The sequence below is a fragment of the Flavitalea flava genome (assembly GCF_054461575.1).
Map to the genome: position 1 here is coordinate 115,343 of NZ_JBTLQH010000006.1, position 115,343 is coordinate 230,685.

63 protein-coding genes (2 of these 63 running past the window's edge) are annotated in these 115,343 nt (G+C 46.0%); 32 read left to right on the top strand and 31 right to left on the bottom strand.

Features of this window, described 5'->3' with window-relative positions; genetic code table 11:
• The 7 genes from ACX0G9_RS08425 to ACX0G9_RS08455 all read left to right on the top strand — a co-directional run.
• Positions 1-1,709 carry the end of a fibronectin type III domain-containing protein gene (locus tag ACX0G9_RS08425; RefSeq protein ID WP_459064441.1) on the top strand. Its footprint begins 5,107 nt before the window's first position, so 1,709 of the gene's 6,816 nt are visible here — the last part of the coding sequence; its start codon lies beyond the left edge, outside the window; the stop codon is at positions 1,707-1,709.
• A gap of 459 nt (positions 1,710-2,168) precedes the next feature.
• Positions 2,169-8,981, top strand: a complete 6,813-nt coding sequence (locus tag ACX0G9_RS08430) for a fibronectin type III domain-containing protein (protein ID WP_459064442.1) — start codon at positions 2,169-2,171, stop codon at positions 8,979-8,981.
• 492 nt (positions 8,982-9,473) lie between these two features.
• Positions 9,474-16,277, top strand: coding sequence for a fibronectin type III domain-containing protein (locus tag ACX0G9_RS08435; RefSeq protein ID WP_459064443.1), 6,804 nt, complete (start codon positions 9,474-9,476; stop codon positions 16,275-16,277).
• Between the two features lie 165 nt (positions 16,278-16,442).
• Positions 16,443-17,165: a glycosyltransferase family 2 protein gene (locus tag ACX0G9_RS08440; protein WP_459064444.1), complete on the top strand. Its 723-nt coding sequence runs from the start codon at positions 16,443-16,445 to the stop codon at positions 17,163-17,165.
• A complete protein-coding gene (locus ACX0G9_RS08445; RefSeq protein WP_459064445.1) occupies positions 17,135-17,923 on the top strand; it encodes a class I SAM-dependent methyltransferase in 789 nt (262 codons plus the stop codon). Before ACX0G9_RS08440 ends, ACX0G9_RS08445 begins: the two co-directional genes overlap by 31 nt.
• Positions 17,924-18,042: 119 nt before the next feature.
• The gene (locus tag ACX0G9_RS08450; RefSeq protein WP_459064446.1) at positions 18,043-19,359 is read left to right on the top strand and encodes a hypothetical protein; all 1,317 of its coding nucleotides are present in this window, start codon (positions 18,043-18,045) and stop codon (positions 19,357-19,359) included.
• 27 nt (positions 19,360-19,386) lie between these two features.
• Entirely contained in the window at positions 19,387-20,589 is a 1,203-nt protein-coding gene (locus tag ACX0G9_RS08455; protein ID WP_459064447.1) for an acyltransferase family protein, read from the top strand.
• On the opposite strand, the gene ACX0G9_RS08460 is transcribed toward ACX0G9_RS08455, so the two are convergent.
• Together ACX0G9_RS08460 and ACX0G9_RS08465 are read right to left on the bottom strand one after the other, a co-directional pair.
• On the bottom strand, positions 20,576-21,706 hold the full coding sequence (locus tag ACX0G9_RS08460) for an acyltransferase family protein (RefSeq protein ID WP_459064448.1): 1,131 nt from the start codon (positions 21,704-21,706) through the stop codon (positions 20,576-20,578). The genes ACX0G9_RS08455 and ACX0G9_RS08460 overlap by 14 nt on opposite strands.
• A gap of 4 nt (positions 21,707-21,710) precedes the next feature.
• Positions 21,711-22,946: a glycosyltransferase family 2 protein gene (locus ACX0G9_RS08465; protein ID WP_459064449.1), complete on the bottom strand. Its 1,236-nt coding sequence runs from the start codon at positions 22,944-22,946 to the stop codon at positions 21,711-21,713.
• Positions 22,947-23,195: 249 nt separating this feature from the next.
• Between ACX0G9_RS08465 and ACX0G9_RS08470 the strand changes: the two genes are divergently transcribed.
• From ACX0G9_RS08470 to ACX0G9_RS08490, 5 genes are all read left to right on the top strand, one after another.
• Positions 23,196-24,701 carry an O-antigen ligase family protein gene (locus ACX0G9_RS08470; RefSeq protein ID WP_459064450.1) on the top strand — a complete coding sequence of 502 codons (1,506 nt, stop codon included), beginning with the start codon at positions 23,196-23,198 and terminating at the stop codon, positions 24,699-24,701.
• Positions 24,673-26,385: a hypothetical protein gene (locus ACX0G9_RS08475; protein WP_459064451.1), complete on the top strand. Its 1,713-nt coding sequence runs from the start codon at positions 24,673-24,675 to the stop codon at positions 26,383-26,385. The genes ACX0G9_RS08470 and ACX0G9_RS08475 overlap by 29 nt, the downstream gene beginning before the upstream one ends.
• A 48-nt stretch (positions 26,386-26,433) precedes the next feature.
• Entirely contained in the window at positions 26,434-27,585 is a 1,152-nt protein-coding gene (locus ACX0G9_RS08480) for a glycosyltransferase (RefSeq protein ID WP_459064452.1), read from the top strand.
• Positions 27,586-27,614: 29 nt separating this feature from the next.
• Complete coding sequence (locus ACX0G9_RS08485) at positions 27,615-28,829, top strand: glycosyltransferase family 2 protein (RefSeq protein WP_459064453.1); 1,215 nt, start codon at positions 27,615-27,617, stop codon at positions 28,827-28,829.
• A 93-nt stretch (positions 28,830-28,922) separates the two neighbouring features.
• The gene (locus ACX0G9_RS08490) at positions 28,923-30,245 is read left to right on the top strand and encodes a sugar MFS transporter (protein WP_459064454.1); all 1,323 of its coding nucleotides are present in this window, start codon (positions 28,923-28,925) and stop codon (positions 30,243-30,245) included.
• 7 nt (positions 30,246-30,252) lie between these two features.
• On the opposite strand, the gene ACX0G9_RS08495 is transcribed toward ACX0G9_RS08490, so the two are convergent.
• The 3 genes from ACX0G9_RS08495 to ACX0G9_RS08505 all read right to left on the bottom strand — a co-directional run bounded on the left by ACX0G9_RS08495 (position 30,253) and on the right by ACX0G9_RS08505 (position 34,524).
• Complete coding sequence (locus ACX0G9_RS08495; protein WP_459064455.1) at positions 30,253-31,389, bottom strand: acyltransferase family protein; 1,137 nt, start codon at positions 31,387-31,389, stop codon at positions 30,253-30,255.
• 93 nt (positions 31,390-31,482) lie between these two features.
• A complete protein-coding gene (locus ACX0G9_RS08500) occupies positions 31,483-32,319 on the bottom strand; it encodes a TolC family protein (RefSeq protein ID WP_459064456.1) in 837 nt (278 codons plus the stop codon).
• Positions 32,320-32,328: 9 nt separating this feature from the next.
• Positions 32,329-34,524 carry a GumC family protein gene (locus tag ACX0G9_RS08505; RefSeq protein WP_459064457.1) on the bottom strand — a complete coding sequence of 732 codons (2,196 nt, stop codon included), beginning with the start codon at positions 34,522-34,524 and terminating at the stop codon, positions 32,329-32,331.
• Between the two features lie 246 nt (positions 34,525-34,770).
• Here ACX0G9_RS08505 and ACX0G9_RS08510 point away from each other — a divergent pair, with 246 nt between their 5' ends.
• Together ACX0G9_RS08510 and ACX0G9_RS08515 are read left to right on the top strand one after the other, a co-directional pair.
• Positions 34,771-35,346, top strand: a complete 576-nt coding sequence (locus ACX0G9_RS08510; protein WP_459064506.1) for a gluconate 2-dehydrogenase subunit 3 family protein — start codon at positions 34,771-34,773, stop codon at positions 35,344-35,346.
• A gap of 15 nt (positions 35,347-35,361) precedes the next feature.
• Entirely contained in the window at positions 35,362-37,119 is a 1,758-nt protein-coding gene (locus ACX0G9_RS08515; RefSeq protein WP_459064458.1) for a GMC oxidoreductase, read from the top strand.
• A gap of 6 nt (positions 37,120-37,125) precedes the next feature.
• Here the strand turns inward: ACX0G9_RS08515 and ACX0G9_RS08520 are convergent, their stop codons facing one another.
• Positions 37,126-38,511, bottom strand: coding sequence for a flippase (locus tag ACX0G9_RS08520; RefSeq protein WP_459064459.1), 1,386 nt, complete (start codon positions 38,509-38,511; stop codon positions 37,126-37,128).
• 156 nt (positions 38,512-38,667) lie between these two features.
• Entirely contained in the window at positions 38,668-40,602 is a 1,935-nt protein-coding gene (locus tag ACX0G9_RS08525) for a T9SS type A sorting domain-containing protein (RefSeq protein ID WP_459064460.1), read from the bottom strand.
• Positions 40,603-41,160: 558 nt separating this feature from the next.
• Here ACX0G9_RS08525 and ACX0G9_RS08530 point away from each other — a divergent pair.
• Complete coding sequence (locus tag ACX0G9_RS08530; RefSeq protein WP_459064461.1) at positions 41,161-46,578, top strand: PKD domain-containing protein; 5,418 nt, start codon at positions 41,161-41,163, stop codon at positions 46,576-46,578.
• A 379-nt stretch (positions 46,579-46,957) separates the two neighbouring features.
• Here ACX0G9_RS08530 and ACX0G9_RS08535 read toward each other — a convergent pair whose 3' ends face one another.
• The 11 genes from ACX0G9_RS08535 to ACX0G9_RS08585 all read right to left on the bottom strand — a co-directional run bounded on the left by ACX0G9_RS08535 (position 46,958) and on the right by ACX0G9_RS08585 (position 75,188).
• Positions 46,958-47,584: a hypothetical protein gene (locus tag ACX0G9_RS08535; RefSeq protein WP_459064462.1), complete on the bottom strand. Its 627-nt coding sequence runs from the start codon at positions 47,582-47,584 to the stop codon at positions 46,958-46,960.
• A gap of 20 nt (positions 47,585-47,604) precedes the next feature.
• Positions 47,605-55,479, bottom strand: coding sequence for an RHS repeat-associated core domain-containing protein (locus ACX0G9_RS08540; protein ID WP_459064463.1), 7,875 nt, complete (start codon positions 55,477-55,479; stop codon positions 47,605-47,607).
• Between the two features lie 29 nt (positions 55,480-55,508).
• Entirely contained in the window at positions 55,509-56,333 is an 825-nt protein-coding gene (locus ACX0G9_RS08545; RefSeq protein ID WP_459064464.1) for a hypothetical protein, read from the bottom strand.
• 34 nt (positions 56,334-56,367) lie between these two features.
• Entirely contained in the window at positions 56,368-63,276 is a 6,909-nt protein-coding gene (locus ACX0G9_RS08550) for a hypothetical protein (RefSeq protein WP_459064465.1), read from the bottom strand.
• A 25-nt stretch (positions 63,277-63,301) separates the two neighbouring features.
• Positions 63,302-64,390 carry a hypothetical protein gene (locus ACX0G9_RS08555; protein WP_459064466.1) on the bottom strand — a complete coding sequence of 363 codons (1,089 nt, stop codon included), beginning with the start codon at positions 64,388-64,390 and terminating at the stop codon, positions 63,302-63,304.
• A 20-nt stretch (positions 64,391-64,410) separates the two neighbouring features.
• Positions 64,411-66,621, bottom strand: coding sequence for a hypothetical protein (locus ACX0G9_RS08560; protein ID WP_459064467.1), 2,211 nt, complete (start codon positions 66,619-66,621; stop codon positions 64,411-64,413).
• A 178-nt stretch (positions 66,622-66,799) separates the two neighbouring features.
• A complete protein-coding gene (locus ACX0G9_RS08565; protein ID WP_459064468.1) occupies positions 66,800-68,992 on the bottom strand; it encodes an Ig-like domain-containing protein in 2,193 nt (730 codons plus the stop codon).
• Between the two features lie 16 nt (positions 68,993-69,008).
• Positions 69,009-71,084, bottom strand: coding sequence for an Ig-like domain-containing protein (locus ACX0G9_RS08570; protein WP_459064469.1), 2,076 nt, complete (start codon positions 71,082-71,084; stop codon positions 69,009-69,011).
• A 771-nt stretch (positions 71,085-71,855) separates the two neighbouring features.
• Entirely contained in the window at positions 71,856-72,944 is a 1,089-nt protein-coding gene (locus tag ACX0G9_RS08575; protein ID WP_459064470.1) for a class I SAM-dependent methyltransferase, read from the bottom strand.
• A gap of 80 nt (positions 72,945-73,024) precedes the next feature.
• On the bottom strand, positions 73,025-74,329 hold the full coding sequence (locus ACX0G9_RS08580; protein ID WP_459064471.1) for a glycosyltransferase: 1,305 nt from the start codon (positions 74,327-74,329) through the stop codon (positions 73,025-73,027).
• A 43-nt stretch (positions 74,330-74,372) separates the two neighbouring features.
• A complete protein-coding gene (locus ACX0G9_RS08585; RefSeq protein WP_459064472.1) occupies positions 74,373-75,188 on the bottom strand; it encodes a 2OG-Fe(II) oxygenase in 816 nt (271 codons plus the stop codon).
• A gap of 688 nt (positions 75,189-75,876) precedes the next feature.
• On the opposite strand from ACX0G9_RS08585, the gene ACX0G9_RS08590 reads away from it, so the two are divergent.
• The 3 genes from ACX0G9_RS08590 to ACX0G9_RS08600 all read left to right on the top strand — a co-directional run bounded on the left by ACX0G9_RS08590 (position 75,877) and on the right by ACX0G9_RS08600 (position 77,206).
• Complete coding sequence (locus ACX0G9_RS08590) at positions 75,877-76,203, top strand: PID-CTERM protein-sorting domain-containing protein (RefSeq protein ID WP_459064473.1); 327 nt, start codon at positions 75,877-75,879, stop codon at positions 76,201-76,203.
• A gap of 93 nt (positions 76,204-76,296) precedes the next feature.
• Complete coding sequence (locus ACX0G9_RS08595; RefSeq protein ID WP_459064474.1) at positions 76,297-76,818, top strand: archaeosortase/exosortase family protein; 522 nt, start codon at positions 76,297-76,299, stop codon at positions 76,816-76,818.
• On the top strand, positions 76,799-77,206 hold the full coding sequence (locus ACX0G9_RS08600) for a hypothetical protein (RefSeq protein ID WP_459064475.1): 408 nt from the start codon (positions 76,799-76,801) through the stop codon (positions 77,204-77,206). The genes ACX0G9_RS08595 and ACX0G9_RS08600 overlap by 20 nt, the downstream gene beginning before the upstream one ends.
• 17 nt (positions 77,207-77,223) lie before the next feature.
• Here the strand turns inward: ACX0G9_RS08600 and ACX0G9_RS08605 are convergent, their stop codons facing one another.
• Genes ACX0G9_RS08605 through ACX0G9_RS08620 form a run of 4 tightly spaced genes read right to left on the bottom strand, consistent with a single transcriptional unit; the run spans position 77,224 to position 80,930 of the window.
• Positions 77,224-77,829, bottom strand: coding sequence for an HAD family hydrolase (locus tag ACX0G9_RS08605; protein ID WP_459064476.1), 606 nt, complete (start codon positions 77,827-77,829; stop codon positions 77,224-77,226).
• A 46-nt stretch (positions 77,830-77,875) separates the two neighbouring features.
• Positions 77,876-78,607: an SDR family oxidoreductase gene (locus ACX0G9_RS08610; protein WP_459064477.1), complete on the bottom strand. Its 732-nt coding sequence runs from the start codon at positions 78,605-78,607 to the stop codon at positions 77,876-77,878.
• 38 nt (positions 78,608-78,645) lie between these two features.
• Positions 78,646-80,037: an FAD-binding oxidoreductase gene (locus ACX0G9_RS08615; RefSeq protein WP_459064478.1), complete on the bottom strand. Its 1,392-nt coding sequence runs from the start codon at positions 80,035-80,037 to the stop codon at positions 78,646-78,648.
• A gap of 5 nt (positions 80,038-80,042) precedes the next feature.
• Positions 80,043-80,930 (bottom strand): decaprenyl-phosphate phosphoribosyltransferase, encoded by an 888-nt coding sequence (locus tag ACX0G9_RS08620; protein ID WP_459064479.1) that lies wholly within the window; start codon positions 80,928-80,930, stop codon positions 80,043-80,045.
• Positions 80,931-81,096: 166 nt separating this feature from the next.
• On the opposite strand from ACX0G9_RS08620, the gene ACX0G9_RS08625 reads away from it, so the two are divergent.
• From ACX0G9_RS08625 to ACX0G9_RS08655, 7 genes are all read left to right on the top strand, one after another.
• On the top strand, positions 81,097-82,896 hold the full coding sequence (locus ACX0G9_RS08625) for a hypothetical protein (protein ID WP_459064480.1): 1,800 nt from the start codon (positions 81,097-81,099) through the stop codon (positions 82,894-82,896).
• 106 nt (positions 82,897-83,002) lie between these two features.
• Entirely contained in the window at positions 83,003-85,117 is a 2,115-nt protein-coding gene (recG, locus tag ACX0G9_RS08630) for an ATP-dependent DNA helicase RecG (protein ID WP_459064481.1), read from the top strand.
• Positions 85,118-85,196: 79 nt separating this feature from the next.
• Positions 85,197-89,048, top strand: coding sequence for a DUF7948 domain-containing protein (locus tag ACX0G9_RS08635; RefSeq protein ID WP_459064482.1), 3,852 nt, complete (start codon positions 85,197-85,199; stop codon positions 89,046-89,048).
• A 153-nt stretch (positions 89,049-89,201) separates the two neighbouring features.
• Complete coding sequence (locus ACX0G9_RS08640) at positions 89,202-92,897, top strand: DUF7948 domain-containing protein (RefSeq protein WP_459064483.1); 3,696 nt, start codon at positions 89,202-89,204, stop codon at positions 92,895-92,897.
• A 164-nt stretch (positions 92,898-93,061) separates the two neighbouring features.
• Positions 93,062-94,093, top strand: coding sequence for a PorP/SprF family type IX secretion system membrane protein (locus tag ACX0G9_RS08645; RefSeq protein ID WP_459064484.1), 1,032 nt, complete (start codon positions 93,062-93,064; stop codon positions 94,091-94,093).
• Between the two features lie 70 nt (positions 94,094-94,163).
• Positions 94,164-95,588 (top strand): FAD-binding oxidoreductase, encoded by a 1,425-nt coding sequence (locus tag ACX0G9_RS08650; protein ID WP_459064485.1) that lies wholly within the window; start codon positions 94,164-94,166, stop codon positions 95,586-95,588.
• Positions 95,589-95,593: 5 nt separating this feature from the next.
• Complete coding sequence (locus tag ACX0G9_RS08655) at positions 95,594-96,226, top strand: hypothetical protein (protein ID WP_459064486.1); 633 nt, start codon at positions 95,594-95,596, stop codon at positions 96,224-96,226.
• Positions 96,227-96,250: 24 nt separating this feature from the next.
• Here the strand turns inward: ACX0G9_RS08655 and ACX0G9_RS08660 are convergent, their stop codons facing one another.
• On the bottom strand, positions 96,251-96,790 hold the full coding sequence (locus tag ACX0G9_RS08660; protein ID WP_459064487.1) for an LOG family protein: 540 nt from the start codon (positions 96,788-96,790) through the stop codon (positions 96,251-96,253).
• A gap of 97 nt (positions 96,791-96,887) precedes the next feature.
• On the opposite strand from ACX0G9_RS08660, the gene ACX0G9_RS08665 reads away from it, so the two are divergent.
• From ACX0G9_RS08665 to ACX0G9_RS08690, 6 genes are all read left to right on the top strand, one after another.
• Positions 96,888-98,399 carry a sodium:solute symporter gene (locus ACX0G9_RS08665; RefSeq protein WP_459064488.1) on the top strand — a complete coding sequence of 504 codons (1,512 nt, stop codon included), beginning with the start codon at positions 96,888-96,890 and terminating at the stop codon, positions 98,397-98,399.
• 192 nt (positions 98,400-98,591) lie between these two features.
• Positions 98,592-99,290, top strand: coding sequence for an LOG family protein (locus ACX0G9_RS08670; protein ID WP_459064489.1), 699 nt, complete (start codon positions 98,592-98,594; stop codon positions 99,288-99,290).
• Positions 99,291-99,364: 74 nt separating this feature from the next.
• Positions 99,365-100,003 carry an O-methyltransferase gene (locus tag ACX0G9_RS08675; RefSeq protein ID WP_459064490.1) on the top strand — a complete coding sequence of 213 codons (639 nt, stop codon included), beginning with the start codon at positions 99,365-99,367 and terminating at the stop codon, positions 100,001-100,003.
• 12 nt (positions 100,004-100,015) lie between these two features.
• Positions 100,016-101,143 carry a glucosaminidase domain-containing protein gene (locus ACX0G9_RS08680; protein WP_459064491.1) on the top strand — a complete coding sequence of 376 codons (1,128 nt, stop codon included), beginning with the start codon at positions 100,016-100,018 and terminating at the stop codon, positions 101,141-101,143.
• Between the two features lie 16 nt (positions 101,144-101,159).
• Positions 101,160-101,702 carry a hypoxanthine phosphoribosyltransferase gene (hpt, locus tag ACX0G9_RS08685; protein ID WP_459064492.1) on the top strand — a complete coding sequence of 181 codons (543 nt, stop codon included), beginning with the start codon at positions 101,160-101,162 and terminating at the stop codon, positions 101,700-101,702.
• Positions 101,703-101,821: 119 nt separating this feature from the next.
• Complete coding sequence (locus ACX0G9_RS08690; RefSeq protein WP_459064493.1) at positions 101,822-103,582, top strand: vWA domain-containing protein; 1,761 nt, start codon at positions 101,822-101,824, stop codon at positions 103,580-103,582.
• Positions 103,583-103,744: 162 nt separating this feature from the next.
• Here the strand turns inward: ACX0G9_RS08690 and dnaJ are convergent, their stop codons facing one another.
• A complete protein-coding gene (gene dnaJ, locus ACX0G9_RS08695; protein ID WP_459064494.1) occupies positions 103,745-104,911 on the bottom strand; it encodes a molecular chaperone DnaJ in 1,167 nt (388 codons plus the stop codon).
• 51 nt (positions 104,912-104,962) lie between these two features.
• Positions 104,963-105,559, bottom strand: a complete 597-nt coding sequence (locus ACX0G9_RS08700; protein ID WP_459064495.1) for a nucleotide exchange factor GrpE — start codon at positions 105,557-105,559, stop codon at positions 104,963-104,965.
• A 233-nt stretch (positions 105,560-105,792) separates the two neighbouring features.
• Between ACX0G9_RS08700 and ACX0G9_RS08705 the strand changes: the two genes are divergently transcribed.
• Complete coding sequence (locus ACX0G9_RS08705; RefSeq protein ID WP_459064496.1) at positions 105,793-106,965, top strand: class I SAM-dependent rRNA methyltransferase; 1,173 nt, start codon at positions 105,793-105,795, stop codon at positions 106,963-106,965.
• Between the two features lie 25 nt (positions 106,966-106,990).
• Here the strand turns inward: ACX0G9_RS08705 and ACX0G9_RS08710 are convergent, their stop codons facing one another.
• The 6 genes from ACX0G9_RS08710 to ACX0G9_RS08735 form a co-directional block, all read right to left on the bottom strand.
• Positions 106,991-107,329, bottom strand: coding sequence for a T9SS type A sorting domain-containing protein (locus ACX0G9_RS08710; RefSeq protein WP_459064497.1), 339 nt, complete (start codon positions 107,327-107,329; stop codon positions 106,991-106,993).
• 142 nt (positions 107,330-107,471) lie between these two features.
• Positions 107,472-107,954 (bottom strand): peroxiredoxin, encoded by a 483-nt coding sequence (locus tag ACX0G9_RS08715; protein WP_459064498.1) that lies wholly within the window; start codon positions 107,952-107,954, stop codon positions 107,472-107,474.
• Positions 107,955-107,987: 33 nt separating this feature from the next.
• Complete coding sequence (locus ACX0G9_RS08720) at positions 107,988-109,037, bottom strand: PorP/SprF family type IX secretion system membrane protein (RefSeq protein WP_459064499.1); 1,050 nt, start codon at positions 109,035-109,037, stop codon at positions 107,988-107,990.
• Between the two features lie 92 nt (positions 109,038-109,129).
• Complete coding sequence (locus ACX0G9_RS08725; RefSeq protein WP_459064500.1) at positions 109,130-113,560, bottom strand: PKD domain-containing protein; 4,431 nt, start codon at positions 113,558-113,560, stop codon at positions 109,130-109,132.
• Positions 113,561-113,689: 129 nt separating this feature from the next.
• On the bottom strand, positions 113,690-114,121 hold the full coding sequence (locus ACX0G9_RS08730) for a hypothetical protein (protein ID WP_459064501.1): 432 nt from the start codon (positions 114,119-114,121) through the stop codon (positions 113,690-113,692).
• A 14-nt stretch (positions 114,122-114,135) separates the two neighbouring features.
• Positions 114,136-115,343 carry the 3' portion of a carboxypeptidase M32 gene (locus ACX0G9_RS08735; RefSeq protein WP_459064502.1) on the bottom strand. Its footprint extends 304 nt past the window's final position, so 1,208 of the gene's 1,512 nt are visible here — the last part of the coding sequence; the start codon falls outside the window, past its right edge; its stop codon occupies positions 114,136-114,138.

The window sequence follows — 115,343 nt, forward strand, 5'->3', positions numbered from 1 at the left end:
ATCTGACCAACAACGATAACCTGGCCCCTGCGCCATGGAACAATATGGCGATTCCTTATCTGCCGAATGCAGGGTACGTGATCAGCGGGTTAAAAGATGACGGCAATAATGTGACTGGCGTCTCCGTCACCCTGACCGATGCCTGGGATGGAGTATCGCTAACGGGTATGCGTCGCCGGAACGGATCGGAAGTATATCCCGAAACCGTTGAACGTTCCGCGCTTTATACGACCAGTACCAGCGCTCACCGGATCACGGTAACGGGACTGGATCCTGCCAAACAATATAATTTCCTTTTTTACAACAGTGACGGAACCAGCGCCAGTTCGCTGACCAATTTCACGATCAACGGCCAGACTAGCGGTCTCAACGGATCGTATAATTCCAACAAAACCGCCCAGCTCAATGGCATCAGTTCCGATGCCGGCGGAACGGTAGTGATCAGTTGTGCAAAAGATGTCAATGCCGCTTATGGATTGCTGAGCGCCCTGGTCATCGAATCCTATACGCCGGCCTCCGTGGCCACGCTAAGCCCTGCGGATCTTCGGGTATTGGATTACGCTGCATCGAATACGGTATCCCTGCAATGGCAGGACCGGTCATCGAATGAAACCGGTTACCAGGTCTGGCGTGCGGCCGATGGTGGCACCTATTCCCTGCTGACAAGTCTTCCGGCAAACAGTACCTCTTATACAGATGCAGGTCTGTCTGCCAATTCGAGCTATAACTATATCGTCCGTGCGGTGAACGGGACAAATTATTCGACCTTCAGCAACCCGGTCAGAGGATATACTTATTCCCCGGCAGTATTCATCAACTTTGCCAGCAGTGCGAGTGCCGCTCCTGCTCCCTGGAATAACCTGAACTGGGTGTATGGACTGGGAGCATTCTGGAATAATTTTAATGATGAGACAGGCGTTCCGACAAATATCGGTATGGTACAGCCGGTGAAGGTGGATGGTATGGTGAGCCCGGGAGTAAATACGGGCAACAACTCCGGTATCTTCCCCGATAAGGTAATGGCCGAAGGGTTTGGTATGTTCCCCGGCGATACGACCTACGTGGTGCTTAACGGCCTGAACCTGGCCCGCAAATATGATATCACCGTGTTTGCCAGCCTGACGAACTATCCGGGTGAGAACAGTACGGTTTATATGGTAAATGGCCAGACCTGTCTGCTCAATTCACTCAACAACAGTACAGGCACCCTGACGATCTTCGGTCTGGTCCCCGATCAGAATGGCCAGATCAGGATCAGTTTCACCGGCTATCCGACTGCCACCTTCGGTTTATTGGGAGCCATGATCGTTAAAGGCTATACTCCGTCCGTTAACCCGATCAGCCCTGCTCCGGCGACGGCGATTGTTACACCGGGTGCGGTTACAGCAACAGCCAGCAGATTTACCACTACAGCAGACAGCACGAACAACAGCCTCTTGAACGGCATGAGACCCCTCACAGCTTATCCGAATCCATTCGATCAGGATTTTACCTTGTTGGTTCCTGCACTGGCAGGTGACAAAGTGTTGGTTACGATTACCGATGTAAGCGGAATACAAATCTACCAGAAACGTTGGGAAGGGTTATACCAGGGTAATAATCAACTCCGTATCCAGCCTGCAGGGCAGGTAACTACTGGAATTTATTTTGTAACCGTAAACTATATTAACAGAAATGACCGTCAAACCCTGAAGGTCATGAAGAAATAAAGTCGAGTTTAAAGCAGACAAAAAAGGGCTGACCATAATGGTCGGCCCTTTTTTTGTCCACGCCTTATAGTAAAAACGGGGTATATATAAAAAAATCGTTAACTTACAAGAACTGTTCTTTTTTATATTAAATTTCTTCGAAGAATCTGCCATTTCCTGGCCCCGATCAGAATGTGACCCTTCTTCTATGTAAAGCCGCATCCAATTTTCCGTGATGTCAATTTCTTCTTATTATTTTCCAATTTCCTTCTACATCCAATCTCCTGCTTCATCCAATCTCCTGCTTCATCCAATCTCCTGCTTCATCCAATCTCCTGAGCCGATTTCAATTCGGCCTTGGTCCATCCGTAAAAAATGCGGATCCTCTTCGGGGCTTAACTGCAAGTCGGCATTCCGAATTTATGCCAGGCTACCCTTTTTAAATAATAAACGATTTCTCCAAATCTTAAGCTTGCAGCTATGAAAAAATTTACCCAAACTCCTACTCTTTTTTTACTGGCCACTGTACTTTCCTTTACCCTTTCCCTCCACGGGCAAAGTGTATTGAATCCCAATGACTCGGTAGTAACTTACAATCCAAATGCCCCCGCCGGCAGTCTTTCCAATCCGAATATGCCGGATCCAAGTACGATCGGCAAATGGATCCGGACGGTCCGCCTAAGCTGGAATACCAAGGAATGGAAGGCCTATATCCTGCATACGATACCTTTCCGGCTTAAATTTCCCAGAAGTTATGACCCTACGGCCAACGACGGGAAAAAATATCCGATGCTGATCTTCTGGCATGGGGCAGGAGAGAAGGGCCCTGCTACGGATAATGAATTTTCATTAGCTAATGGAGGGCCGGTTTTCCAAAGCGCAGTCGATAACGGGACCTTTGACGGATATGTGCTGGTCTTCCAGACTCCCGGCAATGGCTGGAGCGGACCCAATTTCGATCTGGCCGTTCAGGTTGCGAATTACATGATCACAAATAATAAATTGGACCCGTTCCGGATCATCACCAACGGTCTTTCCGCCGGTGGGTACGCCAGTTGGGGCATGCTGGAAGATTATCCCAACTACACGGCGGCCTCTCTTCCCATGTCTGGAATTACCTTAGGCGATTCATTGGCGGCGAATCTTCTTTTGACAAAATTCACCCCGATCTGGGATTTTCAGGGAGGGCTGGATACAGGTCCAGATCCCAATACGGCCCAGGAGGTCGTAAACGGGTTTGCTAAGGTTGGTGGAAATCTGCGGTATACTTTATATCCAAAATTAGGTCATGGTACCTGGACAACGGCCTGGGCCGAGCCTGATTTCTTTCCATTCTGTACCAGGGCCTATATGGCCAACCCCTGGACCCTGTTCGGGCGAACCCAATTTTGTCCCGGGGACCCGATCAATGTGACGATCGGGGTGGCCCCGCGGCTGGATGCTTACCAATGGAGAAAGGATGGCGTGCTGCTTTCTTCCACGACCAACACGATCACGGCTACTGCTACGGGAACGTACGATTGCCAGGTTCAACGGAATGGTGTCTGGTCAGATTGGTCCCGCATTCCCGTAATTATCAGCATCAAGGTGCCCACCGTAACACCCCCGATCACGGTATCCGGCCTTATGAGTAAGGTCATTCCTTCTCTGGATAATAAAAGTGTAACGCTGAAAGTACCTTCCGGTTATGCCTCCTATATCTGGCAGAAAGTGGGGAATACGACTACCATCAGTACGGACAGCACGCTGAAAGTTACCGTGCCCGGGAACTATATCGTCAAGGTTACGGAGCAATTTGGTTGTTCCAGCAGTTTCTCCGCGCCCTTTACAGTGATCGATTCGGCCGGGCCTAATAAGCCGGATCCTGCTTCCGGACTGATAGTAACGACACTCTCTCTTACCTCCCTGGAACTGGACTGGAGCCAGAATCCTTCGCCAATTTATAATGAAACCAACTTTGAGATCTACCAGGCTATTCAGCCGGGTGGCCCTTATACCCTGGCAGCCATTACCGGCGCGGATGTGACCACTAAGGTCATCAGTGCCCTGCGAACAAATACGAAATATTATTACGTGATCCGGGCGGTTAATAATACGGGTGCTTCCGGGATCTCGAACCAGGCTTCCGGAACGACAATTGCCGATACCCAGCCTCCAACAGTACCGGGTAACCTGACCCTGGGGGGATCTACAAAAACGTCTATATCTTTCAACTGGACAGCTTCCACGGATAATATCGGGGTAACCCAATACTATATTTTTGTTAACGGGGTCAAGTCTTATTCCACGACCCAAACCTCTTTCACCGTCAATAACCTGCAGCCGGGGCAGAACTATATATTTACTGTACAGGCTGCGGATCTGGCGATGAACCTTTCTCCCTTGAGCAACCAGGTCAGCGGTCAGGCGCATCTGATCGGGTTGAACTATAACTATTACACCTTTACGAATACCTGGAATAGCCTGGCAAACTTCGGTACGCTGACCCCGCTGCTTTCCGGAGTGATGCCGAATGTATCTATTGCATCGGCTACCCAGACTAACAATTTTGCCTATCTCTGGCAGGGCTATATTCGTATACCCGTCACAGGAACCTATACCTTCCAGACAAGTTCTGATGATGGCAGCAAGCTATGGCTGGGAGGATTGAACCAAGCGGCTTCTCCGTACAGTTATTCCGGGACGGCGACTGTGAACAATGACGGTCTGCACGGAACTACTACCGTAAGTTCAGCAGCCATTCCCTTAACGGCAGGGACCTACCCGATTGCAATCGCTTTTTACCAGCAGGGTGGCGGCGCAGCGATGTCAGTAGGATGGAAATCCCCGCAGACGGCCGGTAATTTTGTGCCTATCCCCGATAGTGTGTTCCAGGATCAGGTCACGCCTGCCGGAGTGGCTCCTGCCTTTCCTGCAGCTATTAAAGCCACAGCAATTGCTTATAATAAGATCAACCTGTCCTGGATCGATAACAGCAATAACGAAACTGGTTTCGAGATATATCGCTCCACCACCGGAGCGGGGCCCTACACCATCATAACCACGACCGGCCCGAATGCGACCGGGTTCACCGATGCAACGGTACAACCTTCCACAACCTATGCTTATAAGGTGCAGGCCATTAATCAATATGGAGCGTCAGGGTATGACCCTGCTTCTATAGGCAGATTAACTTATGCTTATTATCAGGGTAGCTGGAGCAAACTCCCTGCATTTAATACGATGACTCCGGTATCGACCGGAACCCTGAATAATGTGTCCCTTTCCCCAAGTCCGACTACAACCAATTTTGCTTTTAAATTCCAGGGTTCGATCAGTATTCCGGCGACCGGCAACTATACCTTTTATACTACTTCCGATGATGGCAGTAATCTGTATGTAGGCGGATTCGATAGTGCCCACCTGGTGGTGGGAAATGATTTCCTGCAAGGCCCGACGGAAAGGTCCGGAACAGTTAACTTAACGAAAGGAACCTATGCTTATTTTGTTACTTACTTCCAGTCGGGAGGCGGCTATTCCCTCACCACCAGTTACCAGGGGCCAACCTTCGGTAAAAAGGCGATTCCGGATTCGGCATTAATCAACCAGAATTCAATGGCTACGACTTTTGCCTTACCGGCTGCGCCCCGCGCACCCTATAATCCGGTGGCTTTGGCTGTTTCTTCGTCTGTGATCATGCTTAACTGGGCGGATACGGCATCAGGGGTAACGGGTTACAATGTCTATCGTTCGATCGGCGATAGTTCCCGTTTCCTCCTGTTGGGTAGTTTGCCTTTTTCGGTCACTAATTATTCCGATACAGGACTTTATTCTAATCAGGTTTATTATTATAAGATAAATGCTACATGGATTGGTGGCAATACAGGTTATTCTCCGGTTGTCTTTGCGAAAGCGAAAGATATCCCACCTGTGATAACCCAATTGCCTGGCCGAAATATCCGATATGGTACGATCACCGCTGTTGCGGTAAGTGCCACTTCTACCAATCCCGCATCTCTTACCCTCTCGGCTGCCAACCTGCCTGCTTTTGCAAGTTTTGCAGATAACGGCAATGGAAAGGGAACGTTGACTTTTAATCCTGCCATCACGGATCAAGGCGTCTACAACAGCATTAAAGTAAAAGCTTCCAATCCTAACGGAGGGGCCGATTCAACCCTTTTCAACCTGACGGTCAATGGAAATTATACGCCGGTGATCAACCCGGTATCCGATACGACCATCAGTGAAGGCGATAGTGTCCGTATTGCCCTCAGTGCAACTGATTCAACTGCCGGAGCTATTTTGACCTGGTCGGTAGGAAGTCTTCCGAATAAATTTACTTTGGTTAATGGTGCGAACGGGTTTGCTACTTTAGTCCTGCAGCCCGGTTTTGCGGCCGCTGGTACGTATGCCGTGAAGGTAAATGTCAATGACGGACAAGGTGATTCCACGACCCGCAGTTTTAACCTGACAATTCTCGATAAGGATCCCAGCACAAAGATCTATGCGCGGGTAAAATATGCCAATACGATCGGAGCGCCCTGGAATAATATGACAGGGATCACAACGCCGAATCTACTGGATCAGAGTGGTAAGGTAACCACCGTAGGTATCAATTTTCTCCAGTCCTGGTGGATGCCTTTCAATGCGGGACCAACAACGGGAAATAATTCCGGCGTTTACCCGGATGCGGTCCTGAATGATTTCTGGTACTTCGGTTATTACGGTGGACCGGAGACGGCTGCGTTTTCGGTTACCGGCCTCAACCCGGCAGGAAAATACAACCTTACTTTTTTTGCCAGCAGCGTATTTAACGGGGCTGCTGATAACGGGACGACCATATATACGGTAGGAATCCAATCGGTATCCCTATATGTGCAGAACAATACCAGGAACACCGTATCGATTAATAACCTTTCACCCACGACAGCCGGTGCGATCACCGTGAATATGCAAAAAGCGCCGGGGACCCCGATCGGTTACCTGAATGCCCTGGTGATCACTTCCGTTTATGATGACGGCACGGCACCGGCAAATCCAACGGCATTGACCGCCCAAAATGTTCCGGGTAAAGGCGTTCAGCTGAACTGGCAGGATGCGGCTTATAATGAGACGGGATATGAAGTGTATCGTTCAACGAGCAGTGCGGGAACCTTTAGCCTGATCAAAACTGCGGATCCGGGTACGGCCGCTTTCCTTGATAGCGCCATCTCAGGAACAACCCAATACTTCTATACAGTAAGGGCGGTCAATAATCATGGAGTTTCTTCCTATACAGATACGGCAACTGTAAAGACCACCGATCGTATTCCTCAGATCGGTGCGATCGCCGATGTATTACTCAAGAATAATCAAAGCACCACGGTGACGGTAACGACCACGGACGATCCTACCGACCATGTCCGTCTGACGGCTTCCAACCTTCCTTCTTTCGCCAGTTTCGTGGATAATGGCAATGGAACAGGTACAGTGACGATCCAGCCGGCGGCGGGATTACTCGGCACTTTCCCCGGACTTACGATCAAGGCAACAGACAACAGCGATTCCAGCCGGTCTGCCAGTTTCAACCTGTATGTGGTCGATGCGAACCTCTCAGCTACCTATGTCAATTTCACCAATGGCGATAACATGTCTCCGGCGCCCTGGAACAATATGGCGATCCCTTTCCTTCCGAATGCCGGGACATTCCTCAGCGGGTTGAAAGACGATGGCAATACGGCAACCGGTGTATCTGTCACCCTGACGGATTCGTGGGATGGATTAGCGATAACGGGCATGCGCCGCCGCAACGGCACAGAGGTGTATCCGGAATCAGTGGAAAGGACCGCATTGTTTACCACCAATTCGAACGCGCACCGGATCACGGTGACAGGATTGAATGTTTCCAAAAAATACAACTTCCTTTTCTATAACAGTGATGGGACCAGTTCCAGTTCGCTGACCAATTTCACGGTCAACGGGCAGACTATCGGACTCAACGGATCGTATAATTCCAATAAGACTGCTCAGATCAACGGAATCAGCCCCGATGCCAGCGGAACGGTGGTAATCATCTGTTTAAAGGATGCTGCTGCTGCTTATGGCATGCTGAGCGCCCTGGTCATTGAAGCGTATACACCGGCTTCTGTAACAACGCTGAGCCCCGCAGATCTGCGGGTATTGGATTACACGGCTTCCAATACGGTATCCCTCCAGTGGCAGGACCGGGCGTCCAACGAGACCGGTTATGAGGTATGGCGTGCAAACGATGGAGGGACCTACTCGCTACGGGCAAGCCTTCCGGCGAACAGCACTACCTATGTTGATGTTAATCTTCCGGCCAATACAATTTATAATTATGCAGTACGGGCGGTGAATGGATCGAATCCCTCAGGTTATAGCAACCCGATCAGAGGATATACGTATGCTTCAACCGTATTTATCAATTTTTGCAGCAGTGCAAATGCGGCAGGCTCCCCCTGGAATAACCTGAACTGGATCTATGGGTTAGGTTCTACCTGGAATAATTTCAAGGATGAGGCAGGCGTTCCTACCAATATTGGCATGGTGCAGCCGGTGAAAGTGGATGGAATGGTGAGTCCGGGTGTCAATACGGGTAATAACTCCGGTATCTTCCCTGATAAGGTGATGGCCGAAGGATTTGGTATGTTCCCCGGCGATACAACCTATGTGATATTGAACGGATTAAATCTTACCAGGAAATACGATATCACGGTTTTTGCCAGCCTGACCAATTATCCGGGGGAGAACACCTCGGTGTATATGGTGAATGGCCAGACCTGTTTGCTGAACTCTCTAAATAACAAAAGTGGGACGCTTACGATCTTTGGTCTGGATCCGGATCAGAATGGGGAGATCAGGATCAGCTTTACAGGCTATCCGACAGCAACCTTCGGCCTGCTGGGTGCCATGATCGTTAAGGGCTATAATCCCTCTGCCGGTGCGATCTCCCCGGCTCCGACTGTATTTACGCAGGGTGCTATCCTTGCGACCGGTAACCGGTTTGCGACGCCCCCTCAGGATAGTATGAACAATAGGATCCTGAATGGTCTGAGGCCACTGACGGCTTATCCGAATCCGTTCGATCAGGACTTTACCTTATCAGTACCTTCATTGACTGGTGACGATATCCTGGTAACGATAACGGATATTAGCGGGAGACCGATCTATCAGAAACGGTTTGAAGGGCTGTATCAGGGTAATAACCAACTCCGGATTCAGCCGGAAAACCCGGTTTTTGCTGGGATCTATTTTGTTACGGTAACCTGTCTCAACAGGAACGACAGGCAAACCCTGAAGGTTATGAGGAAGTAAACGATAGATAATAAATGATAATAATAAAATGGAATCATTAGAGGTGGAGAGCAGGGAAGTTAAATTTTCAGAAACTTCCCTGCGCTGACCTTTGCGCGAGGCTACGAAGTGCAAAAAAAATACTGGTGTTTGGGGATTTTATTACTCTTTTAAGGCTCAGCGCCTTTCTGGACGGAATCATTTAATGTTAAACGGCAGTTAATATGCAAAAAAAAGGCTAACTTGCAGTAGCTTTATCTATATTTTATCTAATTTCCTTTGAGGTATGTGCTATTGCCTGGACCTATAAGGCTGTTTTCATCCTGTTTGAAACCCATTTCCATCCTTCTGTGCGAAGCCATTTAAACCCTCTGTGCGGGGCCAATTCCATCCTTTCTGTGAATTCCATTTTTCCTTCTGTCTTCCAATTTCCTCTCGTGATTCCATTCGTGAATGATCAATACTTTTTTTGATATATAAAAAACGTTTACTCCCTATCTTAAGTTTGAAACTATGCGTAATTTTACCCTGAGAATCCCTCTTTATTTACTGGCCCTTACCCTTTTCCTTACCTCGTCCTTAAACGGGCAGAGCGTATTAAATCCCAGTGACCCGGTCATAACCTACAACCCTTCTGCACCGGCAGGAAGCGCTACCAATCCTAACGCCCCTGATCTCAATACGATCAGCAAATGGATCAGGACTGTCAGATTAAGCTGGAACACAGATTCATGGAAGGCATATATCCTGCATACCATCCCATTCAGGCTTAAATTCCCCAAAAGTTATGACCCTGCGGCCAATGACGGGAAAAAATACCCGATGCTTATCTTCTGGCATGGGGCAGGAGAAAGAGGTCCTTCAACGGATAATGAATTTTCGCTGGCCAATGGAGGTCCGGTGTTCCAGGGTGCAGTGGACAACGGAGCTTTTGACGGTTATGTACTGGTATTCCAAACTCCCGGTACTGGCTGGAGCGGTCCAAACTTCGATCTGGCCATACAGGTAGCGAACTACATGGTCACCAACAACAAACTGGATCCCTTCCGCATAATCAACAATGGTCTTTCCGCAGGCGGCTACGCGAGCTGGGGCATGATGGAATCTTATCCCCAGTACACGGCGGCTGCCCTGCCTATGTCCGGGATCACCTTAGGTGACTCGACGGCGGCCAATATGAAAAATATAAAATTTACCCCGATCTGGGATTTTCAGGGAGGTCTGGACACGGGTCCCGATCCCAATACTGCCCAACAGGTTGTCAATGGTTTTGCCAAGGCAGGAGGAAACCTGAAATATACATTATATCCCCAACTGGGGCATGGTACCTGGACCACAGCCTGGGCAGATCCGGATTTTTTCCCGTTCTGCGTACGTGCCTATATGTCCAATCCCTGGACATTGTTCGGAAGGACCCAATTTTGTCCCGGTGATCCCATCAATGTTACCATTGGCGTTGCTACAGGGTTAAGTGCCTACCAGTGGAGAAAGGACGGTGTGTTGCTTTCTTCCACCACCAATACGATCACGGCCACCCAGACCGGGACCTATGATTGCCGTATTCAACGCGGCGGAGTTTGGTCCGAATGGTCCCGTACCCCGGTTGTCATCAGTATAAAAGCGCCTACCGTAACTCCACCGATCACCGTGTCCGGTCTGATGAGCAAAGTCATTCCTGCACTGGATAATAAAGGAGTAACCCTGAAGGTGCCTTCCGGTTATGTATCCTATGTCTGGCAGAAAACGGGAGATACTACTACCCGCAGTAAGGACAGCACCCTTAAGGTGACCGCACCCGGTAATTATATCGTTAAAGTGACCGAACAGTACGGTTGTTCCAGCAGTTTCTCGGCGCCTTTTACGGTGATCGATTCTGCTGGCCCCAATAAACCGGACCCAGCTTCGGGTCTTACGGTGACCACACTTTCCCAGACCTCCCTGGAACTGGACTGGAGTCAGAACCCTTCTCCGACCAATAATGAAACGAATTTCGAGATCTATCAGGCCACCCAGCCCGGGGGTCCGTATACCATAGCGGCTATCACCGGAGCGGATATTACCACCCAGGTCATCACCGGTCTGCAAACGAACACAAAATATTATTATGTCATCCGTGCCGTCGATAATACCGGTGCTTCCGCCATTTCCGGCCAGGCTTCCGGTACGACTACTGCCGATGCCCAGGCTCCAACAGTACCGGGCAGCCTGACCCTGACCGGATCGACCAAGACCTCGATATCCCTCAGCTGGACGGCTTCCACGGATAATATCGGCGTGACTCAGTACTTCGTTTATATAAACGGCGTTAAGACCTATTCCACCACCCAAACTTTCTTCACCGTCAATAATCTGCAAACCGGTCAGAATTATATTTTTACCATACAGGCTACTGACCTGGCGAAGAACCTTTCGCCCATGAGCAACCAGGTCAGCGGTCAGGCGCGACAGATCGGGCTGAACTATAAATATTATACGTTCACCGGGACCTGGAATGCGTTGCAGGACTTCGGATCATTGACGCCGGTGAGCTTGGGATTCATGCCGAATGTCTCCCTTTCTTCTTCCACCCAGGCCTCGAACTATGCCTATCTCTGGCAGGGTTATATCCGCATCCCTGTCACGGGAACCTATACTTTACAGACCAGTTCGGATGATGGCAGCAGGCTTTGGATCGGGGGGCTGAACCAGACTACTTCTCCATATAGTTTTTCAGGGACCCCAACTGTCAACAACGACGGTCTGCATGGTACCAATAACGTTAATTCTGCAGCACTCTCCTTAACGGCGGGAACATACCCAATTGCTATTGCCTTCTATCAACAAGGTGGGGGTGCAGTAATGGGCGTGTCCTGGAATACACCGCAGACCGGAGGTAATTTCAACGCGATCCCGGACAGTGTATTTGTAGATCAGATTGTTTCTGCCGGAGTGGCCCCTGCATTTCCATCGGCAATCAAGGCTACGGCAACATCGTATAATAAGATCAACCTTGTCTGGACAGACAATAGCAATAACGAGAGCGGTTTCGAGATCTACCGTTCCACAGGCAGCGGCGGACCTTATACCATTGTAACGACCACAGGCGCCAATAAAACCAGTTTTACCGATTCAACGGTACAGGCTGCGTCCACCTATTTTTATAAGATACAGGCCATCAATCAATATGGTGCTTCCGGTTATGATCCGGCTTCTCTTGGCGGTCTGACCTATTCTTATTACCAGGGGGCATGGAATAATCTTCCTCCTTTTAATTCGCTGGCGCCGTTTTCGACAGGGAACCTGCCGAATATTTCATTGGCTCCGAGCCCGACGACAACCAATTATGCATTTAAATATCAGGGTTATATAAATATTCCCACAACCGGCAATTATACTTTCTATACTTCTTCCGATGATGGAAGCAACTTGTACGTCGGCGGATTTGACAGCGCACACCTGGTCGTTATGAACGATTTCCTGCAGGGACCGACGGAAAGATCGGGAACTGTCTATCTTACCCAGGGCAGTTATCCTTACTTCGTAACCTTCTTCCAGTTAGGCGGCGGTTATTATCTCACCACGAGTTACCAGGGACCTGGGATCGGCAAAACGGCCATTCCGGATTCTGCCTTTATCATCAAGAACTCGATGGCAACCACTTTTGGTTTGCCTGCTGCACCCGTCGCTCCTTATAATCCGCTGGCAACGGCTGTTTCTTCATCCGTCATTGCTCTTAGCTGGGCGGATTCCGCAACCGGCATCACCGGCTATAATATCTACCGTTCAATTGGAGACAGTGCCCGGTTCCTGCTGCTCAGCAATGTGCCTTCCACCGTCACTAATTATTCCGATACCGGTCTTTATTCCAATCAGACCTATTATTACCGGATAAATGCAGTTTGGGTTGGCGGCAATACCGGTTATTCTCCCATTGTTTATGCCAAAGCAAAAGATATCGCACCGGTCATCACCCAATTGCCCAGCCGCAATATCAGGTATGGAGCGACTACGGTGGTTGCCGTCAATGCGACCTCGACCAGTCCGGCATCGTTAACGCTTTCGGCTCCCAACCTGCCGGCCTTTGCTAATTTTACCGATAACGGGAATGGCAAGGGAGTACTGACCCTACACCCCGATACTACGGATCAGGGCGTATATAACGGTATAAAGATATTGGCGGCGAACCCGAATGGCGGCGCCGACTCAACCATCTTCAACCTGACTGTCAACGGCAATTATACGCCGGTGATCAATAAGATATCCGATACGACTATCAAAGAAGGGGACAGCGTACGGATCGCCCTCAGCGCAACGGATTCCACCACAGGAGCCACGCTAACCTGGTCGGTAGGCAACCTTCCAAATAAATTCACCCTGGTGAACGGGGCTAATGGATTTGCTACTTTGGTCCTGCAACCCACCTATGCCGCGGCAGGTACCTATACCGTGAGTGTGAAGGTCAATGACGGGCAGGGAGATTCCATTACCCGCACCTTTAACCTGATCATCCAGGATAAAGATCCGAGCACCAAGATCTATGCCAGGGTAAAATATGCCAATACGTTGGGTGCACCCTGGAATAATATGACAGGTATTACCACGCCGAACCTGCTTGATCAGAATGGCAAGGTGACATCGGTAGGCATCAACTTCCTGCAATCCTGGTGGATGCCATTTAATGGCGGTCCGACCACGGGTAATAACTCAGGGGTCTATCCGGATGCTGTACTGAATGATTTCTGGTATTTCGGTTACTACGGTGGACCGGAGACTGCAGCTGTTTCCGTAACAGGTCTCAATCCTTCCGGAAAATATAATCTTACCCTTTTTGCCAGCAGCGTATTTAACGGGGCTGCGGATAACGGGACAACCATTTATACGGTGGGAGCCCAATCGTTGTCGTTATATGTGCAGAACAATACCAAAAACACGGTATCGTTCAATAATCTTTCACCAACGGCAGCAGGCGCCATCACGGTAAATATGAAAAAGGCGACGGGTACACCGATCGGATACCTGAATGCCCTGGTGGTCACCTCTGTCTATGATGACGGTACTGCTCCAGCACCTCCAACCCTGCTCACCGCACAAAACGTTCCCGGCAAAGGCGTTCAGCTGAATTGGCAGAATGCGGCTTACAACGAGACCGGTTATGAGATCTATCGTTCCCTGAATGCAGGGGTAACCTTCAGTCTGCTCAAAACGGCAGATCCCGGTACGGCCGCCTTTCTGGACAGCGCCATCTCCGGAACCACCCCTTATTCCTATACGGTCAGGGCGATCAATACTCATGGCAATTCCACCTACAGCGATACGGCTTCGGTTACGACTACCGACAGGATCCCGCAGATTGCGCCGATTGCCGATGTATTGCTGAAAAATAATCAAAGCACGACGGTAACCGTAACGACTACCGATGATCCGACAGATCATGTCCGTTTAACGGCCTCCAACCTGCCTTCCTTTGCCAGCTTCGTGGATAACGGAAACGGAACGGGTACGATCACCATCCAGCCGGCTGCCGGTCTGCAGGGCACCTTTACGGGTCTTACAGTAAAAGCTACCGACAACAGTGACTCCAGCCGTTCGGCAAGTTTCAACCTGTATGTAGTGGATGCCAATATATCCTATACCTATGTCAATATGACCAATAACGATAACCTGACACCGGCTCCCTGGAATAACCTGGCGATCAATTATCTGCCGAATGCTGGTACCTCCATTACGGGTCTGAAGGACGACGGGAATACGGCTACGGGCATCTCCGTAACCCTGACGGATGCATGGGATGGATTAGCGGTAACGGGTATGCGCAGAAGGAACGGTTCCGAAGTATATCCGGAAACAGTGGAACGTACTGCGCTCTATACGACCAATTCCAATGCACACCGGATCACGGTAAATGGCCTGAGTACTGCCAAAAAATACAATTTCGTATTCTATAACAGTGACGGGACCAGCTCCAGTTCGCTGACCAATTTTACGGTCAACGGAACGACACTCTCCCTGGATGGATCCTATAATTCTAACAAAACGGTTCAGATCAACGGCATCAGTTCCGATGCCAGCGGACAGGTCATCATCAGCTGCGCGAAGAATGCCAGCGCCGCATTCGGAATTCTTAGCGCACTGGTCATCGAGGCTTACACTCCCGCTTCGGTTACGACCCTGAGTCCTGCCGATCTGCGGACGGTGGATTATACCGCCTCCGGCACGGTTGCCCTGCAATGGCAGGACCGGGCATCCAATGAAACCGGTTATGAAGTATGGCGTGCAAATGATGGCGGCGCCTATTCCCTGCTGGCAAGTCTCCCTGCAAACAGTACCACGTATGCAGATGCGGGACTTCCTGCCAATACGAGTTTTAACTATACCGTCCGTGCGGTGAACGGAACGAATTATTCTACCTATAGCAATCCTGTCAGAGGATACACCTATGCCACTTCGGTGTTCGTCAACTTCTGCAGCAGCGCCAACGCGGCGGGCAATCCATGGAATAACCTGAACTGGGTTTATGGATTAGGGGCCACCTGGAACAACTTCAACGATGAGACAGGTGTTCCGACCAATATCGGAATGGTTCAGCCGGTGAAAGTGGACGGAATGGTCAGCCCGGGAGTCAACACCGGCAATAATACCGGCATCTTCCCCGATAAGGTAATGGCGGAAGGATTCGGAATGTTCCCCGGTGATACGACCTATGTCGTGTTGAACGGCTTGAACCTGGTACGTAAATACGATATCACGATGTTTGCCAGTCTTACCAATTATCCGGGTGAGAACAGTACGGTGTATATGGTGAATGGCAAAACCTATCTGCTGAATTCACTGAATAACAAAACCGGGACCCTGACGATCTTCGGCCTGGTTCCGGATCAGAACGGTCAGATCAGGATCAGCTTTACCGGGTATCCGACGGCTACCTTCGGCCTGCTGGGTGTTATGATCGTTAAAGCATACGATCCTTCCGTGAATACGATCTCTCCGGCTCCATCTGTCAATACACCGGGAGCGCTCAGGGCGATCGGCAACCAATTTGCGCAGCAGACCTCGGGCAACAGTGTACTGGACGCCCTCCGACCGCTGACAGCCTATCCGAATCCATACGATCAGGACTTTACCTTGTCGGTACCTGCCTTGGCTAACGATAATGTGCTGGTCTCGGTCACTGATGTCACCGGAAAACAAATTTTCCTGAAACGATTCGAAGGTTTGTACCAGGGCAATAACCAGCTCCGGATTCAGACTGCCGGAGCGATTCCTTCCGGGGTGTATTATGTAACCGTGACTTATGTCAACCGGAATGACCGTAAAACGTTGGAAGTCCTCAGGAAATAAGGCTGAAGAGGGAAACCTGCATTTCATAACGAATAAAAAGGGCTGGCCGGTTGGCCGGCCCTTTTCCTGGAGAGCGGGGAACAACCCTCTTTTTGGTGTAACTGTTGCACTTTCAACCATTAAATTGTATTTTAGGACCTTAATTGAACCCTGTTAAACCAGAAAATGGAAAATATTTCTAAGCTTTCGATTATCATTCCGGCCTATAATGAAGCAAGAACCATCCACCTGATATTGGATCGTGTCCTGGAAGTCGAACTCCTGAACGGGATCAAAAAAGAACTAATCCTCGTAAATGACTGTTCCACAGACGAAACCGAAAAGATCCTGCAGACCTATATCCAGGGTCATGCTGAGGCGGACATTCAGTATTTCAAACATGAAGTCAACAAAGGAAAAGGAGCAGCCATCCATACCGGCATACAAAAAGCGACAGGGGAATACCTGATCATCCAGGATGCGGATCTGGAATATGATCCCGAAGAATTTAACTTGCTGCTAAAGCCTGTTATACGGGGTTTTGCGGATGTCGTTTATGGGTCCCGTTTTCTCGGGGGCAATTCCCACCGCATTTTATTTTATTGGCACTCCATCGGCAATAAGTTCCTGACCATGTTAAATAACATGTTTACCAATCTGAACCTGACCGATATGGAAACCTGTTACAAACTCTTCCGGACTCCCATCATACAGAAGATAGTACTTAAAGAAAAACGTTTTGGATTCGAGCCGGAGGTTACGGCCAAGATCGCCCGTGTTCCGGCCATCCGTATCTATGAAGTAGGTATCTCTTACTATGGCCGTACCTATGAAGAGGGTAAAAAAATAGGCTGGAAAGATGGTTTCCGTGCTATTTATTGTATCATAAAGTACAATTTATTCAAATAGTACAAAAAATTCACGATCCGAATTCCCTTCAGCAGACAGATGATCCGGTTGGTTTGGGTACGCTGGAGCTGTTTTCCCATGCAGATGCGTTCAACCGTTGGATGTTCCAGCTGGTCGCTCCTTATTGCCGGGGGAAGGTTCTGGAGATTGGAAGCGGGATCGGCAATATCTCCGGGCTGTTGCTGGAACAGGAAGCCCAAATTACCTTAAGCGACCTGAGACCAGGCTATTGCACGCATTTAAAACAACAATTCCATAATAAGGCTAACCTGGAAGGCGTTTATCAGATGGATCTGTTATCGGCCGATCCTGAGAAGGATTATCCTTCCCTGATCGGTAAATTCGATGCAGTCATCGCGCTGAATGTGATCGAACATATCGGCGACGATGGATTAGCGGTCAGGAATTGCAGAAAGTTTCTGAAACCCGGTGGCCGCTTTGTTATCCTGGTTCCGGCTTTTCAGGCATTATATAATGGTTTGGATAAGGAATTGGGCCATTTCAGGCGATATAACCGGAAAGGATTGACCGGCTTGCTCCGGGAGGAAGGAATGAAGGTGACTGATGTCCGGTATTTTAATGGCGCGGGAATATTGGGGTGGTGGATAGCGGGATCCCTGCTCGGAAAAAAGGCCATCACCTCCGGTCAATTGTCCCTCTATTCTGTTTTTCTTCCTGTCTTCAGGCTACTGGATAAACTGACTACCCACCTGACCGGGTTATCGGTAATAGCGGTTGCAGAAAAGCCGGAGCAGTAGAGGATTAACCGGTACAGTAAGCGATTATCCGGTACAGTAGAGGATCAACCGGAGCAGTAGAGGATCAACCGCAATAGTAAGAGAACAACTAAATAAACCAGGTAACCTATATAAAAAGTATGCAGAACTCATACACCAAACAGCCTTATACTGGCTCTTCCCTGCCTTCGGGAGGGCTTTCCGGACAAAAAGGCGCCGGTGTCATGAAGGTGATCAGTGTGTTACTCGTGGCTGTATATTTGGTGAATTGCGGCACACCGCTTCGTTTGCATGTGGATATGCTCCGGTATTTTGCTATAAAAGATTGTATCGAACTGGGTTGTCCACCTGATTCCGAAGCGGCAAAGGATTATCTTCCCTTTGGTTATACGGCATTATTGCTGATCTTATCCAAGCTGGGCATTTTAAAATCGTGGAGCATCGTACTGATCAATTGTGTTTATTTATTCGCAGGAGTTTACCTGGTGGCAAGGATTTTTAAACCCACCCTTAATCCCCTTCTTTTACTGATATTGGTCCTGCTGAACTGGACGACCATAAAATTTGCGACGCATCCTCTTTCGGAAATGCAATACCTGTTCTTTTCCGTGAGCAGCGTATATCTGTTCTACAGGTACACCCAAAACAAAAATATTTGGCTCCTGCTGTCGGCATTTGCCCTGGGTGGGCTTGCCTTTCTGACCAGGTCGGTAGGTATATCGCTGGCGGCTGCCCTGGTCACCGGCCTATTATGGCAGTATCGTGAAGAATTGATCGTCCTGATCCGGAAGAACAGAATAGTAGTGGGAGGGATCATCCTGGTTTTTATTGGGGTCGTCGTTTTTTCGAAACAACTCGGGCTTAATCATTATACCGGTGTATTCAACAAACAGTTCAAGGAAGGGGTTACCCTGCCGGTAATGTTGGGCTGGCATTTTACGGAATGGGCGGAAATTGGATTTAATGTTTCCATCGTGAAGGTCCAGGGATTTTTTCCATTCGGGTCCGGTCCGTTATTTTTCCGTATATCCGGCATATTGATCTTTGCCGGATTCGCCTACCTGTTGTTTATCCGGAAAAATAAGATCCCTTTCATTGTAAAAAGTTATTTGTTCTTTTACAGTATACTGATGTTCAACTGGCCGTTCTACGATCCGCGGTTCTGGGTGCCTGTATTTCCTTTCGTGGTGGCCGTGTTGGTTCAAAGCAGTTTTTCCAAAGGCAAAGTGATCAAAGGTCTGGGAACTCTTTATCTCATCGCGTATTCCGCCTTGGGTGTCCTTTCGATTGGTTATATGACCTATACTTCCCTGAACAGGAAAGTCATGTCCCGGACCCATGCCAATGGGGTTTACCGGAATGAATACGAAACCTTCTTTTATGGAAAACCGCAATCCGATACGGCCTTGCGGATCGACCCGGCCGTATTGAGCGTTATTCAACGGTATGACAGATAAGGATCAGGTTTCAAAATGAATAAAAAAATGGAAACTGTAATACGGCCCGAAAAAAATAAAAAGGAAGGGATGAAAGTTTACTTTAAAAACCTGGATGGAATCCGTTTTATTGCCGCTTTCCTGGTACTCATTCACCACTCTATATTTTTTAAGAAGGGCTATTCGGACAGTACTATTTTCGTAGATAATGCGCTTGAACAAATGGGTCGGCTGGGTGTAAGTTTGTTCTTTATTTTGAGCGGATTTCTGATCAGTTATCTGTTACTCGTGGAAAAGGATTCAACGGGCACGGTCAGTTACCGGAATTTTTACATTCGCCGTATATTACGTATCTGGCCTTTATACCTGGGATTTGGTTTGTTCATCACCTTTTTCTCCCCCCTCATCGCCCGTAAATTAGGGATGGGAAGCGATACGGATTTTGCCTTAATGATGCAGAATCTTTTATTCCTTCTTTTCTTCGCCGTAAATTTTCAACTGGCCTTTATAGGGGATAACCAGGGGATATTCGAGGTCAGCTGGTCGGTCTGTATCGAGGAACAATTCTATGTGATCTGGCCTTTGTTGCTCAATACCTTCCGCAAAAGATTGCCTGCCCTGCTGGTCGTCATGTTCGGGGTGAGTATATTTATCAGGATCATGCTGTATGCGATCCTTCCGGCTTTAATGCCCCATGTGCGTCCCGACTATTTCCTCAGTGTGAATTATGAAATGATCTTCGATAAACTGGATTTATTCGGGGGAGGGTTATTCCTGGCCTTATTATACTATCACCGGGATAGATTTACCGTATTATTCCGGCGTCTGTTCCATCCTGCCCTGCAGGTGATCATGACGATCCTGGCCATCCTGTTCAGTCTTTCAGTGATCAAACCAGACCCGTTCTACCTGATCTTTTTTCATCACTATGTCTGTGATATCCTATACGGATATGTACTGCTGGCAGCAGTTTCCGAAAATTCCATCTACAACCTGGAATATCCCCTGCTGAAAACGCTGGGGAAAATATCCTATGGCATCTATCTTTTCCATACTTCGGTCTGCCAGATCGTGCTGATCTTCTTTAAAAAAGCGATCGGCCATCCGGAGTCAAGGATTCTCTATGATATCGGTTATCCCCTGACCAACCTGGTCGTAACCTGTACTATCGCCTATCTTTCTTATACCTTTTATGAAAGCTGGTTCCTACGGAAGAAACAAAAATTTGCGGTGGTGGCTACGCGGATATAATCACCTTTTTTTGCGGTTTGCGGACATAAAAAAGGAACCATAACACATTGTCCTTTATCAGTAAATTATAAAAGATAACGGGAATGGTTACCCCTGCAAAAATCCCGCATGCCAGGAGAATAACAGGGTTATGAAGCCCAAAGACTTTCATCAGCAGGGATCTGACAAAGGCGGCCACCATTACATGCATGACATATATAAAAAGGGAATGAAAACCCAATACCCGGAGAAAACGAAGGATATTCCAGGTTTGGAGACGGAAAGCCAGCACGAACATGGCAAAACAGCCGATCAGGGCAATGGCAAGGAATTCAAGTTGGCCCACTCCTTTAAGGGTAGCGGCTTCAGCCAGGTAAAAGACCTGGGTCACGGTAAATACAGGGATCATGACCAGCAGGGTTAACGGGCTATTTAAAAGGGCCTGGCTCTTCGCTTTGAAAAAGATCACAGATATACAGTCCCCCAAAGCAAAAAACACGAAAAACTCCATCCAATCGGACATCATGCTGATCTTTGTGCAAAAAGGCGCCAGGAAATACAGGCCGATTCCCAAAAGTAACTGGCCCCAGTTCGGTACTTTCAGCTTGACTTTTAGCAGAAGATATACCAGGGTAGCATTAAAAAGGGCAGGCAAATACCAGAATTGGTCCAACCCACGTGGTTGGTAGAGGATCAGCGTATAATCCATGACCGTCCTGTCGGAATTGGCAAAACGGGCGAGACAGATCTGCAGGGTGACCTGGATAAAGGCCCAGATCAGGTATGGATACAGCAGATTTTCAAATTTGGTAAAGATGAGTTTATTCAGGGGACGTCTGGCGATGCTTCCACCGATAAAGATCCCGGACAGGATAAAAAACAGCGGCATCCGGAAACTAAAAAAGATCATGTTGGCATTGATCAGCGATGTGGGAATAACCATGTTACCTCTTTGCAGACCGAGAAGCACATGCCGGTATACGACCAGTACGATGGCGATCCCCCGGAGATAATCCACCCAGGCCATCCTGTTCTTTTCCAGGATGGCGGTATTAAACGCCCTGGCAAATCCTTTTTTCAGGGAATCCGCAAGGGAAGCCCGGCTATGCTGATCGTTCAGGGTCTGGAGATCGTTCATAACACTAATTTTGAGTTCGTTTGGCCTTTTCCCAGACAGCCGACTGTCGGCCCCGCAAAAATCTGAAAAATCCCCATATTACCGATATATTCATGAACGTAAAATAATAGGGGAGTTTCAGAATTTTCGGTTGTTTGCCTGGTATCCCGGCAGCCAGCGCCGCCATACCGTAAAAAGCCAGTTGAGCGGCAAAAAACAAATAGTATAAAAAATGCCCCTGCTGAAGACATAAAATGAGATTGGAAACAAAGGCAATCACCAGGCAGAATGGGGTTACCGCCCATCGGAGCACTCTGTGTGAAATATAGAGGAAAGACAACCTGGGCTGCCGCCAGAAAAGTAAAAGAGGGCTGAGCAGGACAATCGACTGAAAGCCTCCGGCCGCAATCCGCACTTTTCGTTTTTGCTCGTCCCTGAGTGAGAAAGAAGGTAGTTCCATGGCATAAGCATCGGGTTCGTAACGTACACGATATCCTTTTTGCGCCACTTTCAGGGAAAGGACAAAATCATCGAGAATGATATCAGCGGACAAAGGCTCATACAGATCTTTTCGCAAGGAAAAAAGTTCCCCTGCAGCACCGACTACCGAATAAAAATCGGAATCGATTTTTTTAAGAAAGGATTCATATTTCCAATAGAGCCCTTCCCCGGCACCGACTTCTTCCCCTGTTCCGGCTTCTGTATTTTCTATCGTTGCCTGGCCCGTCCTTGTAATCCCTGCATTTTCCCAACGGCTGACCACTTTTTTCTCCCCGGCCACACCACCTACCTGGGGATTCGCATAATGCCGGACGATCCGGGAGGTTGCTTCCTTGTTCAACAGGGTATTTGCATCGCTGAAGATCAGGATCTCACCGGTAGCGAAGGTAACGGCCCTGTCCATCGCTGCGGATTTACCTTTTCGTCCGGGCAGATGAAACAATCGTAAGGCTGGGTAGGTTGCGCTCATCCGTTGTACGATCTCCGGAGTGCCGTCATCCGAACCATCGGTCACGAATAAAAATTCTATGGGCCCCGGATAATTCTGCTGAAGCGAATTGAGGATCTTGTTCTCTATAAAATCGGCCTCATTATAAGCCGCTACCATAAAAGAGACTTTTGGGAAAAAGCCGGATTCATTCGTACCCCTTGCCGGCTTTTTTATCCGGTTACCGGCGTAAGCGATCAAGGCGTACCCCGCGTAATTGTAAAAGACGAGAAAACAACTGATTATAAAAAGGTATTGCCAGAAAAGCATCATCTGAAAATTCGAAAAATATAAAGTTTACATAATGTATCCGATTGCCCGGCTAAAATAGTCACAGAATTGGTATAAATCAATAATAATCACCTTGTTTTAGCATATTTTCAATAATTTAGCCGTTATACACCTAATCTCTCATCATGCAGAAGGAAAAAGCCTCTTTTCATGAAAAAGTCATGTATTTAATTGCCGTTTCCATGATGGTATACGTGTATATAAAAATTTTGTTTTTGTGACCTCCTTTCTATGAGAAACATAGTAAGCTTCAAAAAAAAGATAAGCAGACGGGTCCTGGAGTTTTGTGAGCAGACCTTCCTTCAAAAAAAACTCAATAATTGGCTTGGTTACCTGTTCCTGCTTGCGGTGGGTCTTTTGTTCGGGTACCTGACCGCCATCGATCTTTTGGCGGGAATGGGTTTATTCGGTGGGATCCTGGGGCTGTTCGTGGTTATTATCTGTCTGTCGGATGCACAGGCGGGGCTCTATATCATTGCTGCCTATTCATTTTTTGCTTTTTTTATAAACCGTCTTCTTTTTAAAGGTCAGATGCCGGTGGGTATTCTTTTCGACGGGATGGCGATAGCCACCTTTCTCGGGGTGTTTATGCGCAGGATCGAATACAAGGAAAATGCGGCCAAGTTCATGAAAAGCCGCCTGGTCATCTTTATCCTTTTCACCTTATGTTACAATGCCATCGAGTTCTTTAACCCCAATTCCATGTCGAAGGAAACCGATATCCTCGCCATCCGGAAATTCCTGGGATACATCGCCATTTTTTTTACTGCCTATACGGTCTTTGACAGTTATGAAAAGACAAGAAAATATATCTTCTACCTGTTCATCCTTTGTACCCTGACCGCTTTATACGGCTGCCTCCAGCAGGTCCATGGATATTTTCCTTTTGAACTCGATCTCATTCTGGCAGACCAGCATGGACTGGCGCTGATCTTCGTCAATGGGGAGTTCCGGAAATTCTCCACCATGTCCGATCCTTCTTCTTTTGGGATCTTAATGGCTGTATGCGCCGTATTTTACCTGATCATCGCTATCAATGAAAAAAGACCGCGCACCAAATGGCTGATGATCTGCGGATGCGTGATCATGATCCTGGCGATGGGCTATTCGGGGACCCGGACAGCTTATGCAACTGCGGTAGGAGGGCTGGGTTTTTTTATCATTCTCAATTTCGATAAAAAATCCACCCGTGTATTCGGATTGGTCATGGGATTGGTCATGGTAGCCTTGTTATACGGGCCTTTCGAAGGAAATAAAACGATTGCCCGGTTCCGGACGACATTTTCAGGAGATAAAGATGAATCTTATAAAGTAAGGGTATTAAGCAGAGCCTTTATTCAACCTTATATTCTCAGTCATCCGATCGGAGGTGGCCTGGGTACGACAGGAGCTACAGGCTATAATACGCAACCCGGACATTACCTGGCCAATTTTCAGCCGGACAGCAGTTATGTCATGCGGGCGGCGGAAACCGGATGGATAGGGCTGTTGATCGTCTGTATCCTGTATAGTGTTACGCTGATCACGGCGATAAAAGCATTTTTCAGTGCGAAGGATCCAAAAATCAAGGTGCTCTATATGGGCATCGCCACCAGTTTTTTTTCCTTTTATATAGCAGAATTCGCACAGGTAGCTATCGGAGGGATCACGGATGTGTTGGTCTATTATCCAATGGTCGCTATCATCTTAAAGCTAAAATATTATGATCATGATGCAGAGAAAGTACTCCCTGCTTAATATTCCCCTGGCCCTCGCCTTGCTTGCGACCTTCCTTTCCGTCTTCCTGATAGAAAGAGGGATCCTGCAGGCAACAGGAGGGGTATTCATGTATCCCCTCGACGATCCGTTCATACATATGCAGATCGCCAGGAACCTGGCTCTTAATCAAACCTGGGGGATCAACCCCGGCGAATTTGCTTCGGCTTCTTCCTCCCTGTTCTATACGGTCCTGCTCTCGGTCCTGTTTAAATTATTTTCCGTCCAGGTGCTGATCCCGTTCCTGATCAATTGTCTGGCAGGGATCCTGTTGTTGGCTTCCCTGGACAAATGGCTGGACAAACAGGGGATGGGTCAGACCGCCCGGGCGGTTGTCCTTTTACTGCTGGTATTGCTGACGCCTCTTCCGGTACTTATCATCAGCGGGATGGAACATGTATTACAATGCCTGTTCATTTTTTTGTTCCTGACGGGCTTTTCGGCCTGGCTGGAAGCTGACGTAAAGGGCGGAAAAACTGGAAAATTTCCCCTGTCCCTGTTTGGTTACGCCCTGTTGGTAACTGCAGTGCGTTATGAGGGATTGTTCCTCATCGCCTTTGCTTGTCTTCTCCTGGCCTGCTACCGGAAATGGGCACTTGCTTTTACACTGGGAGGGATAGCTATACTACCTGTGATTCTTTTCGGGCTCTGGTCCATCGCGCATGGCAGTTATTTCCTGCCGAATTCGGTGCTCGTAAAATCGGAAGGAATTCCCTTTTCGTTCACGGGGATCATCGGCTATTTCAATAATATCCTGATCAATAAATTAACGGTCGTAAAGACCCAGTTCCGGGCGGTGGGAACTCCTCCGCCCGGCATTAGCCTGCTCGCTGCCCAAAGGCTGCTGCTCCTTATTCCGCTGGGTTATCTTTTGTTCCGCGACCAGATCCGCAAAAAACCTGCTTATTCGTATATGCTGATCCTGCTGGGTGGTTGTACGGTATTGCATCTTTCTTTGGCGGCAACAGGATGGTTCTATCGTTATGAGGCCTACCTGGTCCTTTGCACCTTTGTTATCCTGTTCGTACTGCTCTATAATTTTACCCGGTCTTTTACCTGGTCGGGGGGGAGAAGAAGAGAAAACGATCCGGAGACCGGTCATCGGAGCGGATTGCCGGACGAAAGAGAAAGATCTCTTCCCGCCTGTTTGTTCACCGTCCTGTTGTTCTTCGCCCTGTTCTTTCCGTTCCTGCTGCGGAGTGCTGCTGCTTTTACCAACGCCCGCCAGGCCTGTGTCAACATTTATCAACAGCAATACCAGATGGGGCAATTCCTGAAAAAATATTATGACACCGCTACCGTTGCAGCCAATGATATCGGTGCCATCTCTTATTATTCACGTATCCGGACGGTTGATCTTTGGGGATTGGGAAGTATGGAAATAGCCAAAAGTAAAAAGGGCAAATACTGGACGCCCTCTTTCCTGGACAGCCTGGTCAGAAGGGACCAGGTGAAACTGGCGATCATATATGACGAGTGGTTCGATCCGGAACTGATCCACCGCTGGAAAAAAGTGGCTACCTGGCAAATTCACGATAATGTGATCACCGGGGGAGAAACGGTTTCCTTTTATGTGATCGATCCGAAAGACGGGCCGGAACTTAAGGCGAAACTGGAAGACTTTGAGAAAAGCTTACCTTCCGGAATCGGGGTAATGTATTTATAAAGATGTGGTGTATTTAAAAGGGTTAGTGTATTTATAAAACCAGAGCCGATGAATGATAAAATCAGGGTGTTGGAGGTGATCCAGCAGGGAGAGATCGGAGGCGGAGAAAGTCATTTGCTGACCTTGATCAGTAAAATGGACAGGAACCGTTTCGAACCCATCGTCATAGCCCTGTCTGATGGAGAAATGATCACGCGTCTGACGGCCTCGGGCGTAAAAAACTATGTCGTAAATACCCGGCTTCCTTTTAATGTAACCGTATGGAAAGATATGCGGAAAATTTTGAAGGAAGAAAAAATAGATATCATCCATACCCATGGGGCAAGGGCCCTGTCCAATATTATCTATCCCGCCAATAAACTTTCCATTCCCGTAGTGCATACGGTGCACGGCTGGTCTTTTCACGATCATCTGCCGTCCTGGAAAAGGAAACTGCGGATCCTGGGAGAAAAATTCTTAACAGCAAAGGCAGGAATAAATATTGCCGTATCTGAATCCAATAAGCGGATAGGACTCCAACAGTTCGGTTCCTTCCATTGCGAAGTGATCAATAACGGCGTGGATCTGTCGGTCTATGAAAAAAAGGGAACGGGCTCAGATCCCATGTCCGGTCTGAGGGAATCCATTCGCAGGGAATTCGGAATAAAAGAAGATGCTGTCCTTATCAGTTTTGTAGCCCGTTTCATCCATGATAAAAATCCGATCGCCCTGATAAAGGCGTTCGGAAAAACCCAAAAAGACTTTCCGGATAGTTACCTGGTATTGGTTGGGGATGGTCCTGCCCGCGAAGAAGCCCGTGCGCTGGTAAAAGAAATGGGGATGGAGGATAAGATCCTGCTTCCGGGATTCAGAAGGGACGTACCGGCCATTCTCGCCGCTTCGGATATTTTTTGTCTGCCCTCGATCAAAGAAGGTCTTCCGGTAAGTCTGATCGAGGCAATGGCGGTGAACAATGCCGTGATTGCTACGGATGTACAAGGTTGTATCGATGTGGTGACCGATGGAAAGGATGGCTTGCTGGTGTCGTTGAACGGATTGGAAGAGGAATTGGAAAAAGGGATCCGGCAATTGCTGAATGATCCCGCAAAAAGGGAACGGCTCGCCTTGCAGGGCCGCCGTACGGTAGAAGAAAGATTCGATGCAACCGGCATGGCGCGGAAAATCGAAGATCTTTACCGGAGATTATTGAAACGAGGGTGATAATTAATTAAGATTTATTAAATGCGCTTATGATATTGGTCCACATTTTTTTCCTGCTACTGTTCGTTTACCTGCTGTCTACGATGGCCTATTTATTCGGGTTGGCAGCTGCCGGGCGGTTTGGAAAACTGAAAAAATATACGGCTTATCCGGAGAAGGCAAAGATTGCCGTTATCATTCCCTCTTATAAGGAAGATAATATTATCCTGGATACGGCCAGACAGGCCCTGAACCAGGTTTATCCATCCGGTCATTACAGCGTGACGGTCATTGCCGATAAACTCCGGCCGGAGACGGTGGCTCAATTGAAAGCTATCCCGGTGAATGTGGTGGAAGTCGTTTTTGAAAAAAGCATGAAAGCAAAATCCCTGCATGCGGCATTTAACCAATTGCCCTCTGGTTATTATGATCTGGCGATGATCCTGGATGCCGATAATGTCATGTCCCCGGATGCCCTCGAGAAGGTCAATCATGCCTGGCGCAGCGGTTGGAAAGTAATTCAATGCCATCGTACCGCCAAAAACAAAAACACGCCTGTAGCGATCCTGGATGCGTTAAGCGAAGAGATCAATAATACCATTTTCCGGAAAGGGCAGCGGGTATGCGGTCTTTCCTGCGCATTGATCGGTTCCGGAATGGCTTTCGATTATGACCTGTTGAAAGGGATCTTTGCTTTGCCGCAGATCCAGGATAATCCCGGAGAGGACAGGGAAGTGGATATCCAATTGGTAAAAAACGGGATCGTAGTGGAATATGTTGAGGATGCCTATATCTTTGATGAGAAGGTACAGCGTAAGGAAGTATTCGAGAAACAACGTACCCGCTGGCTGGCTACCCAGGTCGACCATCTGAAACGTTTTCTGAGCAGTGATATGCGCGGTCATTTTACCGAAAAGTTCTATCTGCATAAAGTTTTTCAATGTTTGTTCCTGCCCCGCCTTCTCCTGATGCTTCTTTTTGGTCTGCTGCTGGTGGTCTGTGGTCTGGACATCCTGCTGCACACAAATATCCTGGCCCCATCCTGGCCCTGGTGGACGGGAGTGGTGGGTTTGTACTTCCTCACACTGGCCCTTGCCATCCCCCCGGTATTTTATAACCTGGGAACGCTGAAGGCCCTCTTAAAAATCCCGGTCCTGATGTTGTCCATGATGAAAGCGCTGTTGGGGATCAAAAAAAACAAAACAGGGTTTCTTCATACGCCAAAAGAATTTTCCAATCAGGAGATTACAACAGGTAAAGGATAACTACACGTAAAGAGCATAACACATAAAGAGCATAACAAGTAAAGAGTACAAGTAAAGAATATAAAAAGTAAAAGAATCAAAACCAACACTAACATGCCTGAAGCAAAGAACAAACAAAACAATTTCCTTCCGCTGATCATCATTGGCGTCCTCTTTTTTTTATTCGGTTTTATTACCTGGGCTAACAGCACCCTGATCCCTTATCTGAAGATTGCTTGTCAGCTAACGAATTCGGAAGCCGTATTGGTCACTTTTGCTTTTTATATTTCCTATGCGGTTATGGCCTTCCCCTGTTCCTGGGTTTTGGGCAAAACCGGTTTTAAAAATGGAATGATGCTGGGTTTGCTGACCATGGCCCTTGGGGCTCTGATCTTTATCCCTGCAGCCGGGTCACGGACATTTTCCCTGTTCCTGCTGGGGTTGTTTGTCATCGGTACAGGTCTTGCCCTGTTACAAACAGCTTCCAATCCTTATATTACTATTCTTGGCCCGATCGAAAGCGCCGCCAAACGAATAAGTATCATGGGCATTTGTAATAAGACGGCAGGCGCCCTGGCCCCTCTTATCCTGGGAGCGATCATGCTTAAGGATTCGGATCTGCTCCAGGCGAAACTGGCAACGATGGATCTTGCATCGAAAGAGGCGGAATTGAATTTGCTGGCCTCGAAAGTGGTGATGCCCTATGTGATCATTACGGTCGTCTTAGTCTTGCTGGGTATTGGTATTTATTTTTCCAAATTACCGGAAATCAAGGCGGAAGGAGAAGATGAATCTGTTGCAGGATCTTCCGTAACCAACAGGCCCAGCGTATTTAATTATCCTTATCTGTGGCTGGGTTTTGTGACTCTTTTCTTATATGTAGGAGTTGAAGTCATGGCTGGTGATATCATACAATTATATGGCAATGCCATCGGCATACGGCTGGATGAAGCCAAACATTTTACCACCTATACGATGATCAGCATGCTGGTAGGTTATGTGATCGGTATTGCCACGATCCCCAAGATCATATCCCAGACTACTGCGTTAAAAGCTTCGGCTATTCTTGGTATATTGTTTACCATGGCAGCCATCTTTACTTCCGGTTTTACATCTGTTCTGTTTATCGCCTTGCTTGGTCTGGCTAATGCGCTGGTCTGGCCGGCTATATGGCCCCTCGCTATCGAAGGATTAGGAAAATACACAAAATTCGGAGCTGCCTTACTGGTGGTAGGTATTGCCGGCGGCGCCGTACTTCCAAAAATATGGGCCTCCCTGGGCAGTTATCTGCATCTCGAAAAGGCCTATTCGGAAGCGCGTGCATACCAGACAGCCTTCTGGATCATGATCCCCTGTTATTTGTTTATCCTGTATTTCGCCATCAGTGGAAATAAGATCGGAAAGAACCAAACGGCAGGAGTTCTTCAGACAGCCTGATAAAAACTTAGTTTTTTGCGGCCGGCGGAAAAAAACGGTCCTTAAGACGGATAAAGGGCGCCTCATAAAACCGGTAGCTGACCCGTGAAACCAGGTAGACCAGGAAGACGTAAGGAATAAAAAGCAGGGCTTTGTATGGCAGGGTCTGCGGTCTGAAAAAATCGTAGAACAGATAGATCCAGATCAGCCAATGAAACAGGTACATCCCATAGGAAACTTTTCCTATACTGACCATCCATTTATTTTCGAGGATCTTCCGGGTGACAGGGAACTTATGCGTACTGTAGGCGCTAACCAGGGCCAATATCAGGGATGCAAACACCAGGTTCAGACAGGTATATTGCCAGATATGCTGGTATTGGCTGGTGAAATAATGATAATATCCCAGATCCAGTAAATAAGGGAGAGGGGAGGGGCTTAGCAGGTAACCTGCCAGACCGGCCCCCAGTGCGAGGATTACCATGGCTCCAAAAAGGGTCCAGGGTTTTTTTACCCGTTTGTCGAGGGAAAGGACAGGAATGATTCCCCCCATGCAAAAAGCGTCCAACTGGCAGAGGGTATTAAAATTTACCCCATCCGCTATCGTGAGAGAAGGCAGTCCTTTACTCTTATAATATTCCCCCACCAAAAAACGCAGGAAGGGAGAAATAAATAATATGGCCCATAACAAGAATTTTATAAGGGGTTTTGGACTTAATAAGATGATCACCGGAAAAAGTAAATAAAACTGTTCTTCGATGGATAAGGACCATAAATGATTGAACAGGGGGTTACCAATACTATGTAATAATAAAAGGGGGAAGTTCGCCGTATAGGTAACTGCGAAAGGGAAGAACTTCATAAAATACGGTGGGAAATGTAATAAAAGATAGCTGACCCCGAAAATCAGCAAATAGGCATAATATAAGGGAAATATGCGCAGGGAACGTCTTACCCAGAATTTTTTAAACTTAAAACCCAGGGACCCTTCTTTGGTTTTTTCCTTCCAAAGAATCCCGGTGATCAGGAAACCGGACAACACAAAAAATAGCTGTACGCCGATCCATCCGAAGTCCAGTATCCCGGCATGGAAGGTCATAACCAGGATTATGGCAATGGCCCGAACACCATCCAAACTTCGAATATAAGATGCATTGCCTTCCATACGTTGATCAGGGTAGTTTTTGATCAGGGTAATGATTAAGAGATTAATGATTAAGAGAACAGGGATATTGTTTGAGGAAACCGGATAAACCGTCTATCTGGAGTTTCGGCCAGGATGGAGAACTTCTTCCAGCGGTACACCGATGATCCTTTCCAGTTCCAGTTTGATCAGGTCCTGCTGCAATTTGAGGTTCATATTTTTGGCCATTTCATCATTACGGACCTTTTGTGCGCTGATGTATACGTCCACGCTTATAGAGCCTTTCTTGAAGGCCGATTCTGCCTGGGCTGAATTAGCCAGCACGTCATTGATCATTTCGCTCTGCATTTCCAGCACAGCCGTGGCATTCTTATATTGTTTGTATTTCGATAATATGTCGGCCCTGATCTTACGGAACTGGATTTCCTGTTGTTCCTTACCATAAGCCACGGATTCACGTGCCTGTTTGACCAGGGTGCTCTGGGAGAAAATGATCCCGAGCGGAATAGTAATGCCAAAAAAGAATTTTGGATAGACTACAGCCGTCTGGCCATTTATAGGCGCAGCCTGTTTGGCAAAGGTCTGATCATTGTAATTACCGGAGATCGTAAGGAGGTTCAGCCAGGTTCCTTTGGCCTTTTTCAGATCCAGCTCACTGATCTTGTTCTGGTGATTGCTTGCCCTTACATCGGGTCCGGCCAGGGCCAGTTCCACCAGGCGGTTCTCGATGGCGGTATCCGGTACTTCCGTATATGTTTTCATAAAGGCCTGCTCCGAATTGGCATTCGTTTTGACAGCCGCTGCCGGCACCGGGGCAGAAGCCTGGGGCTGGGCTACAGGCGGATTGGCCGTCTTGGGCTTTCCTCCGGTGGTTTGGGCCGAAGCCATTTGGAACTGAAAAGATAATAAGGTTGAAAAAGTAAGGGTTACCAGGGTTAAATGTCGATTCATGTTATATTGTTATATGACGTTTACATTTTCCAGGTCAATCATATTCAATACCGATCCGCAGAACTTCCCGTTCAGCTCTTTAAAAAAGGCGATCGATTCCTTGTCGATCTGTTTGACGATATGGTTGGCTGAAAATATAGCCACCACGCCATCCACGTAACGAACCAATTCTTTGCTATCGGAAAAGTCGTTCAAGGGCGGCCCTTCCAAAAAGATATAATCGAACTCCGAGGCCAGCAGGTCAAGATGTTTTAATAAATTCTCACGCGGCAGGATTTCTGAAGGTGTATAATCACCCCCTTCGGAACCAATGACAAAAACACTGCCTACTCCGATATCCTTGTAAAAGAACTTGATCTTGTCGACGAAGGATTTGCCGTTATCCGTGGTGATCTTTTCCAGGACAGGGTCTGCATTCAGCTGTACGGTAAGGTCATTATTACAGAAATTCGTATCGATGATCAATATCCGCTTTTTACTGAGACTCATGCTGTAGGAAAGCGCCTGGATAAGGGTTGTCTTACCCTGCCCTTTTTTGGTACTGGTAAAAAGAAAGATCTTTTTGCCGGTGGTCTCGATCTCATAACGGAGTTTGCGGATGGATTCCCGGAAAACATTGTTCCGTTTGTGTTCTTCCTGGTCCTTCTCATTCGGAGGACCGGTAATGATATCCTTTAATTTGTGATTCTTCAGGTTCATGAAATTAACCATGCTGATCAATTTCAGATTCACCGTTTTTGAAAAGATCGTCGGTGTCTTTATCGAGGAATCCAGATAAGTCAGCAGAACAATGATCAGGATAGCTGACAGGAAAGTGACAACCCCGGCCATGCCTACGATGACCTTTCTTTTGGAGGGCTCGGGCTCTATGGCCGGCTGAGCAATCTGTAACTGCCGGAAATTATTGGCGGCAGAGGAACCCATATCGAGGGCATTGTTATACTTCTGTTTGGCATCGAAATAATCTTTTTCCGTCAGTTTCATTTCTTCCATGAGCGTTTCGATATTGGCGCCCTTGGAAGAGGTGGAGGAAACATTGGCCTTTAAGGCGTTGATCTTGGATTCCAACGCTTTTGCCTTCTCTGCGCTGGCCTCGATATCTATCTGGACATCGTTCTTTTTTTCCAACAGTTCATTTTTGTTGTTGGGAACGCTCTCGATAGCCGGATTGGATTTGGAATATTTGGCTTCGTATTCAGACTTCAGTTGATTGTATTTACTCAACAGCGCTTTATCTGCATTGCTTTTCAGATAATCTACGTAGGCGGCGTTCATGGCATTGCGGGCCAGAATCAGTTCCTCATTGTTGTTGGAATTGCCGGGATCGGGTGATTTTATATCTACACCGAGGTTGCCCAGTTTCTGGTTGATCTTGCGCAGCGTATAATAGTCATCCGTTTGTTTGTTCTTTTCGTCATTCAGCGCTTTTTCGAACTCCGCGATCAGATCCAGTTTACTGGCGTTCTCGGTGGTAGCGTTTACGCTGCCTTCGCCACGCAAAAGTTTATTCTTTTCTTCCCAGTCCTGTTTCTTCTTTTCCATGATACTTTGGAGGGTATCGATGGACTCCTGCGACTTGGAACTTCTTATACTCCGGTAATAACGGATAAATTGTTTGTAAAGATTGTTGACGATAAAAGCCGATAACTCGGGGTTTTCGGTGGTACAGTCAATCTGTATATAATCCGTCCGTGGTACCTGGTAGATCTGGAAATAATTGATCAGGCTTTTGAAACCATAACTGTACATATTCAGGAATTCCAGCAGGTCCTTTTCTTCCGGTTTGTAGGAGGTGAGCACGCTCATGGTCTCCAGCTTATCCGTAAAGACTTTCCGGGCCTGATCGGAATTGATACTTTTATAAAAGGGAGACTGTTTGATAGCGGGATTTACCCGGCGGAACGGCGTCTGGCTGTTCATATCGTGCAGGATCAGCTCATAGGACAAAAGGCTGATCACCGAAGGCGAAGTCCAGGTATTGATAGCGTTATTAAAACGGACCTCCGCATCGAACATATTAAAATTAGTCTCATTTACTTTAATTTCATCAGGAACGGCAAAGCCAGTGGAAATACGTGCAGAAGAACGATAACTTTTAGCCTCATTCCTGGTTAAAAACCAGGCGATTATGGCTGCAAGTATTGCAGATCCAATGATGATCCATTTCCTTTTTAGGATAACCCGAAAGAGGTAGACAAGGTCCATTTACTTGATTTTCGCAAATTTAGTCTTAAAAATTGCACGAAGTTAACACTTAAAAACGGTTCGGAAAAGGGTGGCCCTTCTTCCCGGCCATTAAATAGTGAAAAACCCGAATATAGCTGATAATTAACGAAAAAGGAGGGTAATTATTACCTAAACCGGAGGAAGCCGGTTCGTGAGCTCAGCCCAAAGCTTCCCCAACAGGCCGGGAATAAAAAATTAGGTAAAAAATGAGTATGTTTGAAGCCTATGAACAGGCGCAAGGCGATCATCCGTATATCACTTTCGGGAGCAGGTATCCTTGCTGCGGCGGGAGGGTATAAATGGTTTTCCATCCGGAGAGCTCCTGACCTGGCTTATGCCACGGAGCAAAAATCGCTGATCGGGGCCCTGGCGGAGACTATCCTGCCGGTTACGGACAGCCCCGGCGCCACAGATGCCGACGTAAGCTCCTTTATCCTGAAAATGATAAAGGACTGCCTGGAAAGAAAGGAGCAGCATACCTTCATCAATGGTTTAAAGGACATCCAGGGTCATTGCACCCATAAATACGGCAAAGCTTATCCACAATGCGATGCAGGGCAGCAGGAAGCAGCACTGGCCTATTTTGAAGAAAAGGGCAAGCCTTACGGTGGAATTGCGGGGAAAGTACAGGGCCGGGTTATGGGCAGATCCTTCTTTACGCTCTTAAAAACTTATACCGTAGAAGGATATTGTACCTCTCAGCCCGGAGCTACCCGGGGTCTGGCCTACCTTTATATTCCCGGCAGTTTCCATGGATGCATCCCGATGCAACCCGGACAAAAAGCCTGGGCGACCAGTTAATCATAATCGAACACCATGGGAGACCCTAAACAGGCAAACCAAGACGTCAAACAGACAAACCAGCAGATCCCTGAAATCAGGGACGGTAAAAGCAGGGAGGGACAAACTTTCGATGCCATCGTTGTCGGTTCGGGAATCAGCGGGGGCTGGGCGGCCAAAGAACTTTGCGAAAAAGGTCTGAAAACCCTGGTTCTGGAAAGAGGCCGTCAGGTCGAGCATATAAAGGATTATCCTACCGCCTCTCTGAATCCCTGGGATTTCGAGCACCGGCTGAACAATACCCGGGAAGAGCAGGCCGCCAATCCCCTGAAGACCGCCTACGGGGATGCCGGCGGAAATCTGTTCTTCGTAAAGGATAGCGAACATCCCTATGTGCAGGAAAAGCCTTTTAACTGGGTGAGAGGTTACCAGGTCGGCGGGAGATCTCTTACCTGGGGAAGACAATGTTACCGTTACAGCGATCTGGATTTCGAGGCGAATGCCAGGGAGGGAATCGGTGTGGATTGGCCTGTCCGTTATAAAGACCTGGCTCCGTGGTATGATTATGTCGAAACCTATGTCGGTATCAGCGGGAAAAAAGAAGGTTGGGCGACCTTGCCGGATGGCAATTTCCTTCCGCCTATGGAGATGAATTGTATCGAAGATCTTTTCTCCCAAAAAATACGTTCCCATTATCCCGACAGATTGGTAACCATTGGTCGTGTGGCTAACCTCAGCCAGGGATGGAATGGCCGGGGGCCATGTCAATACCGCAATCTTTGCGTCCGGGGCTGCCCGTTCAGCGGGTATTTCAGCAGTAATGCCGCGACACTTCCTTCTGCGGCAGCAACGGGTAATCTTACCCTGCTGCCGGATTCGATCGTGACGGAGATCATCTACGATGAACAACAGCAAAAGGCAAGAGGGGTGATGGTCATGAATGCTCATACCCGGCAGGTAACCGCTTATTATGCGCGGATCGTTTTCCTGAATGCGTCAACGATCGCCACCGCCGCCATCCTGTTGAATTCAAAATCCGGCCGCTTCCCGGAAGGGCTGGGTAATTCAAGCGGTCAGGTAGGCCATAATTTGATGGATCATTTTACCGGAACCGGGGCTGAGGCGGAAATCGAGGGTTATGCGGAGGAATACTATTCCGGCAGAAGACCGGTGGGGATCTATATGCCGCGGTTCAGGAACATGGGTTCCTCCGGGGACCGTAAGGATTATAAAAGAGGATTTGGCCTGCAGGGTATGGGAGGACGTGCCGATTGGCGGGCGCAGGGAGCAGCTTTGTCCGGTTTTGGGAAAAATTTCAAACAACAACTGCTTAAGCCTGGGCCATGGGGGATCTGGCTTGGGGCCTGGGGAGAGACCTTGCCCTACTTTGAAAATAAAATCATGCTGGATACGCATCAAAATGATGCCTGGGGGCAGCCCCTCGTCAGGATCGATTTTGAATACCAGGAGAATGAAAAAACGATGAGTAAAGATATTCAGGCCAGTATCGAGGAAATGCTGACGGTGGCCGGGATGAAAAATATCCGCTCCTACAGTCATCTTCAGCCGGGAGGGTCCGCCGTTCACGAAATGGGAACGGTGCGGATGGGAAAGGATCCCAAAACTTCCGTATTGAACGGTTTTAACCAGATGCACGACGTAAAAAATGTGTTTATCACCGATGGAAGTTGTATGACTTCTTCTGGTACGGCTAACCCATCATTGACCTATATGGCCTTTACAGCAAGGGCCTGCGATTATGCGGTGAATGAATTAAAAAAGGGGAATCTATGATGACCTTCAGGGTTTACCTTTTTCCACCGCTGCTTCTTCCACCGCTCCTTTGTTTTTAGATAAAAATCCGGTGATCTGCCGGTAGATGGCCTTATAGGTATCCAGGGTATAATGAAGGATTTTTCCCAATTCCAGATCTATTTGTTTGCGCATGATAAAATACCAGACGATGAAACCGGTCATGCTGGTGATCAAGGTTCCGATGGCGGCTCCATAAAAACCGAAATGGGAAAGACAGAGATAATTGATACCCAGGAAAGCGACTAAATAAACGGTATTGGTAACGAAGACCAGGCCCGGTTTGCCAATCGAATTCAACAAATTGGCTGCCTGATTCTGAGCTGGCCGCAGGATACCGGTGATCATATACAATTGCAAAATGGGGGCGGCAAGAGCATAGGCGCGTCCTCCAACGATGAGGGTGAACAGACGGGGGAAAAGGATAATAAAAAAGGCAGTTGGGATCGTAAAGGCCAGCAAAACGGCCACCATTTTTTCATACAGGTATTTCACTTTTTCTTTTCCTTCTTCCACTGACGCTCGGGATGCCTTTGGGAACAGGATCTCGGATGCGGCATAGGAAGGGATATCCACCAGAACATTGATCCGGGAAGCCACGTTGTAATAGGCTACCGAGCTTGGGTTGATGAATTTGGCGGTCATCAGCTGGTCAAGATTATTGCTGATATTGGCGATCATACCCGAGCCGAAAATATAACCGCCATATCCAACGATCTTTTTGATCCAGCGTTTGCTGGCCTTAAACCGGTAGAGCAGATATTTTCGGGTATACCAGAACAGGACGATGGTGCCCAACCCGATACTGATGGATTGATACATGCTTAATTTTTCCAGGGATAAAGGGATCTTCAGGATCCAATAGGTAAGGATCACCCCAAAAAAAATGAACTGGCGAACCAGGTATCCGGCAAATCCTCCTTTAAAATCCAGGTTGGATTGTTGCACAGCTTCCAGATGCGCAAAAAAGATCATGAAGACCATACCGGGAATAAACCATTTCAGCATATGTGCAAATTCGAGCCCTGTCTTAAACCACCTGCTCAGCCAGTTGGAAAAAAGGAGGATCAGTAATATAAAGACTATAGTTATCGAGGCATTGATCAGAAAAGAAGAAGAAGCGATCTCCGTTTGTTCCTCAGGACTGCTGCTGCCGCTTACATACTTGATATGAGCGTTCTTTAGCAGATTACTCTTGGTAGCCTCGAAAATGCCGGTGATGGTCAGGAAAAGGGCCCAGGTTCCCATTTGAGGGATGGACAGGGTCCGGGTGAGCAGGATCAGGTTGATAAAGCCGAAGAAGGTCAGGGAAAATCGTTGAAGGAAGGTATAAAAAGCGGAACGGATCCAGTATGAAGAAAAGTGTTTTTTCAATCTTTGAAAGTTAACGAAGTGATTGGTCAAACATACAGAAAAAATGGACATACTGAAAAATAAAAAATCACCCCTGTTATCTGTCTTTTAAACAGATAACAGGGGTGATGGAGAGGTAAAAAGAATTATTCAGCCTAAATCCTTTACCCTAATTCTTTAATGTTTTACGATCTTTTGGTTCACTATAGTGTCTCCCAGCCGGAAACGAACGATATAATTTCCTGCAGCCGCATTGCTAAGCGGAATAGAGACAGGAGTTGTACCATTGCTGATATACTGTTGCCGGGCGGCGATCCTTGTGCCCGTTGCAGACCATACCTCTATAGTAGCATTGCCGGATCTTCCTGCATTGATCTCCAATTCAACGGAATTGTTTATAACAGGATTGGACAACACACGGAGGGTGAAATCATCCGTCCTGGAGGCAACACTGATGATTTTGCTGTAAATGGCCTGACCATCCAGATCGACCTCATGAATGCGGAAATAATGTTTGGTATCCGTAGCATCCGGGCTATAAACAAAACTGTAGGATTTGACAGAAGGGTTATTGGGAACTGATCCTACATTGGTGAAATGAACCCCGTCCGCAGAATGTTCGACTTCGAATACTTTGCCTTCTTTATTATTATCGATAGTCCAGTTCAGATTGATCTTACCGTTACTCAGGGTTCCTGTAAAACTCTTCCAGGTTACCGGAAGCGGGGTAGCCGTACTACCAAAGGTGAGGGTTGCACCATCATTTAACATGACTCCGGTATAGTTAGCTACCTGATTGGCATTGGAGAAACTGGTAGGGCTGTAGATCGTAGTCGTCCCGCTAAAATCGGTGCCGCCTGAGGGGCTAACTACCAATCTGAATTTGCTGGCATCTCCAGGGGTTCCTGCCGGAGATAAACCGGTATAATCGATACTCAGATCAACAGTTCCTACAGTTCCGGTCTCCTGAACCTTCCATGTGCGGCCCATGATGCCGATTCCGGGTGCGGCGGGAGGCGCTCCGGTAGTTGTTTCGGTAAACGAGTTTCCGTCATTGCCGATCAGGAGGAATCCGCCATCTACCGGGGCAGAAGGATTGGAGAGGATTACATTCCCTTGGGCGGACTGTCCTGTACCATCACCGCTTCCGGTTACGATGCTGTTGGATTGGGTCACGTTCAGACCGCCGTTGTTGTCTTGTCCGATGCCGAATACGGCATTGTTAAATGAAGCGTTGGCGGTAGCATCCCAGATGGTTGTGCCTGTAGAGTTAACCAGATTCGTACCCAGGTTGACTCCATATTTTAAAGCGAGGTATGAAAAGATCTGGGCTCTTTCGGTTCCGCTGATTGAACGATTGTATACGATGATCTCGGCGATTGCGCCATTCAAAGGTTGTGCTCCATCCCAGTTAGCACCCATGCGATTATACTGATCACTTAATTTTCTTCGATCACCGCCACTAGGAGGGGTAGAAACATCAGTAGTGCTTAAAACGAACACACCAGGAGCACCAAGGTTATATGTTTGAGCATCTAGAATTTCAAGATCTGATGAAGGCTGGTTCAATAAATTAATTTGGCTAATATTCCATGCATTCTGAGTATATGACTTTTGTAAGCCTTGAGTAAAGGGTGATAATGCGTATTCATCACCATAAAGGCCAGTACTGCCGCTCGATGTATTATTGGTGGAAATAGCAAATGCGTCAATATCAACTGCACTTGAGCTACGCTGTTCCCAAATACGCTGGAAAGCCCCGATAGTAGTGGATTGCCAAACTACAAAGGCACTATAGTCTGAATTATTCACTGTTACAGGCGCATTTGCTCCCGTTGGGCCATCCATAAATTGGGCACCAGTAAACGCAGCGGCGGGATTAAAATTAATAACAGAGTTGGTGAAAACCGGAGCGTCAGCCAAGGCGGCCGTAAATGATTTAGTGGCATCGTTGACATAGGTCCATGTGGTAAGATTGGAACCAGTAAGAGAGGTACCGGAAGTAGACCTGACCCACATCTTAAGCAGGGTGGGTACGCCTCCGGGTGCCTGGGCCATCAGCCCACCGGCACTTAAAATCAATACTAAGAATGTGTAAAGTTTCCTTTTCATGTTTAAAGTTGTTTTGAGGATCAATAAGGGCAAAATAGGTAACTAATGAGTAGGAGTTTCAGTGGATATGTGAATCAGGGTAAATTGAAGTGTCATTCAACACTTGAATCAGGAAAATGAATTTCGGGGATATTGGCGTATAGGGGTTAAAGATAAGAGGTTTTTAATAATCACCCGTGAAATTAATGTGGGGAAACCACTGTGGGAATAATTCTCCAAAATGGGAAAAAGTCTCTACGGTTTGGCATAATTTTCGCTAACTAACAGAGTTGTTCGAATAATCCGATATCCTTAATGAACAGCAGAAGTATTGAGCGTTCAACTTGTTTGCCAGCTTGGTATTGATGTATTCATTATGTATACTTTGTTTAGAATCATTCAATTGATCGACCCTAAATCCAGTAATCTATGAAAGCCAGTAGATTTTTCACCCTAACGGTACTACTATGTATTAGTGTATCGCTTTTTGACCCTAGGTCCGCTTACTCACAGACTGAATCCCACAACTTCATTACGTACGATACGACATTCGTTGTCGGTTACGCGAATTTATCCTATATGTTAAGGATAACGCGTCCGGCTAATATGTTCGTTGCGGGCGATCCCGATACGACATCGCGCCCCGCCATTATTACTATGGGCGGCGTCGGTGAAGTGGGTACAAATCCTGCGAATATCGCCAAATACGGACCTCACTATTGGCTCGTTAATGGATGGGATGGCGGCGTAATGCTGGGAAATGGCAAACATTATCCCATTATTATCAGTGTGCAGGCGAGCGAAGCCTGGCCGCAGACCACGGAATTATGTATGGTCCTGACTCATATTCTTAAAACCTACCATATTAAAAGAAGTTCGGTTCATATGGGAGGTCTGAGTATGGGATCTTTTTCATGGACCTCCTTAATATGTCATCAAAAGAGTGCAGGCGATGAGACCGGAATGAAATTAATAACCAGTTTGGTGGCCCTTGAAGGGCAGTCCACCGGGGTCTCCGCTGCCGCAAAGCCATTTCAGATCGGAGGACCAGGCTCCTTTGATTCATTTGGTTATTGGGCTACTAAATACAAAGGTAAATTTTTCGGCCTGGAAGGGACCGGTGACTTCAGACAGGTCGCCAAGGTTTCCCAGAATATGAATGCCAGTGCGCCGGGTTCTGCCTATTTTTCTTATGAAAGCATAGGCGGAGGCGCACATTGCTGCTGGAATTCCATGTATGATCCTTCCGCTACCAACTGGACATCCGTTGGGACATTAGGACCTAATAATGCAACAGGCGCCGATCCCAATACGATGGGAACTTATAAGACCGGTGAAAGTATTTTCCAGTGGATGCTGCGGCAGGGGGATTCCACCCTGGTAGGCTCTTCGGCTACGCCGGTTCTGACTCCGCCTACTGTAAGTGCAGGAACTGATATCGGTATAACTTTACCCACCAGTACGGTAACGCTTACCGGAACGGCTACTCCCGCTTCCGGAACGACCATTGCCAGCTATGCCTGGTCACAGGTCAGCGGTCCGACTGCCTCGATCACTACTCCGGGAGCAATTTCCACAACAGTTACGGGATTAACCGCCGGTACCTGCGTCTTTATGCTCACGGTGACCAGCAGTGAAGGTGTAAGCGCGACCAGTAATATACAGGTGACGGTCAGCCCAGCAGCTGGCCCGGTCCTGACTCCGCCTACTGTTAATGCAGGAACCGATATCGGAATTACCTTACCCACCAGTACGGTGACGCTTACCGGAACGGCTACACCCGCCTCCGGAACGACTATTGCCAGCTATGCCTGGTCACAGGTCAGCGGCCCGACTGCAATAATCACTACTCCGGGAGCTCTTTCTACAACAGTTACCAGTTTAACCGCAGGAACCTGTGTGTTTATGCTTACGGTGACCAGCAGTGCAGGAGTAAGTGCTACAAGCAATATCCAGGTGGTTGTGAATACCGCACCTGTCATACCTCCCGGACCACCCTCATCGGGTCTGGTGATGCGGAAAGTAGCCGTTACCGAATACCGGACCGGTTATTTGTACAGCGACAGCAATTTTTATTCTTTTTACAATAAAGTCTTTCAGAAATATGATCTGGGAGCCAGAAAGGTAGTCGATGTAGCTACAGGATTTAACCTGCTCTTTGCCCTGGATGATCAGGGTTATGTATGGATGGAAAGCGGAAACACGACGCCGATGAGCCGGGTTTCGACAGATGCTACCGGTGGGCCTTTCAATAACAATGTGGCCATCTACGGTTTTTCTACTACCTATACCAGTATCCGCACGGACGGAAGTCTTTGGCTCTGGGGTACGGATGTTTATAATTTGTACGGTGGGGCAAAGATCACCCAGCCGGTTCAGTTATCGCCGGCAGGAATGAAGGTCAAAAAAGTGGTCATGGGCGGCCGTATCATTGTCCTGACCCAGGACGGACAGGTATATGACTGGACCAACGGAGGCGGTCTCACACCTGTTAAGAAAAATATTCCCCGGGCTGCCGTAGATATCTTTGGTTCTGCCTTTAATTACCAGGGATGTATCATTCCTGATGTTACTGGAAGCCAGTCGATGGGATATCCATATATATATGGAGGAGAGTTCAGTTTTTGGGGTGGCAATACGGCCTACAACGAACCGACGTCCGTAAAAGCTTTATGGAATGTAACCGTGCCAATCAAAGAAATTGCAGCCAATGCCAACACAATCCATTATATCGATTCATTGGGCAGGATGTTCGGAATAGGCGACAATTCCCAGGGGGAACTGGGAAATGGGGTAGAGAAGGTCAACCATATGGAAACCTACAGCGCCCCTTATTCCTGGACTTTTACCAAGGGTGAAGGATATACCGGTGCGCCGTCTATCCAGATTGCTCCGGGTATCAAATGGAAAAAGATCTTTGCAGCCAATTTTATGTCCTATTATAAATATGCGCTTGACGAAAACGATAGTGCATATAGCTGGGGAAGAAACAAGGCCCTGGCCCTGGGGAATGGCTTTATCAACCTGCAGGAGCAATTTTATCCAAATTCTATGGATATACTCGCTCCAAAGATGGTTACGCCGATCGCCAATAAATATCAGGCATATAATTTCACTTTACCGACGATCAATGCAGGTTCCCCTCAGACCATTACGGGTAATACGGTCAATCTGAGCGGAACAGGAACACCGGCCCGCCTGATAAAGGCCTCTCCGGTTGCTGTAAATGGTATCGATGCGGTAGGGTTTACTGTGGCCTCTTATAAATGGACACAAATAAGCGGTCCTGCCGGGGCGACGATCACGACCCCTGGTTCTGCAGCCACAACGGTGACCGGATTGACAACGGGAACCTATGTATTTAATCTGCAACAGACCGATAATAATACGGGGACCATCAGTGGAAAAGTTACAGTAACCGTCAGCGGACCTGCGGGAACACCTGTTGCCAATGCAGGAGCAGACCAGGTGATTACCCTGCCAACGAACAACGCCGTATTGAATGGCAGCGGTTCGGAAACCGGTGGAACGATCATGTCCTATGCCTGGTCACAATTGACCGGTCCCTCCACGGCAACCTTGTCAAATGGCAATCTCGCACAGGCGGGTGTCAGTGGATTGTTACAGGGCGTATATACTTTTCAATTATTGGTCACCGATAAATTGGGCGTGACAGCTACGGCCACCGTCAAAGTAACGGTGAACCCGGCTGTGGTAATTCCCGGACCTCCTTCTGCTAATGCAGGAGCTGACCAGAGCATTACCCTTCCTACAAATACCGCTACGCTAAAAGGAAGCGGAACGGAGACCAATGGTACCATCGTATCTTATGCCTGGACGCAATTGAGCGGTCCTTCTACAGCTACTATCGCTACTCCTGGTCAGGCCCAGACAAATCTGAGCGGACTGATTCAGGGTGTTTATACTTTCCAATTGACCGTGAAAGATAATTCCGGTGTTACGGCAACGGATGTGACCAAGGTGACAGTGAATCCGGGTATTGTTCCCGGACCTCCGTCTGCCAGTGCCGGGAACGACCAGGTTATTACGCTTCCTGCAAATACGGCAACGCTGACTGGCAGCGGAACGGAGACCAATGGCACGATCGTATCTTATACCTGGACGCAATTAAGCGGCCCATCTACAGCCACTATCGCCACTCCGGGTCAGGCACAGACCAACCTGAGCGGATTGATACAAGGCGTTTATACGTTCCAATTGACCGTGAAAGATAATTCCGGTGTTACTGCAACAGACGTGACCAAGGTGACGGTGAATCCCGCCTTACCTGTACCAGGGACACCTGTTGTCGATGCCGGATCAAACCAGGCCATCACGCTACCAACCAATACAGTCACGCTTGCGGCTACTGCTTCCGAAACAGGGGGTGGTACCATCGTAACTTATGCCTGGACGCAATCGAGCGGTCCTTCGACAGCTTCGATTGTTACTGCCGGTCAGGCGCAAACGGTGGTTAATGCACTTGTGCAGGGCGTGTATACCTTCCAGATTATCGTGACCGACAACTCGGGTGTGCAGGCTACGGATATTGTAAAGGTGACGGTTAACCCGGCGCCGGTAGTGGCTGGGCCTCCCGTGTTAGATGCCGGAACCAACCAGGTCATTACGCTGCCTGTCAATACCGCGACATTAAAAGCAACTGCTTCGGAGACCGGAGGAACCATTATATCCTATACATGGACACAGTTAAGCGGTCCTTCGACGGCGACGATCGTTACAGCCGGTCAGGCACAGACAACGGTGAGCAGCCTGCTGCAGGGTGCCTATTCCTTCCAGGTGACAGTAAAGGATAATTCCGGTGTAGAGGCAACAGATGCCGTAAAGGTAACCGTTAATCCGGCCCCGGTGGTTCCTGGCACGCCTTCTGCCAATGCGGGAACCGACCAGGTGATCACGCTGCCTATTAACTATTCTATCCTGTCGGGCAGTGGATCGGAAACAAACGGAACGATCGTTTCCTATGCATGGGTACAAAAAACAGGTCCTTCGACGGCTACCATAAATAATGCAGGACAGTCTCAAACCGGTGTAACCAATCTGGTGGAAGGAGTTTATACTTTCCAACTGACGGTGACGGATAACTCCGGAATACCGGCAACGGATCTGGTGCAGGTAACGGTTAATCCGCTTCCGGCCAATAAGGCTCCTATTGCCAATCCTGGTCCTGATCAGTCTGTATCTACCTTATACCCGGTTAGCCTGGATGGTTCGGCTTCTTCCGATCCGGATGGCACGATCGTGAAATACGAATGGAGCCAGGCTTCAGGTGCAGGCGGCATTACCCTGACCAATGCGACGACAGCTACTCCGACGGTATATGGAATATTGCCGGGTGTGTATGAATTCCTGTTGACAGTTACGGATGACAAGGGGGACACAGGTTCGGCGAAGGTGAAGATCACTGTCACTTCGTTAATAACCAATATGGCTCCGGTAGCAGATGCAGGAACCGATACGACCATTATCTACCCGGCTTCGACCACGTCTACCCTGGATGGTAGCAAGTCTTACGCTAAGGTTGGTTCCATAACCTCCTATAGCTGGAAAATGTTGTCAGGACCTTCTGAGACAACCATATCCAATGCTGACGTTCCCGTTACGAATGTAGGGCAGCTGAACATCGGAGATTACCAGTTCGTACTTACCGTCAAGGATGATAAAAACGCCGTTTCTTCGGATACTGTGCTGGTACATGTTCAAAGTAACCTGCGCAACGACGGATACGTGAAACTGTACCCGAATCCGATAACGGATAATCAGATAAATGTGGAAGGTAATAACGATTATCTGGGCCAGGTGAAATTCAGTCTCTATGATGCCGGCGGCAGAATGGTCAGGACGGTGATTAGCGAAAAGAAATTCTCTTCCTTCCAGCAGCGGATACCGGTAACGGGTCTTGGTAAAGGAGTTTATTTCCTGAGTATTCAATTCCCTGGAAGAAATAAGCCAGAGACCTTTACGGTGGTCGTTGACTAAGGCTTGAATGATTGATATATATAAAGAAACCGCCCCGGAGGATTTATCTTTCGGGGCGGTTTTATTTTATGGGCTTGTTAATTTTTTTAGGGATGTTTTGTTGTGCCGGTTATTTCGCTTTAGGTTCTCCGGCTTACCCATACACCGCTCTGCGCCATTTTTTCTCATTTACTGGAGCTATAGCCAGGCATTTGTTCTTTCTTCAACAAAGAGTTTCCCCAACTGCAGAATCTGCTCGAAAAAAAATGCGCATCGGCGGAGTATGGGCAGCCGTGGAGCGTAGAGGTGCAGGTGTAGGCCCTAAATTCAAGATTCATTTTAATTACTAATAAAATCAGATATTTTACCAGCCTTCCCAACATAAAATAAGGCTCAATATTTAAATGCTATTTAAATAATTAATTGTTTCTCTAATTCTATTTGGTCCATCTTCTATATCTAAACTATATTCTTTTAAATATTTATTGAAATAGCCTTCGGCTACTTCGCTAAAATTTGGATTGCCATTTAACCTTGCTATTATTATTGAACGAATATAATTATCCGGTTCATTTATCACATTTATTTTTCTATTCTCTTCGTTTAATACCTTATTCAAATTTCCAATTTCAGAATAATGCCTCAAAAAAGTATCCACTTCATTAGCGTAAACCTCTTTGATTTGCCTTAGCAGTTTGTGTAATTCTTCTTCTGTTCTAATTTCGTATTCCTTTATTCCAGTAAAATGTTCAATTCCTACATTGAATGTATAAGTAATATCCTTATACTTTTCCATTACTAAAACATGCTTTTGAACAATTTGTTCAACCTTATCTATCCTTATAAGAAAAAAAGGAGATACCAGGAATTTGGGGCGATAATCAAAGATCGCAATCCCAATCTGATTAAATCCACCTTCAAAAGATCTTAAAAACCCTGCCGCTTTCGTATTGAATTTATATCCATAGTTCTTTAAAAAAACTCCTAAATCCTTTTTTATTATTGAACTCATTTCTGTTTTTAGCATGTACATGTTATTTATTCTATTTAATAATTATTATACAATATGCCCCTTGATCCATATTGCGCCGCATTCTGTGCAGTCTGAGGGATTGCGACTGCAATTTTGACTTGTGGATTAACCTTGATTGCCTGACCTACAACCAACCCAGCTTTTGCAGCATTGAGTCCTCGAGGAATAACTGCTGCAACCTCATTATTTTTAAGCCATCTATAGGATGCGCTTTGACTTTCTGTGTACTGCGGTTTTGAATTTGTATTTGTAAGATCCTTAACAGAACTAAATTTTGCATCCACCAATTCATACACAGGACTAGTCGGTAACTTGGATAAAAAATCAATTGTAATTGTTTCCATTCTGCCGTCTTTATTATATATATCTAATGTGATTTGTTTACCAAACTGGCCTTGTGGATTATTTTTAACTAGATCATTATATACAGCCTCCTCGTGTACTTTCCAACCCGGATCATTACTTACTCCAGTCAACGCACCTTGTGCGGCATTTAAGGCGTTTTGCCCATAATTCATAAAGCCATTCCGCAGATTCCTAAAAAACGAACCTACTCCCTCTTTTGCTCTGTCTTCTGGTGATTTCCTAAGCCATTCTTCGATTCCTTTTTTTCTCGCAACTTCTTCTTCTGCAGTAGGGCCTTTTAATGAATTACGGATCTTTGCCTGTTCCTCCTCCTTATCTTCTTCTTTTAGTATTTCTTCTTTGTCTTTAATTCCTCCTTCCGCATCAGGTTCTTCTAGTCCGTCCACATCTATTTTCCATACGGGCTTATTTCCAGCATATTGATATGGGGTATAAAATGGATATTTAAAGGTCAGCGGATCCACACTCAAAAACCTCCCCAACCTCGGGTCATACACCCGCATCCCATAATCAATTTGATCCCCTATCCCCTTGACCTCATTGTCATTCTCCTTCCCATTAAACCCATATCGATAAGTGCCATTACTAAATGTCCTTCCAGGCATTGGCATTCCGAAAGAGTAATAATCATTGGCACTGGTTACTTCGGGATTGTAATAATCCACTGTGGAAGTATTTGACGAATGCTGAACTTTTTTATCACTGATCGTCACCAGCACATTTCCCAAATGATTCGATAATTCAAAGAGCTTACTACCTCGAACCAAATATCTATTTTGTACCAAACCAAGGTTGGAGCAATTTACGGTTAAATTTAATATAGCCAATCGGCTGCTACCATAAACATGGGCCTCTGTCTGCGTTAATGCCCCTGAATTCCTGGAATTATCTCCCTGAACGTAGGTTGACATTACATTTCCGGAAGCATCTCTTACATACCAGGTTGTAATCCCCTTGACAGTTTTACTGATACGATTACCTCCGGCATCATAAGTGTATGTTATTGTTCCGCTATCATTAGCCATGCTGAGGATCTTTCCGTAAACACTCCATGCTATATTGGTGACCCTAGCCTGGGAATCTGCTACCATATTGCCTATAGCATCATATTTATAATTTGGCCCGGTCTGGTTCTTGATATCATCATAACCAATTCCCGGAACGGCATCCCTGATACTGGATAGCTGATTGGTCAGATGATCGACCCCAGTTGCCGGGGCCTGACCTGGAATATATTCACCGGTGCTACCTCCTGTTTTTACATAGAGATATTGATAACTCAGGTTATCCATGGCCAGGGACAGACCGGTACCTGTCGTTCCGTTGCGATTGAGTGTTAATATATTCCCATTGGGATCATAACTAAACCGTTCGGCAAAATCGGACATCGGAGTTGTACTTGTAGGGCCAAAACTGCCATTTGCCGCCCAGGCATCCATACTTGTCAATCGGTTCAGCTGGTCATACTTATAGTTGTAGATCATAGGACCGGCATATGCATTGGCGGAGCTGGCGGCTAGTTTGCGAATATTGACGGCCATGCTGCCGATATTACCATTGTACAAATTGGTTTTTTGAGCGGTTGGCAACCCATTTCCCTGAATATACCCTGTAGGAGGGGAAAGGGGTTTGTAATCGGAGTAGGTCCCGTCATCGAAGTAATTCAGATTTACCTTGTAGGCATCTCTTTCAAACAAAGGGGTTGTCCCCGTACCATCAGTATCATATAGATCATTTGTGGAAGGATCATTCACCCATGACGGATTGATAGATTTTAACCAACCTTGCAGGGTGTAAGCATAGTCAACTCCCTGAACCTGCAAATCTCCCAATTGCACCCTTGCCAGGGGACCATGTCTGTAATACTGATATGCGGCATCATTTTGCCACTGAATGGAGTCTTGACTGGTCCTCACTCCAATTAATCGATTCTCTGCATCATAACTGTACTGATGATAGAATGCGTCCGCTTTTCCCGGCTGATAGCTTACCTGGTTGACCTTTCCGCTGACAAGATCATAATCATATTTAATAAGCTTGAATCGATTGGCATAGGCGTTCATTACACTCGTATTCCCATAATCCTGCAGGAGAGTGTCCACATTCCCATGAATATCGTAACTATAAAAGGTCGCCGCCCGGTATGGGACTAAATTGGTATTATCTAAATCGATGACCTGTGTATAAGATACCCTATTGCGCAAATTGAGCTGGGACAGAGGGATTGCAGTGGCAAAACCTGGATAAGACTGGTCATACACAGTTCGGGTAATTTGTTGTTTGATCCCTCCATTGGTTAAATCACTTAACCAATTCTTCAAAGCCGTTGTATCCTGACTAATACCCTGAGTCATGACAGTTGTTTGGGGCTTTTGTCCGACTTCCGTGATCCTCCCCAATTGATCATAAAGAGTATAGCTGTAAGATGGGTCAATGACCTGTCTTGCATTTTGACTGACGGCCAATCTTGCCAGCCGGTCATACCAGAAATAACTGGAACCGGCATCGGGAGTCCTTTGGGCAATTACCTGATTCAATGAATTATATCGGTATTGCACGGCCATATTTTCGATATTGGTGCTGTTTGCCAGATCAGTTGACGATGCTCTGGCATTCTGGACCTGAACCAAATAGGTCGATCCATAGTTTGGTTTGACTGCTGCGGGAGATAAGGTTTTGAGTAGGTTACCCGCCTGATCATAATAATAAAGGGTATAGTGATATTCAGATGGCTGGTAGGTTGCATAAAAAATTTCGGTTGCTTGTACGCTAAGGCATTGTGCCTTGTACAAACTGTCAAAATTAGCTTTAAGGAAATCACTCCTTTGCTGAAATAAGAGTAACCCAATAAAATTTGCCTGTTCCTGTACCTGCTGACAAGGATTGAATTGAGTGGTGTCCGGCAAAGCGATATAGGTAAGAGGCTTATCCAGTGCGCAAAGTGCAGTACCCGACAACCCCGGAAACGCTGAAATAAGGGTCTCAAAATTATCCATTGGAAAACTAATATACCCCTGATCAAACGTGACACTATTGCTGGCAGTATATAAAAGGGGTAAGGTCGATCCGGAAGGGGGCTGCGCATTACGATCGGTTAAGTCGAGGTCGGTAACAGGCGCGCTCAGGTTACAGGACAAATAGGCAGCTGCATATTCATTGGCAGTCTTGTTGAATCCTGTTTTGAAATTAAGGTAACGGGCCCATAATGCATTCTGTTTGGCCATACCGGTATCTACCGATACACCACTAATATAAGGTACTCCGGCATAGGTGGGGTAAAATAAACGGAAGGCTATCGTATAATTCTGTAGGGAGGCGCAACTGAGACATGGTTGCACATAACCGCAATTCAGGAAGGGCGGTATAACAACAGTACTGCCCAAAATAATAGGTTTATAGTAGGTCACGCAGGAGTCATTGCTAAACTGCGGGGTGGCACCTCCCGATGGAGAGACTTTTGCCTGCAAACTTGATTTTAGCTGCGCGGAATCTCCTGAAAGTTTTGATATTCCTGTATTTCCGGAAGGCTTGGTTAAGGCAGCGCCCCCACCGCCACCTCCTTGCCTTGGGAAACATGCAACGCTATTCCAATTAAAGGTATTACACTGCAGCAATCCCTGCCAAAGAGGTAAGGAAATTGTGTCGTTATAATTTACCGCCAGGAAAATATTCATACTGCCAAGACTGGTCGTATCAAATCCCGCCGTTTTGGCTGCTCCCTTTAATAAGGTCCATTGTCTGCAATTGCAAGTGTCGACAGTTGCCCTTTGATTTACGAAAACCGGCGGATTACTATTATAAGGTTTAGGATAATCCACAGAATATGGGTTACAAAAATAAAAATTTCCGGGTAAGGTCACAATTCCATTCAATGCGAAGACATGATTAATAATGTCTTCAAAATTTGATGGCGCAACAGGTAACTTAACAGGATTCACGTTTGATGCTCCGGAAGGATTATTATTGTCCACAGAGTTATGACACACCATTACCAGTGAATCTAAAATAAGATTAATGATATTGGTTACTTTCACGGAATCACTATGCGTCTGATTCAGTAAGAACTGCTGTAATTGCTCACACTGCATAAGTCTTGATTGCCAAAATGGCCTTTGGGCAATACAATGATCCGTGGAATTGGCGGCAACGTAGGTATTCGCGAGTGTCGCTAAGCCAACAGAATCTCCTGCGTTAAGATTGGTTGCTTTATCCCACCATGTCCAATTCCACTGCGATGAAAGGCTTTTGCCATTAGCAAATCGAAGCTGCTTACCTTCAGTTTGTAATTCTGACATAGCTGCAGCTGATAGTATGCCGGCCTGCTGAGCATTTATATAGGAAAGGACCATTTCATTCCGATAGTTGAGGTACTGGCTTCTAAACGCCTGCCATACTGCATCTTTTTGTATTGTAGTCGTAGCAGATGGATCAATACCTGTTTTATTCATGGTACCCGTATAGTACGCCCGCATACTGACAGGCTGGGTCGTATCGCCTAGTGCAATACCATTCGCTAAAAGCCAAATGGTATACCCAACAGTGGAGTTGGGATTTATACTGACAGTCAAATAATTGGACATATTTGTTCTATCTGATGATACATACCCCTGATTGCTATTGAAGGTGAAATATGGGTCACTGGAAAGGGGATTCAAATATCCTTTTGCTAATGCGTCTGCGTAGGTATTGCATTGCATAACATTGTCCAGCCAGGTATAAGATGATTTTAGTGTGGTTTCTGCAAAATGTAGTTTGCTGTATTCCGGATGATAGTAGATCAGCTGGGCTGCCCAGTTACGGGCATACATGGATGTAAAACCATCAGTAGATAAGCCATTCAGAACGGATTTATCAGTAGGATCTCCGTTAGGATAAACGCTATAATCAATAGTTCCGTCAGCAGTTGCATAAAACGTAGCTGCTCCGGAAGGTTCTGACACTGGGTTTTTATAATAGGGCTTTATTCCCGGGCTTCCGGCGTAGGAAGTAGTAAAAATATTATATTTTGCCTCCAGGTTGGAGCCATTGACCATAGATGGTGCAATTGCGTATTGCCCGGCATAAGGGTTCATATCGTTCAGCATTTGGGCTCGGATTTGAGTTAGCGTACCCAATGCCGGGTGTAGGGAAATGCCGCAGGCATCTGCGCAATCGAGGGAATCCTGGGCGAATAGGGCATGAATGGCGTCGTCTGTCAGGGTGGAGCTGCCCCCAAGTGCAATAAGGTAATTAGCTTTATAGGTTGAATAGGTTCCCAACTGGGCCTGACAAGTTGTGCAATTACGGGCAGCAGCAGGTGTACCGCAATTGGAGGCGGTTGAAAGAACAGCAAAAACCGAATCCTGTATATTTTTCTGAGTCCTGCATAAAAAGACCTTCATCGCACTATCTTCGCGTAACCTAAAAAGAGAGTCATTGATAGTCAGTGTTTTACGGACTACCCATGAGCCTGTTGTAAGGGGAATCTGGAAATTTATCTGATTAGTAGGAGTATTAATTCCATCACCTGTAAAACCCATAGGAGTGCCACAAGCCTGGTTAGCGGGTACCATCTGGAGATTATTAAAATGCTTAACGATTGGTAATGCCCCGTTACAATCTTCCTGACGAATAGATATTTCCAAATCATATTTACAATCGAAGCAGACCTGATGGTTGTTGCAATCGAATTGCTGGAATATAGCGGGATTTAATTGATAAGTGAAATTATAAGGGGTATTATATGGTAATAAGATCGTACTGATGGATTCGATCGAATTGTTTTTGATAATATTACTGGCCGGAGTTAAGAAATTATTGGTCAATTGTCCGGATGAAACAGGGTAAAATGAGGGATTGTTATTGATTGTGGAAAGGTTCAGAGGTGAATTTCCGGCCAAGGAAGTGGCGACTGTTCGACCATGCATATCAATATAACTAATACTCATCTGACCATTGGCATCCTGGACCATATTTTTGAAATAATGAGTCGCATCACCAGCTTCGGTCCCAAATAAAGCGTCCAACTCATTTTGAGTAGGCTTACCATAATAAAGTTTCGTCTCATGTCCATTGCCGATCTGTTGGGCCTGGCCTACTCCGCCCTGCCTGCTCACCCTGGCCGTTGGGTCATCCGTATACCTTGTTTCGGTATAACCGTATCCATTGGCATCTGGAATAAGATTTGCTGAACTTTCGACACCTTTCCAGGGATTATTTGCTGAGTAATATTGCCCATTACCCCTGGTTATGTCCAGTTTTGGTGAGCCCTGGCACTGTGTTCCTGCCACTGAAAGATCAAAGTATTTAACCGGATTGTCGTTGGTCGTTTGGTTAGAAAAGCGATTGAAATCACTGAAATACTGAATTGCCGTGGAAAGGGTTGGCGTTGGTAAAATCTGGACATTCGGTCTTCCCTGCAGATCATAGATCGTTTCAGCTACGGTAGTGTTCCCTGTGTTATTATCCTTAGTGACTGTCTGTCTTCCCCGTAGGGTGCCGTCAAAATATTGAATAACCGTCTTACTTTTTCCGTTTTCGGCAAAGATGGTCGAGGACTGCCAGTTCATATTGGGTTGATGCCCGTTATTACTAAAGGTCTGGGGAGAAGACCAGGAGCCTGAGATCAGGCTGCCATCGTTTTTTCTAAGCGCCGCCCGGACCCTGTAATACAAAGTCCCTCCTCCATTACCCGGATCAGCTGGTAATAATAGCGGGACATTATAATTATAATTGCTGCCATTATAATCGATATCGATACGGGTGCTATTTGTCCTGAACAATGTATTAGCATCGAAGACTCCATTGATATTATAAAACCCTTTTGTTTCGTTTTCCACCCAGGCATATTCCAATTGAGAAATATTATTGTTCGATCCGGCAGGAAAGTTCCAGGACAAGGATAATTGATCGGAATGATTTATCCCATCGTAGCTGCCCGTAAGACCTGTAGGTGCCAATTGGGACGGAGTATTTGATAAAGGAAAATACCGGAGTATTTGCATTTCATTTTCCAAGGTGAGCAAGGGCTTCACATTGGCCTCCGTCCAACCATTTGACATATTCGTGTACACAATATTGTTGATCGTCACCCTCACCAATTCGTAAGAGGTTGTTCCACTCAATTCCATGTACATGACAGGATTATATTTGCTCCCTGGGGTTGGGTCATAATTTACACTTAATACCGGAGTCATGATTAAGTCCGGGTTGTTTCCAGCTGAAGAGGCTAACTCCCAAAGTTCCACTTTCAGGGTAGCCGTTGCAAGAAACCCGGAATTAAAAAATAGCAAGGGTGATCCTGGTGAACCGGTAGGTTGTAACTCGTTAAATTTAAACCTAAGAATGTTTTTTATTTTTCTGGAGGCCTCTCCAAGACTAGTATAGCTGACGGTATTGGGTACGGAAGGGAAAGCCTGATTACAGGAGATGGAATTCAATTGACGGCTTACCTGTCCTTCTTCGAACTGAGCTTGAATCCTTCCGAAGACCAGTTGAATAATTATAAAAACAAAAATAACCCGCTTGATTTTTTTTATTGACATAAACAGCTGATTAATAGCATTTGTTATTCCTAAAATGTCTTTATCACTTCATATCCTTCACATTGGCCTTTCCCACTGAAACGTTTTAATTGATCGTCGTAGGTTATCTTTTCCTCCCATAATGGCATTGTCATCGCATTTTCTTTTGTCATACCAATTGGCCCGAAACTTATAGATGCAGTCTCGGTTATTTCAAGGCTTTTTTCTCCACCCATCTCAAGCATCATTTTGCCGATATCGAATCCCCTGGATCTATATATTTCTTTTATTTGTTCAGATTCCGGCTGTCGGACTTTCATGGTTATTTCCATCAAAACCGGTAGGTGAGACCCCCTGGCATATCTTATTTTCATTTCCGAACTGGTGAAGCCCTGTACTCCTCTTTTTTCCCTGGACCGGATAAGGATTTGCCCCGTATCTTCCTTTTCAGAAATTTCAGCTATAGTGTATTGTTCCCTTAGTAATTTTTGAGCATCCATCTTCTTCAGCGGAAGGATATCCATCTTTTTTTTAGTAGCTAGGTCAATCTTGTTCAATTGAATAGTCTTTCTCAAGTGATTAATTCTTATCATAAGGCTGTCTTGCAGATATAATTCTTCCCGCTCATTACCATAATACAACTCGTCGTCAATCTTGTAAAACTCATTATGCAGTAGTGAAATGTTTGTTTCCTGGTCCACCATGGGGCCACTCCTCATAGAAATAAGACTGCTGAAATGCAAATAAGGTCGTATTGCAAATGACATGACTTTGTTAAACTCCCTGATCACCGCTCCTGTATCCGGGACGTTTTGTGCAGACACCTTAAGTGTAGCTACCATTAGAAAATATACCAGATATTTTAACTTTTTCATTTTGATTAAATTGGGTAGATAAGCATCCTTTTTCCTATTGCACCGTCTTGATGGATTTTTGTTTGGCAGATCTGATTTCTTTAATTGTTTTTATGCCTTGAATGGTTTCTTTTTTTAATCTTATTAACTGTCCTTCTTCGTCGTAATCATAAAAAGTAGCATAATTATTCTCGTCCAATTCAGCGCTTAACCGAAGCGTGCGTGGATCATAGATATAACTTTTCATTTCCGCATTAAAGGGGTGAAGCCGGATATCATCAAAATATACATTACGTAAACTGTCATTGGCAAGGACCAGATTTGCGGTGCTTGCATCAGACGGGACCGAAAAAACGGTATCTATTTTCTGCCATCCTTCTATGATTACTCCACGTGGATAAAAATTGATGTAAGGCATTATGACACTACCCGGGAATTGAATGGCCATATGATTGTTGGAATAATTTGTACGATAACAGGGAACTCCGGCCGCATTGCCGCAATCCTCCCGCACCCATGCACTTAAAGCTATTTGTTTATTGGCAGGCAAACTAAAGACAGGGTTCAGCATGGACGAGTCTCCTGCAATAGGTGTATTGGAAGTGCACCCGGCTTGGGTTGTCAGGGAGGCGTAATCCGGAGATCCGCAATTAGAGCAGTTCCATTCATAGGTGTTTTCACTTTCAGCAGGACTTGAAGGCATTTGGGCCCTCTCGTTGCACGAGCCCAAAATATGATATATCCCTTTACATAGATATACTGAATAGCTACTGGTGGTATATTGCCCGACAGGAATAAATGGAATATTCATGGATACACTCTGCCCGCCACCATAAGGGTTCCCATTCAGATCATATATGATTACCGTCATGTTGTTACTATAAGTGGTGGCATTCGCCAAACCATTATAGGACGCTCTAAGGATCATGTTGAAATTATAGGTTCCAGCATTGGCTATTTGAATATAAGTATCCCAGGCAACATTATACCGGTGAAAAAGAGTATTACTGTTCGGAAATACCCCTATAGAAACGGCTGAGGTCCCGAAGGAAAAGGTTGGAGGGCTAAAATAGAGACTATTGGGATAGGTGGGATCGATAGTATAATTTCCTCCCAGGTTATTTAAAACCTGACTGGTTACGGTACCAAATTGCAGACTAAAATCCGGGTTGCTCACCGGATTCAGATTTAAGGGTTTGGTCACAACACTATTGGCATTGACAGCCATAACATATTTCCCGCTATGTGCAGTGAACGCTGCTGTGTCAGTATTAACAAGCCTTGCATTGGCAAGATTGGTAAGATCAAAATGCCTTGCTGAACAGGTGTATGGAATACTTTTGTTGATTTTTTCATTATACCCAATATCCTCCATTCCCTCATAGGCGGCCTCTGTATACATGGCATTGTTGGTTATAGCTATAGGGAAATTTTTGCTATACCCGTATTGGGCAGCTGTATATCTGTTGAGAGGATCCCTGGTCTCTAATTCCTGACCCTTGGCATTCACTTTGATAAGCTCACTGTTCCATACCCAATTAGTATTAGTGTTGTCCGGTACCAGATTGTTGGAGGAGTTAAATCCCCAATAATTATTGAATCCTGACAGGTATCCGTTCTTTCTGATCGTTGTATTTACTGCTGGATCCATTTCTGCTCGCGCCCCATAGTAGGAGTAACTTCGACATGGTTTGTAGTTTCCGACAAGTCCTATGACATAAGGATTGACATGTTTTTGCAAGGTGCCATTACAATCGATGCTTTCTACATACGCACAATTGATGAAGGTGAGAGATGTTTTTAAGATTTCATCATTATCAGTTTTCCATTTTTCCTTATAATCGATTGCCGAAGCGGCCACAACATTAGCTGTGTTATTTACGATCAATTGCCGTATTCCGCCGATGGTTTGGATTGGATTCTGCATGGAAGTGGCACTTCCAACGGACAGCCCAAGTTCATTGCGTTTACCGCTTCGGACAACTCTGAAACTAACTCCTGCCTTGGTGAAGGGTAGTCCAGCCGAGTCTAAAATCATCAAGTTCCGATTCGCAGATGGAACAGTAAGCGCTGTGTTATTCTTATTGGTATCAAAAACCCATACTTTATTCCTGTAAGGAGATTCCGTCACACAGCTTGGCGAACCTGTTGTAACAACATGGGGGTCGATATATAGTTCGTCACCGCTTTCAAATACACTCAGATCGGCTATTCCGCTGGTTATTTTACCACTGCTGATGTTTACCCCGCTAAACTGCATATCAATATTTTGATAGGCAGGCCCCATTCCACTGTATGCCCAATATGCCGGATAAGTCGTATTATAAATGGGATCATTAAATTCATTCATCGTTTTAGTTAATAAAGGATTTCCTGTCTCTCCGTCATAAGCAATGGTTTTGGAGGTAACCGTACTGCCTTTATCGTTGATAATGACACTGTCTTCAATGGCATGATAATTAATCAACTTTGTTGTTGTTACGGCCCGGTATTTATTTTCGGAATAGGCCTCCAGCGGATAGATAAACACCCCGAATACTGGCCAGGGTACAAAGGTGAAAAAGTCGACTTGCGCCTGCCCATTGAAGCCATTGCTGATGACGATGAATTCCCGAACATCGGTCATCAATTCCATATCAATGCCCATATTTCCTCTGCTTACTTTTCCACTTTGTTCATTGTGGACAAAATCCACGAGGTCATTCAAACCGTTGCTTCCGGTATTTTTATAAGTATGGAGTGTGTAGGAAAGTGGAGTAACTCCGTCATTCTCACTAAAGACAGATTGAGATTTCAATTTGCCATGCATATCATTAGTTTCCACCAGGAACCCCTGAGAACAAGCACGTTTGTCGATGGTTTCTTTATAAAAAAAGGTAAACGGAGGATTTTTATGATAATCCATTGTGAAAAGTGGTGTATATGCAGAAAAACTCGGGTAATCTCTGGCTGTGAAAAATTCAGTTACCTGTTTGCCGATGGCGGATTTTACTATGGAATCCGCATGCGTTCCATTTCTGTGAATTGAACGCACTGTAACTTTGCTGTATCCTACAAGTGGCGCTGGGTATAACCCTTCCAACGCAGGCATTTCTATGGATCCGTATTGGGCAGAGGCCAACGGTAATTTATTTTCAAATTGAAGTATTTCGCGAAATGGGTTTTCTTCACTGCCAATACCCGGCTCATATGAAGCAACCCCGCTGCTGATGGTAATGGGGGAACCGCTTACCGTTATTGAAGTCGTATAATCATAATCCTGTCCATATTGAGAGGTGTACTGATTGCTCATGGGATTCCAATTGTCTTTGACAGTTATCCTTTTTACCCGATACCCCCCTCCGTATTTAATAAAAGAAGGACTATTTAGGCGTACAAATGAATTCACCAGAGAAACGGTACTTCCATTGCCACTACTCCTCATCTGTGTCTCCGCATTTCTAAACGGGTTTTCAAGGCTGCCTAATTCGCTGGTTATCAAATCGAAAAGAGCAGCAATGCCGGTTTCATCACTTAGGTCATAGCCAGGGAAGGCTTGTCCGGGGAGATTTTCAATGAGGAAATGTACGGACGCATTGGCTAAGGGGCCTTTCCCATCCACCGGTCTCAATTTTAAATAAATTACGGTCCTATCCGCACTATTGGCACATAGGCCATAGTCATCATAATTGGCATAGACGGTAAGAGGTTCCATACCCTTGGGCATGTTAATGTTCAATTTAAATGCCAACTGGGTGATACCTTCCAGATAGTTGGAATAAATTTCCTGTCTGATCTTCAGGGGATCAGTATTCTGCAGGGGGGTGGGCAATTGAATATAGGCATAGTTCTGATCCTGGTTCTGATAAATAGAATAAAGCATATTATTCTGGGCATAGTTCACACTGTTCCCTAATCCATAAAGACGGAACATATTGCAGGCCCTCCGGTTCTGAACATAGGAATAATCATCAGCTTCATATTGCATTTCCATCTGACCGCCAGAGGGCAGCAATATTTTCTTTAATGTCCAGGCTCCTGCAAAAATATCGTTAGCCTCTTTATTCTGTGAAGTATAGGGATAATCGATATTACTCAGGCCATTCGGGTTCACTGCGGAACCAGCTGAATCTGTCATAGGCTTATAAGTCCCCCAACGATCCGAGGCATTATAGGAATAAAGCGGGTTATCCGTTTTGAATGCTACATTTCCATAATCAAATACATACATATTTTTGGATGCTCTTGATTGGCCATTGAAGGTGAAATAAATATTAACAAGAGTTAATTTCCCTCCGTTTGAATTATCAGGTGTGCCGTTGCAAAGAGCATAATTATATTCAAAATGTACTGTTTTTACCGGTACTGCTCCTCCCAGTCCATGGGCCTTTATGTCCGCTTTTGTATATAATACAATACTGTCCAATTTAAGATTGGCATTTTCATTGGCATTAATGCTCCCATCCATTTCCCCGTTTACCCCTTTGGAATCCTGACGACTGCTTGTATTGAATAAAGCGATCATAGACTTTGACTCAATTCCATGGAGGTACCAGGCTTCTCTTTCCCCGTAAGTCATGGTCGCTTTATTATCCCGTCGTTCAGTTTTAAGACCGATGTTAAAATGTGCCGTATTGCCATTCGAATTGTTGCGGGGAGTGCGCCATTTGTGAAGGGAAGAAGACATGGTATAATCGAACTTTACCGCTCCGCCCAGATCATCTTCCGTTATTCCGTTTCCGGTCACGTCTACATAATCCGGGGATAAAAGACCGGTAATCAAAAAGGAAGAAGCATAGGCGGGAATGGTTTGTATGTTGGTATATCCGTCAATGCCGTTACTTCCAGTGATACTTCCGGAATTAATGGTAGGCTCATCCGGATTGAAGTTGACCAGATTGGATGTGGCATTTCCATTATTGGATACCGAAAAGGTAAAATCTTTTTGAATTTTATTGTATACAGGTAATCCATATACATAACGCATTCCAGATGACTCCAGCACTGATATTTCTGAAATATGTTTTGCTTTCCGATAGCCACCTGTTCTGGGGATTCCATTGAACTGTAAGTTGTTATTGCTATCCAACGAATTTTGGTAGTTTTCCAGGATTGTATCTAATCCAATTCTTCCAGCATCTTCTGCTGTTAGCATGGTAATTACCTGGGTTCGTTTATCCCGCGACGGAATATTGGTCGTATTGGAAATGGGGATGGTTGATAAAACGGTGCCTGTTTTCTTACCGAATTGCTCCAACTGGGATTCCAATCTTGGTGAAACGGAAGATCCGTCCAGTTTGAATCTTACCAGATTGTCACCTCCCATCTTATTGATCATCATATCATTGGTTATCGTTGCCTCACCCGGATTCCGGAAATACACATTCTGGAAAGAATTATTTGGTGTACCACCATTAAACACCAATGTTTGATTCAATGTATTATTTCCATCATCCCAGTTCCCTGACCGGGTAGGGGAAGAAACAATATTCCAATTGCCCCCGAAATGACCGGCTGGTGCGATATCAAATCCAATAGAAAAGTTGTTGTCTTTTGAATTAGTTTCCTGGTCGCGCATAATTCCCAGATCGCCCCGGTAAGCTCTGATGGATCCTCCTGTCCCTTCGCCCTGGATCGTGAATATATCATAATCATATTGGGGAGCAGAAATAACCGGGGTATGTGGCGTTACTTCACCGTCATTGAGCCGGTTGAAATCCATGACCACATCCTTTCGGTTCTTTGCTTTTTCAAGGTATAAAAATCCTACCATTGGTTTGTTAATTGTCGTGCAGCCATCTGCTACTTTGGATATGGAAGAGTAGCCCTGAGCTGTTGCAGCTCCCCGGAGTCCGAACATCCCAGTTCCCAGTTCAATCTGCCCAGAAGTGGTAGAATACTGCATCGGCATGCGTAAAGCGGGTATATATGAGGGGCGTGCGAAACTGATGGTGGTATTGGAAATATCCGTTCTAAAGCTTCCTTTGTAGGAGGGCATGTTTTTTATGCCTGACGATACAGTACGATATGACTTCATTTCCGAATGAATATTCAGATCTTTAATACCTGTCCGGGAATTATAACTGGTGCTTAATCCTACTCCAACATCCATTTTCTGACTTACCGAATGAAGACCGGCATTTAATGAGGGAGAAAGGGTAAGGCCTGATCGGGAACTGAGCTTGGCATTCGCACCAAAGCTCACGTTTAACCCCTGGGTAGTATCATTTGGAGCTGATTTTTCATGGACGATAGTCTTTGTAATTGGAATACTAACCGAAACCCCAGCTCCCAGTTCTAATTCCGGCCCTAAATAATTGTTATATGAAAAACCAAGATTGAAGTTCACTTTTGGCTCTTTGATACCCACCATTTCCCCATCTATTCCTAATTCTGCTCCCCATGTTTTATTCGGTTTTACATTCTGCTCCTGGATCAATATATCTGTTCCGTCAAAATCATCAGGAACGCCTCTCATATTCCTGCTTACCGAACCAGGGTTAATGTTCCAGCCTAAACCCACCCAACTGGCCTCTTGCTCCATACTGATTCCTCCATTGTAGAATAAATTAACAGGATATCCCCCTACATCGAGAAGGGGAATGCTATATGAAAAATCCCCTGTAAAAAGATTAACCAGGTTATCCGAACCGACAGCTTTAAATGACCCGGCCTCAGGGGAACCCGGCCCTCCAATATCTACAGGTTTAGTAGAATTTTCTTTTTTTAACGGCAACTCAATCCTATTGGCATTGCTGGTCCCCCCTCCCTTCTTAATTTCGAATTTCTCTTGCTTTCGCCCGGTTAATTCCCAGGCCGCCTTTCTGGAAATCCCTCTATCCTTCCGGTTATAGATTGGGTAGCGATTCAGACTGGAATAATTACCCGCCATGGAATAAAAAGGAAATATCACCTGAAGATAAAATACAACGTACAACAAAGCTGCTATATATCGCCTGAATCTGTTGGAAAGCGTTTGAATCATATGTTTATGGTTGAGGCTATTCTTTTTATTTAATTGTAAATGACAGCGAATTCATCCTTCCGTCAGGAGACTGAATAATGGCCGTATATGTATTTTTGCTTTGAAATTTCCTGTTTAACGGGATATGCAGGTAATTGTCGCCTTGTCTTATTATTAATTTTGTCTTATATTGAACAATGCCTTTTTCATCCTTTAAAATAAGGGATACTTCATGTGCCGCGATTTCCGAAATGAATTTGATATGAAGGAATTCAGGTTCAATGATCTCCCGGCCATTGCCTTTCCCATCCATCAATAGATAGACCAGGTTATTACCTGGGATGGTCGTCTTTTTATCCGGCATTCTGAAGGACCATATCTCGGATTTTGCACCATATTGCTGGCGGTCTTTTGCGATGACCTGCCAGACGTACTTTTTTCCCTCCTCCAATTGAGGCCCTTGGATGGGGAAAGTGAAGAAGGGCTGCCGAAGTCCTTGCGCTTGCTGCAATGGAAGATTTTTGGTGATAGCATCCGAAATGGATTGACCATCATAGAGAGGGGAGATTAACAAGTCATAATTCAGGTCACTGAACATGGATATCGGTGCAGGAGGCATCCAGGTGAAATCTGGGTTGGACCTAATAACCACCGAATCATTGTCTGGCATGGTCAATAAAGGAGGGCTTAAAGGTTCCACTTCTATTTCTTCACAATCGTCGGCCGCTGCAGTTTGATTCTCACCATAGGTCCAGATCAATTGATAACAGACCTGGAATTTCCCCAGCGGTAGCATTCCATTGGAGGATCTGTCTACTACCGTTCCTGACCCATATGTATAGATGATTGGTTCAAGTGCTTGCATTTGGACCATTTTCACCCCTTGGGGAACATGAAATGGGGCAGATATAGCAGACAATACTGTTTGATGGGTCTGTATATCTTTCATTTCAATGTGTATAGTTGCCTCCACCGCCGATACGCTGGTATTGGAAATTGAGACATTCCACAACTGTGCTTTTAAATACAGTCCACCGGTCTGCACGGGAACGATATTAAACTGTCCGTGAAGAAGAGTACCATAAAGAATTGAAAATGTCAAAAAGTAAAGTCTTACACGATAATTGCGCTGCATGATCGTAATTTTTTATTTTATCAAAATACCTTTACCCAAACGGCTCTTCCCCAATCATTCGACACCAGTCCGTTTAACCCATTCGGAATATAATCTTTACTGTACTGGACACGGAGGCTTCCTATACTCCCAACCCGGATATTCATCTCAGCAGAGCCTCCCCAATACCCAATCCTGGCGTCTGGCAGAAAACTATTTTTCAAACCTGCGCCTACCGTCAATATTTTCCCAATGGCCAGATCAGCCCGCTGCTGGGATACCCAATATCGTAGCCCTGGCTGCCGGCTGTATTGAAAGTCGGTTTGCATATGTACTTTGCTTAAGGTGAGATTATGCGTATACTGAATTGTGCTGGCATTGTACAATACGAATCCGGAATCCGTTCCATGGTTGTAGAACCTGGAGTAGACGATTGAACTGTTCATGCGAATTTGTTTGATTTGATAATCATAGAATATACCAGCTGTTAAGGCATAATATATGGTTTCTGAAAGAATACCTGCCGGACTCCTAATTAGCTGTGAACTGGGCATATACCCGGCTGAAAATACAGGCCATTTTTTCTTCCGATAGACCACCTGCAGACTTTTAAAGTACGTAGAGGTGCTATAAGAAGTGGCGAGCAATGGATTATCAAAATTGCTTTTCTTTATTTGCAGATTAATGGACAACCGGTCTCTGAATAAATACTGACGCAACCTGAATCCCCATCCTTCCTGTTTGTTGCCATAATTGAAAATGCTGAAAGACTGAAAATTTGCGCCGATGTTTTTGTAGAATAAATTGATTGTGGAATGGGTAGATGGAATGGTGATATTGAACTTTGCTGAAATAGCCTCATTATTGCGATCAGAGAATGAAAAAGCATGATTGATCGATCTGCTTCTGTCTCTCCCAGAAGTGTATGGAGAGGAAGATTTTGCTCCTTCGATGCTGAAATCTGCATTTTGGGTAAGCTTGTATTTTGCCTCAAGGGAATAGCCAAAAATATGCATGGTGTTGATAACCGGGACCGACGGAATGGAAACTCCGGTATTACCACCAAAATTGTTCTTTGTTCCTCCGTAAGCCGTAAATATAAAAACCCGCTTTTCCTTGTCACCCCATCCAAAGCGACCTAATACCAGGTTTTGCCTGGGCATGGATCCCGGATGGACAATAAAATCCCTGAAAAGATAATCAACACTACCAACAGCAAAGGCAGCATAATAAGAAGGATTATATTCTACATTTAAGCCATTCAGGCTGATATTGCTGACGGTCAGATCCGAATAGTTTACTGAACTACGACCTATACTGAAATGAGTAATAGATAATAGCCTTTTATCCGTTTCCCCCAAATTGTGGGTACCAGCCTTTTTCTCAAGATCCTTCAATTCGCCAACCGACCGGGCATTGCTTACTCTTATTGCGTAATTCTTAATAATGGAATCCCTTGCCATCCCTATGCTATCTATCCAACGACGGTTCACCTGAATCATTTTATATAATGAATCAGCAACACCTTTTTTGGCCTTAATTTTTTTCTCTGTTTCGCCAGGTTGATGCATTGTCGTCCAAATAGAATCGATTTGTGTACCAAGTTGTCTGGAAAGGGAATCTTTCGATAGAGGAAGGCCTTTGCCGGGGAATTTTGAAAACCCCGCCTTCCTTGGAGCTTCCTGAAAAATTTCAGGAAGCTCTTTTGAGCCTGCCAAGTGGTCTTTCTCCTCTGACAGCAAAAGCATTTTCCTGTACAGTCGTTCTTTTTCCTCCACTATTTCCTGGGTCCTGGCTGGGTTGTCAATCCAATTCTTTAAAGCGAAATATTTCTCCCTTTGAGCATTCACCTTTTCCTCAAATTTCCGGGTACTATCTGAAAGAGAAGTCTTTTTAATCATATCGGCAATCATAACATCCTTAATGCCCTGCTGATATTGCCGATGATTAAAATCTATATTTATATCGGTAAAGTTTCGGAAATAGGGCGAATTTGATTGCCTGGAATTTAAATACAAACGGAAAGGGAATTTTCCTTTGAGGATTGCATTCGCATAGATTTGTTCATTATGCTGTTGAAGATTGGATGCGGCGAAAGGGGTATCCAGCCTGGCTCGGTAATCGAAAGTATAGGCTATGTTACCATGTAATTGGAAGAAAGAAGAATTTGGGGCCATTGATTTTGTTTCGGGGATTTCCCGTATAACCGTCACATCGTGTGTTCGCGGATTTGGTAAAACTATCGAATCCATAAAACTGGATTTGCAGGAGCTCTGCCTGGGGTAATGAATAATAATGTTTGTTTTAGCCGAATCAATCTGAGCATAGGACCTTTTACCCATGCCTATACAACAAAGGGAAAAAAACATAATATATCTGATCCATCGTATTTTATCCAAGGGCATATCAATAAAATTTATGCGCCTGCTTTTATTTTTGAATAATAGTCTGCCGCCTTTTCTTTTTCAATTTGTTCAGTTGTTCCTGTAATAAATCGATCATTTTTTCTTGTTCTATCATCTGTTTTGACTGTTTATCCAACACCAGGATCTCTTGTGTTTGAGCGGCTTGCCTTTTTTCCTGGTTAATCAGATACAAGGTCAACTCTTCTGTTTTTTTGAGTAGCGCTGTTAGGTTGTCTCCCAATTCGATCCCGTTCTTCTGAATTTCATCTTTTGAAGAAATGCCAGGGAGATGCCGGTTCTTTTTCAGGTACCTTTCCAGATCTTTTAATTCAGGTAAGTGATAGTCCCGATGAAATACATAATCCGGCCATGCATTTTGGGCTTTTACCGTTATAGAGGTGAATAAAGCTGTGCCATTTACTGCCAGTCTATACCCCGCTGTATTCGAAGTGCCTATCCCTACGCTGGTATCCTGGGTATTGAAAATGGAATTAATTACTCCCTGCCAATGACCGGATGTGCCGAAAGAAGAGAGTGATTTAAGCATCAATTTACCTTGTGTATCAGTAGTTAGAAGTGAGTCAGCGGTTTCGTAATTGGGTAGCGAGGGGAATTGAATTTTATTGAAATAATAAATCATTAAATGGTTGGATCCGATCGACAAAGTGCCTCCGACAAAATAGCCAAGTGAAAATTGGATGGAGCCTCCGAGGGGGGTAGAGAACATGGCAATTAGAGTCGAATCAGTAACATATCTGAGGGACGAACCTAGTGGGGGTGCTGTTGGATTACTTGTATAGAGGGTTAGGCCAACTGTTAAGAATGGATTAGGAAAAGTACGAACAGGACTTAATTTGTATAAGCTTAAACTATTTACAGCGGATGTTATATTAATAGAATTCTTAGGATCCAGTGCATTTTTATAAGTTAATTGAAATGGCTGGATCAACACCGTTCCTCCCAAAGTTACTGAATCACCTTTTTCTATTACCCCTCCTGAGAATCTAAACGATTTTAGCTTTATATTACCATTTGTATCAGTGGTTAATACGGAATTAAAAAGACTGTCATTTTTAAATTGGCCAAATCGGACACTTCCGGTAGTATGTAGTTGTGCTGTAGGGGTTTTTACACCAATACCAATTTTTCCATCTGGCAGAATACTCAATCGTTCAAGGCTCTTGGTGCGTAAGGAAAGACGAAGGCTATCTGTAGTTCCTAAAAAATTGCTATCCGGTTTAGTGCCGATATTCCCAAGCACCGACCAATAGGTATTTAAAGATTTTATATTAACAGTGATTGATGTTGTTTGAGTATTTCCCAGGGTATCAATAGCTCTAACTTTAATTATAGAACTTCCTTCTTTATTTACAGGCCAAACAATACTATAAGGTGCTAATGAATCTTCTCCAATTTTATTGCTATCCAAAAAAAACTCTACCCTACCAATTGCTCCGTTGGTTTCTGAAGCACTAGCCGTAATGGTAACTGTGCGGTTTTTTAATATGTCCTCATTATTCAGGGGACGGGTAATACTTATGTTTGGTGCCGGAGCTGCAGTCCGCCCTCGAATAATCTGGATTCCGTTTATACTGGCTACATTTGACCCGCTAAAGGTATTGACGTATATCCTTATTTTGCCATTAGCATCTGATGCTATATTATTGAATGTGGCTCCTCCGGAAGTATTGAAATTGCCGTTTATGGAAATCCCCGTATAGATAATGGCACCGGAAACGGTAAATCGCATCGGGTTCAAATTAAAAGTTCCAGGGACATTGGTGATAAAACTGCCAGTCATTTTTATCGTATATACACTATCGACTTTAAGCCCGGAGATTTCCAGTTGCGGTAAAGCGGAATTATAAAGACCATAAAAACCTCCGAATTGGAACCAATGATTCAACATGACAGCTGCTGGGAAAAATGTACCGCCAGGCGCCCCCCCTCCATCGGCAGCAGAAGATCCATTATAATTCGCCCAATTGGCCGTTGCAATCGACGTTATATTAATTCCTGCAGTTGGATCGCTGCCAACTCTAACTCCAGTTGTCGGATCTCCGGATATATTGATCCACCCTGTTACTGGTTGCGAAGCTTTGGAAAAATTAAAATTGGTAGTAATTTGACCCTGTAAACAAATGCTGCCGAATATCGAAATTAAAAAGAGGAAGAGGATCGATTTTTTAAGACTATGATTTTGACGAGATGCTTTCATGACTAATGATTTTTTATCACATTCCCTTTTTCAATTGTTCTAGCTGATTCTGCAAGTCGGTCAGTTTTTTAGACTGATCCTGTAGTTGTCTATTCTGCTGTTTTAATCGTTGTATCTCCAATTCCTGTTGTGTCAATTTTTTATCCTGTTCAATTAGGTAAAGGGTTAATTCTTCAATCTTTTTTAGTAAGGTAACCTGATTATGTCCGAGGTCTATGCCATTTCTTTCTACCTCTGCAGCCGAATTTACTCCCGGTAAATGCTGATGTTCTGACACATATCGCTCTACTTCCTTTAACTCTTGTAGTCTATACCCGGGCTTAAACACATAATCCGGCCAAAGATTTTGTGGTTTTACCTTTGCTTTGGTGAAAATGGCGTTTCCGTTTACTGCTAATTTATACCCCTGGGTGTTTGAGGTTCCAATGCCGACATTATCCAAACTGTCGAAGATTGTATTTCCTGATATTTTCCACCTGGAAAGATTACTAAGAGCGGTAATGGATTTAAGCTTTAGATATCCTTGAGCATTCGTAGTTAGAACTGAATCTCCTGCAGCATTATTAACAAAAGATGGAAATTGTACAGTTGAGGCATTCATTTTTATCGACCCTGTCGCTTGCATTTCTATGGATGTTGACCCAAGTGAATCTGCCGCTTCTATTTTTATACCGCTTTGCCCATGCAGAAGTTCTGTAAATCCACTAATCGTAGAATGAAACCTATGTGAGGCAGTTGCTGGCCCTATATAGCTCTCCAATATATAATTAGAACCATTATTGCCACCTGTGGTATCGGAGTTTAAATTTAAAGCAGAGCCACTTAGGTAACCCCCACTTGGATTGTTCGAGCTGAGAGATAAATTATTGTTCGTAGCTGTCAATTTGGAATAATAAGTTGTAGTTGGGTTTAAAAAATTCAAATTAAACTGTCCTCCGGCATATTTTGTTATATCCACGTCCCCACCTAAGACTATCGAATCTCCCTTTTGAGTAAGCCCATTTGCAAAAATTAATTTTTTCAACTTCAGATTCCCGATCGTATCCGTAACTAAAACAGAGGTAGACGCACTATCGTTTTTAAATTGATCGAATCTTACACTACCGGTTGTATGTAATTGGGCCAATGGAGTGATTGTGCCAATCCCGACATTTCCGGTGGGAGATATACTCATTCTTTCGAGATTCTTTGTCCGGAATGCGAGGCGAAAACTATCGATAGTTCCCAGGAAATTGCTGTCGGGTTTGGTTCCAGTATTTCCTGTAAGCGACCAATAGGAGCTTAGTGACCTAACGCTTACATTGACAGTAGACGAATTGTTATTTCCGAATCCATCCGTGGCTTTAACCTTAATGCTATATGTACCTGTATCTGGTCCGGACCAAATAAGACTATAAGGTGTGGTTGAATCTTCCCCTATCTTATTGTTATTAATAAAAAATTCGACTTTGGTAATTGATCCCCCTGTTTCTGAGGCATTGGATGTTAGTGTAATTCCTCCATCCTTCAGGATAATATCGTTATTAAGTGGATATGTCAGGCTTACTATAGGTGATGGTGCAGTTGTATGGCCACGAATGATTTGGATTCCATTAATGCTTGCCACATTGGATCCTCCGTACGTATTGACGAATATTCTGATTTTCCCATTGACATCTGGGGAGACATTATTAAAAACTGCTCCATCGGCAGTATTAAAATTTCCATTGATAGAAACATATCCATTGTTAATTGCGCCTACGACGGTGAACCTCATTGGGTTAAGATTGAAGGTTCCTGGAACATTTGTAATAAAACTTCCTGTCATTTTTATCGAATAGACACTATCTACTTTAAGACCTGATAATTCCAATTGAGGAATTGTGGCATTGTACAAACCATTTGTGGCGCCGAATTGAAACCAATGATTTAGCATGACTGCTGAAGGAAAAAAGGTCCCTCCTGATGCACCTCCGCCATCCGCAGCAGCAGAGCCACTATAATTTGCCCAATTGGCTGTTGCAATTGAGGTAATGGCTATTCCGGCGGTTGCATCCGATCCGGTACGTATACCGGTAGTTGGATCTCCGGAAACATTGATCCAGCCTGCCACAGTTTGCGAAGTCTTGGAGAAATTGAAACTGGTCGTTTGAGCTACTGCGTAAAAAGGTGTAAATACGATCATTGGCAGCATCAGTAATGCCAATCTATGGAGTGTAGACATATGAAATTTTATTTCTCGATTAGGGATAGACAATACATGCCTGTTTCCGAAAACGATCAGTAATGGATTGAAAAAAGAGAGGAAACAATATGGTTTAAGGACTAGGCCTGGCCGAACCAGTCAGCAGAAAGAATAGTTGAAGGTTGGGCAAAAGAGAATAGGCTCTTGGATGGAGGAAAAGGGTTTTCATCAGAAAGGTTTGTTTATAGTTTAAGAGTTTGATTTGTTCTAAGGCTGGATTAATGTAAGGGCAGGATTATTGCATGAATATATATTTTTTATTTGAAACAAAAAATATCCTAAACTCCATTATGGTCGGGATTTAAAATATGCCTGATTGGCTCTATATTTTTACTATGTATAACCTGTTTGTTTTAAGCAGGAGTAGATGTTTTTTTGGAGGAAATTATTTTTTTTAGAAATCAATCAAGTATTTTTAAAATTTCAATCCAGGTGCATTTATATTAATAATAGGTGCGTATACGAAAATTTAATCATAATTAGTATGAACTCTCATTTCCGAAAGTGTAATAGTTTCAAAAGATCGTTAACGTAGCAAATAAAATGGATCTTCAATAAAACAAAACCGCCCCGAATGACTTATTCATCCGGGGCGGCAAATTTTATAAAACTATTCTCTTAATCAGCTAAATACTGAAACTAATTCTTTTCAAAAACCAGTATCGGATATTCTCCTTTCAGCCCATACTTTTCGGGATTCTCTTCTTCCTTTTTATAGAGCCAGTTCAGGATCTGCTGCCCGAACAATCCTTTATGAATATAGGCCTTCATGAAAGGAACATTAACGGTACGCCAGACCTTCAGTTGGAAGGAGAAGGGAAGATGGGTCTTGAAATATTCGTAGGGGTGAGCATGAAAATATAATAATTTCTCGGGGGCACCCTTCTGTGCCAATTTATTGAACGTCCGGGCGATCCGGTTCTTAATGAACATCATGCCTCTGGAGCGCATGAGCCAGAAGTTCATCCAGGGAGAATGTTTGAACCATTCATAAACGATCACTCCCTTACCTTTGGATTTCAGGATCCGGTAGAGTTCTTTCATGGCAGTCACCTGCTCATCTTTGGGGATATGATAGATCGTATTCAAGGAAACGAAGCCGTCAATCTGGCCGTCCTTGAACGGCATATTGGTCATGTCGGCCAATACGCAAATTCCTTTATCTCCCAGTTTGCGTTTGGCTTCCGTCAAAGCGGTGAAGGAAAAGTCCACGCAGATCCGGTATTTATAATCAGCGGAATATTGCAGATAATCCGGAAACTGCAGGGCGCCGGAAGCGGCGTCCAGCATATAGGTGCCGCTGGGATTTAGGAAACGGCTTACGCGGTCATGACATTTTTTGATATAATCTTTCGTTACATCACGAAGGTCTTCAAAGATAACCGCGTCCTCATAATCCCCTTCTTCATTGGCGAACCAGCCTTTTTCATCATAGAAATTCTTGACCAGTTGTTTGTCGGCACTGATGGTATCTTTTAAAATATGCTCTTTGGAATCAACGAGTGCCAGGTCCTTCATTAATAACACGATCTCTTTGATGATCGGATAAATGTAATCTCCTTTAACGGAAATAAGACCCTTGGAGAGGGTAGTGGTAAATGGTTTCCCATCAGCCTGCCAAAGCTCCCCCTTTGCTATTTTTTGATTTAAAGCATCCAGTTCGGATGTTTGTAAAGCGCGGAGGTCATTTCCGGTAAAAGGACATTTCAAGATCGATATCCATTCCATGTGCTGGCGGGGTTTAAGTAAAAAATTAACTGTTAGAATTTATAATATACTCTTTTCTGTAATCGTCTTGTTTTGACAGGCTATGCTACACCTTTCTTTTTTGCTTTTGTGGCCAGACTGATCGCCTTATACAATTCACTCATACAATTCTCCCAGGTATGGCTCCGGGCAAAGACGATCCTTTCATTTTCTTTTTCCGGGTTATTTTCCGAAAGGGCTTTTTGGATCAGGGCCGGGTACTCGCCAGGGTTATCTGCCAGGTAAGTATGCCCTTCGAAGATCTTCATCGCCATGGTCCGGGTGGCGATTACGGGTCTTCCCATCGCCAGGTATTCATCGATCTTAAGCGGGTAATTCCCTTTGGTGATCTGATTCTTTAGCTGCGGATTGATACAAACGGTGAATGCCCTGACATATGCAGGTAAAAGATCGAAAGGCTTTCCGCCGGTAAAATGGACATTCGGAAGCTGATGCAGATCGCTTTGCCGGAACACTTCGTCTTCAGGCCCTACGAGAACGACATTCCATTCCGCATTTGCCCGGGCGATGGTATAGATGATCTCCAGATCCAGCCTGGCTGAATCGAGGGCACCGATATAACCTATTATCGGGGAACGCAATTGTTGAATATCCTCCGGAACTGCGAAAGAACGGGTATGATCGAAATAATTAAAATCACAGCCCTGTCCGATATAATAGGAATGGTCATTAAAACCGGAGCCATATTCCGCATAATAAAGGGAATTGGCGACCACGGCATCTGCTTTCCCGATTAGTACCGGCTCTAATTTGGAGACATGTTTTTTCCAATAATCGTAACCCTGCAGGAAATCCCGGAAATAGTAAATGTATAAGGAAGGTTCCAGGAGTTCTTTCAAATAGAACCCATTATAAACCTCATTGTCGTTAAAAAGAATGATCTGTTTAAATCCCAGTTCCCCGATAGCCTGCCGGATGTCTTTAGCGAATTTGCGATTATTGAAATAATTGACCGCATTAAAGGCGATGGTAGAGGGAAGCCAGTTGACAGATTCGATAAGGGTACCGGGATAATATTCCCAAAGATTCGAACTGATCTTCCTTAGTTTTTCCTGCTTTTCCCTGAGGATGGTAACATGTTTGTCAATCATCGGATCTCCGACCTTTGAAAAATAGGCTTTTCGTTTGATGGGAAAATTGACATACAATACCCGGTTATTTTCGGCCAGGAGCTGGGCAATATTCTTGGCATTACAGCCGGTGGGAAAATACCAGGGCTGGAGCCCTACGATAACAATATCCCTTCCCCTGAGTACGGGAATTGCCTCAGTGGAAGCTCCGGGCGGGATTGGGTAGTTATTTGTTTCGATAGGTGGAAAATCTATTTTATCCAAGGACGGGTTCATGTATTTACGTTGAATGATGCTATTCCAGGGCGGCTCCGGTCATTTAGCCTTTTAATTTATTCAGGCCCTTTAATAAAATAGGAGGCATGATCAAACGGATAGCTTCTTTAACAGACGTGGAAAAACGGGATTGTGAATCGTCCTTCCTGTATTTGAAAATAGTATTGTGATCCTCGACTCCTTTAAGAATTTCTTCTTCCGGTCTTCCGTTGGTATAATAATACAGGGCCAGAGATTTTCTGGTACGGTCCGGCGGACAGGTCAGGGGATTGGGATGCCCGTGATAGGAGGTTGAAGTAGTAGAAAATAAGGCCATCCGGTTAAAAAGAGGCAGGATCTTTTTTCTGCTCTCCTTCATATCCTTATCCCATAATTCAAAATGTCCGCCATATTCTTCATGCCAGTCTTCGTTAAGATAGACCAGTACATTCAGTCTCCTGTCGAGTTTGGTAATAGGATGTTTGTTAAAATCAGCATGGAGCTTTAACATGCCTCCCGGCTGTATCTGGTGACATCCACCACCGTCAAAAAAGGGATCGGGTATGAGGTTTTCGATACCCGTCAATTCGGATAAAAATTCCAGAAAAGGCTGAGAATTCAAATAATGCATGAATTCTTTGGTCAGGGGGCCGAAACGATATTCTCCTTTTGAGGCGAGCTTGACCTGGTTAGGGTCGTTAAATTTAATGTCCGCTTTTTGGGTGAGATCAGGAAATTCTTCCAGAACCTCTTTCAGTCTTTCCGGTATGAAAAAGTTATCAAAATAAATATTGGGGAAGGGATCACCGTGAACATACTCACTGTTCTTTTCTTTTGCAAAAGCCTTCAGATCGTCGACGGATTTGTCAATAAAAGTCATATTAAGAGTATTAAGATATAGGGTGAAATTATAAAAAATGTATATGTATAACGTATATTTCGGTGAATTCTTATTCCACGTCCGCAAAAAACAACTGTATAATCAGCCTTTGCCAATTAATTACGACTTTAGATCAAAAAGCAAGCTATCTGAATTTCTGCCACAAATATAAAAAATAATTGGGCAGATGTCCTATATCCGCGAGCCTAAAACGCATACTACCCAAAGACCCCTTAACTGTGGACAAGGTACGAAGACAAAAAATATTTTTTTACAAGAGCAAACTGTCGTATCTTTTCTTACGTATACACCTTAATTCTTCCTCCAATCCTGTCAAACTCCGTTTTAAATCCAAAATTCCTACCGGGTTATTCTGGTTAAATCTATTAAAATACCAATTCCTGTATTTAGAACCAGCAATTTCCTATCTCCTACCGATTGTAAGCCATCAGACCGACGTCACCTCTTTTTTTGAGCAAATTATAGATTCTAAGGCATTATCACCCTTTTGGACAGGGAATAAATAAACCCTTGGTATAGTAATTGCATAAAAACGGATAATTAAAGGGAAAAATTCATATAATTATAATTTTATACTTGTTAGGATTTATATTTTACACTTGTTCGGACATTTTTTTTGTTGATTTAGATAGAAAATGCATTTTTTATTCACACTAATAGTTTAATTATGAGAGCCTTTAGAAAACTGCTGTTCGCTGCTTTGATCATTGCGCCGACTTTTTTACCAACCCAGACCAGGGCTAACGGTTTGATCGATTGGATCATTGGCCTTTTTGATAAGGATGATAAGAAGGGTAGTGGGAATAATGGGAATCAAAACGGGAATAATGGGGATAACGGGAATCATTATGGCAATGATAAAGATACCGGAAAGGGCAACAGTGTTCCGCTTGACGGGGGGATCGTCTTCCTGTTTGCTGCAGGTCTTGGCCTTGGCACCAAAATGATTTACGATGCCAACAAAAAGAAGCTTATCGCAAACAGTACTATTTAGACTGTATTTTTTATCCTGAGAACGGTGGGAACGGCTAATTTAAAGGGGGGAAAGATTCCCCGACCTATTGCCTTATTTTTCATAAAGGCCATTGTGTTATTTATACTCTGGAAGGCAGTTTATTTATTTATACTGTCTCCCAAACGAATCCTGGATGACCCGCTGACCCAGTCGGTTGGGGTGGCGACCACAGGTATGTTGAATATATTACCGAATACCGGCCATTTCACCGTGCAAAAATTAAGGGATAGCATGGCAGTTGAAGGAGGAATGGTTTCGGGAAATGTAATGGATATTTACCGGGGTGAAGAAAAAACCCTGCGTATAGCAGATGCCTGTAACGGTTTGGAATTAATGGTACTGTACGCAGGGTTTATTCTTTGTTTTCCGGCCCCGCTTAAAAGGAAATTTATTTTTGCAGCCATCGGTATTTCGCTGATCTACCTGCTCAATATCATTCGTTGCACGTTGTTGGTATTGATATTTATTCATTACAAGGCTTACCTGGATTTCTCCCATCATTTTGTCTTCACCTTTATAGTATATGCCTTCATATTCCTGCTGTGGTATATCTTTACCAAAAATCAGAGACTGAATGTCCTCCGGCCTTCCTAAAAAAAGATGGTATTTTATTGCCGGTTTATTAGCGATCACCCTCCTGTATATCGTTTATTACCTGTACTTTATTTATGGTCTATCCCGGGAGATTCCCTTGCGGCTGCGCCATATCGTTAAATTCCTGTTCATCCTGACTGCCTATGGGATCGGGAACTTTACCTTAAAACGATATACGGTGGGCTGGATGATGCGGATATGGCACGGTGTATACCTGGTCAGTCTCTTGCTCCTGGTCCTGTTCGGAGCCTATGACTGGGGGATTGCCCGAACTCCTTTTTCTTTGCGGATCATTGCGGACGACCTGCAGGAATTTCTTATTTCCCCAATACTTTATGTGGCCATGGGCATTCTACGAAAAAGCCTGGTGAAAGAGGGCGCCGATTAACAGAAGCTGAAGCAGGCTTACCGGAATGGTTTATAAAAGGAAATATTCGCCATCTTCAGCATCGGTTTGTCGCCACCGGTATCGCCATAGGCGTAGATCTCCGAGTAGTCTGCCAAGGTGTAATTTTCGGTGATGCGCGATACCTTTTCCTCTCCATGACAATTACGGCCTTCCACCTTTCCCGTTAATTTACCTTCCCGTACTTCGAGACGGGTGCCCAACAGATTGAGTTGGAGCGAATCAGCCCAGGGACGGATCCAATTTTCGGGAGATGCCGAAACGATGGTTACAGTAAACCCTTTTTCTTTCAATTGTTCGATCTCCCGTATCGCTTTGGGACGCAATAAAAAGGGAAGGGCATGGGCCACGAAATTCCGGCATTCTTCCTCGAATGTGGCTAATGGCATGTTCCGGAAAAAATAACGCAGAACTCTTTCTTTAGCAGTCTGATTGGAAATGAGCTTTAATTTAAAGGCTACCAGGTAGGGGCTGTTCAACAGGAAACCCAGGTAAAAGGGTAATTTCCCTTTACTGAACTTCATAAATTCCAAAAGTGTATCCTTAGTAGTGATCGTTCCGTCAAAATCAAAAAATGCGATCTTATTATTCATTTCGATATTCATTCCGTGTTCATTCCGTGTTCATTACCTTATTACTTTCCGGACTGTTTTACATCTTTAATTTCTTAAAAATGAATTCGGGGATGGATTTTATAATCAGCATGATCCAGCGCCAGAACCATTTTACGTAAACCGTATTTTTCTTTTTCTGAATGGCTTTATAAATGGTGGCGGCCACGTCCTGCGGAGTTGCCGTCAATAATTTGGGTAAAGGTAGGTTCTCGGTCATCTTCGTATATACAAACCCGGGTTGAACGCTCACTACATGTACATTATGGTGAAAAAGCCTGTTGCGCAGGCCGGACAGATAGGCCGTAAAACCTGCTTTGGCGCTGCCATACAGGTAATTGCTCTGGCGTCCTCTTTCCCCGGCAACCGAACTGATACCGACAATAGTTCCTTTCTGTTGTGTTTCGTAAAAATTGGCAACGATATTGAGGATGGAAACGGCTCCCGTATAATTCACCTGGATAATCCTTTCTGCTTCTTTCCAGTCGGTCTCGGCTTGTTTCTGCTCACCCAGATAACCGAAAACACTGACGGTAACATCGGGTTTGGTTTCCAGGGATTGAAAAAAGGCCTGGTGTTCCGCCGGTTTTTCCGCGTCGAATTCGTGGATCGTACAAACGGTGTTATAACGAATGGAAAGATCCGATTGCAAAGGCTGGAGCCTGGACGCTTTGCGGGCAGCCAACTGTATATGATATCCTTTTTCCGCAAAATTCCTGGCTATGGCAACGGCCATATCCGAACTGGCTCCAAGTAGTAGAACTGTAGGCATGAAATATTTTAATTGATAGTAATTGGGGTTATAAAGCGTTATTCCGCTGATTGTTTGGCAGCTGCCGGTAGATTTTTAATCATGGTAGTTTTGGTGCCGGATCCCGTCAATAATAAACGATCGGACTGGACGGAATGGATCCGGCCGTCCGGGTTATATTTTTTGACGATGGACAGAAAACGGGGAAGGTGCGGATAACCCGATTGAAGTATTTCCGGTTTCATACGGGCATCTTTGGACATATAAAGTCGCCCGCCGTATTGCAATACGATCTTATCCAGTTCGTCCAGGGTCTCGAAAAGACCCTTGCGTACCGGGATATCCAGGGCAAGGGTATACCCTTCCATAGGAAATCCGATGAGGCTCTCCTGTTTGCCAAAGACCTTAAGTACGGCCAGGAAAGATCCCAGCCCTTTTTCGCTGATCTTCTTCAGGATCTCGATCAGTCCTTGTTTGCTTTCCAGGGGAACAACGAACTGGTATTGAATGAACCCTTTTTTACCATAACCGCGGTTCCAATGCAGAATGGCATCCAACGGATAGAAAAAAGGTTCGTAATTGACGACATTATCGATCTCCCGTTTGAAATTTTTCCCGTAGTACAGGAAGTTGAAGGCCTTTACTGTAAAGGTATTCAATACCCATGATGGCAGATTGAACGGGAAAACGATCTGTTTTTTCTTTGGCAGTTGAAGAGGTTCCTTCTTCTGTTTGTCATTCAGGTCTGCAGGTACGGCATGTTCTCCTAAGATCAGGATGCTGCGCCCGAAATGTTTGCCTTTTTTCAGACAATCGATCCAGGCAACGGAATAAGTATAGTCTTTGTATTGGTCAAAAAGTTGGATGACTTCTTCCAGGTTGGCGGCTTTTACCTGTTTCTGCCGGATAAAGGAGGTCTCGATCTTCTTAAGTCTGAATTTAATGCGGGTGATCAGGCCGGTCAGGCCCATGCCGCCGCAGGTCGCTTCAAAAAGATCCGTTTCCCGGTCGGGTCCGCAGATAACCAGTCTTCCATCCGAAAGGAGAATATCCATTTCATCGACATGATGGGAAAAACAGAAATCCACGTGGTGGTTCTTGCCATGTACATCGCTGGCTATCGCCCCACCGACCGTAATGAATTTGGTTCCCGGGGTCACGGGCAGGAACCAGCCCTTAGGAACGACCACTTCCAGGACCTGGTCCAGGGTGATGCCGCTCTGGCATTCAAAAATGCCCTTGTTAGTATCGAAAGAAAGTATTTTGTCGAATTTTGTGGTATTCAGCGTCTGAGAAGCAAGGGAGGCATCGCCGTAACAACGTCCGTTGCCCCGGGGGATAAATCCGTCGGTAGTTTTTATATATTGATGAATATCTTCCACCAGGGTAAAAGTCCTCTCTTCACTTTCCATGGCCGGATAATTTCCCCAATTGGCGATTTGCTTTTGCATACGTTTCAATGTTTAAACAGAATGATGTCTTTGGTATATAAAAGGAAAATAAAACTGGCGATCCAAAGGAGTAATGTTAATTGAATGAAACGGTCTTTGTAAAGGATCTTAGTAGGCGAGCCGGAATCGGTAGATACGTAAATAATCTGCAAATATCGCATTATTCCGGCTAATACAAAAATACAGGTATAATAAAGGCGGTCCGTTCCCAAATGCTGCACGGTAATCGGGGAGACGGTATACATGAGGTAGGCGACAAGAATGACCGCACAAACGAGGGCCAGCAAAACATTCAATAATTCCAGGTTATACCCTTTGATGGATTTGCGCATATCCTCCCCTGAGCTTAACTTCAGCAGCACATCATCCCTTCTTTTTCCGATGGCCATAAAGATGGCCAGCAGAAAGACCATGATTACGATCCATTCGGAAAGGGGGATAAACCCGATGACGGATCCTGCCTTGATACGCAGTACAAAACCAACCGCCAGGATCATAATATCGAGGATGGGAATACTTTTTAACCCGAGAGAATAGGCCAGATTGATCAGGAAATAGATACCCAGCACAAAAAGAAATTTGTCCCGGATCATCCAGGCCATTCCGAATCCGGCTACCAGGAGCAGTCCGCATATGACCAGGGCCATCGTAGGGGAGACGCTTCCGGAAGCCAGGGGGCGTTTACATTTTACCGGGTGTTTGCGATCGTCTTCCCGGTCACGGTAGTCATTAATGATATAAATACTGCTGGCAATAAAAGAAAAGGCGATAAATCCCAGGCCTACCTGAAGGAGTTTGCCCCCGTCGAGGAATTCTCCGGCAAAGAACATCGGAATGAAAAGGAATAAATTTTTTGCCCAATCTTTAGGTCTTAAGAGTTTGAGGTATTGCACAGCATTAAATTATTCGCGACAAAGTACAAACAAAAACCTAAAAATTATAATATTGAGCCTAAATAGTACAATTAGTTAATTTGTTCCTTTATTTGCTCCAAAATTCCTTTATTAAAATCTAAAATTATCCATTACGGGGCTAATTTTATAACCAAAAACGATACAAATGACCCGGAACCTGTTAGCTAAATTGGAACTGTTGCTGATTATCCTGCTGGCATGCGTCCCGCTTCTTATCCGCTTTCCCTATAGGGTGAACATATTCCTGTCCTGGGAAGGTGCCTATCGTATCAGTGAGGGTCAGTTGCCATTCCGCGATTTTGGTACTCCCCTGGGGGGAATGTATTGGGTCATTCCCGCCTTCTTTTTCAAAATATTCGGGCCAAAAATGATCACCCTGGTCAAGGCCCAGGTGTTTATAAATATCCTTGCAGGCCTTTCCTTCCGTTCCATCCTGAAAAGTCTGTCTGTGAATAAGGGAATCCGCTTTGCGGCCGTACTCCTGTTCTGTATATCCTTTTCCTTTTTTAATTTCTGGCCCTGGTACAATCATTCGGTGATCGTATATGAACTCATCGCACTTGCCTTTCTGTTCAAATATATCGGCGGGACCTTTACAGGTACAAATAAGGGAGCTAAACCATTTGCCTTTGGCTGGCTGATTGCCGCCGCGCTTTTTGTTTGTTTCTCTTTTCTTACCAAACAGGATGGAGGTGGTCTGGCTTTCCTTATTGGCTGCGGTTTATTGGCCAGTTATGGCTGGCTCGAAAAAAAGGGGTTGCCCCTGGTGATCTTTGCGGGAAGTTGTGCCGTATTCCTTTCCCTGATCGTCCTGGTTTTTTCGAAATGGGGTTTCGGGTATTGGTTCAATCACGGGCAGGCTCCTCATACGGCAAGGATCTCCCTTCCTGATATTGCAGAGGAATTTTTCGGGGCCTCCCAATGGATCAAATTTTATCTCTTTCTTACCCTGATGCTGGCTGTCATTCGTTATAACCAGCCGGGAGGATTGTCGAAAAATCTGCTTGCCGACAAAAAAGGATTGCTGCTGTTGTTGCTCACCTGGGCGATCCTGGCGGAATCGGCCATTTTCCAGGTCACCAGTTATACACCTCCGGATAACAATATCTTTTTTCATGCTTTTGCTATTGCCTGTATCTTTTCCCAACTGTCGGGCATCATGCCGGTCAATTTTGGCAAGCCTGCTGTACTGGCCTTCCTGGTGGGCGGGATCCTGTTCTGGTGGAGCGGCACCTATTGGAAGTACGTTGAACGGGTATTGCCCCACGGTAAAACGGCACCTTCCGGGGAAACGGCCGGGGTAACCGGGTCCGGCCCGGCGACTGGTGCATCCTCCGGTCTTCAATTCTCACCAACCGGAGAGAATGTAGTGAACAAACATACCTATATGATCAACCGGGATACCGGTAACCGGGATGTACCCATGGAAGAATGGATAGAAACCGGGTTGCCCACTTTTGACCGGATAAAAATGCCTCCTCCAACGGTTGCGGGTATTCACCGGCTGATGGAAATGGATATCGTTAAGGATGCACACTCCCAACAGTCCCCTCTAAAGATGGGTGGAAAGGGAGGAAATAGTGGTGGGGAGGGACTCCGCGTGCTGAATATGTCCGAACTGACGCCTCTGGCAGCGGAAATACCCTTTGCCCTGGAAAAAAACCAGGAACTACCCTTATGGTATCATCTGGGTGTGGGAATGTTCAACCGGCAGGCTGAATTGCTGGAAAAACGGATAGGAGCGCATTATTATGACCTGGTCCTTTTCGAATATGTCTCTAACCTCAACAATTTTTATGCTTTTCGGGTGCGGGATTCTCTCAGGGTGCATTATAAACTGGTCGATTCTTTTATGGCGCCGCGCAGAGGGGAGACCCAGGGAAATATTGAGGTCTACCGGAGACCGGTTGATTCCCTCAGGACGTCTGCCCTGAACGCTAAATAAATGGGGTGACCCGTTTAAATGGAGGGACAAACTTCTTGCAGGAGATTTAAGATGACGGGTTAACTTCGCCGGAAATAGTTCATTTATCAGTAACATCGCCTCCATATTGGCCAGTCCGATCGAATATCTGAAAGGGGTAGGGCCATTCCGTGCGGATCTGTTAAAAAAAGATCTGGGCATCTTTACTTTCAACGATCTTCTGAATCATTTTCCTTACCGGCATGTGGACCGGACCAAGATCAACCTAATCAGGGAAATTTCCCCGGAAACAGAATATATCCAGGTAGCCGGGAAACTGGTCAGTATGGAAATTCTGGGCGAACAAAGGACCCGTCGCCTGGTCGCCCATTTAAAAGACAATTCCGGCCTTCTGGAACTGGTATGGTTCCAGGGGATTAACGGGATTCAGAAATTATTGACCGTCGGCACCGAATACCTGGTGTATGGACGGGTAGGCGCTTTTTTGGGCAAACCCCAGATCACGCATCCGGAAATCGAGATATTCGTAAAAGAAAAGGCCGACGGACAGCCCTATCTTGACCCGGTATATCCAACCACTGAAAAATTAAAGGCTAAAGGATTGGGCGGGCGGGAAATCGGCAAGCTGACACTGACCCTGCTGAACCTGGTAAAAGAAAAAGATCTTCCCGAGAATCTGCCGGAAACTGCCCGGACCTATAAGGACGCCAATACAGGGCAAGCCACCCGGTTCATACAGCGTTATGAAGCCTATCGTCAGATCCATTTTCCCAGTCATCCGGATTTGTATCTTCAGGCCTTGTCCCGTCTCAAATTCGAGGAATTTTTCGTGGCCCAGATCCGTCTGGGGCTGATCAAATCCCGGCGACACCGTTATTCCGAAGGAGTGGTATTTTCCCAGGTAGGGGAGATCTTCAACCGGTTCTATACCCAATACCTGCCTTTTGAACTGACCGGGGCACAGAAACGGGTACTGAAGGAGATCCGCCGGGATACCGGCAGCGGAAGACAAATGAACAGACTTTTGCAGGGAGATGTAGGCAGCGGCAAAACCATGGTAGCCCTCCTTGCCATGTTACTCGCCATTGACAATGGATTTCAGGCCTGTCTGATGGCGCCAACCGAGATCCTGGCCAAACAACATTTTGAAGGGATCTCTGACCTGTTAAAGGACCTCCCGCTGACTGTCCGTCTTCTCACCGGTTCTTCCCGGTCCAAACAACGGAAAGAGGTACTTGGACTAGCCCTCGACGGCTCCCTTAATATATTGATCGGCACCCACGCGATCCTGGAGGATCCTGTCCAATTCAACAGGCTCGGACTGGCGATCGTGGATGAGCAGCACCGGTTTGGGGTGGCCCAGCGGGCCCGGTTATGGAAAAAAGCCATAATTCCTCCCCATGTACTGGTTATGACGGCTACCCCCATTCCCCGAACATTGGCCATGACGGCTTATGGAGATCTGGACTACAGTATAATGGACGAATTACCCCCCGGAAGGCAACCAATATCCACAGTCCATCGTTTCGAGGACAAGAGACCCCAGGTCATGGATTTCATCCGGCATGAACTGGCGAAGGGCCGGCAGTGTTACATCATTTTTCCGCTGATCGAAGAGTCTGAAACCCTGGATTATGAGAACCTGATGAAAGGGTATGAAAATGTGAAAGCCTGGTTTCCGGAACCGAAGTATTGGATCAGTATGGTACATGGAAGACAGACCAATGAAGTAAGGACGACCAACATGCAACGTTTCGTGCAAAAAGATACTCAGATCATGGTCGCCACTACGGTTATTGAAGTAGGGGTAAATGTGCCCAATGCGACAGTCATGGTGATCGAAAGCGCTGAAAAATTCGGACTTTCCCAATTGCATCAGCTGAGAGGAAGGGTTGGAAGGAGTTCGGAAAAAAGCTTTTGCATTTTATTAACAGGTCCCAGGCTCAACAAAGAGGCCCGTGAACGGTTAAACACGCTTTGCGCCACCAATGATGGGTTTAAGATTGCGGAAAAGGATCTGGAGATCCGGGGCCCTGGTGACATAGGAGGAACACGCCAGAGCGGAATGTTGAATTTCAAACTGGCAAATATTGTCCAGGACAGGGAATGGCTGGAACTTTCACGCGAAATGTCCGATAAGATCCTGGGAATTGACCCTGATCTGAGCAGTGAAGAGAACAAGAACCTGAAAAACTACCTGCAGGTTCAACATGGGCAAACGCAGTGGAGTAAGATTTCGTAAATTTAAGGTAAGGATCTCTTAGGGACAAATCAGGATAGAACCGGACAGATTAACCTTCAAATAGAGAAAATACAAAAATTTGGGAAGAATCAGCCTTATTGCCATTTTGGTCAACTTTTCCGTCCTTCATCTCACAGCGCAGTCCGGAGGCTATTCAAATCTTGAATTTGTTGAGAATAAGGGCCAATGGGGCTCCCTTGTGAAGTTCAGGGCGGAAATGAATGCCGGTACATTTGTTCTGCACAAGGATGGCTTTACAGTTATCCAGCATGACACCACTGATCTTCGGAGGATCCAATATCAATTACATATGGGTAAGGGGGCACAAAAGAGTCCCCGGTCAAACACCGCAACAAACACGGCAACAAACACTGCAACAAACACCGTAACGACTGCCACTGCTGCCATTGCGGGAAGGACTACATCCATCCAGCCAGGCGTAAGGGGAATTTCTTATCCGCCCGGTAAGGCTATTCCCGGAGACGGAGATGGAAGGGGCGAAGCCTCCGATCCTGACATGATCCTTCATTCCCATTCCTACCGGGTAAGTTTTGAGAATGCCAACGGGTTGACGGAGATCCTTCCTGAAAAAAGCCTCCCTACTTATTTGAACTACTTTACCGGGAAAGACCCTGCTCAATGGGTATCGCAATGCAAAAAATACCAGGGCGTTTTATACAGGAATATATATAAAGGGATCGATCTGCATTATTATACCGACCGCGGGTTTCTCAAATACGATCTTATCGTTCATCCGGGTGCCGACCCTGGCCAGATATCCATGAAATATGAAGGCCAGGAAAAATTGACTATTAAAAAGAACCAGGTGCAGGTCAGGACCTCCGCCGGAACGGTCAAAGAAATGGAGCCCTATGCCTACCAACTGGATACTAAGGAGAAAAGAGACCTTGAATGCGAATACTATCTTGTTGGAAAAAACAGTATCCGTTTCCGTATAAAGAATTACTCCCCTGATGCGACACTGGTAATCGATCCCACCGAAGTATTTTGTTCATTCACCGGAAGTAAATCGGATAACTGGGGCTATACATCCACGTATGATTTATCCGGGAATTTTTATGTCGGTGGAATTGCGCTCGATTACCCCGGGTTCAGCGGAAATGATTTCTATACGACTCCCGGAGCCTTTCAAAGCGGGTATAAAGGAGGCGATGGTTCAGAAGGGATAGTTAAGAATAATCAGGGGCAGGTAATCTATCCATATAATTACGACATTGCCATCATGAAATTCAATTCCAGCGGAACCACCGCACTTTATGCCACTTATCTGGGAGGCACCGGTGACGAACAACCGCATAGTATGGTTTGCGATCCGATGGGGAACCTGGTGGTAACAGGGAGAACCTCTTCATCCGATTTCCCAACTTACCCTGCCGGAATTACCACCTACGGCCAGGGAGGCGGATTCGATCTTTTTTTGACCAAATTCAATGCCAACGGAACCGGCCTCATCGGTTCCCGGAGGATCGGTGGAAAGGGATCTGACGGGGTCAATTACAAACCGAAATATAATACAGAGGGTACTCCTGGTACCCAGGAGCTTCGTCTTAACTATGGCGATGACGGAAGGAGCGAAGTGATCCTGGACGGCGCAAATAATATATATCTGGCTGCCTGCACCCAATCTGTGGATTTTCCTGTTTCGACAGGGGCATTCCAAACGGTTTCCGGCGGCGGCCAGGATGGAGTAGTCCTCAAGACCACTCCGGATGCCACAGCGATCCTTTTCAGTTCCTATCTTGGTGGGAGCGGCGCAGATGCTGCGTTCGTATTGGCTTTAAGCCCTCTTACCAATAATCTTTACATAGCCGGCGGAACCATAAGCAATGATCTTAAAGGGACCGGTTCCGGCACTGTTATCCGGTCCACGAACAATGGCGGAGCGGATGGTTTTGTTTCCATGATCAAAAATGACGGATCCATTCTTTATAAGACCACTTATTTCGGGACAACCGGGACGGATGTAATTTATGGGGTCGATGTCGATAACAAAGGGTTCCCCTATATTATGGGAACGACCACAGGGGTGGTGCCTCCTGTAAATTCACCGTTCAATCAAAATAATAACCAGGCCACCGGCAAACAATTCATAAGCAAACTGCAGCCAGATCTTTCAGGCATCATCTATTCGGCTAATTTCGGGCCCGGAGGAACCTATCCCAATCTCTCTCCTACAGCTTTCCTGGTGGACCGTTGTGAAAATGTATACGTTTCAGGATGGGGAGGAGGGATTAATATCGACGACAAATATAACAACGACGGAACGAACGGGTTGAAAACAACGGGTAACGCTCTAAAACCTGGTACGGACGGAGCGGATTTCTATTTTTTTGTATTGCAGAAAAATGCAGCCTCGCAGTTGTATGGCAGTTTCTTCGGACAACAAAATGGGAAGCTGGGCGATCATGTGGATGGCGGCACAAGCCGGTTCGACAAACAAGGAGTGATCTATCAATCCATTTGCGCCAATTGTGACGGCGGTGCGGTATTCCCTACCACCCCCGGGGTCTGGGCTTCCGCGAATGGGGCAGTATCTTTCGGAGGCTGTAATGAGGCCGCAGTAAAAATTGCCTTTAATTTTGCGGGAGTCGGAGCGGGTCTCAAATCCGATCTGAAGGGGCGGGGGGATAGTCTTGGCTGCGTTCCGCTGACCGCGACGTTGCAGGATACTATCCGGAATGCGAAATTATATATCTGGGATTACGGGGACCTGAGTAAAAAGGATACGACCACCAATTATTCCGTTACGCATGTTTATAATCTGGTGGGTACCTACCTGGTAACCCTGGTAGCGATAGATTCCAGCACCTGCAATGTGGCCGATACGGTATACATGCATATTACGGCGCGTAACGACCCGTCGGTCCTGGCCTATACTTATGCGAAAGTATTGCCCTGCACTTCTCTCGATTTCGATTTTAATAACCAGTCCACTTATCCGGGGACCAAGGCATTCACCAACACTTCCTTTCTCTGGGATTTTGGAGATAATTCATCGCAGATCCGGGCTGGCCTGGGTATTACCAATCATTCCTTTCCTTCTCCGGGGCCTTATACCGTTAAACTGATCCTGGCGGACAGCAATTATTGTAATTTCCCGGATACACTGGCCAAATCACTGAATATTGCCCAGAATGTAAAGGCACAATTTGTAACGCCATCTTCGGGATGCGCACCCTATACAGCCGTGTTCAATAATACTTCCATTGCGGGTCAGCAGTATTATTGGTATTTTGGCGACGGTACCGTCGATTCAACCGACCGGACCCCTCCGCCGCATTTGTATCCCGATCCGGGAAGTTATATCGTCAAATTAAAGGTAGTGGATTCCTCTACCTGTAATATCGCGGACAGTATGCAAATGACCATCACCGTTAGCGGAAAACCAACGGCTGCCTTTTCGTATCTCCCCCTACCATCGGTTGTCAATACACCGACCGTGTTCTATAATAACTCGACCGGTGGGGTCGTCAGCAGCACCTGGTTATTCGGAGATGGTCATTCAACGACCAAAAATTCGCTGGATACGGTGATCCATCAATATATCCGGACCGATACTTTTCAGGCATGCCTGGTGGCGGTAAATCAATTCGGATGTCCCGATACTGTCTGTCACCCGGTGCCTGCCATCGTTCATCCGCTGCTGGATGTACCGAATGCTTTTACTCCCGGCCGTTTCGGACAGAACGGTATTGTAAAAGTGGTTGGGTTCGGGATAGTAAAAATGGCTTTCCGGATATATAACCGCTGGGGCCAAAAGGTCTTCGAAAGTAACGATCCGTATATAGGATGGGATGGAATGTTTAAAGGAAACCTTCAACCCATGGATGTGTACGCGTACACGCTGGAAGCGGAATATTTCGATGGAACCCGTGCAACGAAAAAAGGTGATATCACCTTGATCCGGTAGCGGCTTGGAATATGACCGGACTTTGACAGGAAGACAGTTGAACCGCTGAATTCCGGACTCAAATTTGCGGGTTATAAGGGCTGAAAGAGAGCAGAAAAAAGCCCGGAAATGTATTTATATTTTTTGTAAATTGTTATAAGGAAAATGAGAAGGATGGTAAGAAATTCGTGGATCAGTTGTATAATTCTGCTTGCTTCTGTTAATACCGGGCATGCGCAGGATGGGGCTTCCAACATAGAATTTGTGGAGAACAAAGGCCAATGGGGCAGTGAGGCCAAATTTAAAGGAGAAATGAAAGTGGGTGCGTTCTTCCTGGATAAAAAGGGATTTACGGTTCTGTTGCATCATCCCGATGACCTGATGCGGCTGAACGGTAATCATAGGGAAAAAAGCATCCTGATGGGCTCCGTTAACGGAGGAAAAACAAACACCGCCGGTAAAAAAGGGGAACAGGGTCCCGGAGCTCCCGAAACCGGGAACGCAGGAATGGATGTCCGGTCACACGCTTACCGCATGTCCTTCGTGGGCGCCAGCGATCAGGCGGAGATAGTACCGGATAAGCCCTTGCCTTCCTATAACAATTATTTTATCGGAAAGGATTCTTCCAAATGGGCAGGAAATTGCCGGATATTTCAGGGAGTAACCTATAAAAACATGTATCCGAATGTGGATGTTCGTTATTATTCCGATAAAGGGAAATTAAAATATGATATCATCGTCCACCCGGGAGGCAATGTGGACCAGATCGAAATGTTGTACGAAGGGGTGGATAAACTGGGTACTAAAAAAAATCAGCTGGAGATCACCACCTCCGTCGGAATGGTAAAGGAGCTGGCCCCCTATTCTTTTTTCTTCAATGAGAACGGAAAGACTGAAATTGGCTGCAAGTACCATATCCGCAATGGGAACACCGTTAAATTCAAGGTTGACGATCATCCGGACGGGTCGACCCTGGTTATCGACCCCGCCCTGGTCTTTGTTTCGTTTACGGGCAGTACAATCAGCAATTGGGGTTTTACCGCAACGCCCGGACCTGACGGAAGTTTTTATGCAGGGGGAATTGTTTTCGGCAATGCCTACCCGTATAATACAGGCCCACTCCAGCCAAAGTTCGGGGGGGGGAATTTCGATGTGAGCATTATGAAATTCAGCAGTAATGGCAGTAACATGCTATACTCCACTTTTTTAGGTGGCGGTGACACCGAGACCCCGCACAGCATGATCTGTGATCCAAATGGCAATCTGATCGTACTGGGAAGGACATATTCGGTAGACTTTCCGGCAAAGACCCGTTTTGGCAATGGAGGCGGCGCCGATATGTTCGTGGCCAAAATATCCGCAGGCGGCAACCAGATGCTTGGCTGCATGCGAATAGGTGGCAGCGGCGACGATTGTGTGAATATGGCTGACCAGGTCAGGACGGGATCAGATAAGCCTGATTCCCTGGTACGTAATTATGGGGATGATACACGCAGCGAGGTCATTGTGGATTGGAACAACAATATATATGTCGCTGCATCTACAAAATCTTCTGCATTGACGGAAGCCGCCGGAGGTTTCCCTATCCGGGGAAACGTGTTTCAAAAGACATTTGGCGGGGGGCTTCAGGACGGTGTGGTCTTAAAGATCAATCCCGATTGTAATGACCTGCTATGGAGCAGTTTTCTGGGCGGCGGTGGCTGCGATGCCGCATTTGTGCTGAAACGGGCTCCCTTAGGCGATGGAGATCTTTATGTCGCCGGCGCTACCACCAGCGGGAATTTTCCGGGTGACAAATCCAATGTGATCCAGACGGCTTATCAGGGAGGGACCTCGGATGGGTTTGTGACGATCATTTCAGCAGATGGGACAACCCAAAAAAAGACCACCTTTCTTGGAACCGGCGCCGGGGATGCCGTATACGGTATACAGGTCGATAAAAAAGGGTTCCCCTATGTGATGGGAACGACTAACGGAACATGGCCGGTGATCAATGCACCTTACGTCAATGCAGGAGCCAAACAATTCGTATCCAAGATGCTGCCGGACCTTTCCGGGTACGTCTATTCCACGACCTTCGGAACTCCGGGCGCCAGATTGCCCAATATCTCACCGGTGGCCTTCCTGGTTGACCGTTGTGAAAATGTATATGTCTCGGGTTGGGGCGGGTGGATCCTGGGCGGGCCGGATCCATACGGGCAGGCCGGAACGCTGAATATGCCCATCACTCCGGATGCCATCCAAAAGTTGACGGATAACAGGGATTTTTATTTTATCGTTCTTAAAAAGAATGTAACCGATATATTATATGGAACCTTTCTGGGGCAAAAGGATACCCAGAAAAGCATCAGCGAACATGTAGATGGGGGAACCAGCCGGTATGATCAGAACGGGATCATTTACCAGGCCATTTGCGCCAACTGCAATGGAGGGGCTGCCAGCAGATTTCCAACAACGCCCGGCGTCTGGGCTCCTGCGAATGGATCGGGTGCAAATGGCTGTAATGTGGCCGCGGTAAAGATCGCTTTCAATTATGCCGGAGTCGCAGCCGGTATGCGGGCTTCTGTCAACGGACGTCTTTATGACACCTCCGGTTGTATTGTCATGGATGCGGTTTTCCAGGATACGGTGCGCAATGCCAAGTCCTATATCTGGAATTTTGGGGATGGAGGGGGAGATTTTGCGACGACGGATTATATCGTCAGCCATACCTACAATAACCCGGGCATTTACACAGTCATGATGGTGGCCATTGACGAGAACAGCTGTAATGGAAGGGACACTACCTACCGCCATGTTATAGCCCGTACCGACAAGGCGATCCTGGATTATATTTATGCCAAAGCGCAGCCTGCCATTTGTACCTCCCTGGAGTATCTGTTCACCAATCAATCACAGGTACCGGTAGGCAAACCGTTCACCAATACATCCTTTGTATGGGATTTTGGCGACCAGACCCCACAGACTCCACCCATGGGTCTTGGTGTCGTCGATCATACCTTTATGCAGGCGGGAACCTATAATGTGAAATTGTTGCTGGTAGACACGCATTATTGCAATTTTCCGGATACCCTGACCAAAACGATAAGGGTATCACCTATGGCGAAAGCCCAGTTTGTTACCCCGGCTACAGGTTGCGCTCCTTATTCGGCCTATTTTAACAATACTTCCCTGGGTGGAGTCCAGTTCTTTTGGGATTTCGGTGACGGGGTGGGTACTTCTACGGAAACAAATCCTACTTATGTATACCAGAATCCCGGAACTTATATAGTCAAGTTGCTGGAATTGGATCCGACCACCTGTAATAAGCAGGATCAAACCCAATTCGCCATTACGGTTAGCGGTAAGCCGACGGCCTCCTTTACCTTCGCCCCTTCTCCACCGGTGGCCAATACCCCGATAATCTTCTTTAATAGCTCGGTAGGGGGAACAAGGTTCAGGTATTCATTCGGCGACGGCGATTCAGCTATTAAGACAAGCCTGGATACCACCCAACACCTGTATATTTTCACCGATACTTTCGATGTCTGCCTGGTGGCCTATAATCAGTTCGGATGCACCGATACAGCTTGTAAAAGGGTCGCGACCCTGATCCATCCTTTGCTGGATGTTCCAAACGCATTTACCCCCGGCCGTTTCGGACAGAACGGTATTGTGAAAGTGGCGAGTTTCGGTATTACCCGTTTGTTATTCAGGATCTATAACCGCTGGGGCCAGTTGGTATTTGAGACGAATGACCCCAACCAGGGATGGGATGGTACCCGCGGAGGGGTCTTGCAGCCGATGGATGTCTATGGATATACGGTGGAGGCGGATTTTTCAGATGGAAAACACGCCACCAAAAAAGGGGATATAACGTTGATACGGTAGATCGGGCAAACAGATCCGGGGCCCGCGAACTTCCGGTCAATTTAAAAAGGTATATTGTCTGGTCATCAGACAACCAAAATGAGGTGGTTAACGTTATTCAGATTACTGGCAGGACTGGGCCTGATTTTTTAAACCAGGGTCTTTGTTTTTAAAAATCGAGGAGTGTGAATAAAATAGTATTACTGGGCATTGTTTCCATGTGGGTTGCGTTAAACGGTAACGCACAGGACCTTCATTTTTCACAATGGTTCAATTCGCCCTTATCGACCAACCCCGCCAATACCGGTTTCATCCCGGATGCGGATTATCGTATCGGGGCCAATTACCGCGATCAATGGTCTTCTGTTATGGCCGCCCCCTACCGGACCATGAGTGTTTGGGGGGATGCACAGGTATTTCGAAACAGGATCGAGAATGGTTGGATGGGGCTTGGGGGTATGATCATGCGCGATGATGCCGGCTCCAGCGCCCTTACCTCTACGCAGGTATACGGATCGGTGGCTTATCACCAGATGGTGGGATACGCTAGTCTGATCTCTGCGGGATTCAATGTCGGCCTGGTCAATAAAAGGGTCAATACCACCAATTTAAAATTTCCCGATCAGTTCGACGGAAAGATCTTTGACGTTCACCTTCCTACCAGTGTGGTCATCGACCGCCCGAATGTGAATTATTTCGATATGCAGGTGGGTATGAACTATGCTTATTTTCCCACGAATAAACTATATGTAAATGCCGGGTTCTCGGTACAGCATATTAACCGGGCCAGGGAATCCTTTTTTATTACGGATCCTGCAGGCTTTGACAGCCGGATCCCGCAACGATTTATCGGCTTCGTAAATGCCAGTATCAAAGCCAGCGACCAGGTTATCCTCAACCCGATGGGTTATTATACGAGTATGGCGGGTTCATCGGAAGCAGTCCTGGGACTCAACGCCCAATACAATCTGCAGGACAATGGGGATCAGCAGGTTATCGGCGGCCTGTATTACCGGGCCGGAGATGCGGTCATTCCCATGATCGGGTTCATTTATAAAAATATCAAGCTGACTTTCACCTATGACGTTACTACCTCCAACCTAAAACATTATGACGGTGGGTTTGGAGCCTGGGAATTCGGATTGATCAGCCAGGGTTTTTTCAATGAATATAATGGAGACAAACACCAATCCCTTTGTCCGACTTTCAAACAATGATTGCAGAAAAATCGCATCTAATTAAAGGGAATTATCCATTTTTATCGGACTTTTGCGCAAATTTTAAGGCATGGGTATACCAGGGGGTAAGGGTTTGATCAATGCAGACCGGATTGAGGAATTTACACAAATAGTCGGAAAGTCATATATGTTACTGGACGAAGAGTCCATGTCAAAATATGCACATGATGAAACGGAAGAGCTTTTTTTCCTGCCGGAGATCGTTTTGAAACCCCGGACGGCCGAGGAGATCAGCGCGATCCTTCGTATTTGCAACCTTCACCGGATACCGGTTACCCCCAGGGGAGCCGGAACGGGTCTTAGCGGAGGTGCGCTTTCCCAGTTAGGCGGGGTTCTGATTTCCACGGAAAGAATGAACACGATCCTCGACATTGACGAAAAGAACGGCCAGGTGACGACGGAACCGGGAGTGATAACGGAGGTCTTGCAAAATGCCGTAAAAGAGAAAGGGTTATTTTATCCGCCGGATCCCAGCAGCAGGGGGTCCTGTTTTATCGGAGGGAATATTGCGGAGAACAGCGGTGGACCAAAAGCGGTTAAATATGGGGTGGTTAAGGATTATGTATTGAACCTCCAGGTAGTTTTGGCTACCGGGGAGATCATCTGGACAGGAGCGAATGTATTAAAAAATTCTACTGGTTATAATCTGACCCAGCTGATAGTGGGAAGCGAAGGTACCCTCGGGATCGTGACCAGGATCGTTTTAAAACTTATTCCGCTGCCAAAATATGACCTGTTGATGCTGGTTCCCTTCCGGTCGCTGGAGAAGGCAGGAGAAGCGGTTAGTGCGATATTCCGGGCGGGTTTTACGCCCAGTGCCCTGGAATTGGTTGAAATCGATGCTTTACGGATCACCAGCCGTTTTGTGGAGAGTTCCCTTCCCCTGCACGAAGGTATTGAAGCCCATCTTATCATCGAGGTCGATGGCAATCACCTGGAGACGCTGATGAGCGAGATGGAAGCCATCGCCGGGTTGCTGGAAGAATATGAGGCAGGCGCAGACATTCTTTTTGCCGATGATGCCGTTCAAAAGGCTGAGCTTTGGAAAATACGCAGAAGGGTGGCGGAAGCTGTGAAGATCGACGGTTATACGATCGAAGAAGATACGGTGGTTCCCAGAGCCGCCTTGCCGGCCCTTATCCGCGGCGTGAAAACATTAGGAAAACAATATGGTTTCGAAGCGGTATGTTATGGACATGCCGGAGACGGCAATCTTCATATTCGTATAAAGAAGGAAGGGACAGCCAACAGCCAGGACGATCCGCAGATGATCGAAAGCCTGCGTGCATTATTCACACTTGTGCATGGGTTAGGGGGAACGATCAGCGGAGAGCATGGGATCGGGTTGATCCAGAAGGATTTCATGGATATCGTATTCAGCGATGTACAACTGAATCTGATGCGCCAGATCAAACGGGCCTTCGATCCTAACCATATTTTAAATGCCGGAAAAATATTCGATCCGATAAAATAATGATCATGATAAAAAAGGTTTTCATTGCAGCATGTTTACTGGTTACCGTTAAAATAGGGATAGCCCAGCAGCATATGCCCAAACAAACCTATACCTATTCCGATGAGGGACCCCCTACAGGTTTCAGTAAACAGAATCTTTTTGTCGGCGGTAGCCTGAGCCTTGGATTCGGCAGTTATAGTTTCAATGTCGGAGGAACACCCGAGATCGGTTATTCCCTGAATAACTGGCTGGATGCCGGTGTGCTGGTGAACATTAATTATAATTCCATCAGGGCCGACCCTAATTATAACGGCAATATCCGTACCCGTAGTTTTAATTATGGAGGTGGCGTCTTTGCAAGGGCTTATCCGTTGCCTTTTTTGTTCCTTACTGTTCAGCCGGAATACAACCTTATCAATTATAATCAAAAAGATATGAATCCCGGGGCGACAGGGACCTATTCCCAGAATACGAATGCTACCAGCCTGTTACTGGGCATTGGTTACGGGCAAAGGGTGGTGGGACAGAGTGGCTTTTATATCGCTCTTATGTTCGATGCGCTGACCAGCAAATATTCGCCTTACCGGGATTATAACGGAGCTGCCGTTCCGATCGTACGTGCGGGGTTTGACTTTTATCTGCATCAACGTAAATAAGTAAACTAACAGGCAAATTTTTTTTCAGGAGATCCGGTTAAAAACCTCTATGGGGGTTTCGCAGAAGGTCATTCTGTCTTCCAGGGTTCCATAGAGAAAACCTTCTTTTTCCGAAATTCGCATATGGTTGAGCAGGTTGTTGAAGAAACCTGCCGAATTGAGGATGTATATCTTTTTATTGTGGATCTTCAATTGATTCCAGGTCAGCATTTCAAAAAATTCATCCAGGGTGCCAAAGCCTCCGGGAAGCACTACTGCAACATCACAACGATCATACATCATTTTTTTCCGGGTATGCATATCGGGAACGATAGCCAGTTCGGACAAGCCTTTATGCTGATGTTCCCACTCTATAAGGATTTCCGGAATAACGCCCATGACCTCACCGCCCCCAGCCAATACGGCGTCCGCCAAAAGGCCCATCAGTCCGGTACTGCCACCGCCATAGATCAGCTTTAATTTAAGGACAGCGATCAATTTCCCCAATTCTGTTGCATGCTTGGCAAATAGCGGGTTCTCTCCGGATTTGGATCCGCAAAAAACTGCCACGGATTTAATATTCATACCTCACCGATTGATTCAAAAATTAAAATTCAAATATTAAGCTTGTATTTCCTAATTTTCCTAACGAATAACTGTCAATTTAATTATAACGGAACCTATGTCTCCCTTTCTTTTATTTTCTTTTGTGGCCGGATACTTTTTATTGTTATTGGGTGTTGCCTGGCGTACTTCCAGGCATTCCAACAATGATAGTTTTTTTATCGGCAACCGGAATTCCAACTGGATGCTGGTCGCTTTTGGAATGGTCGGCACTTCCCTGTCAGGAGTTACATTCGTTTCTGTCCCGGGAACAGTCGGTGATTTTGCGGGTGAATCCTATAAGGCCTTTGGTTATTTTCAGGTAGTGTTGGGGAACTGGATCGGGTTGTTTGTGATCGCCTTTGTATTATTGCCTCTTTATTACCGGCTGAACCTGACTTCCATCTATAATTATCTGCATACCCGTTTTGGAAACATTGCCTATAAGACAGGGTCCCTTTTTTTTATCATTTCCCGGACGGTCGGAGCTACAGCCCGTCTGTACCTGGTAATCAATGTCCTTCATGTATTTATTCTGAAAGAGCTGGGCGTCCCCTTTGCCGTGACAACCTTCGTCATTCTCTTAATGATTCTCCTGTACACCTTTGAAGGAGGTGTCAAGACTATAGTATATACCGATACCCTCCAGACCACCTTTATGTTACTGGGTCTTGTGGTATGTATTATCTATATTATCCGGCATATGGATCTTTCTTTTGGCGGCGCCTTGCAGGCATTGGATGAAAAAAAGTTTACCGGGATCTTTAATACCGATATAAAAAGCAAAGGGTTTTTCCTCAAACAGATCATCGGCGGTATGTTCATCATGATCGCCATGACAGGACTGGACCAGGAAATGATGCAGAAGAATATCAGCGTAAAAAATCTGAAGGACTCTCAGAAGAATGTACTTTCTTTCAGCGTGGTATTGGTGTTGGTCAACCTGCTTTTCCTTTTGCTGGGAGGGCTGCTTTATGTTTTCATCCTTCATAACGGGGCTTCTTATGAAGGTCATCAGTTAATGCTGAACGGGCACAATGTGATCGGGGACGATCTTTTTCCCACACTGGCTTTGCATTTTCTTCCAAAGGCGGTCAGTATCATATTTATCATTGCCCTTATTTCTGCCCTTTTTCCCAGTGCGGATGGTGCATTGACGGCCCTTACCTCTTCCTTCTGTATCGATCTGCTCGATTTGCGGAACCGGCCGGGTATGGATGAACGACAAAAAAAGCGGACCCGCATGATCGTGCATGTCAGTTTTGCCCTTTTGTTCCTTGTCTGTATCCTGGTGTTTAAATGGATCGATAATAAATCCATCATCAATATCATTCTCGATCTGGCTGGTTATACCTATGGGCCACTGCTGGGACTCTTCGCCTTTGGTATCTTCAGCAAAAGACAGTTGCCCGACAGTTGGAAGATCACAGCGATCTGTCTGCTTGCGCCGGCCAGCTGTTATTTTATCAGCCGTCATTCGGCAGAGTGGTTAGGCGGTTTCCAGATCGGCATTGAATTATTGCTGATCAACGGGATATTCACCACCTTAGGATTATGGGCTATCTCAAAAAAAACGCCTTCTGCAAACTAATATTCTTTATCCTGCGTTATAAAAAAAGAAGTGCTGCCTTGCCATGAGCAGTTCAGTATTTTAAGATTGTTTGGGGTGTGTTCAGACTTGAAGCACATCCCAAACAAACGACTATCCGACCGGCTAACAGATGTTCCGCAGCCCTTATCGGAGCCTTCCCGGGACCGGCCGTTCACCCCTAAACAGGTTTATATGAATGATACGATCAAAATGTCCAAGCAGCGCAGATGGGCCGAATCAAAAGCGCACTCCAGCTGGCAGATCTTCAAAATAATGGCAGAATTCGTGGATGGATTTGAAACCCTGGCTAAATTAGGACCCTGTATCTCCATTTTCGGATCCGCCAGGACGCAGCCGGGTCAGGAATATTATGAATTGTCTGTCGGCATTGCCCGTGCACTGGCTGAGGAAGGGTTCGGTATCATATCGGGAGGAGGACCAGGAGTGATGGAAGCTGCCAACAAGGGCGCCCAGGAAGCAGGCGGCAAATCGGTAGGATTGAATATAGAACTTCCGTTCGAACAGCATTCCAATCCCTATATCGATCGCGACGCTAATTTGCATTTTGATTATTTCTTTGTCCGTAAAGTAATGTTCACCAAATATTCCCAGGGATTTGTCATGATGCCCGGAGGATTTGGTACGATGGATGAATTTTTTGAAGTGGCTACCCTGATCCAGACAGGCAAAATGTCTCCGGTCCCCCTGATCCTGGTAGGATCTGCCTATTGGTCCGGTCTGCTGGATTGGATGAAAACGACCATGCTGGAGAAATACGGCAATATTTCTCCCCATAACCTGGATCTGCTCCGGATTGCCGATACCGCCGAAGAAGTGGTAGGCCATGTACTTGACTTTTACAAAAAGAATCCGCTGGAGCCTAATTTTTAAGGTTTAACATCTTTGAAAGACCCCTGGAAAAGGCATCCGGCCGCAATTGGTTATATTTGCGCAAAATTGTCAGTATGGACATCGTCAACCCATTGGCACAAACTTACGCAGAGCGCTTTTCTTCCCCGGAGACCCCGCTTTTGAAGGAGATAGCGGCCTTCACCTATTCCAATCACCCTCAATCACATATGCTTAGCGGTCCTATCCAGGGGAAATTCCTGGAAATGATCAGTTGGCTGTTGAAACCGAGGCGGATACTGGAAATCGGTACCTTTACCGGGTATAGTGCCCTTTGTCTTGCGGCGGGGCTTGAAAAGGGTGGCCAGCTGCATACGATCGAACTGAGAGAGGAGGATGCGGACATTGCCACTGACTATTTTCGCCGGTCAAATTGGGGGGACAGGATAATTTTACATCGTGGAAATGCGTTAGAGATCATCCCAGCCTTGAAAGAGACCTGGGATTTGGTATTTATAGATGCAGATAAGGTAAGTTATAGCGCGTACTATCAATTAGTGCTGCCAAAATTAAGACCCGGTGGAGTGATCATTGCCGACAATGTATTATTTCATGGACAGGTACTGGAAACAGAGATCGAAGGGAAAAGTGCAAAGGCCATTCACGCTTTTAATGAGCTGGTAGCTCAGGATGAATCGGTCGAGAAAGTAATGGTAACCCTGCGGGATGGACTATTTATTATTCGGAAAAAATAAACGGGATCTTTCATGAAGGGAAAATTAAGTTTACTCCTGTTGATACTGTGTGCAGGCAATACCATGCAGGCCCAGAAAAGCGTGGATGTGATCAATTATATCAATACCTACAAAAGTCTCGCCATATCGGAGATGCAGCGTTCGGGGATACCTGCCTCCATCATTCTTGCCCAGGGGATCCATGAGACCGAAGCGGGTACCAGCGACCTGGTCCAGCGCTCCAATAATCATTTCGGGATCAAGTGCAAGGATGACTGGAAAGGTGGTACGGTATTTCATGATGATGACAGCAAAGGAGAGTGTTTTCGCAGTTATGACAATTCTACGGATTCCTACAGGGACCATTCGGAATTCCTGTTACGGAGTTCACGATATGCATTTTTGTTTAAATTAAATCCTGAGGATTTTGAAGGATGGGCTTATGGCCTTCGGAAAGCCGGATACGCTACCAATATCCGGTATTCCCAGATCCTGATCAAAATCATCCGTGACTATAACCTGCAGCAATATTCGCTGATCGCTATGGGCAAGCTGAACCCTTCCGAAGAGATCGTACTGCGTAATCCCGGTGACGGAAATGTACCCGGAGCAGTTCTGCCGATGGCAGATGCGCTTGCGGGATCGGGAAACGGAACGGCAGGAAAAGGGAATTCCGGGAATGCAGGAGCCTCCGGCGGAAATGGTCAGGCAGCAGGCAATGGGCAAACCGACGGATCCGGAAGGGTAAAACCTGCTCCATCTTATCCTGACGGGGAATTTTCTATCAATAAAGCAAGGGTCATATTTGCCCGGTCGGGGGTATCCCTTTTATCGATAGCGGAGAAATATGAGCTGCCGCTTGCGCATTTACTGGATTTCAATGACCTGAAAGAGGAGGATATCCTCGCCCGGGACCAGTTATTATTCCTGCAACGAAAAAGAAGGGTGGGGGCAGTGGAATTCCATATAGTACAGGAAGGGGAAACATTGTATGAGATCAGCCAGTTTGAGGGAGTACGATACCAGGATTTGCTGGAATTGAACCAATTGGACCAGGGTAAAACAGGTCCTGGTGTTCATCCGGCTGCCGGGGAAAAGATCTACCTGCAGACATCGGCGCCTTCCCGGCCTGTGCTGGCGGATGGAAGAAAGGGATTGTAAAAAGAAACTAACAGGTATGGGAACAAAGATTATTCGTGTACATGATAAGGCATTCGAGCCTTACCTGAACCAGGAGCTCATTGCAGAAAAGATCCGGATGATTGCCGGCCGGATCGACCAGGATTATAAAGGGAAAAAACCTTTGTTCATTGCCATCCTTAATGGCTCTTTTATGTTTGCTTCGGATCTGTTCAAGGAAATAACCATCGAGTCGGAGATCTGTTTTATCAAATTAGCCTCCTATAAGGGAACCAAGTCATCCGGTCACGTTGTAACAGCCATCGGACTCGATATTGACCTGATCGGGAGACATGTGGTAATCCTGGAAGATATCGTGGATACAGGAAAGACCTTAAATGCCTTTTTGCCTCAGCTGGAACACCAACAGCCTGCCTCCCTGAAAATCGCAGCCCTTTTACATAAGCCTGAAGCGACAGTTCATCCGGTTAAGATAGATTACCTGGGTTTCAGCGTTCCTGATAAATTCCTGTTGGGCTATGGCCTTGATTATGATGGCCTGGGAAGAAATATTCCAGCCATTTATAAATTAGTGGATTAGGAAAATAAGCCGGTTATCGCCAGCGTTGATGAAGGGAGAGATGGAGTGCCGGCCATATTTTAACAAGATAGTGCTTGACAAAGAGGAAAGATCGTATTAATTTGAATCAAAATATCCAATTGAAAAATGTAGTTCTATGCATTTTGGGTTCTCTGTTCTTTTATGATTCCCTGGCACAGTTCTATTTACGGGGCGAAATAAAGGACGAGAACAATAGTCTCCTGTCGAATGTAAGAATACTGCTTCATTCCAGTGGGTATCCTTATCATTCCGGCAGTTCAGGGGCTTTTGGAATACCTGTGCCTCAGGCTATCGATTCTCTTACACTCTCTGCCGATGGATTCCAATCGTTAACCGTTCGGGTAGATGCCACTCAATATCAGACGATCGTACTCAAAATGGGATACCGTCCGCCGGTCCTTCCGAAAAAACGGTTATTGTCGCTGACAAAGGATCTTAAGGCCTCTGATTGGAAAGGCTGGACAGTCGGCGGTGAGACCTATAGCTCCCTGGTGGAAAATGAATTTATCCCTGCGCAGCGTTTTCCTGAAACCGGGTTTGCGGTGACGATCGATAAGGCCTCTTATAGCAATGTCCGTCGTTTCCTGAATATGGGCAGTACGATCCCCCCTGATGCGGTGCGGATCGAAGAACTGCTGAACTATTTTAATTTCGGGTATACCGATCCAACGGCAGATAGTTGTTTTTATATCCATTCTAATTTATCGGATTGCCCCTGGAACCCGGAGAACCGGTTATTGTTCCTGCAGGTTTGCGCCAGAAAACTGGACCCTTCCCGCATACCCCCTGCCAATCTCGTCTTTTTGATCGATGTATCGGGGTCTATGGACATGCCGAATAAACTGCCTTTGCTGAAATCGGCCTTTAATTTACTGGTCAATAATCTGCGGGAGGTCGATACGGTTTCTATAGTCGTGTACGGAAGCACTGTGGGTGTTTGGTTACCCCCCACTTCCGGAGGAGATAAAAAAACCATCCAAAAGGCCATCGAGGAGCTTTCTCCGGGCGGACCGACTCCGGGGGAGGCAGGTATACGTGCTGCCTACCGGGTTGCCAAAAGCCAATTTATTAAAGGAGGTAACAACCGGGTGATCCTGGCCACAGATGGTGATTTTAATGTGGGCGAAACGTCTGAGGAAGAAATGGAAAAACTGGTTTCCCTTCACAAACAATGGGGTATCTATCTTACCTGTTTGGGAGTGGGGATGGGTAACTATAAGGACTCCAAACTGGAAGTGCTGGCAAAGAAAGGGAATGGGAATTTTGCCTATCTGGACGATGAGCGGGAAGCGGAAAAGGTCCTGGTCAGTGAATTTACCCAGACCGTTTATGCGGTGGCCGACGATGCCTATCTGAATATATCCTTCAACCCGTCCCTGGTAAAAAATTACCGCCTGATCGGATTTGATAATAAAGTGAAAGTATTATCGGATTCTCTGAATGAAGTACAAGGCGGGGAGGTGGGGTCCGGACATTCCCTGCTGGCCTTATTTGAAATAACGCCTGCCGATCCGGACAGCGCCGGCCCTCTGGCCGATAAACACAGGGTGGGACAGGTGGTCCTTAACTACAAACTTCCTCATGACTCCCTGGAGCGATTGACCACTTACGCCTGTTCCAATCAACTGACCCCTTTCCAGGAATTGCTGCCTTGTTACCGGTTCGCTTCATCGATTGCCCTGTTCGGAGGGTTACTGAAGCGGTCGAGATTCATGCGGCAGGCCGATTGGAAGGATGCCATCCAGATGGCAGAAAAATCCCGGGATCCGGGCGATAGTGTGCAACTGGAATTTATCGGACTGATCGAAAAGGCCAGGAAGATCTATGGGCACCAAAAACGCCGGAAGAAGGAAGATTGACCCCAAGAAGATCTATTTCCTATCACAGTCTATTACGGCCACTGAAGTGGCCTAAGCCCTTTCACGGCCACTGAAGTGGCCTAAGCCCACCAATTATTGGGCCTGAGGGCCCCCTAACGGCCGTTTGGATAAAACCTGAAGGTGCTGGTTCGTACGCGGCCGTTAGGAGAACATCTCTCTTACTTTATCAAAAAAGCTCCGTTCGTTCTTATCCGGTTTGGGATGAAAATTGGTAGAATCTCCTAACTTTTCCAGTATTGATTTTTCCTCAGGGCTGATATGCTGAGGTGTCCAGACATTGACATGGATCAACTGGTCGCCTTTTTCATATGAATTCACGCCGGGGAAACCTTTGCCTTTCAGACGGAAAATTTTACCGCTCTGGGTTCCGGCTGGTATTTTGATCTTTGCCTTACCGTCGATGGTGGGAACTTCTGCCTGCATGCCAAAAACTGCATCCGAGAAAGAAATATGCAGCTCAAAAGCTACATTAAGGCCATCTCTGTGCAATTCCGGATGTTGTTCTTCCTCGATCAGGATAATAAGATCGCCGGGAGCCCCGCCGCGTTCACCGGCATTGCCTCTGCCGCCTACGCTCAATTGCATGCCTTCCTGGACCCCTGCCGGGATATCGATGGTCACTGTTTCTTCTCCATACACGCGGCCTTCTCCCTTACAGGTATTACACTTGGCCGTGATCTGGGTGCCTTCTCCATTACAGGTAGGGCAGGTCGTCACAGTCTGCATCTGACCCAGGAAAGTATTGCTCACCTTTCGTACCTGACCGCTGCCGCCGCAGGTAGAACAGGTCTGGACGCTACTTTTATCTTTAGCGCCGCTGCCGCTGCAGGTGTTGCAGGAGACATATTTTTTGACCTTAATATTTTTAGTCGCCCCTTTGGCGATCTCTTCGTAATTCATTTTTATTTTTACCCGCAGATTACTGCCTCTAACGCCACGGGGTCTTGAACCACCCCCGCCACCTCTTCTGCCGCCGCCAAAGAAACTGCCAAAAATATCATCTCCGAAAACATCTCCGAACTGGCTGAAAATATCATCCATGTTCATGTTGCCACTGCCATTGAACCCTCCACGCCCGTTATTGCCAACGCCGGCATGTCCGTAGCGGTCATACTGTGCCCGTTTATCGGCATCGCTGAGTACTTCGTAGGCTTCTGCAGCTTCTTTGAATTTTTCCTCCGCAGCCTTGTCGCCGGGATTGCGGTCAGGATGGAACTGCATCGCCACTTTACGGTAGGCTTTTTTGACATCATCTGCCGGTGCGCCTTTAACTACACCTAAGATTTCGTAATAATCTCTTTTGGACATAACTCGAAAGGGGCTATTTATTTATTATTCAAGTACAATATTCAAGTACAATTACTTACCTACAACAACTTTGGCAAAACGAATGATCTTATCATTCAGGTAATAGCCTTTTTGAACTTCGTCTATTACTTTTCCTTTCAGGGATTCATCCGGGACGGGTATCTCAGTAATGGCTTCATGTTTTTCCACGTCAAATTCGGTATGAATACTTTGCATAGCCTTGAGCCCTTTGCCCTGAAGAATAGAACGCAGTTTACCAAAAACCAACTGAATACCTTCCTTTAACTGGTCGATATTTTCGGTGGCCTGAAGTTGTTTTTCGGCACGGTCACAATCATCGAGAACATCCAGCAGGGAAATAATGACCTCTTTACCAGCTGTTTGCCTCAGGTCAAAATTTTCCCGGGCACTCCTTTTTCTGAAATTGTCAAATTCAGCAAAAAGACGCAGGTACTTATCCTTCTGCTCCTGTAATTCACCCCTGACTTTATTCAGCTCTTCGTCCTGGTCATCGGCTACTCTGTCATTGAGATGCGTAGTTCCTGCCAGATTTTCGTCTGTATTGATGTCTTCAAGAGCTTCCGGGCCATTCTCACCGGACACAGGATCAGATTTTCCGCCTTTATAATTTCTATCTTCTGTATTCATCCGTCTGAAGTTTGTCTTTTTGTAAAACATTTAATAGGGAGATTAATTGATGGGATAGTGTTAAATAGTTTATTATCAATTAGATGTGAAAAATTGCTATTTTTTGACCTTCCCGGCTCCACCAATCCCTAAAAATTGGAACAATACTATGTTTGTCAATTATTTTGCCAATACGGAAATAAGGACAAATTGTCTTGTAAATGCCTTGCCTGACAGACCCTATATTTGCACCCATGACCAACGTTTTTTTAAACAAAAAGATCAGTCGGCGCATCGAGAACGGTCATCCCTGGATTTTTGGCAATGAGATAGGGGTGGTGGATGGGGACGCAAAAGCCGGGGAAATCGTCGAGGTATTTACCCACGATAAAAAATTTATAGGCAGAGGATACAGTAACCCACAATCGCAGATCCAGGTTCGGTTGCTGACCCGGGACAAGGGAGAATCGATCGATGAGGCTTTTTTTCACAGGCGATTGAAGGATGCCTGGGAATACAGACAAAAATTGGGCTATACCGAAAACTGCCGGTTGGTATTCGGGGAGGCTGACTTTCTGCCTGCACTGATCATCGATAAATTCAACGATCATTTTGTGATTCAAACCCTGTCCCTGGGGATTGATCGCTGGAAACCGGCCATCGTGCAGTCATTGGAGCAGTTATTTCAGCCCAAAGGGATTTATGAACGTAATGATGTTCCGGTACGTGAACTGGAGGGGCTGCCTCAACAAAAAGGTTTTTTATCAGCTCCTTTCGGGACGCTCATAAAAATCAGCGAAAACGGCCTGCAAATGATGGTGGATATAGAAAACGGGCAGAAAACCGGCTATTTTCTGGATCAGCATGATAACCGCAGGGCGATACAGCATATTGTAAAAGGAGCAGATGTACTCGGAGCCTTTTGTTATACAGGCAGTTTTGAGACCCATGCCGGCTGGTTCGGCGCAAAGTCCGTGCTGGGGCTGGACATCTCGGAAAATGCCGTGGCGATGGCCCGAAACAACGCGGAACTGAATGGGCTGGATAAGATCTGTACTTATGAAGCCGTTAATGCTTTCGATGCGCTCAAACATTGGAGCAGGGAAGGGCGGCAATATGATGTAGTCATGCTGGACCCGCCGGCTTTTACCAAAAGCAGGGAAAATATACAAAAAGCCGTTGCCGGATATAAAGAAATCAATCTGCGGGGTATGAAACTGGTAAAAAAAGGAGGGTTCCTGGTTACCTCTTCCTGCACCAACCTGGTGCAGCCGGAACTTTTCCTCGAAACGATCAATCTTGCGGCAAAAGATGCCAGGAGAAAATTGAGACAGGTCGTCTTTCAGGCTCAATCAGCAGATCATCCCATCATACATGGATTGGAAAATACGAACTATCTGAAGTTCCTGATCGTGCAGGTACTGTAATTATTTATTACTTATTGAGCGGGTGTTATTTGTTGACCTGGAACCGGCCGGAATCTTCAATCTTCCCGCTCTGATCTTTCAATTGAAAGATATAGATGCCGCGGACAAGATCACTTACGTTAACCACAGTCTTGGAGGTGACATCCGAAACTTCCTTTACTTTTTTTCCCATGAAGTTAAAAATAAGCAAGGAGTAAGTTTTATTGGGTTCTTTATCTATTTCGAAGGTGATGAAGGTAATGGCCGGATTGGGGTAAAATTTTACGATCTTGACTTCCGGATCGGGCAAAAGATTTTTGACCTGGCTATTAGCCTGGACAGATATCAGTAGGATAGTGGATACCAGAATGTAAAAAATCCTCATTCGCGACTTTTATTTACAGATAGTACCAAAATACAAATTTCTACCCAAAGTTACAAATAAGCAGCCAAAAAAGAATAAAAACCGCATGGTTTCCAACTATGGATAATATGCGATTTTTTAATTGATAATCAACTATTTGCGTTTAATTGAGATCTTTCAGGATATTCTGAATGGCCGTAAAATCCGGGAGATCGGTGGCTGTCTCCAGAACTTCTGCATAACGCACTATCCCCTCTTTGTCTATTACAAAAGCCGAACGTTTGGAAACGCCTTTCATATCAAATACAAAACTGTCATAAAGCGCGCCATAGGCGGTGGAAGTTTCCTTATTAAAATCGCTTAACAAAGGGAAATTCAATTGCTGTTCTTCTTTATACTTTGCCAGGGTAAAAACTGAATCCACGCTGATCCCTAAAACCTGTGCATTGGCCTGGTTGTATAAAGCTATATTATCCCTGGTGCTGCAAAGTTCTTTGGTACAGGTCCCGGTAAACGCCTGCGGGAAAAAAAGAAGAAGGACATTCTTTCCTTTAAGATCGCTTAATGATACTTTTTTCTTATCCGAATCATATAGGCTGAAATCAGGAGACTGCTGTCCGATACCGATCTTGTTTGTACTCATCATTACTTTATTTAGAAGGTGAAATTACAACCTTGTTTAGAATTTGGGGCTGATGACTTTATTAAGGTAGGAGGAATGGGAGGCATCCCGGTCCAAAAATCCTATATAGGAGATCGATAGTTCGAAGCCACCCCTTCCCTGGCTGGCCGTTTTTAACTGGGAGACATTCACATCATAACTCAGGGCTACGGACAAAGCATGCATATCGATCTTTAAGACGGGTATAAGCGCATCTTTCAATCGCAGGAAACCGCCCAGGTGGAGATTATAGGGTGAGTCTTCCGGATCGTCTCCCAATTTCAGGGAATAAAGTACGCCCAGGATAGTTTCCCTTGCCTGCCCCTGCATAGAATGATCTCCCTGAATATTGAACGAAGTATATTCGTTAATGCCCAATTTAACGCCTGCTGAAAAAACATATTTGGGATCCAGTTCGATACCCGGATTCTTATAAAAAGAATTTTTTGGCCGGTTGAGATGATGCAAAGCGGTTCCCAGGAATAAGGTGTTCTCCTGGTCTTTTCCGAAAGTGGTATTAAAACTCAATCCGATGCTTCCGTCCAGATAGTGGATATTGGGATTGGTAAACGTTTCTCCATCGGGTAAGGCAGGGTCATAGGCGGTACCATTATACTGACTATTGGTAGTGACCTTGGAAAGGTCTATTGATTTTTGCACCAGCCCTCCCATAAAACCAAGGGACAGATACATAACCTTATCGTCGCTCAGGGATTTATGATAATTCAGGGCGGGTAAAAATTCAGTGGTGGACAAAGCGGCTGACCCGGCTTTATCATACAGGACCTGCAGTGCGGTGGTCAGGTAGTCATACCCTTTTCCGACAGGTATCTTGTACTCTGCGCTGAGGGAACCCGTACGATAGGCATTCGTAAAGCTGTTCCATTGATCGTGAAATACGGCCTGGATCCGGTAATCGCCGGTGAAAATCCCTGCCAAAGCAGGATTACGTAAAAGCGGTGCTTCGAAGAACTGGGAGAAATGAATATCCTGCGTACGGGCGCAAAGACCCGGCAGCAGGAACAGCGAAAATAAAATGACTCTTATACCAGGTAAGCGTTTATTCAAGTAGGTATTTATTCAAATAAGTTGAATGAATCTTGTTTGTTATCCGATTTTATTGATCAGGAGTACAATTTTACCTGATCAGGAGCACAGTTTTATCTGATCAGGGTCACATCCCCCTTCAAAGCTACGACTTGCGCATTATTACAGATCACTTCCACAATATAGATATACACATCTGCCGATGCCGGACGACCGTTAATCGTTCCGTCCCATCCCTGCGATTGCGAATTGGCAGGGAAATCTCTTCTTTCAAAGACCATTTGACCCCAACGATTGAATATGCGCATGGACTGAATATTATACAGGTTGGTACCTCTTGGATAGAACACATCATTTACCCCATCCCCATTGGGTGTAAAGGTATTGGGCAGAAAATAGTTCTTACCGTCGCAGATCGTTTTAATCAGGATAGCGGCGGAAGAAACGCAGCTGTTGCTATCGGTTACCACTACCTGATACTGGGTCGCGAAGGTTGGACTCGCTACCGGGTTGGAACAGTCCGTACAACTCAGGTTGGCAGGCGGCGTCCAGGAAAAACTGACGATCCCCGGACTATAGGTGAACGGAATGGTCACCGGAAAACCAACGGGCGTAGTGATCACGGAAGGCCCGTTGACAGCCGGCAGGGGGTTTACAACAATCGTTTTCGAAATAGTATCCTTGCAGCCAAATGGGACGGAGGTAAGCAGATTAACAACAAAGGTTCCTGCCTGAGCATATATTTCCGAAGGGTTCTGTTGTGCGGAGGTCCCGCCATTTCCAAAATTCCAGGACCAGATCACCGAATCAATACCCGGATTGAGGAGACTTCCCTGGAATAATATCGGGCTGTTGATACAAAATGAAGTCGTGCTGGCTATGAGAGGATGGGGGGTTGGAAAAACCTTAACTGTGTCGGTAAAGGATTCCAGGCAATTGCTTTTTGTCGTTACCTGCAGCGTAACCAAATGATTCCCCGGGTTATTATAAAAATGGGTCGGATTCTTCTGATTTGTGCTCTGGCCATCTCCGAATGTCCAGTTTTCCCCGATGGGAAGATCGTTGGATATGGTAAAATCGGTAAAATTGACGGTCCCGCTATCGCAGAAGGCATGTTTGTCGATACTAAAAAATGGAATGGCGCCTAAAACGACAATGGATGGACCTCCGATATTCACCAGACATCCCGTAGAATCCAGCAATTGTAATTGAGGCGCGTAGGAAGATGGATTTTTGTAAAGATGGGAAAAGGATTTATTTCCTGATGAATCCGCATTGCCATCTCCGAAATTCAGAGTAAATCGGGTATATCCGGGAGGGGCAATCGTAAAATTGGCAAGGATTGAATCACAGCCCGTCAACGGGGTATAAAGGAAAGAGGTGTTTAGATAGGGATTCACCAGGAAAACCCGGCGGGTGGCCGAATCCAGACAGCCCCCCGGACCCCGCAAAACCAGCTTGGCATAAAACGTATCGTAGGCATTATAGAAGTGGGAGGTAACAGGCAGTGTGGAAGTTTTTCCATCTCCAAAATCCCAATACAGAGAATCATAAAATTGGCCCTGGGGAATAAAATCGGTTTGCAGGGGGATACAGATGGCCGTGGTATCCTGTATGGTAAAAGCAGCAATGGGTTTAAGGATATAGACATAATCTTTTCGGGTCATGGAATCGGAGCAGCCGTACTGATCGGTAACCTTTAATTTGACCGTATACTTACTCCCGATAGTTGCCGGGAAAGAATTTACAGGGGACGGCTGGTTCGACAGGTTGCCATCACCAAAATCCCAGCTATAGACCAGGTTGAGTCCCCGGGAGGTATCCACGAATGAAAGGGGGGCGCCGGGACAGAAAAAAGGCAGGGTATCCTGTGCGAAAAAACCGGCTATTGGGGCCGTTATCTGGACCAGGATGGGCGACCGGAAAGTATCCGTACATCCGTTGATGTCCCGGACCTTTAGTATAACATTGTAGGTTCCGGTATCAGAATAGGAATGATTGAAGGGAGGACTTGTAAAAGTGGTATCCTGAATCCCGTTCCCAAAACTCCAGATCCATGCCGTAATAGCATCCGTGTGATACGGAGTCGATTGGTCGGTAAAAAGAACAGAATTGCTCTTGCAGGCCCCTGCAGGGTTGGGTGGAATAAATTTGGCCGTGGGTCCGGTGACATTCAGTACCGTTCCGGGAGGCGTGGAAGGATCCGTGCAGCCATCGATATAGGTAACTACGAGACTTAAAGCATAAGTTCCGGTATCGGTCAGCATGAATTTATGCGTGCGGATACTGTCCTGGACATTGATCCCTGCACCTATCGTCCATTGATAGTTGGCAATAAGCGAAGGTTTACTGACATTGGCGGTTAAGGTAAAGGAATCATTCTTGCAGACATGGAAAGCAGGAGGCGTGCCAGGTGGAATGATCGATATGGTCTGCGGCCTGAGGTCGACAGGTTTGGCGAATCCGTTGGTGCAGCCATTGGTAATTGTCAGGGTAACGTTATAAAGCAACAAAGCCGGGAATAAATGAGCTGCCGGCAAATAGGGAAAAGATGAAACAACCTCAACCGGGCTTCCATCCCCAAAATCCCAGGAATAGGAGATAGGAACCTTTGCGGGGTCGGTTTTTGACGAATCGATAAAGTTAACCAGGGTCCTGTTATTGCAATCCAGGATCTTATAACCAAAATTGGCGATCGGTGGATTGACATATACAGAGACCACGGTGGGGCCGGTAACCTGGGTGCATCCATGGTTGATCTCGATCAGCCTGACATAAAACTTACCGGTATCGCTATAGGAATGTGTAATTGTTGAATTTGAAGAAGTTGTGGCAACACCATCGCCGAAATTCCAATACCAGTGATCGGCAGGGTCCGCCGATGATGTATTGGATACGGCCGTAAAAGTGAAGGGATCCCTTCCGCAGGTGATATTGGAAGTAGGAGCGATCGTAAAGACGGGGACCGTTGGGGTACCTATCATAACCGATTGGGGAAAACTGGCACTGAAACTGCACCCTCCGTTGGTAACCAGGGTGAGAGAAAGATCATAATCACCCTGTGCCGTATACGTAAAAGAAGGAAAGGCCGCCGATGAGCTGGATGGCGTCGCTCCGGGAGCCGTCCAGGAATAAGTTTTAACCCCATCCGGGGCCGTAAGGTCGAGGACCGGTTTTACGGGTGCGTTGGTACATCCTTGCACAGGGTTCAAATGAAGAGTCGCCAGTGGTGGAGTAATACTTATAAAACCCGGCTTTATTAGTGAACCGGAACAACCCGTGGTATTGGTGACTGAAAGGCTTACGTCGAAGGTGCCGTTTGTAGTATACGTGTGAGATGGATTCTGCTGGTCCGACGGGGCACTCCCATCGCCAAAATCCCATTGCCAGCCAGCCGCTGCAGGACCGGTAAAATTAACGGTAAAAGGAGCCTGGCAGTTAGCCATCTTATCTGCGGTAAAATCGAATCCCGATGTATTTATAATTTTAATAGTCCTTGTAATGGAGTCAACGCAGGAAGGGTAAGTATTGACCAGTTTGACCGAAAAAGAATTTACTGCTCCGTAGGTATTGACAGGGTTTGTAGCTAATGAACTGTTCCCGTCTCCAAAATTCCAGGAGGAGGACAAGGGAGCCGGAACCGAAGCATTCGCAAAACTTACGGGAGTATTCACACAGGCGCTGTCGGGTGCTGAAATTACGGCGCTACCCCCGGGGAAAAGGATATCCTTTTGTATACTTTGCGTGCAACCCAGGTCACTGGTGGCAACCAGGGTTGCGGAATAGGTGGAGGCGGAAGGAAAGATTACCGAAGGATTGGCCTGACCAGATGCTCCTCCATTGCTGAAACTCCAGGCATAACTTAGGTTGCCCGGGCCTGCCGTTTGGTTAATAAAATTCAACGAATAAGGCGCCGAGCAGGAAAGGGAAGTCTGGGACCAGGAAAAATTGGTCTGGATGCCGTCGATCACTCGTATAAAACGGTTGAAGGTTCCTCCATTCGTACATCCCTGGGAATTGGTCACGGCCAGGCCCACCGTATAATAACCTTGCTGGGCATAAATATGGCTGGGGTTCTGGGTAGCGCTCGTTCCTCCATCCCCGAAAGTCCAGTTCCATGCCGTTATTGTACCCGCACCGGGAGTGGAATTATCGAAAAACCTGACATTAGCCGGCGCACAGGATAATGTGCTGGGGGAGGAGGTAATACTTACCGACGGGTAAGGATAAACGGTGATATAATCGGTTTTCTTGATGGCATTTGTACCGCCAGGACCTCTGACGACCAGGGTTACGGTGTAAACTCCCGGAGCACTATAGGAGGTCGCGGCATTTTGCATACTGGAGATCTGGCCATTGCCAAAATCCCAGGTCCAATAAGTCGGATTGCCGGTAGAAAGGTCTTTAAAGACAACAGCCAACGGGCCGCAACCAGAAACAACATTTGCCGTGAAATCCGGCACCGGGGCCTGGGCCTTTACCCCAGGGAAAAAAAGGCAGGAAAGACAACAAAATAAAAAAACTTGTTTTAGGATCAGCGTCATTGAATATGTTGAAAATGATCACGAATTAAAATCTGCCTGCTCAACAGGTCCAATTTCTTATTCCTACAGGCAGGTGAAGGGCATTTTCAGCAAAGGAACGGATCACGAAGGGTAAGGCATAAAATTAGCTTATTGTTTCCTTAGTTTAAGGATATTGTTCGTATTATTCAAGGTGTCAGTCGACTTTGCCAATACAGAATCTGAAGAACTATCCTTGATCTTCCAGGTTTCGTTCAATAATTTCAACGTATCGTTCCCTGAAGGAAAATCAGCAATGATGGATTTGTTGGAAATATCCGCCGACCAGATTCCTTTGGTGGAGACACTATTTTTTGTACCGGTCACTACTCCATTTTCATCGAATTTAAAAAGATAGCCGGAAAAAGAGGGCGTGAGATCGGAATCATTTTGCTGGTATTGGGCTACAAACCATAGTCCATTGGTAATGATAGCAAGTGCGGCTTTTTTCTCCTGTTGCTCAATATATTTCTTGCAAGAGGGGGTGAAAGTTGTATAAGCCAATAAAATGGCAAAAAATGAGTTAAAGCATATGTGCTTCATAGACCGGATTTAACTCAAAAGTTGTAAATTTTATTGTATTTAACAAGTAAGTATTGTAAAAAGTGCTGAATATCCAAAGTTTTACCGGTAGCCTGACCGCATAACTCCTCGCTGGTGAACCGTCGGCCCTGGCTATGGATATTTTTTCTCAGCCAATCGAGCAAAGGCCCCGTCCGTCCATTTTCCATTTCCGGGACAAGCGTTGGGACTTGTTGTTCGGCAGCCTTGAAAAACTGCGCCCCATAAAAACTGCCCAGGCTATAGGTAGGGAAATAACCAAAACTGCCATGACTCCAGTGGACGTCCTGCAAACAGCCATTTTTATCGTCCGGTACCACCAGACCCAGGTAATTGGCGTATTGTTCCTTCCAATAGACCGGGATATCGCTAACGGACAGGGAGCCTTCGATCAATTTCTTTTCCAGTTCATAACGGATCATTATATGAAAATGATAAGAGACTTCATCGGATTCGGTACGGATCAGGGTGGCTCCCACTTTATTGATCCCTTTATAAAATTGCCCGATGGAGACATCCCCCAGTCTCCCGGGAAATAAGGCACGAAGAATAGGAAACCAATGCTGCCACCAGGCCAGGCTTCTTCCGACATTATTTTCCCATAACCGGGATTGAGACTCGTGAATACTCAGAGAGGCATATTCCCCCAGAGGCAGTCCATAATAGGCCTCAGGAAGGCCTTGTTCGTAAAGTCCGTGTCCCGCCTCGTGGATACAACTCCAGGTCATGTTGTTAAAATCATGTTCATCGACCCTGGTGGTGATCCGGACATCGTTCTTATTAAAACTGGTCGTAAAGGGGTGTTCGGAAAGATCCTGTCTCCCTGCCTCAAAATCGAAACCCATATGCCCGATCAGATCCACGCCAAAATCCCATTGTTGTTGTTTGGGATAATATCCCCGAAGAAAACTGTCATCAACCGGTTCCTGCTCCCGGATCCGGTCAAGGAGGTCTTTCAGGGGACTTCTGACCTGATCGAATGTCTTATCCAATAGGGCTACCGTACAACCCTTTTCATATTGATCAACCAGCGCATTATACGGGTGCCCCTCGTACCCGGCCAGCTCCGCCTCCTGCTTTTTTAATTCCAGGACCTTTTCCAGATCTTCCCGGAAAAGGGAAAACGAATTAGCAGACCGGGCTTTGATCCAGGAATGAAAACTGCGGGAAGTGGTTTCGCTTAACAGACGGACAAACTCCGGAC

Bases quoted from the DNA above. Each gene is read 5' to 3' on its own strand.
- ACX0G9_RS08565 (WP_459064468.1), bottom strand. From the start codon at position 68,992: ATGAAAGCATCTCGTCAAAATCATAGTCTTAAAAAATCGATCCTCTTC.
- ACX0G9_RS08505 (WP_459064457.1), bottom strand. From the start codon at position 34,524: ATGGACCTTGTCTACCTCTTTCGGGTTATCCTAAAAAGGAAATGGATC.
- ACX0G9_RS08615 (WP_459064478.1), bottom strand. From the start codon at position 80,037: ATGCAAAAGCAAATCGCCAATTGGGGAAATTATCCGGCCATGGAAAGT.
- dnaJ (WP_459064494.1), bottom strand. From the start codon at position 104,911: ATGTCCAAAAGAGATTATTACGAAATCTTAGGTGTAGTTAAAGGCGCA.
- ACX0G9_RS08655 (WP_459064486.1), top strand. From the start codon at position 95,594: ATGATAAAAAAGGTTTTCATTGCAGCATGTTTACTGGTTACCGTTAAA.
- ACX0G9_RS08585 (WP_459064472.1), bottom strand. From the start codon at position 75,188: ATGACTTTTATTGACAAATCCGTCGACGATCTGAAGGCTTTTGCAAAA.
- ACX0G9_RS08600 (WP_459064475.1), top strand. From the start codon at position 76,799: ATGTCCTCCGGCCTTCCTAAAAAAAGATGGTATTTTATTGCCGGTTTA.
- ACX0G9_RS08545 (WP_459064464.1), bottom strand. From the start codon at position 56,333: ATGAAAAAGTTAAAATATCTGGTATATTTTCTAATGGTAGCTACACTT.
- ACX0G9_RS08460 (WP_459064448.1), bottom strand. From the start codon at position 21,706: ATGAACGATCTCCAGACCCTGAACGATCAGCATAGCCGGGCTTCCCTT.
- ACX0G9_RS08590 (WP_459064473.1), top strand. From the start codon at position 75,877: ATGAGAGCCTTTAGAAAACTGCTGTTCGCTGCTTTGATCATTGCGCCG.
- ACX0G9_RS08475 (WP_459064451.1), top strand. From the start codon at position 24,673: ATGATGCAGAGAAAGTACTCCCTGCTTAATATTCCCCTGGCCCTCGCC.
- ACX0G9_RS08430 (WP_459064442.1), top strand. From the start codon at position 2,169: ATGAAAAAATTTACCCAAACTCCTACTCTTTTTTTACTGGCCACTGTA.
- hpt (WP_459064492.1), top strand. From the start codon at position 101,160: ATGGGAACAAAGATTATTCGTGTACATGATAAGGCATTCGAGCCTTAC.
- ACX0G9_RS08670 (WP_459064489.1), top strand. From the start codon at position 98,592: ATGAATGATACGATCAAAATGTCCAAGCAGCGCAGATGGGCCGAATCA.
- ACX0G9_RS08465 (WP_459064449.1), bottom strand. From the start codon at position 22,946: ATGATGCTTTTCTGGCAATACCTTTTTATAATCAGTTGTTTTCTCGTC.
- ACX0G9_RS08510 (WP_459064506.1), top strand. From the start codon at position 34,771: ATGAACAGGCGCAAGGCGATCATCCGTATATCACTTTCGGGAGCAGGT.
- ACX0G9_RS08495 (WP_459064455.1), bottom strand. From the start codon at position 31,389: ATGGAAGGCAATGCATCTTATATTCGAAGTTTGGATGGTGTTCGGGCC.
- ACX0G9_RS08555 (WP_459064466.1), bottom strand. From the start codon at position 64,390: ATGCAGCGCAATTATCGTGTAAGACTTTACTTTTTGACATTTTCAATT.
- ACX0G9_RS08470 (WP_459064450.1), top strand. From the start codon at position 23,196: ATGAGAAACATAGTAAGCTTCAAAAAAAAGATAAGCAGACGGGTCCTG.
- ACX0G9_RS08675 (WP_459064490.1), top strand. From the start codon at position 99,365: ATGGACATCGTCAACCCATTGGCACAAACTTACGCAGAGCGCTTTTCT.
- ACX0G9_RS08440 (WP_459064444.1), top strand. From the start codon at position 16,443: ATGGAAAATATTTCTAAGCTTTCGATTATCATTCCGGCCTATAATGAA.
- ACX0G9_RS08710 (WP_459064497.1), bottom strand. From the start codon at position 107,329: ATGAGGATTTTTTACATTCTGGTATCCACTATCCTACTGATATCTGTC.
- ACX0G9_RS08605 (WP_459064476.1), bottom strand. From the start codon at position 77,829: ATGAATATCGAAATGAATAATAAGATCGCATTTTTTGATTTTGACGGA.
- ACX0G9_RS08550 (WP_459064465.1), bottom strand. From the start codon at position 63,276: ATGATTCAAACGCTTTCCAACAGATTCAGGCGATATATAGCAGCTTTG.
- ACX0G9_RS08455 (WP_459064447.1), top strand. From the start codon at position 19,387: ATGGAAACTGTAATACGGCCCGAAAAAAATAAAAAGGAAGGGATGAAA.
- ACX0G9_RS08535 (WP_459064462.1), bottom strand. From the start codon at position 47,584: ATGCTAAAAACAGAAATGAGTTCAATAATAAAAAAGGATTTAGGAGTT.
- ACX0G9_RS08610 (WP_459064477.1), bottom strand. From the start codon at position 78,607: ATGCCTACAGTTCTACTACTTGGAGCCAGTTCGGATATGGCCGTTGCC.
- ACX0G9_RS08580 (WP_459064471.1), bottom strand. From the start codon at position 74,329: ATGAACCCGTCCTTGGATAAAATAGATTTTCCACCTATCGAAACAAAT.
- ACX0G9_RS08530 (WP_459064461.1), top strand. From the start codon at position 41,161: ATGTTAAGGATAACGCGTCCGGCTAATATGTTCGTTGCGGGCGATCCC.
- ACX0G9_RS08640 (WP_459064483.1), top strand. From the start codon at position 89,202: ATGGTAAGAAATTCGTGGATCAGTTGTATAATTCTGCTTGCTTCTGTT.
- ACX0G9_RS08715 (WP_459064498.1), bottom strand. From the start codon at position 107,954: ATGATGAGTACAAACAAGATCGGTATCGGACAGCAGTCTCCTGATTTC.
- ACX0G9_RS08650 (WP_459064485.1), top strand. From the start codon at position 94,164: ATGGGTATACCAGGGGGTAAGGGTTTGATCAATGCAGACCGGATTGAG.
- ACX0G9_RS08560 (WP_459064467.1), bottom strand. From the start codon at position 66,621: ATGGATTCGATAGTTTTACCAAATCCGCGAACACACGATGTGACGGTT.
- ACX0G9_RS08665 (WP_459064488.1), top strand. From the start codon at position 96,888: ATGTCTCCCTTTCTTTTATTTTCTTTTGTGGCCGGATACTTTTTATTG.
- ACX0G9_RS08705 (WP_459064496.1), top strand. From the start codon at position 105,793: ATGACCAACGTTTTTTTAAACAAAAAGATCAGTCGGCGCATCGAGAAC.
- ACX0G9_RS08525 (WP_459064460.1), bottom strand. From the start codon at position 40,602: ATGAAAAGGAAACTTTACACATTCTTAGTATTGATTTTAAGTGCCGGT.
- ACX0G9_RS08450 (WP_459064446.1), top strand. From the start codon at position 18,043: ATGCAGAACTCATACACCAAACAGCCTTATACTGGCTCTTCCCTGCCT.
- ACX0G9_RS08485 (WP_459064453.1), top strand. From the start codon at position 27,615: ATGATATTGGTCCACATTTTTTTCCTGCTACTGTTCGTTTACCTGCTG.
- ACX0G9_RS08515 (WP_459064458.1), top strand. From the start codon at position 35,362: ATGGGAGACCCTAAACAGGCAAACCAAGACGTCAAACAGACAAACCAG.
- ACX0G9_RS08730 (WP_459064501.1), bottom strand. From the start codon at position 114,121: ATGAAGCACATATGCTTTAACTCATTTTTTGCCATTTTATTGGCTTAT.
- ACX0G9_RS08540 (WP_459064463.1), bottom strand. From the start codon at position 55,479: ATGTCAATAAAAAAAATCAAGCGGGTTATTTTTGTTTTTATAATTATT.
- ACX0G9_RS08490 (WP_459064454.1), top strand. From the start codon at position 28,923: ATGCCTGAAGCAAAGAACAAACAAAACAATTTCCTTCCGCTGATCATC.
- ACX0G9_RS08575 (WP_459064470.1), bottom strand. From the start codon at position 72,944: ATGGAATGGATATCGATCTTGAAATGTCCTTTTACCGGAAATGACCTC.
- ACX0G9_RS08660 (WP_459064487.1), bottom strand. From the start codon at position 96,790: ATGAATATTAAATCCGTGGCAGTTTTTTGCGGATCCAAATCCGGAGAG.
- ACX0G9_RS08680 (WP_459064491.1), top strand. From the start codon at position 100,016: ATGAAGGGAAAATTAAGTTTACTCCTGTTGATACTGTGTGCAGGCAAT.
- ACX0G9_RS08700 (WP_459064495.1), bottom strand. From the start codon at position 105,559: ATGAATACAGAAGATAGAAATTATAAAGGCGGAAAATCTGATCCTGTG.
- ACX0G9_RS08725 (WP_459064500.1), bottom strand. From the start codon at position 113,560: ATGACGCTGATCCTAAAACAAGTTTTTTTATTTTGTTGTCTTTCCTGC.
- ACX0G9_RS08480 (WP_459064452.1), top strand. From the start codon at position 26,434: ATGAATGATAAAATCAGGGTGTTGGAGGTGATCCAGCAGGGAGAGATC.
- ACX0G9_RS08625 (WP_459064480.1), top strand. From the start codon at position 81,097: ATGACCCGGAACCTGTTAGCTAAATTGGAACTGTTGCTGATTATCCTG.
- ACX0G9_RS08435 (WP_459064443.1), top strand. From the start codon at position 9,474: ATGCGTAATTTTACCCTGAGAATCCCTCTTTATTTACTGGCCCTTACC.
- ACX0G9_RS08500 (WP_459064456.1), bottom strand. From the start codon at position 32,319: ATGAATCGACATTTAACCCTGGTAACCCTTACTTTTTCAACCTTATTA.